This is a genomic window from Pseudomonas sp. MDV22-iso1 (assembly GCF_058145095.1).
Genome location: NZ_JBYVMF010000001.1, coordinates 174,808 through 289,004, shown reverse-complemented (window position 1 = coordinate 289,004; position 114,197 = coordinate 174,808). Strand labels below are relative to the sequence as shown.

Genomic DNA, 114,197 nt, shown 5'->3' with positions numbered 1-114,197 from the left:
CCACAAAGCTCACCGACTCAGGGTCGGGAGCAAGACAATAAGAGGAATTTCTCATGGCTAAAATCGGATTTATCGGCACTGGCATCATGGGCCACCCAATGGCGTTGAACCTGCAGAAAGCCGGTCACAGCCTGTTCCTGTCGCAACACCACGACGCTGCGCCCGCCGACCTGATCGCCGCTGGCGCCGTCGCCCTGGCGAACCCGAAAGAAGTCGCTCAGGAAGCTGAATTCATCATCGTCATGGTGCCGGACACCCCGCAGGTCGACGACGTGCTGTTCCGCGCTGACGGCATCGCCGCCGGTGTTGGCAAAGGCAAAGTCGTGATCGACATGAGCTCGATCTCCCCAACCGCCACCAAAGCCTTCGCTGCAAAAATCAACGAAAAAGGCGCCCAGTACCTCGACGCGCCAGTGTCAGGCGGTGAAGTCGGCGCCAAAGCCGCGACCCTGAGCATCATGGTCGGTGGCGATGCCGATGCCTTTGAACGCGTACTGCCGCTGTTCCAGGCCATGGGCAAGAACATCACACTGGTGGGCGGCAATGGCGACGGTCAGACCGCGAAAGTGGCTAACCAGATCATCGTTGCGCTGAACATCCAGGCTGTCGCCGAAGCCCTGTTGTTCGCCTCGAAAAACGGTGCCGATCCAGCCAAGGTGCGTGAAGCGCTGATGGGCGGTTTCGCCTCGTCGAAAATCCTTGAAGTGCACGGCGAGCGCATGATCAAAGGCACCTTTGATCCGGGCTTCCGCATCAGCCTGCACCAGAAGGACTTGAACCTGGCCCTGGCCGGTGCTCGCGAGTTGGGCATCAACCTGCCGAACACCGCTAACACCCAGCAAGTGTTCAGCACCTGCGCGGCCATCGGTGGCAGCAACTGGGATCACTCGGCGCTGATCAAAGGTCTGGAACACATGGCGAATTTCTCGATCCGCGATAAATAACAACAATCTGAAGCTGGCTCGGTCCCTGTGGGAGCTGGCTTGCCTGCGATAGTATCGACTCGGTCTGCCCGAAATACCGCGTCGCCTGAATCGCAGGCAAGCCAGCTTCCACAGGACCGCGTCGCAACACCTGATTTCGCTTTGTCCCAATAACAAGAATTCCGGGAGCTCGCCATGTCGATCGATCCGCAACAATTTCTTCGCGACCTGTTCGCCACCGCCATCGACGCGGCCCATCCTCAACAAGTCCTCGAAGCTCACTTGCCCACTGATCGCAGCGGTCGGGTGATCGTCATTGGCGCCGGCAAAGCTGCCGCCGCCATGGCCCAAGTCGTCGAGCGTTGCTGGAAGGGTGAAGTCTCCGGCCTGGTCGTTACCCGCTACGGCCACGGCGCCCCGTGCGAAAAAATCGAAGTGGTCGAAGCTGCCCACCCGGTGCCCGATGCTGCCGGTCTGGCCGTCGCCAAGCGCGTGCTGGAACTGGTCAGCAACCTGACCGAAGACGACCGCGTGATCTTCCTGCTGTCAGGCGGTGGTTCTGCATTGCTGGCACTGCCGGCGGCCGGGATTACCCTTTCCGACAAACAGTCGATCAACAAAGCCCTGCTCAAATCCGGCGCCACCATCGGCGAGATGAACTGCGTACGCAAACACCTCTCGGCGATCAAAGGCGGCCGTCTCGGCAAGGCCTGCTGGCCTGCCACTGTTTATACCTATGCGATTTCCGATGTGCCGGGCGACCTCGCCACGGTCATCGCCTCCGGCCCGACTGTGGCCGACCCAAGCACCTCCGCCGAAGCGCTGGCAATCCTCAAGCGCTATGGCATCGATGTCCCGGCGACCGTACGCGATTGGCTACAGAGCCCGGAATCGGAAACCGTCAAACCGGGCGATCCAAGCCTGGCACGCAGTCATTTCCAGCTGATCGCCCGGCCCCAGCAGTCGCTTGAAGCGGCCGCGGTGAAAGCACGTCAGGCCGGTTTCAGCCCATTGATCCTCGGCGACCTGGAAGGCGAGTCCCGGGAAGTGGCCAAGGTTCACGCCGGCATCGCGCGCCAAGTGGTGCTGCATGGGCAACCACTGCCGGCACCGTGCGTGATCCTTTCCGGTGGCGAAACCACCGTGACCGTGCGCGGCAATGGCCGTGGCGGACGCAACGCCGAGTTCCTGCTGAGCCTGACCGACAGCCTCAAAGGCTTGCCCGGCGTTTACGCCCTGGCCGGTGATACCGACGGCATCGACGGTTCCGAAGACAATGCCGGCGCCATCATGACCCCGGACAGCTATGCCCGCGCCGCCGCGTTGGGTCTGAGCGCCAGCGATGAGCTGGATAACAACAATGGCTACGGCTACTTCGATGCACTCGACGCCCTGATCGTTACCGAGCCGACGCGCACCAACGTCAATGACTTCCGCGCCATCCTGATTCTCGAGAGCCCTAAAAATGACGCCTGACAAAAAGGTCAAAATTCTCGCCACCCTCGGCCCGGCCACCGATGGCATCGACGACATCCGTGAGCTGGTCGAGGCCGGGGTCAACATTTTCCGTTTGAATTTCAGCCACGGCGATCACGCGGATCATGCGCAGCGTTATCAGTGGATTCGTGAAGTCGAACGCCAACTGAACTACCCGCTGGGCATTCTGATGGACCTGCAAGGCCCGAAACTGCGGGTCGGTAAGTTCGCCGAGGGCAAAGTGCAACTGGTGCGTGGCCAGGCATTGCGCCTGGACCTGGACCCGACACCGGGTGATCAGCGCCGCGTTAACCTGCCCCACCCGGAAATCATCGCGGCGCTGGAGCCGGGCATGGACCTGCTGCTCGATGACGGCAAGCTGCGTCTGCGAGTGGTCACCAAATACGCCGACGCCATCGATACCACCGTGCTGAACGGCGGTGAGCTGTCGGACCGCAAAGGCGTGAATGTGCCGCAGGCGGTGCTGGAACTGAGCCCGCTGACCGCCAAGGATCGTCGCGACTTGAGCTTCGGCCTGGAACTGGGCGTGGACTGGGTGGCGCTGTCGTTTGTGCAACGTCCGGAAGACATTCGCGAAGCCCGCACATTGATCGGCGACAAAGCGTTTCTGATGGCCAAGATCGAGAAGCCATCGGCGGTCACTCAATTGCGCGAAATCGCTGAGCTGAGCGACGCGATCATGGTGGCGCGTGGCGATCTGGGCGTTGAAGTACCCGCCGAAAGCGTGCCGCAGATTCAAAAGAACATCATCACCATCTGCCGCCAGCTCGGCAAACCGGTGGTGGTGGCGACACAGATGCTCGAATCCATGCGCTTCTCCCCTGCCCCGACCCGCGCCGAGGTGACCGATGTTGCCAACGCCGTGGCCGAAGGGGCCGACGCGGTGATGCTGTCGGCGGAAACCGCGTCCGGCGAGTACCCGCTGGAAGCCGTGCAGATGATGAGCAAGATCATCCGCCAGGTGGAAAACGGCCCGGACTACCAGGCTCAATTGGACGTGAGTCGGCCAAAAGCCGAGGCCACTGTTTCCGATGCGATCAGCTGTGCGATTCGTCGTATCAGCAACGTGTTGCCGGTGGCGGTGCTGGTGAATTACAGCGAGTCGGGGACGTCCAGTCTGCGTGCGGCGCGCGAGCGTCCGACGGTGCCGATTCTCAACCTCACACCGAACCTGCAGGCCGCGCGCCGCTTGACCGTGGCGTGGGGCGTGCACTCGGTGGTCAATGACCGGCTGCGCCAGGTAGATGAAGTGTGCTCGACGGCACTTGAGATCGCGCAAGCGCAGGGCATGGCTCAGCGTGGCGACACGTTGTTGATCACCGCGGGTGTGCCCTTTGGGCAGCCTGGGTCGACTAACTCGTTGCGTATCGAGACATTGATCTAGCGATTACCCCTGTGGCGAGGGAGCTTGCTCCCGCTCGGCTGCGAAGCAGTCGTCGTTTTGGCATGACGATTTCAACAGAAAGACCGCGTTGCCAGATTTGGGCTGCTACGCAGCCAGCGGGAGCAAGCTCCCTCGCCACAGAGTTCATGCAAGTCCTTTGATTTTCCTCTGCCCTAGATTCCATCATGCCCGCCAACCACTTCAACACCCACTGCCCCGACTGGGCGACTGCCCTGCTCAACGGATTCAGTCAGATCTTCCTCCAGCGCCATCCGCTGTGCGGTCTGCTGTGCCTGCTCGCCATTCTCTTTACCGCGCCCACCCTGCTCGGCGGCGCGCTGCTGGGTGGCGTCGCCGGATTGCTCACCGCGCAACGTCGCGGTTACGCCAAGGCCGATCGCCAGGCTGGGCTGTTCAGCTACAACGGTGTCCTGCTCGGTTTATTGCTGAGCCTGTATTTCCCCTGGTCAGCGCTGTTACCCCCGCTGATCATCGCCGCAGGCGGGCTGAGTGCGATGGTCACTCAACAGTGGCTCAAACGCGCGCGCTTCAGCCAATACCTGCCGGCCTACACGGCGCCCTTCGTGGGCCTGGGCTGGTTGCTGCTGTGCTTCGCCACGCCATCGACCACCGCGCACCTGATCGAAATCAACACGCAGAACATGCTCGCCGCACCGTTCAAAGGCCTCGGCCAGGTGATGTTCCTCGGTCATCCACTGGCCGGCGCGATGATTGCGACGGGTTTGCTGATCGCTGATCGCCGCGCGTTTTGCTGGGCGTTGCTGGCGTCTGTCGCGGGCATGGGCTGGAGCCTGCTGCACCACGACTTCTATACCGCCTTGATCGGCCTCGGTGGCTACAACGCCGTGCTCGCCGCCCTCGCCTTCAGCTCACAGCGCGAAAAGCCCTGGTTACCGCTGGCCGGTATCGCCACGGCGCTGTTGCTCACGCCGGTGTTTGCCACCCTTGGTCTGCCGACGCTGACCGCGCCCTTCATCCTCGCTTGCTGGCTAATCCGCTCGGTTGTTCAAATGCGCCGCAAAACCTCTGTTGCCCATACGCCTTGCGCTCTGGAGGAGAATCAACCTAGGCTTCGCTGATCATTGGTTCAGGCGGTATCCATGGACAGCAGCAGAAACTGGCGTGAAGAGCTTTACGTCATGGTTTTCCAGAGCGACACCAAGGCAGGACGGCGCTTCGACGGCATTTTGCTGTTGATCATCCTCGCCAGCATTGTGATTGTGATGCTCGACAGCATCGACTCGATCCACCAGAACTACGCCAACGTGCTGGCGTATATCGAGTGGGGCTTCACAATCATTTTCGCCATCGAGTATGGCTTGCGGTTGTATTGCTCCCCCAAGCCGTTGCGCTATGCCTTCAGCTTTTACGGGTTGGTGGATTTGCTGGCAATCGTGCCCGGCATCCTCGCGCTGTACTACGCCGACGCGCAGTACCTGCTGATCATCCGGATCATTCGGATGCTGCGGATTTTCCGCGTGCTCAAGCTCAGCCCCTACCTCAAGCAAGCCAACTACCTGATGTCGGCGCTGCGCGGCAGCAAGCAGAAGATCGTGGTGTTCCTGGTCAGCGTGTGCACGCTGGTGACCGTGTTCGGCACACTGATGTACGTGATCGAAGGCCCGGAGCATGGCTTTACCAGCATTCCAAAAGGCATCTACTGGGCCATCGTGACGCTGACCACCGTGGGCTTTGGCGACATCGTGCCGAAGACGCCCTTGGGCCAGGTGATTTCGTCGCTGGTGATGATCACCGGCTACTCGATCATTGCCGTACCGACAGGGATTTTCACCGCTGAATTGGCCAACGCCATGCGCGGGGAACAGCTGCAACACGACTGCCCGGTGTGCAAGAAAAACAGCCACGAAGCGGGCGCCGCGTTTTGCTCGCGGTGCGGCAATCAACTGTTCAAGAAAATGGAATAAGCAAAGAGCTTTTTAATCTTTAAAGGACTATGCGGCTCCCGTTATAGTCGCTGGCAAATTGCCTCACTTTTAATAAAAAACAACTTTTCGAACAAGGAATGCGCAGTGAAAAAAATCTTTGGCGCCTCGCTTCTGGCTGCTGGCCTGGCTTTGACCAGCATGGCTCAGGCCGCTCCGACCCTGCTTAACGTTTCCTACGACGTGATGCGCGATTTCTACAAGGACTACAACACTGCCTTCCAGAAACACTGGCAGGCCGAGCACAACGAAAACATCACCCTGCAGATGTCCTTCGGCGGCTCCAGCAAACAGGCGCGCTCGGTCATCGACGGCCTGCCGGCTGACGTCATCACCATGAACATGGCCACCGACATCAATGCCCTCGCCGACAACGGCAAACTGGTCCCGGACAACTGGGTTACCCGCCTGCCGAACAACAGCGCACCGTTCACCTCGGCCACCGTGTTCATCGTCCGCAAGGGCAACCCGAAAGCCCTGAAAGACTGGCCGGACCTGCTCAAGGATGGCGTGCAAGTCATCGTGCCAAACCCGAAAACCTCGGGTAACGGGCGCTACACCTACCTTTCGGCCTGGGGCTATGTGCTGAAAAACGGCGGTGACGAGAGCAAAGCCAAAGACTTCGTCGGCAAGCTCTTCAAGCAAGCGCCTGTACTGGACACCGGCGGCCGTGCAGCCACGACCACTTTCATGACCAACCAGATCGGCGACGTGCTGGTGACCTTCGAAAACGAAGCGGAAATGATTGCCCGCGAGTTTGGTCGCGAACAGTTTGAAGTCATCTACCCAAGCGTCTCCGCCGAAGCCGAGCCGCCCGTGTCGGTGGTCGACAAAGTCGTCGACAAGAAAGGCACCCGCGCCGCCGCCGAGGAATACCTGAAATACCTGTGGTCCCCGCAAGGCCAGGAAATTGCCGCAGCCAACTACCTGCGCCCGCGTGACCCGGCCGTGCTGGCCAAGTACACCGATCGTTTCCCGAAAGTGGACTTCCTGTCGGTCGAGAAGACCTTCGGCGACTGGCGCACCGTGCAGAAAACTCACTTCAATGATGGTGGGGTGTTTGATCAGATCTACAGCGGTCAGTGATCGCTGAGCGGTAACGAAAAGGCGACCTGAGAAGGTCGCCTTTTTTTGTGGGCTCTAAAAGTGTACGGCCCCCCTGTGGGAGCAAAGCGAGGTACCTGCGAAGAACGCCGGCTCTATCAAGGAATGACCGCCTCAACCTCAATCTCGATCAGCCACTGCGGCAATGACAGCCCACTGACGATGATCCACGAAGACGCGGGTGGATTGTCCGGGAACCGTTCCAGCAATACGCGGGTGATCTGATCCTGTTCATCTCGCACAGATTCGGCGATGTAGATCCGCATCATGACCACGTGGGACAGGTCTCCACCGGTCCCGGCCAGGATGCTTTGGATATTCTCGAAGGCTTTCACCGTTTGCCCGTAGAGGCCTGCCGCAACGGTACGCTCCTGCTCATCAACGCCCACCTGACCCGACAACAGCACGCGACGCCCACTGCTCACCTCAACCGCCTGACTGAAGCCGTATTGGAGTGAGTTGAAGACGGTTGACGGGTTGATCGTTGTTAGCGGCATGGAAAACTCCCTGTTGGTTGAACGAACCGGGGAAGCTAAACCAGCGTCGTTTCAGGGTCCATGGGAAACACTACGGCTGCAATATCTGGACATGTTACAACCGAAAACAATGGCATTTTGTGGCGAGGGAGCTTGCTCCCTCGCCACAGATTTAGCCGTTACGCTTGAGGGTCGATGTTGTCCAGCGCGCGGTTCACTGCGAGTTCGGCCAGCATGACGATCTGCGCAATGCCCAGTAGTGCGTTGCGGTAGGGCCCGTGTAGAAACCCTGCCAGATCACTGGCCATGACATTCGCCGAGGCCAGGGATTCGCAGGCGTGGGCCAGCAAGGTTTCGGTGTCGATATCGGGCGCGATCGTGAACAGGGGGGTGGGTTTGCGGGGGGTGTCGGTGCTTTTTTGGCCGCCGGATTTCAGGTAATCCTGGAGGGTGTCATGGGGAGAGTCAGTGGGAATGCCGGAGTGGATTGAGGCGTCGGGGGTTGTGCTTTCGCCGTCTGATTCCGGGGGGTTGGGGGTTGGTTTGAACATGGTGATGCTCCTTGATTAGTGGAGCCGCCACGGTTCGCTGCGAAACGAAGGGAGGTGGCAGCTGTACGCAGGTTCGCAGACCGGGAATCAAGGAACCCGGCAGACCCGAAGATCTCCCACGCACAGCCGCCATAACGCAATGCAGTAGGCGAAGAAAAAGCGCCAACTGAACGGAACGGTGGCGCTGAGCGCCTTGATTGACCCGAGCTGCGAAACCCGATCACTGATGAGCAGTGAAGGAAAGCAAGCTACGGAAGGTGTCCAAGGCGCACAAGCCGGCGGATTCTGAAGTAGTTGTAGGCAACGACGCAAGGTGACGTAGCCTCCTGCCTACACGCAAATGATGCGATGTTTTTCAGACCGCCATCGCGAGCAGGCTCGCTCCTACAATAAATAGTCGCCAGACACGCAATTGTGCCTGCACCACAGACCCACTGTAGGAGTGAGCCTGCTCGCGATGTGGCCAGTACAGCCACTATCACTGTTGACTGTTAAAACGCCATCGCGAGCAGGCTCGCTTGTACGCAATTAAATCTTCTTTGCTCCTACAGAGGTTGAGCGCTATGGCCTACATCGGCGGTGTAACACCGTCCTTGCCGGCGGAAATCAATTGAGCCGTTAACGTGCCGTTAGCGCTTTGGGTGACGAAGGTTACGATCTTCCCCTCCACTTTCTGCTGACTCCAATCCCCCGGAAACCCTATTCACGACAAATCGAGAAGCAAGAAGATAAGCACGCTATCGAACAGGATGTAAGTGAATGTATCATCAAGCCTTGAAATCAATCCGCAACTGGGCAGCACTCATTCCGCAAGGGAATGATCACTATTAGTCCAACCACTCTTCCGCCGTTTCAGCCTGCCGCTTAGCCTGCATGCAGTCCCCTATTGTTCAGCGAGACACGTTATGAATCCAGCGACCTCAGTGCCCACCGGCACGGCGACAATGACCCGAGGCATGGTGCTGCTTTTCGCCTTTTGCTGCGGCGCGATTGTGGCCAACATCTACTACGCCCAGCCGATCATCGGCCTGATCGCACCGGACATCGGCCTGACCAGCACCATGGCCAGCCTGATTGTTTCGCTGACCCAGATTGGCTACGCGTTGGGCCTGTTCTTCCTCGTCCCGTTGGGCGATCTGCTGGAAAACCGCCGGCTGATGATCATCACCACGCTGGTGGCGATAGCCAGTTTGCTAGGCGCGGCGTTTACGGATCAGCCGAACGTGTTCCTGTTGATTTCATTGCTGGTGGGGTTCAGTTCGGTGTCGGTGCAGATCCTGATTCCACTGGCGGCGCACCTGGCACCGGAAGAAACCCGCGGACGTGTGGTCGGCGGGATCATGGGCGGTTTGTTGCTGGGGATTCTGCTGGCGCGACCAGTGTCCAGCGTGGTGGCTGACCACTTCGGCTGGCGGGCAATGTTTGTCATTGCGGCGGCGTTGATGGCGGCGATCAGCCTTGTGCTGGCCCTGACCATCCCCAAGCGTGAGCCTGATCACAGCGCCACTTATGGTCAGCTGCTGGGCTCGCTCTGGACACTGCTGCGGACACAACCGGTGCTGCGTCAGCGTGCTTTCTACCAGGGCTGCATGTTCGCGACCTTCAGCCTGTTCTGGACCGCCGTGCCGCTGGAACTGACGCGCAATCACGGCTTGTCGCAAACCCAGATTGCGATTTTTGCTCTGGTCGGGGCGATCGGCGCCATCGCGGCCCCCATAGCTGGACGGCTGGCAGACGCGGGTCATACCCGTATCGCCTCTCTGCTGGCGCTGGTGTTCGCCAGCCTGAGCTTTCTTCCGGCCTTCATCCACCCGGTCTACAGCGTCATCGGTCTGGCGGTGACGGGCGTAGTGCTCGACTTCTGTGTGCAGATGAACATGGTGCTTGGCCAACGTGCGGTCTACGCACTCGACGCCAAGAGCCGCAGTCGCCTGAATGCGCTGTACATGACCAGCATCTTCATCGGCGGCGCGTTCGGCTCTTCGGTAGCCAGTGCGGTGTACGAGCATGGCGGCTGGTTGTGGATCGTGATTGTCGGCAGCGCGTTTGCGCTGCTGGCGCTGGTGCGGTTCTTGAGTGTTTCGCAGAGGGAGTCGCTGGCAGCGGCCTAACCCTTAAAACGCATGGCGGGCGACGCGGAGTTCCAGTCAGAAGCCGCTTCCATTATTTAATGGGGTGCCCGTCAATGCAGTCCAACAAGCGTTCGACCGTGTGCTCCAGCGGCCCGGAATTGTCGATCACACACAACGCCGGATCGTGCTCTGCGAGCAGTTGTTCACTGAAACGCGCATTGCGTGCCAATCGTGCGTCAATCTCGTCGACCGATTCACGTCCCCGCGCCAGCAAGCGCTGGCGCAGCACGGTTTGGTCCACGGTTAGTAACAGCACCAGCAGGTTCGGATAACGCAGGCGCGTCGCCGGCAAATGACCGCGCGAGCCATTGACCAGCACGTCGTGCCCCGCTGCCAGCCAATCGTCGATGTCACGTGGAATGCCATACGCCAGGCCATTGGCGCGCCAGCTAAGGGCAAATCCGCCCTGCGCCTCGATCGCCAGGAATTCCTCCAGGCTGACGCCTAGTGCCGCCTCCCCCACGGCTTCCGCGGAGCGGGTGATGACGCGCCGCACAACGCGACAGCCGCGCTCGGCCAAAGGCGCTCGAGCGGCATCCAGCAGGCTGTCCTTGCCCGAACCTGAAGGTCCGATGAGATAGATCATCCTGCCCGCCATCAAAACACCCTCTTCGTTTATCGCCGCGCATGTTGAACGACGCTGGGGGTGTACCCGATCAATACGTAAACCCGAAACTTTTCCAGCATGAACAAGAAAGGAACCTCAGAGGTACGCATACTTTTGTGGCGAGGGGATTTATCGAAACGTCGCACCGCCCCGTTGGGCTGCGAAGCAGCCCCAAAAGCCGCAACCCAGGTGTATCAGGTACACCGCGCACTCTGATTTCACGACTGCTGCGCAGCCGAACGGGGACAAGTCCCCTCGCCACGAATGTATGCGCTGCGCTTTTATCTATGTATCACTGTCCGAATTGACGCCCCAAACCACCCGGCACGCCATGGATATCGGTATCTTCCCAAGGCCCGTTCGGGCTGATCGAGCGGCTCCAGCCGTTGTTCCACCGATAGTAAGTGCGCTGACGATAGAAGGTGTTGGTCTGATCATCCAGCACATAGACGCCTAGCTTGGCATCCCAGTGACTGTTGCCACCCGGTGGCGGCGCGAAGCTTGCGGACGTGCGCGGCAACGGTTTTGCAGGCTTGGCCGGAATGCTCGGCTTGCTCGGCGTTGGCGACGTCGAGGGCGTCGGGCGGGGCTGCGAGGGTGGGATCGGTGGCAGCGGCGTTTGCGTTGGCTCCGGCCGCTGGACCGCACATGCGCTTAACCCCATGACCATGGTGATGAGGGTGATACGAGCGATGGCGATCATAGGCGCTTCCTTTGTTGTCCCGGACTGTTATTTGTCCGGACTGTCGATGGTCAGTTTTTGCGGCGCAGTGCTGCTGCTGGCCAGAGGCTGGCTACGACCGACCCATTCACCGGCAGTTGGTTGGCCGGCGCGGGAAATGCGCGCAACCAGTTGGACTTCAGGGAAGTTCGACAGTTTCAACTGCGGCATCATTGCGTCGGCATCACCCAACTCGACAGTTACCGGCAAGTCGGCAACGGTCAGACGCTTGGCAGCCAAGGGTGCCGGCGGCCCCGACGTAGCGCGGGCGAAGATGAACACGCTGTCCCCCGGTTGAACCTTCGCCTTGAGCGCTGGCGCGAGGTCAACGGTGACTTTCAGCAGCGCTGGCGCTTTGGCCACAGGTGCCTGGGCGACCTTGCCGCCACTGGCTTCAAGTTTCTCGGTAGCCCGGGCGATCCCGCCTTCCAGTGCGCCGCGAGAATTGTCCTGTGCAGGCAACTGCGCAAGCAGGCGGTTCCAGTAATCGATGGCGTCCTGATATCGCTCGCTTTCGAAGGCAGCGATACCCAGCAGACCGAGGCTGGTGACTTCCTTGGGATCGGCTTTCAACGCTTCGTCAGTCAGGGCCTGAACCTTGTCTGACCACTTTTTACCGTCGGCGAAATACTGGGCCTGAGCCCATTGGCCAAGTAACTCGGGCTGCCGGCCGGCCAGGTTCACGGTGCGCTCGAACATCTTCGCAGCGTCGCCGGGACGGTCCTGGGCCATGTAGGTACGGCCCAGGAAGTACATGCCTTCTGCCGAATCCGGCTGAGCCGCGACGGCACGCTCCAGGCGAAGGGTCATTTCTTCCATCGATTTCGGCGCCTGCGCGAACTCGCGCGTCAGCTCGACTTTGTCGCTGGCACCAAAATGCAGGTACAAGCCAAGGCCCAGCACCGGCACCAGAATCGCCGCCAGCAATGGCAATGGTTTGCCCAGCCGCGATACGCGCGGTGCCGCAACGCCCTCGGTGTCGGCCAGCAATTCACGGGCCGCTTCGGCGCGACCGGTGTCCATCTGCGCGGCGTTGAGCACGCCTTCTTCCTGCTGAGTCTGCAACTCAGCCACGCGCTCTTGATACAACGCGACGTTCAGGGCCGTACGATCCTCTTCAAGCTGGGCACGACGGCCACGCAAAACAGGGATCAACAGAAAACTCAGGGCAACCAGAAGCAGCAGACCTGCAGCAAGCCAGAAATCAATCATTCTTGGTTTTATCCAACAGGTGGTCGAGGCGCTCGCGCTCCTCGGCAGATAGCGAGTCCGGGGCATCAGTGCGCTGGACGCGGCGACGACGGACAATCACGAAGATGATCACGAACCCGCCCAGCAACAAGCCGGCGGGACCGAACCAGAGCAGCGCGGTCTTGGCATTCAAGGCCGGTCTGTAGCGGACGAAATCACCATAGCGATCGACCATGAAGTCGATGATCTGCTGATTGTCCTTGCCCTCGCCGAGCATGCGGAAAATCTCTTTGCGCAGGTCGGCGGCGATCGGTGCGTTGGAATCGGCGATGTCCTGATTCTGGCACTTGGGGCAACGCAGTTCCTTGGTCAGCTCGCGAAAGCGCTCGCGGTCGCCTTCTTTGGCGAACTCGTAGGTGTCGATGGCGGCGTGGGCCACGCCCGCCATGCACAACCCGAGAACGGCAGCGGCAATCCAGCGCTTCATGGCTTGGCCTCATCGACCAGCGCCTGATACTTGGCTGCCAGTTTTTCGCGCCAGACCTGCTCATCGATCACACCGACGAACTTGTCGCGGATGATGCCCTTGGCGTCGATGAAGAAGGTTTCCGGCGCGCCGTACACACCGAGGTTCAGGCCCAACGTGCCTTCATCGTCACGGATGTCCAGCTGATACGGATTGTGGAACTCTGCCAGCCACTTCAAGGCGTCAGCATTGACGTCCTTGTAGTTGATGCCGTAGATCACCACGCCCTGCTGGGCGAGCTTGTTCAGCACCGGATGCTCGACCCGGCAGGAAATGCACCAGGTGCCCCACACGTTGACCAACGCCGGTTTGCCCAGAATATCCGCCTTGGTCAGGGTTTTATCGCCCTGCACTGCGGGCAGGGAAAACTCCGGGAACGGCTTGTTGATCATCGCCGACGGTAACTCGGCCGGGTCCAGGTACAGGCCTCGGTAAAGGAAAACAGCCACCACCAGAAAAATCGCCAGTGGCAACAGCATCAACCAACGTCTCATGCCGTAGCTCCTGTCATGCCCAGTGCTTCACGCACGCGGCTTTTCACCTTGACCCGGTAACGACGATCCATTGCCGCCAGCAATCCGCCGAACCCGGTCAGTAGTCCACCGAACCAGATCCAGCGCACGAACGGTTTGACGTGAACCCGCACAGCCCAGGCACCATCGCCCAACGGTTCGCCGAGTGCGACGTAGAGGTCACGGGTGAACCCGGCGTCGATCCCGGCTTCGGTCATCACCGAGTTCTGCACGGTGTAGAGGCGTTTTTCCGGGTGCAGCACGCTGATTTCCGTGCCGTTGCGGATAACCCGCACCGTGCCTTTGTCGGAGGTGAAATTCGGACCTTCGAAGTGCTTGGCGCCTTCGAACACGAACTGATACCCGGCCAGGTCCATGGACTCGCCCGGTGCCAGGCGCAGGTCGCGCTCGGCGCTGTTCTGGCTCGACAGCACGACACCCAGGGCGCACACGGCGATACCCAGGTGGGCAATCTGCATGCCCCAATAACTGCGGGTCAGTGTCGGCAAACCCTTGATCAGGCCTTTGTGACGTGTTTTGTCGAAGATGTCCCGTACGCCCGCCAGCAGCACCCAGGCAGCGAGCATGAACGTCGCGATCACCGCCCAATTGAAATCGCCATAAGCGATACCGGCGACCACGGCCAACGCGGCGCTACCCAGCAACACCGGGGTCAGCATGCCCACCAGCCATTTGACCGGGGTGTCCTTCCAGCGCACCAGCATGCCGACGGCCATCACGACCATCAGCAACGCCATCAACGGGATAAACAACGCATTGAAGTACGGCGGACCCACCGACAACTTGGCACCGGTCATCGCGTCGAGAATCAACGGGTACAGGGTCCCGAGCAGGATCATCGAAGCCGCGACCACCAGCACCAGGTTGTTGCCCAACAGCAGCGTTTCCCGGGACCACAGGTTGAAGCCGACCTGGCTCTTCACTACCGGCGCGCGCAGGGCGAACAGCGTCAGGGAGCCACCTACCACGAACAGCAGGAAGATCAGAATGAACACGCCACGCTCAGGGTCGGACGCGAAGTCATGCACCGACGTCAACACGCCGGAACGCACGAGGAACGTACCTAGCAGGCTCAGCGAGAAGGCCGCGATGGCCAGCAGCACCGTCCAGCTTTTGAACACGCCACGTTTTTCCGTGACCGCCAACGAGTGAATCAGCGCGGTCCCCACCAGCCAAGGCATGAAGGAGGCGTTTTCCACCGGGTCCCAGAACCACCAGCCGCCCCAGCCGAGTTCGTAGTAGGCCCACCAGGAACCCAGCGTGATACCGATGCCGAGGAAGGCCCAGGCGACAATGGTCCACGGACGGGACCAGCGCGCCCAGGCCGCATCGAGACGGCCGCCCAGCAGCGCGGCGATGGCGAATGCGAATGCCACGGAGAATCCGACGTAGCCCATGTAGAGCATCGGCGGGTGAACGATCAGTCCGATGTCCTGCAGCAAGGGGTTAAGGTCACGACCGTCTGTTGGAATCTGCGGCAGGATACGGGCGAACGGGTTGGAGGTGAGAATCAGGAACAGCAGGAAACCCGTGCTGATCATGCCCATCACGGCCAATACCCGGGCCAGCATCACTTGCGGCAACTGCCGGGAGAACACCGACACCGCGAATGTCCAGGCGCCGAGGATCAACGCCCAGGGCAGCAACGAACCTTCGTGCGCGCCCCAGACAGCGCTGAACTTGTAGTACCACGGCAATGCGCTGTTGGAGTTGCTGGCGACGTAATCCACAGAGAAGTCGTCAGTCATGAACGCGTAGGTCAGGCAACCGAAGGCAAACGCCAGAAAAGTGAACTGGCCCCAGGCAGCCGGCTGGGCCAGGCTCATCCACAGTCGATCACCGCGCCAGGCGCCGAGCAACGGGACGGTGGACTGAACCAGCGCGAAACACAGCGCCAGGATCATCGCCAATTGGCCCAGTTCAGGGATAAAGATCGCAGAAGTCATCTATTAACCCTCTTTCGCAGGAGTAGGTGCCGACATGCCACTGTCTTTCAGGGCTTTGGTGACTTCCGGCGGCATGTACTTCTCGTCGTGCTTGGCCAGTACTTCATCCGCCACCACGACGCCCTCCGCATTGAGCTTGCCCAGGGCCACGATGCCCTGCCCTTCCCGGAACAGATCAGGAAGGATGCCGCGGTAGCTGATGGTCACGGTTTTGTTGAAGTCGGTGACGTTGAATTTAACGTCCAGCGAGTCGCCGGAACGTTGCAGCGAACCTTTCTCGACCATGCCGCCCGCGCGAATACGCGTGTCCAGCGGGGCTTCACCGCTGGCGATCTGGGTGGGGGTGTAAAACAGGTTGATGTTCTGCTGCAGGGCGCTCAGCGCCAGGCCAACGGCAGCGCCGACACCGACCAGAATCGCGAGAATGATGATAAGACGCTTTTTGCGCAGCGGATTCACTTGCCGTTCTCCCGGCGCAGACGACGCGCCTCTTGTTGCAGATACCGCTTGCGGGCCAGGATCGGCGCCGCCACGTTAAGGGCCAGTACCGCCAGGCAGATGCCATAGGCCGACCAGACATACAGGCCATGATGGCCCATGGCGATGAAGTCGCCGAATGAAGCAAAACTCATCGAGCGGCCTCCAGGCTGTTCTGCACTTCGGCCTTTACCCAACTGGCGCGGGATTCGCGCTTGAGCACTTCAAGGCGCATGCGCAGCAACAGCACCGCGCCGAAGAAACAGTAGAAACCCAGCACCGTCAGCAGCAGCGGCAGCCACATTTCAGCGGGCATCGCCGGTTTTTCAGTGAGCGTAAAGGTCGCGCCCTGGTGCAGGGTGTTCCACCACTCCACCGAGTACTTGATGATCGGAATGTTGATCACGCCGACAATCGCCAACACCGCACACGCCTTGGCGGCACTGTCACGATTGCTGATGGCATTGCCCAGCGCAATGAGACCGAAGTACAGAAACAGCAGAATAAGCATCGACGTAAGTCGTGCATCCCAGACCCACCAAGACCCCCAGGTCGGTTTACCCCAGATCGCGCCGGTGACCAGCGCCACGGCGGTCATCCAGGCACCGATGGGCGCGGCGCATTGCAGGGCAACGTCGGCCAGTTTCATCTTCCAGACCAGCCCGACGATACCGCACACAGCCAGCATCACGTAGACGGACTGGGCCAGCATGGCAGCCGGGACGTGGATGTAGATGATGCGAAAGCTGTTGCCTTGCTGATAGTCAGGCGGCGCAAAGGCGAGGCCCCACACGACGCCGACGCCGGTCAGCAGCAACGCCGCGACGCTCAGCCACGGCAGCATTTTGCCGCTGATGCCGTAGAACCATTTGGGTGAGCCGAGCTTATGAAACCAGGTCCAGTTCATTACTGTTTCCATCACGGTTGCTGCTCGCCATCACGAGCAGCCAAGGGTCTTTACTGATCAATTTCTGACCAGACCTCATTATTCGCCGACGCTGATCTTCAGGCCAGCAGCTATTGCAAAGGGTGTCAGTGTTATCGCCAGGGCGGTCAGGCTACCAAGCCACAAGAGATAACCGGTCGCCGGCATGCCCTGCAGTGCCGCCTGCAAAGCGCCACTGCCAAGAATCAATACCGGGATGTACAGCGGAAGAATCAGCAGCGCCAGCAACAGGCCGCCACGCTTGAGTCCCACGGTCAACGCTGCGCCCACCGCACCGAGCAGGCTCAGTACCGGTGTACCCAGCAATAAAGAAAGCAGCAACACGGGCAGACAGGCGGCAGGCAAACCGAGCATCAACGCCAGCAATGGCGCGAGCAATACCAGTGCCAGGCCAGAGAACGCCCAGTGTGCCAGCACCTTGGCCAAAACCAGAAGAGGCAGGGGGTGCGACGAAAGGACCCACTGCTCAAGCGAACCGTCTTCGAAATCACTGCGGAAAAGCCCGTCCAGCGAGAGCAAAACCGATAAAAGGGCCGCTACCCAGACCAGTCCCGGAGACAAGGTTTGCAACAATTGAGACTCGGGTCCGACCGCCAAAGGGAACAGCGCAACGACGATTGCAAAGAAAACCAACGGATTGGCCAACTCCGCAGGGCGGCGAAACAGCAAACGGGCTTCGCGGGCCACCAACAGGCCGAAAACACTCATACGGCCCAGTTCCCCAGATCAATGTCGCGATAACCGGCCGGCATTCGGCTCAGTGTGTGGTGAGTTGTCAGCACCACCATGCCGCCGCGCTCACAGTGGGCAGCCAGGTGTTCTTCGAGTTGGGCCACGCCCTGTTTATCAAGCGCGGTGAAAGGCTCATCCAGAATCCACAGCGGCGGGCTGTCCAGGAACAACCGGGCCAGCGCCACGCGGCGTTGCTGGCCGGCGGACAGCGTATGGCAGGGAACGTCCTCGAAGCCGCGCAGCCCGACCGCGTCCAGTGCTTGCCAGATGGCGTCATGGGTAGCCGGCTGATGCAGCGCGCAAAGCCAGCTCAGGTTCTCTTCCGGCGTCAGCAGGTCCTTGATCCCGGCGGCATGGCCGATCCACAACAGGTTGCGCGCCAGCTCGTTGCGTTGTTCGTTGAGCGGCTGGCCGTTGAGCAGCACTTGACCGGCAGTCGGCTGCATCAAGCCTGAGAGCAGCCGCAGTAGACTGGTCTTGCCACTGCCGTTGGGGCCACTGATCTGCACCATTTCGCCACTGGCCAGTCTCAATTCGAGATTTTCGAAGAGCAGCCGAAGGTCTCGCTCACAGGCAAGGGCAACGGTTTGCAGGACAGGACTGGTCAAGAGATTACGGGCCTTTACGGTTCAAGTCGGCGGTATTGCGGCCGCTAAAGAGAATGCAGGATAGATGCATTGGCGGCCCGTCATAGAGAGCTGGGTCAAACATTTGCAATGTTTTCAGCGCCCCGAAGACGACGGGGCGGCATTATACATGCCATCTCCTACTCTAAAGAGTGCAATTTCCTCAGGTTGTGACCGCGTATGACAGGCGAAATGAACATCCTCCCGCTCCCGCAGAACTCCCCGGCGACTTCGCGTCCCCAGGGGTCCAGCGGCGAACTGCTGAAGCTGTTGACCCCCATGGAGGGTTTGATCTCGGCCGGTCAATCCGCCAATGCCGAGGTGCTGTCGCTCAAGCAGGCGGATCAGGCGTTTCAACTGCTGCTGAAGATCACCCTGGCCAACGGTCGCCAGACCACCCTTCAAGCTACCAGCGCACAGCCGTTGCCCCAGGGCAGCAACCTGGCGATTACCCAACCCTCGGCCGGCAATCTGGCCATCACGCTGCAACAGGCCATTGCCTCAAACGCTGCCAGCCTCACGCGCCTCGATACCGCGCAACTGCCGGCGGGCACCTTGTTGCAAGGTAAAGTCCTGACCTCCCAGGTGATGCCGCAGGTCCCTGGCCAGCCAACAGTGTTCCGTTCGATGGTGAGCCTGCTCAATACCGCGCTCAGCGGCAGCACCCTGAGCATCGATAGCCCGACGCCATTGCGCATCGGGACGCTGTTGAGCGCCTTGGTTCAGGACAGCCAGACCCTGAAATTCGTCCCGCTGAGCAATCGCTCGGAGCAATTGGCGGTCACGCAACAACTGGCCAGCCAAACGAGCCGGCAAGGCTCGCTCGATGGCCTGCTCAAACTGCTGCAGAACCTGCCGGATTCGGGGCAAACCTCCAGTGACCTGCGAGCGGCGGTGGACAAATTGCTGGCCGGTCTCCCGGACATTCATCAATTGAGTAGCGCCAAAGGCCTGGCTTTGGCATTGGCCAACAGCGGCGTGTTCCTCGAGTCGAAACTGCTGACCGGGCAAAATCCGACACTCGCGCCCGACATGAAAGGCGATCTGCTCAGGCTTATCGCCCAACTCACTCCAGGCCTGGCGTCCAACACCAATCTCAACGCGATTATCGCCGCCAATACCCTTGCCCAGGCGATGCCGAGCTTTGTGCGTAACGCCCTCGGCATGCTCGGCCAGGTCAGTGCCAAGCCGTCGCCGACCAGTTTCCCTGTGCCCGAACGCCTCCTGAAAAGCGGCGATGGCGAGGACGACCTCGAACACCTGCTGCGTCTGGCGGCGGCGGCGGTCTCGCGTTTGCAAAGCCATCAATTGTCGAGTCTGGAACAGACCGGTGTTACCGCCGATGGACGGTTGATGAGTACCTGGCAGCTGGAGATTCCGATGCGCAACCTGCAGGACATCGTGCCGCTGCAAGTCAAATTCCAGCGCGAAGACGCTCCGGAAAAAGAGCAACCGAAAGAACGTCCCGAGGAGCGCCAGCCCAAGCAACAACTCTGGCGCGTCGAGCTGGCGTTCGATATGGAGCCACTCGGGCCATTACAGGTCCAGGCACAGCTGATCAGTGGCAGCCTGTCCAGCCAGCTTTGGGCTGAGCGGCCCTACACCGCCAGCCTGATCGAAAACAATCTGGTCGCCCTGCGTAAACGTCTGCTGGATTCGGGGCTTAACGTCGGCGACATCGATTGCCACCTCGGCACACCCCCCCAAGGCCCCCAAACCCGTCTCGAACAACGCTGGGTCGACTAAAACGCATGAAAACCTCCACCGCCCCGCGCCAGGCCATCGCGCTCAAATACGACGGCACCCACGCCCCTACCCTCACGGCCAAAGGTGACGATGCACTGGCCGAGGCCATTTTGAAGCTTGCCCGTGATTATGAGGTACCCATCTACGAGAACGCCGAGCTGGTGAAGCTGCTGGCGCGGATGGAGTTGGGGGAAAGTATTCCGGAGGAGTTGTACCGCACGATCGCCGAGATCATTGCGTTTGCGTGGACGCTGAAGGGGAAGTTTCCGGCGGGCCACGATCCGGATGCGCCTGCGGTAGAGAAAGACATCACCGATCGCGGGGATGATTATTGATGGGGTGTGACACAAAAAAGATCGCAGCCTCGTTTCACTCGACAGCTCCTACAAGGTGTACGCCATCTTCAATGAAGGAGCTGTCGAGTTAAACGAGGCTGCGATCTTTTGATCTTTTGATCTTTCAGTTCTTGTGCAACTTGCTCATCAATTCCGCCTCAGCCTGGGTCAAGCCGCAGGACTGGGTCAGTTCATCGACGCTGGCCCCCATTCCCACCAGGCGAGCTGCCTGGGCAAATGAGAGGCTCGAGGGGTCGCGCTGTTCGAGTGAAGCAAGCTTGTCCGGCAAGGGCCCGACCACCGCACGCAATTCCTGCAGTTCCTGGCCCATGCGCACGTTACCGTCCTGGTAATTCTCAACACGCCGGATCAGGTCCTTGATGCGCTGATCGCGCAGCGCATCGCCCTGGACCTGTTGCGCGGCGAGTTGCTTTTGCGCGCGAATGTAGGCCAGGAACATTGCCAGCGTGCCTGCCCAGAAAAGGAACAGGACAATGACCGCTACCTCAAGAATCAATCAGATGTTCTCCAGGTCCGACCATTCTTCTTCGCTCATCATCTTGTCGAGCTCGACCAGGATCAGCAGTTCGTTGTTCTTGTTGCACACGCCTTGAATGAACTTGGCGGACTCTTCATTACCAACATTCGGCGCGGTTTCGATTTCCGACTGACGCAGGTACACCACTTCGGCCACGCTATCGACCATGATCCCGACGACTTGCTTGTCGGCTTCAATGATAACGATACGGGTGTTGTCGCTGATCTCGGCGTTCATCAGGCCGAAGCGCTGACGGGTGTCGATCACGGTGACCACGTTGCCGCGCAGGTTGATGATGCCGAGCACGTAGCTTGGGGCACCCGGTACCGGGGCGATTTCGGTGTAGCGCAGGACTTCCTGAACGCGCATCACGTTGATGCCGTAGGTTTCATTGTCCAGCTTGAAGGTTACCCATTGCAGGATCGGATCTTCGGAACCCTTTGCAGCTGTTGCCTTGTCATTCATACCCTGACCCTCAAAAAACCGCCCTGGCGGTGTGTGTTCCGTGCAGCGGCCCTTGATGGACCGTCACCTGTTTGTTATGTCGGTTTGTGAGCGGGCTTTTTCCCGCCCATGTGCCTGGCTCCACCGCTGGCGATCAGTTCGGCCAGTTCGGAGACATCGAGCAACGCACACATGTGTTCAATCACTGTTCCGGCCAGCCAGGGGCGCTGGCCCCGGTTGCTGCGCCATTTGATTTCATTCGGGTCCAGGCGCAACGAGCGGCTGACCTGATGCACGGCCAGTCCCCATTCGTACCCCTGAACCGAAATCACGTACTGCAAGCCCTGGCGGAAATCGTCGCGATAGCGGTCGGGCATCACCCAACGCGCGGTATCGAGGACTTTCAGATTGCCGGCCTGGCTCGGCAATATGCCGAGGAACCACTCCGGCTGACCGAACAGCGGTGTCAGTTCGTGACCTTCCAGCGAGTAGATCGAACCCAGGCACACCAGCGGCACGGCCAGTGTCAATCCGGCGACATCGAACAACAGGCATTCGAATGGCTCGGCAGCCCAGGATGGGCGACCGTCGGATGCCACACGTGGTGGCGTAGTGCCGGGCGGCAGGTGGACCTCGACGACCGGTGGCACCAGGGTTTGTAGAAGCGGGGCGATGGTCGATACGGGTGCCAGAACCGGAGCCGGTGCTTCGACGACCATCACCGGCGCTTTTTTTACCTCTGGTTCGGAAACGGCAGTGGATGGCTGCGCATCGCGGGCCTGTTCTTCGAGCACGGCGGCCTGGAACTCATCCAGCGCAGCTTCAACCTCGACAGCTTCGACAACCTCGATGACGTCGGCGAGCGCTTCGACCTGCGGAGGCAACTCTTCGGTCGCATCCTGCAGCAAGCTGTCCAGATAGGACTGCAATGCCATTTGCGGGCGCGACGTGAGCTTGACCGGCCGATTCACTGACACACCCCCACTGCGGCAGCTCCTACAGGGATTGGGTTCATTCAGGCCACCGCCGGTACAAGTTGCTGCGCCAACAGGTGTTTGAGCAACGAGCGGTACGCGAGAACACCGCGGCTCTTGCCGTCGAACTGTGAAGGTGTCAGACCGGCACGGCTGGCGTCGCGCAAACGTGTATCGACCGGGATATAGCCTTGCCAGATTTCTTCCGGGTACATGTCGCGCAGCACTCGCAGTGTGCCAAGGGACGCCTGGGTACGGCGATCGAACAAGGTCGGCACGATACTGAAAGGCAGCGGTTGTTTGCGTGAACGGTTGATCATCGCCAGGGTGTTGACCATTCGCTCAAGGCCTTTGACGGCCAGATGCTCGGTCTGCACAGGAATCACCAATTGCTGGCTGGCAGCAAGGGCATTGACCATCAGCACACCCAGCAGCGGCGGGCTGTCGATCACGGCGTAATCAAAGTCCTGCCACAGCTGCGCCAGACTCTTGGCGATCACCAGGCCCAAACCACTCTGCCCCGGCGACTGACGCTCAAGGGTTGCCAGTGCGGTGCTTGAAGGCAACAGCGAAATGCTCTCATGGCTGGTCGGTAACAGCAGTTGCCCAGGCAACCCCGCCGGAACGCTGCCCTTGTGCAGGAACAGGTCGTAGCAGCTGTGTTCCAGGCTGTCGGGGTCGTAGCCGAAATAGCTGGTCATAGAGCCGTGGGGATCGAGATCGACCACGACCACGCGCTTGCCTGCCTCGGCCAGCAACCCGGCTAAAGCAATGGAGGAAGTGGTTTTACCAACACCACCCTTTTGATTGGCGACTGCCCAGACTCTCATTCAGATTGTTCCTCCCGGCCGAAAATGCCGACCGAGAAATAGCTCAGCGTATTAATGCGGGTGACGGAGAATTGACGGCGCTCTCTCGTCCCGGCGGCTTGACCGGTGCAGGTGCAGTTTGTGTGCCAGCCCGCTTCAATGCGGCATCCGGCTGTGCATTGGCGGTTCCAGTGCTGGTGAGGCTGCGACGTACATCGAGATTTCGTGAAACCACCAAGACCACGCGACGGTTGCGCGCACGCCCCTCTGCCGTAGCGTTGTTGGCCACCGGCTGGAATTCGCCATAACCCACCGAGGCCAGGCGACCCGGGTTCACACCCTGCATCGCCAGCATGCGCACAATGCTCGCCGACCGAGCGGAAGACAGCTCCCAATTGGTCGGGTATTGCGCGGTACGGATCGGTTGATCGTCGGTAAAACCTTCAACATGAATCGGGTTATCGAACGGCTTCAGGATCACCCCGACCTTGTCGATGATGCTGAAGGCCACGTCGCTGGGCATGGCGTCGCCGCTGCCAAACAACAGGCTGGAATTGAGTTCGATCTCTATCCACAACTCGTTGCCACGCACGGTCATTTGATTGGAACTGATCAGATCGCCGAACGCCGCACTGATGTCATCGGCGATGCTTTTCAGCGGATCGTTGGCGGCTTGAGCGATACCGGCGTCGACCTGCTCGCTGTCCTTGACCAGCGGCTTGGCCGGGGTCACTGACCTGGGCCGTTCATCGCCGATAGGGATGGGTTTCAGGGACCGGTCGGCATCGTTGAAGACGCCGATCAACGCCTCGGAAATCACCTTGTACTTGCCTTCGTTAATTGAAGAGATCGAGTACATGACCACGAAGAACGCGAACAGCAACGTAATGAAGTCGGCGTAGGAAACGAGCCAGCGTTCATGGTTTACGTGTTCTTCAGGTTGTCGGCGACGAGCCATCGTCCATGTCTCCCATCAATCCATGAAGCCCTGAAGCTTCAACTCGATAGAGCGAGGGTTTTCACCTTCGGCGATCGACAGAATGCCTTCAAGCAACATTTCGCGATAACGCGACTGTCTTAAGGCGATGGCCTTGAGTTTCGCAGCGATCGGCAGCAACACCAGGTTGGCACTGGCCACGCCGTAAATGGTGGCGACGAAGGCGACGGCAATGCCGCTGCCCAGTTGCGACGGATCGGCCAGGTTGCCCATGACGTGGATCAGGCCCATGACGGCGCCGATAATGCCGATGGTCGGCGCGTAGCCACCCATGCTTTCGAAGACCTTGGCGGCTTCTATATCTCGGCTTTCCTGGGTGTAGAAATCCACTTCCAGGATGCTGCGAATGGCTTCCGGTTCGGCCCCATCCACCAGCAGTTGCAGGCCCTTGCGCGAATAATTGTCCGGCTCGGCATCGGCCACCCCTTCCAGTCCGAGCAAGCCTTCCTTGCGAGCGGTGAGGCTCCAGTTGACGACGCGATCAACGCCGCCGGCCAGGTCCACGCGAGGCGGAAAAAGAATCCAGACCAGAATCTGCATGGCACGCTTGAAGGCACTCATCGGCGACTGCAACAGCGCCGCACCGACGGTGCCGCCGATGACGATCAACGCCGCCGGGCCGTTAGCCAGCGCGCCGAGGTGGCCGCCCTCAAGGTAGTTGCCGCCAATGATGGCAACGAACGCCATGATGATCCCGATGAGGCTTAAAACGTCCATCAGATGCACGCCTCGACCAGGTGCTTGCCAATCTCGTCCAGGCCATACACCGCGTCGGCGAGTTCAGCTTTGACGATGGCCATCGGCATGCCATAGATCACGCAACTGGCTTCATCCTGAGCCCAGATCGAGCTACCGCCCTGTTTAAGCAAGCGCGCCCCTTCACGGCCATCGGCGCCCATGCCGGTCAGTACCACCGCCAGAACTTTGTCACCGTAGGACTTGGCCGCAGAACCGAAGGTGATGTCCACACAGGGCTTGTAGTTCAGACGCTCGTCACCCGGGAGGATTTTCACCGCGCCACGGCCGTCGATCATCATCTGCTTGCCGCCCGGTGCCAACAACGCCAGTCCCGGACGCAGGATGTCGCCATCCTCTGCTTCCTTGACGGTGATGCGGCAAAGCTTGTCCAGACGCTCGGCGAACGCCTTGGTGAACGCGGCGGGCATGTGCTGAATCAACACGATGGGTGCCGGGAAGCTGGCCGGCAATTGGGTCAGGACGCGCTGCAAGGCCACCGGCCCGCCAGTGGACGTGCCGATGGCGACCAGCTTGTAGGCTTTGCGTTTGGGTGCGGGCGACGACGGCGCAGACGGTGCCGGTGCGGGAGTACGAATTGGAATCGGTGCCGGACGTGCAGGCGCACTGCTGCTGTAACTACCCACGCTCGAAGGCGCAGTTGGCGCAACGGGCGCGGAGACGGGGGCTGGCGCGCTGTAGGTGGCGGCACGGCGATTACTGCGCGAGATGGTATGGATCTTCTCGCACAGCAGCTGCTTGACCTTGTCCGGATTACGCGAGATGTCCTCGAAGTTTTTCGGCAGGAAATCCACCGCGCCGGCGTCGAGTGCATCCAGGGTGACACGGGCGCCTTCGTGCGTCAGCGAGGAGAACATCAACACCGGCGTCGGGCAGCGCTGCATGATGTGCCGCACTGCCGTGATGCCGTCCATCATTGGCATCTCGTAGTCCATGGTGATCACGTCTGGCTTGAGGGCCAGCGCCTGGTCGATCGCCTCTTTTCCGTTGGTCGCCGTACCGACGACCTGGATGTTCGGATCCGCTGAAAGAATTTCCGAGACGCGGCGGCGGAAAAAACCCGAATCATCCACCACCAGGACTTTGACTGCCATAAACACTCCGTTAGACGGAGCGAGGCTCAGTCGCCCCGCTCCACCAGAATCAAATACGCCGTGTGGCGTAACGCTTGAGCATGCTCGGGACATCGAGAATCAGCGCAATGCGACCGTCACCAGTGATGGTGGCGCCCGACATGCCCGGGGTTCCCTGGAGCATTTTGCCCAATGGCTTGATGACCACTTCTTCCTGGCCCACCAGCTGATCGACGACAAAGCCGATTCGCTGTGTACCTACCGAGAGGATCACCACGTGGCCCTCGCGCTGCTCTTCATGAGCGGCGGAAGCGACCAGCCAGCGCTTGAGGTAGAACAGTGGCAGTGCCTTGTCGCGCACGATCACCACTTCCTGACCGTCGACCACGTTGGTGCGCGACAGATCGAGGTGGAAGATCTCGTTGACGTTCACCAGCGGGAAGGCGAACGCCTGATTGCCCAACATGACCATCAGCGTCGGCATGATCGCCAGGGTCAATGGGACCTTGATGACAATCTTCGAACCCTGGCCCTTGGCCGAGTAGATGTTGATCGAACCGTTGAGCTGGGAAATCTTGGTTTTCACCACGTCCATGCCCACGCCTCGACCCGACACGTCGGAAATCTCGGTTTTTGTCGAGAATCCCGGCGCAAAAATCAGGTTGTAGCACTCGGTGTCGCTCAGGCGATCGGCCGCATCCTTGTCCATCACACCGCGCTTTACCGCGATGGAACGCAGGACATTAGGGTCCATGCCTTTGCCGTCATCGGAGATCGACAGCAGGATATGGTCGCCTTCCTGCTCCGCCGCCAGGATCACTTTGCCGCCCCGGGACTTGCCCGATGCTTCGCGTTCTTCCGGCGATTCGATACCGTGGTCGACGGCGTTGCGCACCAAGTGGACCAGCGGATCGGCCAGGGCCTCGACGAGGTTCTTGTCGAGGTCGGTTTCTTCGCCAACCAGCTCAAGGTTGATCTCTTTCTTGAGCTGGCGAGCCAGGTCGCGAACCAGGCGCGGGAAACGTCCGAAGACTTTCTTGATCGGTTGCATCCGGGTCTTCATGACCGCGGTTTGCAGGTCAGCGGTGACCACATCGAGGTTCGACACCGCCTTGGACATGGCCTCATCGGCGCTGTTGGCGCCGAGTCGGACCAGGCGGTTACGCACCAGTACCAGTTCGCCAACCATGTTCATGATTTCATCGAGACGCGCGGTATCGACCCGCACGGTGGTCTCGGCTTCGCTGGCGGGCTTATCCGCCGGCGGAGCAGCTTGAGCACGAGCAGGAGCGGCCTTCGCCACTTCGGCTTTTGGCTCGGGAGCTTTGGCAACCGGCTTGGGGGCTGCAGCCTTGGCGACCGGCGTGGCGACCGATGCACTGGCGCCGGTAGCGGTACCGACCTCAGTGAACTTGCCTTTGCCGTGCAATTCGTCGAGCAGCGCTTCGAACTCGTGATCGGAGATCAGATCACTGCCCACTGCGGCGGCAGACGGGGCGGCCGGCACAGGCGCCGAAGCAATCGCCGACTCCAGCGCTTCGACCGCAAAGTTGCCCTTGCCGTGGAGCTGGTCCAGCAGTGCTTCAAATTCTTCGTCGGTAATGTCAGAGCTATCGCCTGCCGCTTTCGGAGCCGCTGGCGCTACGGGAGCCGCTGGCGGGACTACGGCATCAACAGCGAACTGACCTTTACCGTGCAACTGATCGAGCAATGACTCGAACTCGGCATCGGTGATTTCATCGCTGGGCGCGCCAGCGTTGCTGACAGGTGCCGGAGCAACAGGCGCGGCCTCGGCCTGCGCCTTGACGGCATTCAGAGAGTCCAGCAGCTGTTCGAATTCGTTGTCGGTAATGTCACCTGAATCGCTTTCAGTAACCGGTGCCACGTCGACAACCGGCACCGCTTCGTCGGACGACTGCGGTTCAGCCAGACGGGCCAGTGCCGCCAGCAGTTCAGGTGTGGCAGCCGTGATCGGGCTGCGCTCGCGGACTTCGGTGAACATGCCGTTCACCGCGTCCAGTGCTTCGAGAACCACGTCCATCAATTCCGAGTCGACGCGACGCTCACCCTTGCGCAGGATGTCGAAGACGTTCTCGGCGATGTGACAGCACTCCACCAACTCGTTGAGCTGGAGGAAGCCGGCGCCCCCTTTTACAGTGTGAAAACCGCGAAAAATTGCATTGAGCAAGTCCGCATCATCCGGTCGACTTTCAAGCTCGACCAGCTGTTCGGACAGTAGCTCTAGAATCTCGCCGGCCTCAACCAGGAAATCCTGAAGGATCTCTTCATCGGCGCCGAAGCTCATTAATGGGGTGCTCCTACAGGTCTAAAATCCAAGGCTGGATAGCAAATCGTCCACATCGTCCTGACCGGACACAACGTCTTCTCTTTTATCGGCATGAATCTGCGGACCTTCACCCTGAGAGAGATGTTTTTGTGGATCTTTTTCAGCCAGCATCGCTTGACGGTCATGTTCGATGCCCGCAAAGCGGTCCACCTGACTGGCCATCAGCACGAGCTTGAGCAGGTTGCTTTCAACTTCGGTGACCAATTGAGTCACGCGCTTGATGACCTGACCGGTGAGGTCCTGGTAATCCTGAGCGAGCAGAATATCGTTGAGGTTGCTCGTTACGACGCGGTTGTCTTCGCTGCTGCGTGTGAGAAAACCGTCTACGCGCCGGGCGAGTTCGCGGAACTCCTCGGCACCGACTTCACGGCGCATGAACCTTCCCCAATCCGCGCTCAGCGCCTCGGCTTCATTGCCCAGGCTGGTGACCAGCGGCGTGGCGTTTTCAACGAGATCCATGGTGCGGTTGGCCGCCGCTTCGGTCAGCTTGACCACATACCCCAGACGTTCGGTCGCGTCCGTGATCTGCGAGACTTCCTCGGCCTGTGGCATGTTCGGGTCAATCTGGAAATTGACGATCGCGCTATGCAACTCGCGAGTGAGCTTGCCCACTTCCTGGTACAGGCCGCGATCACGGGTCTGGTTGAGCTCATGGATCAGTTGTACTGCGTCGCCGAACTTGCCTTTTTCAAGGCTTTCGACCAATTCGACCGCATGTTTTTTCAGGGTCGATTCGAAATCGCCCTGTGAAATTTCATTTTGCTCCATAGCTCCCCCGTGGCGCAGTTGCTCAACCAATGCGTTCGAAAATCTTTTCGATTTTTTCTTTTAACGCCTGGGCCGTGAAGGGCTTGACCACATAGCCGTTTACACCGGCCTGGGCTGCTTCGATGATCTGCTCGCGCTTGGCTTCAGCGGTAACCATCAGCACCGGAAGATGCTTGAGCCTTTCATCGGCGCGCACGTGGCGCAGCAGATCGATACCGGTCATGCCCGGCATGTTCCAGTCCGTTACCAGAAAGTCGATGCTGCCGCTGTTGAGGACCGGAATGGCAGTGGTGCCATCGTCAGCCTCGACCGTGTTGGTGAACCCAAGGTCACGCAACAGGTTTTTTATGATCCGCCGCATCGTTGAGAAGTCATCAACGATGAGGATTTTCATGTTCTTGTCCAATTCGACCTCCAAGCAGTCTTAAACGCGTCCAGCACCTGGACACGCCATTTCATTCAATCCGGCAAAGCATTCGATGACTGTCTGGAGCACAGCAGATAGAGACCGGTGCGTACAGAACCCACCAGCCTCGTTCGCAGTGTCCCCACACTGCCTTCAGCGCGCTCGCCACTCCCCCAAACGCCCCCGCAAACGGGCCGCGCACTGGCTGTGTAACTGGCTGACCCGCGATTCGCTAACCCCCAGGACCTCACCGATTTCCTTGAGGTTGAGCTCTTCGTCGTAGTACAGCGCCAACACCAGTCGCTCACGCTCCGGCAAATTGGCAATCGCGTCCGCCAGCGCTGCCTGGAAGCGTTCATCTTCCAGATCGCGCGACGGCTCGAGATGAGCACTGGCGCCATCCTCGTGCAGCCCTTCGTGTTCGCCGTCTTGCAACAGATCGTCGAAACTGAATAACCGGCTGCCCAGGGTGTCGTTCAAAATCCCGTAATAATCGTCGAGACTCAATTGGAGTTCGGCCGCAACTTCGTGATCTTTAGCGTCGCGACCGGTTTTAGCTTCAATCGAGCGAATGGCGTCGCTGACCATTCGGGTATTTCGGTGGACCGAACGTGGCGCCCAGTCCCCTTTGCGTACTTCATCGAGCATCGCGCCGCGGATTCGTATGCCCGCGTACGTCTCGAAACTCGCGCCTTTGCTGGCGTCGTATTTGGTCGACACTTCAAGCAGGCCGATCATGCCGGCCTGGATCAGGTCTTCGACCTGGACACTGGCCGGCAGACGCGCCAGCAAGTGGTAGGCAATCCGTTTTACCAGTGGCGCGTAACGCTCGATCAGCTCGTACTGCGCATCACGGGCCGATTTTTTATAGAGGTTATAGCCACTGGCGGTCATAGCACGGGTCCTGCAGTTTGTTGCACGAGGCGCTCCACGAAGAACTCCAGATGCCCACGCGGGTTGGCAGGCAATGGCCAGGTGTCGACCTTTTGCGCGATGGCCTTGAAGGCCAGCGAACACTTGGAGCGCGGGAATGCTTCATACACGGCGCGCTGCTTCTGCACGGCCTTGCGCACGCTTTCGTCGTACGGCACCGCACCGACGTATTGTAAGGCGACGTCGAGGAAGCGATCCGTGACCTTGGTCAACTTGGCGAACAGGTTGCGACCTTCTTGCGGGCTCTGGGCCATGTTGGCCAGGACACGGAAACGGTTCATGCCGTAATCACGGTTGAGCAGTTTGATCAGGGCGTAGGCGTCGGTGATCGAAGTCGGCTCATCGCAGACCACCAGGAGGACTTCCTGAGCGGCGCGGACGAAACTGACAACCGAATCGCCGATGCCCGCCGCCGTGTCGATCACGAGCACGTCGAGGTTGTCTCCGATATCGCTGAAGGCCTGGATCAGGCCGGCGTGTTGCGCCGGGGTCAGATGAACCATGCTCTGTGTGCCGGACGCGGCCGGAACGATACGAATACCGCCCGGGCCTTGCAACAGAACGTCGCGTAGCTCGCAGCGGCCTTCGATCACGTCGGCCAGGGTACGTTTGGGTGTCAGTCCGAGTAGAACGTCGACGTTAGCCAGTCCGAGGTCGGCGTCCAGAAGCATGACGCGCCGGCCGAGCTCTGCTAGAGCCAGGGACAAGTTCACTGACACGTTAGTTTTCCCGACGCCACCTTTGCCGCCGGTCACCGCGATAACCTGTACGGGATGCATGCTGCCCATGTTATTTCTTTACCTTGTCTTGCATAGACGGAGGCCACATTACTGGCTGCGCGTTCACAAACGGAACAATGCATGGCAGACCATCGATGTAGGTACAAAAACTATTCATTAATACCTCAGCTAACCTGCTTGGTCGGGCTGTGGTAAATATCAGCGAACATGTCAGCCATGGCTTCTTCGCTGGGTTCTTCCTGCATTTGCACGCTGACCGCGCGACTGACCAGCTGATGACGACGCGGCAGATGCAAATCATCCGGAATCCGCGGGCCATCGGTCAGATAGGCCACCGGCAATTCATGACTGATGGCCAGGCTCAACACCTCGCCCAGACTTGCCGTTTCATCCAGTTTAGTCAGGATGCAGCCGGCGAGCCCGCAGCGCTTGTAACTGTGATAAGCGGCGGTTAGAACCTGTTTCTGGCTGGTGGTTGCCAGAACCAGATAATTTTTCGATTTGATGCCACGCCCGGCCAGACTTTCCAGCTGCATGCGCAGTGCCGGATCGCTGGCCTGAAGGCCTGCGGTATCGATCAGCACCACGCGTTTGCGCAGCAAAGGATCCAGCGCCTGCACCAGCGACTGACCCGGGTCGACGTGAGTGACCGGGACATTGAGGATGCGGCCAAGGGTCTTGAGCTGTTCCTGGGCACCGATACGGTAGCTGTCCATGCTCACCAGCGCGATGTTTTGCGCGCCGTACTTGAGCACGTAACGCGCGGCGAGCTTGGCCAGGGTCGTGGTTTTACCCATGCCGGCAGGGCCGACCATGGCAATGACACCGCCCTCTTCCAGCGGCTCGATTTCCGGTGTGGCAATCATGCGCGCCAGGTGTGCCAGCAACATGCGCCAGGCCTGACGTGGCTCGTCGATGCCAGTGATCATCGCCAGCAGATCACGGGACAACGGGCCGGAGAGGCCGATGCGCTGCAGACGACGCCACAGGTTGGCCTGCGCCGGGCGGCTGCCCTGCAATTGGTTCCAGGCTAAGGACCCAAGCTGTACTTCCATCAGTTCGCGCAGGCTGTTGAGCTCGAACCGCATCGAGTCGAACGCGCGCGGGTCGACGCCGCCCGTCGCAGCAGGCGCCGGGGCAGGTCGTGGAGGTTCTGTATAAGTCGTTTCGATCAGCGGTTCGGCGGCAGTCAACGGCAGGCCGGCGAACAATTGGCGATTGGTGCTTTTCTCGCTCTCGCCCTCGCTGCGCAGGCTCAGTTCGGCCTGGGCGGTGACGATCCGCGATTGGGTCTTGCGCAACTCGTCTTCAAGTTCCATGTTCGGAACACGTGGCGCCAGCGCCGACAGTTTGTAATCCAGGGCAGCCGTCAGCTCTACGCCACCGGCGATCCGGCGGTTGCCAATGATGGCCGCATCGGCGCCCAGCTCATCGCGAACCAGTTTCATGGCCTGACGCATATCGGCGGCGAAAAAACGCTTAACTTGCATAAACCACTACCTCAGCCGTTGGGCCCTACTGTCGCAACGATGGTCACTTGCTTGTTGTCAGGAATTTCCTGATACGCCAACACATGCAAACCCGGGACTGCCAGTCGGCCAAATCGCGAGAGCATCGCGCGAACCGGACCGGCTACCAGCAGAATCACCGGTTGACCTTGCATTTCCTGACGCTGCGCCGCGTCGATCAACGAGCGTTGCAGTTTCTCAGCCATGCTTGGCTCAAGCAGAACACCCTCTTCCGAGCCTTGCCCTGCCTTCTGAAGACTATTGAGCAATATCTGTTCCAACCTTGGCTCCAGCGTGATAACTGGCAGCTCGGAGTCAGTGCCTACAATGCTTTGGACGATTGCACGGGATACGCCGACGCGTACGGCGGCCACCAGAGCGGCGGTATCTTGACTCTTCGCCGCATTGTTGGCGATGGCCTCGGCAATGCTGCGAATGTCCCGTACCGGCACTTGTTCGGCCAACAGCGCTTGCAAGACTTTGAGCAACTGCGACAGCGACACCACACCCGGCACCAGCTCTTCTGCCAGTTTCGGCGAGCTTTTGGCCAGCAATTGCATGAGTTGCTGCACTTCCTCGTGCCCGATCAGCTCACTGGAGTGCTTGTACAGAATCTGGTTCAAGTGGGTTGCCACCACTGTACTGGCATCGACCACAGTGTAACCAAGAGACTGAGCCTGGGCACGCTGACTGACTTCAATCCAGACGGCCTCAAGTCCAAAAGCCGGATCTTTGGCGGTGATGCCGTTGAGTGTCCCATAGACCTGACCGGGGTTGATGGCGAGCTCCCGATCCGGGTAAATCTCTGCCTCGGCCAGAATGACCCCCATAAGGGTCAGACGATAGGCACTCGGTGCAAGGTCGAGGTTGTCACGTATATGCACAGTCGGCATCAGAAAGCCCAGATCCTGGGACAGCTTCTTACGCACGCCCTTGATCCGCGCCAGCAGCTGACCACCCTGGTTGCGGTCCACCAACGGAATCAGGCGATAGCCGACTTCCAGACCAATCATGTCGATCGGGGTGACGTCATCCCAGCCAAGCTCCTTGGTTTCCTGTGCACGGGCCGGCGATGGCAGCAGCTCCTGCTGACGCGCCACCTCTTGCAGGGCCTGAACCTTGACGGTGTTTTGCTTTTTCCAGAACAGGTAAGCCCCGCCAGCCGCTACTGCGGCCATGCTGAGGAAGGAGAAGTGCGGCATGCCGGGCACCAGGCCCATCACCGCCATCAAACCCGCTGCCACCGCCAACGCCTTGGGCGAGGCAAACATCTGACGATTGATCTGCTTGCCCATGTCTTCCGAACCGGAAGCACGGGTCACCATGATTGCCGCGGCAGTGGACAGCAGCAGTGATGGCAATTGCGCCACCAAACCGTCACCGATGGTCAGCAGCGCATAAACCTTACCGGCATCGCCGAAGGTCATGCCGTGCTGGAAGATACCGACCGCCATGCCGCCGATCAGGTTGATGAACAAAATCAGCAGGCCGGCGATGGCGTCGCCACGAACGAATTTGCTGGCACCGTCCATGGAACCGTAGAACTCAGCCTCCTGGGCCACTTCCGTACGGCGCATTTTCGCCTGGTTCTGATCGATCAGCCCGGCGTTCAAATCGGCGTCGATGGCCATTTGCTTGCCGGGCATTGCGTCGAGGGTGAAGCGCGCGCTCACCTCGGAAATCCGCCCGGCACCTTTGGTCACCACGACGAAGTTGATGATCATCAAGATGGCGAAAACCACGATACCCACCACGTAGTTGCCGCCGATCACCACCTCACCGAACGCCTGGATCACCTTGCCCGCGGAGGCATGACCGTCCTGACCGTGCAGCATCACCACCCGCGTCGAAGCGACGTTCAATGCCAGCCGCAACAACGTTGCCACCAACAGGATGGTGGGGAACACCGCGAAATCCAGTGGCCGCAAGGCGTACACGCACACCAGCAGAACGACGATCGACAGCGCAATGTTGAACGTGAAGAACACGTCCAGCAGGAACGGCGGGATCGGCAACATCATCATCGCCAGCATGACCAGCAGCAACAACGGCACGCCCAGATTGCCCCGACTTAGATCGGCAACGTTTGTGCGAGCAGTGTTGAGTAACTGAGAGCGATCCACCGGTTTTTCCCCGTCCCTTAAAGCAAACTTTTGACGCCAGAAGCAGGCGCAGAGCGGCTACTGCAAGAAGCCTTCCAACTTTTGCGGGGTTTTGAAGTCGGGGTGTTTTAACGGAAGCTTGCAGCCACAGGACCGGCACTTTCGCACCAAGCCGATCTCATTCCCACAGGGGACCGGTGCAGCTCACATATCCTGCGTACAACAGAGATCAAAATGTGCGAGCGAGCCTGCTCGCTCAGAGGCCGCCCCTGCTGCCGCCCATTTCACGACCAACACAAAATCTGTGGGAGCCGGGCTTGCCCGCGATGGGGTCGGCATTTCCGCTGCACTTCCCCAGGAAGCCATCGGCCCCAATAAATCAAATGGGCTAACTCACGCGAAACTAGCAGTTCTGCTAGTACCCAACCCTCGCCAAACCGCCAATACTGAGCTCCAGCACTTCGGACCTTCGGAGTAACCTCCTATGACATCTTCGCGCGAGATCGTACTCTGCCAATACCACTATGACCCCCTTGATCGACTGATCAGTGTTGCACTGCCAGATATCCACGAGCACCAGCGATTTTACTGCGAAAGCCGGCTAGCGACCGAGATACAAGGCGCATTTCGGCAATCAATCGTCCAGCACGGCGACCTGCTGCTCGCGCAACAACAGCGCCAGAGCGATGGGTTCGACACCACGTTACTGGTCACCGATCAACAACGCTCGGTTTTGCACGCCCTCAGGGAAGAGAATCAGCGCCACCCCATCGCCTACTCACCCTACGGCCACCGCCCCGCCGAAAGCGGGTTGACCAGCCTGCTGGGTTTCAACGGCGAACGGCCGGATCCGGTGACCGGGCATTATTTATTGGGGAATGGCTATCGGGCGTTTAATCCGGAGTTGATGCGGTTTAATAGCCCGGACAGTCTCAGCCCGTTTGGGAAGGGAGGGTTGAATTCGTATGAGTATTGTTTGGGAGACCCGATAAACCTATCAGATCCAAATGGTCAAACTCCGACTATTCTGAACATCTTCAACAAGCTGTCAAACCATGCACTAAAATCGGACCATAAAATACCGGACCTAATAATGAAGAGCGGCCCCGAGGCCACTCGAAAAATGGTCACTCGAAAAACAATGAACATTTCAACCATTGAGAACACAGTCCACCTTGATGGCCGCTGGCTTGAGAAAACCACATCAATAAAGCATCTCGGTGCAAAAACACAAACAAGAAACGTGTTTGGCATGGAAGGCGACGTGAGTGTACTTCAAGACCATAGGCCAATGAGACAATACAAATCCAACGCAACACTAAAGGAAACAGCTTATTCAAACATTGCAGGCGCCCAATTAGAAGAGCTTTACAAAAACCGCGCCCTCCAAAAAATGGGCGAAGATATTGACCAGATAAACTTCGTCAATGCAAAATCACAAACTACACACGAACTCATTAACAGCAGCAGGCACCCTCCCACATCAAGCGTTCAGATTGACCAGATAATCAAAAAAGCACACACACTAACACTGAACAAGGCAATAAGAGGAAACCTTAACGGAGTCCATCCAGATGTAGCTATTAGAAACTTTAAGCAGTAGCACCTTATAATAACAATATATCAACCCTACCAGAAGAAAGGTATACCAGATACTCAAGGGGGGGCGGGCAGATTTATTTTCTCAGTTACGATATCGAAAAATTTATTAACAGGGAAATTATGTCGGACGCCAATTTTCGATCAGCCTTCATCAACGTGGGAGCCGGGATTGCCCGAGATGAGACCAGCGCTGCCAGTGGATATCTCAGAAAGTGAGTCACTGAGTAGCAAATTCTACGTACAAACCCAGCGCACCTATCAGATCTGCTAGTACCCAACCTTTGGCAAACGGCCAATACTGAGCTCCAACGCTTCAAATCTTCGGAGCCCTCCTCCATGACATCGACACGCGAAACCGTACTCTGCCGATACCACTACGACCCCCTTGATCGACTGATCAGTCATGCACTGCCAGATATCCACGAGCGCCAGCGGTTTTACTGCAAAAGCAGGTTGGCGACCGAAATACAGGGGGCGATGTGTTACTCGATCGTTCAGCAGGGCGATCAGTTGTTGGCGCAACAGCGAAGTGAGGGTGATGCGCCTGATACCACGCTTTTAGCCACCGACCAGCAGCGTTCTGTGTTGCAGGTGGTCAAAGCTGATCATGCCCGGCGACCCATTACCTATTCGTCCTATGGCCACCGCGCTGTTGAAAGCGGGTTACTCAGCCTGCTTGGCTTTAATGGTGAACGACCAGATCCAGTGACTGGATGTTATTTACTGGGCAATGGTTACCGCGCGTTCAATCCGGTGTTGATGCGGTTCAACAGTCCGGACAGTTTGAGTCCATTTGATAGGGGAGGCATGAATTCATATGCGTATTGCATGGGAGATCCAGTCAATATCGATGATCCGGATGGGCATGGATGGTTTAGAAGATTTTTTAGTCGGACTCCATCTAGAAGAGCTTCATCTAGAGGAGCCTCGACCGCCGACAAAGGAGTCAGCGAAGCTTTAAGTTGGAACAAATATAATGCCGTTAACTATAACAAAGACAAAGGCAATAAAATAAGCGGTATAGCCCCCCTCAAACAATCATCAATGGATCAAGTAGAGAAGCAGTTGGGCGCAGTTTCAGGACGCCAATTAGAAGCAATGATTGAAGGACCTCATGCTAACGCAATTAAAGCGTGGGATAACAAAACGGGCGTGAACAATATGCATTTCCATTGGGCAAGAGATCTTTCCCCTGAGGCGCGTTACGCCGTGATGAGTGAAGGTATTGCCGGAAACTTAAACGGCGTACTACCTTATCGGGCGAAAGAATTTTCAATGGCAATTATGCGTGGCGACTACCCACAGACCAATTACCTTCCAAACTTGACTAAAGTAAGATTCGAAAGCGTCGCTTTTAAAACGTTTAATCTTGATAGGTATAGGCAAATCGAAATTTATAGAGATGCAGGAGTAAAACTCCCGAACTTCCTGATGGAAGACTTCGTAAAAATTCCCGCTAAGATGCAAAAAATCAGAACCAAACGATAATCAAAGAACCAAGAAAACTCTGAAAAAGCCCACTTTTTGGAAAATCATCGACCTGGAGGCCGCATATTCCCTGGGGTTGATTTTTTAAGATAGGGCTTTTTCAGACCATCCTTAGGGCCCCTGTGCGAGGCTCGCAACACAATCATTGCGTGTTGACTGGCTGGTTGGGATTTATTAAGAATCCCGACGGAGATCTGGCGGAATCGGCAAATCATCCTTCAGCGGATCCGGGCGTTTACCCTTGCCCGCGCGGTACTGGCGGATCTGGTAGACGTACGCCAGCACTTGCGCAACGGCCAGATAGAGGCCGCCGGGGATTTCCTGCTCCAGCTCCGTGGAGTAATAAATCGACCGTGCCAACGCTGGGGATTCTAGTAGCAGCACCTCGTTGGCCACAGCAATCTCGCGCATCTTCAACGCCAGGAAATCACTGCCCTTGGCCACCAGCATCGGCGCCCCGCCCTTGTCCGGGTCGTACTTGAGCGCGACGGCGTAGTGGGTCGGGTTGGTGATGACTACGTCAGCATCGGGGATCGCCGCCATCATCCGGCGCTGGGACATGTCCCGCTGCAGTTGGCGAATCCGTTGTTTAACCTCCGGTCGCCCCTCTTGATCCTTGTGTTCGTCGCGGATTTCCTGCTTGGTCATCTTCAGTTTCTTGGCGCTTTCCCAGAGCTGAAACGGCACGTCCACCGCGGCGATGATGATCAGGCCGCAGGCCATCCACAATGAGCTCCAGCCGACGACTTGCAGGCTGTGAATGATGGCCATGTCCAGCGGCTCATGGGCGATGCGCAGCAGGTCGTCGATGTCCGCTGACAGCACGGCCAGCGCCACAAACAGGATGATGAAAAACTTCGCCAAAGCCTTTAGCAGCTCTATCACGGCCTTGGATGAGAACATCCGTTTGAGCCCTGCGCCGGGGTTCATGCGGCTGAATTTGGGGGCCATGGTGCCGGCGGAAAATAGCCAGCCACCCAGGGAAATAGGACCGATCAATGCCGCCAGCAGCAAGGTAATCATCACCGGTTGAATCGCCAGCAGGGCAATCAGTCCTGAATGCATCAGGTAGGCGCCCATCGCGCCCTGGTCGAGCACGACTTCCCGCGACAACGAGAAGTTCATCCGCATCAGCTCCATCAGGTCCTGGGCCAGCGCGCCACCGAAGATCAGTAGCGCACCGGAACCGGCGAGCATGATCGCCAAAGTGTTGAGCTCTTTGGAGCGGGCGATCTCGCCCTTCTCACGGGCGTCCTTTTTCTTTTTCTCCGTGGGGTCTTCTGTTTTGTCCTGACCGCTTTCGCTCTCTGACATGTCTTAGCGCGCCCGTGCCAGTTCGCGTAACCACTGCAAGGCCTCGGAGGCCAGCGGCTGGTACTGATTGATAATGTCCGCCAGACCGACCCAGACGATGAACAAGCCGAGTACCAGCGTCAGAGGAAAACCAATGGAGAAGATGTTGAGCTGCGGCGCCGCCCGGGTCATGACGCCAAACGCGATGTTGACCACCAGCAGCGCCGTGATCGCCGGCAACACCAGTAACAGCGCGGCCCCCAGCACCCAACCGAGCTTGCCGGCCAGCTCCCAGAAATGATTGACCATCAACCCGCTGCCAACCGGCAACGTAGTGAAGCTTTCAGTGAGGATTTCGAAGACCACCAAATGGCCGTTCATGGACAGGAACAGCAACGTGACCAGCATGGTGAAAAACTGTCCGATCACCGCGACCGAGACGCCGTTGGTGGGGTCGACCATGGACGCGAAGCCCATGCCCATCTGAATGGAAACGATCTGCCCGGCTACAACGAACGCCTGAAAAAAAAGCTGCAACGCAAACCCGAATATCGCGCCGATGATGATCTGCTCAGCGATCAACAGCCACCCGCTCAGGTCCAGCGCGTTGACCGGCGGCATGGGCGGCAGGCCAGGGGCAATCACCACGGTAATGGCCAGCGCGAAATACAGGCGCACACGCTTTGGCACAAGCGTCGTGCCAACGATCGGCATGACCATCAGCAGCGCGCCGACGCGGAACAGCGGCAACATGAAGGTGGCTACCCACGTGCTGATCTGGGTATCGGTCAGCTGCAGCAGCGATTGCATGGCTTAGCCGATAACCTGGGGAATACTGCCGTACAACTGCAGGATGTATTCCATGAAGGTCTGCACCAGCCACGGACCCGCCACGATCAGGGTCACCAGCATCACCAGCAGGCGCGGCAGAAAGCTCAGGGTCTGTTCGTTGATCTGGGTCGCGGCCTGGAACATCGCCACCAGCAAACCCACCAGCAGACTCGGGATCACCAGTACAGCCACCATCATGGTGGTCAGCCAGAGCGCTTCCCTGAAGATGTCTACCGCGACTTCCGGCGTCATGGCGAAACACCACCGAAGCTGCTGGCCAGCGTGCCGATGATCAGCGCCCAGCCATCTACCAGCACGAACAACATGATCTTGAATGGCAGGGAAATGATCAGCGGCGACAACATCATCATCCCCATGGCCATCAGCACACTGGCGACGACAAGGTCGATGATCAGGAACGGAATAAAGATCATGAAGCCGATCTGGAACGCGGTCTTCAGCTCAGAGGTCACGAAGGCCGGCACCAGAATGGTCAGCGGCGCCTGATCCGGCGAGGCGATGTCCGTACGTTTGGACAAGCGCATGAACAGCTCCAGATCGCTGCTGCGTGTCTGGGCCAGCATGAAATCCTTGATCGGCACCTGAGCCTTGGCCACGGCATCCTGGGCGGTCAGTTTTTCCGCCAGATAGGGTTGCAGCGCATCCTGGTTAACCCGGTCGAACACTGGTGCCATGATGAACATCGTCAGGAACAACGCCATGCCCGTCAGGATCTGGTTCGAAGGCGTCTGTTGCAAGCCAAGGGCCTGGCGCAGGATCGAGAAGACAATGATGATCCGGGTGAAACTGGTCATCAACATGACGAACGCTGGGATAAAACTCAGCGCGGTCATGATCAGCAGGATCTGCAGGCTGACCGAATACTCCTGAGCGCCATCGGCGTTGGTGCCCAGGGTGATCGCCGGGATCGACAATGGATCCGCGGCAAACGCCAGCGGCGCAGCCAGCATCAAGGCCAGCGTCAAGACGATGCGTAACGCACCCATTACTTCTTATCCTTCTGATCCTTGCCCATCAGCTCCATCAGACGCTGGGCAAATTCCGGGGTCGCTTTTTCAGTAGCGCTGGGCACCTGCACCGGCTCCTTGAGGACGTGCAACGCGGTGATAGTGCCCGGGCTGAGGCCGAGCAAAATCTGCTCGTTGCCGACCTGTACCAGCATCAGACGGTCGCGAGGCCCCAGCGCGCGGGAGCCAATCAGCTCGATGACCTGCCCTTTGCCGGCCGGTCCTGCCTGCTGCACGCGGCGCAACAGCCAGGCGAGGAAGAAAATCAACCCCAGCACCAGCAGCAAGCCGAACACCAATTGCGTCAGTTGCCCTGCCACACCGCTGCTGACCGCAGGCGCCGCAGCAGCAACCGTGGCCACCGGCTCGGCGGCCAGCGCGCCAAATGGCAAGGCCAGCAGAACACTCAGAACCTTGTTCACTTAGCGCAGCTTCTTGATACGTTCGCTTGGGCTGATCACGTCAGTCAGGCGGATGCCGAACTTCTCGTTGACCACCACCACCTCACCATGAGCGATGAGCGTGCCGTTCACCAGCACGTCCAGCGGCTCGCCGGCCAGGCGATCCAGTTCGATCACCGAACCCTGGTTGAGCTGCAGCAAGTTACGAATGTTGATGTCGGTACTGCCCACTTCCATGGAAATCGATACCGGGATGTCGAGGATCACGTCCAGGTTTGGACCATCCAGCGTCACCGGCCCGTTGTTTTTTGGCACGCTGCCGAACTCTTCCATTGGCAAACGGCTGGACGGCGAAGTGGCAGCGTCGGCGGCCAGCAAGGCGTCAATGTCGTCCTGCCCGTCACCCGCTTCTTCAAGGGCCGCAGCCCATTCATCAGCCAGCGCCTGGTCGTCCTGGGTGTTCATATCGTTAGCCATCATGTGTCCTCGGCGGGCACCCATTTCAAATGGAAGCCGTCAGTTAAAAGCGAATGTGCAACGCGCCGGTCAGCGGCGCTCGATCGGCTCGATCACCTGCAAGGCGAGATTGCCTTTGTGCGAGCCCATCTTGACCTTGAACGCAGGCACGCCATTGGCGCGCATGATCATTTCTTCCGGCATCTCGACCGGGATGATGTCCCCCGGCTGCATGTGCAGGATGTCCCGCAGGCGCAGCTGGCGGCGGGCAACGGTGGCACCGATCGGCACGTCGACGTCCAGCACGTCCTGGCGCAGGGCGTTGACCCAGCGCTCATCCTGATCGTCGAGGTCCGACTGGAAGCCGGCATCAAGCATTTCGCGCACCGGCTCGATCATCGAATACGGCATGGTGATGTGCAGGTCGCCGCCACCGCCATCGAGTTCGATGTGGAAGGTCGACACGACGATGGCCTCACTCGGTCCGACGATGTTGGCCATGGCCGGGTTTACTTCCGAGTTGATGTACTCGAAGTTCACTTCCATGATGGCCTGCCAGGCTTCCTTCAAATCGATGAAGGCCTGCTCCAGCACCATGCGCACAACGCGCAATTCGGTCGGGGTGAATTCACGCCCTTCAATCTTCGCGTGACGGCCATCGCCGCCGAAGAAGTTGTCCACCAGCTTGAACACCAGCTTGGCGTCGAGGATGAACAGCGCTGTGCCGCGCAACGGTTTGATCTTGACCAGATTGAGACTGGTCGGGACGTACAGCGAGTGCACGTATTCGCCGAACTTCATGACCTGCACACCGCCGACGGCAACGTCAGCTGAACGGCGCAGCAGGTTGAACATGCTGATGCGGGTGTAACGGGCAAAACGCTCGTTGATCATCTCCAGGGTCGGCATGCGTCCGCGGACGATGCGATCCTGACTGGTCAGGTCATAGCTTTTGACGGCGCCGGGTTCGGCAGCGTTATCGGTCTCTACCAGACCATCGTCGACGCCATGCAACAGCGCATCGATCTCATCCTGGGACAGCAGGTCCTGCACGGCCATGTCGTGTTCCTACTGCAGTACGAAATTAGTGAAAAGCAACTGTTCGATGGCGACCTTGCCGAGTTCTTTCTGCGCCACTTCCTGGACGCTGGCGGTGGCCTTCTGGCGCAGCATTTCCTGACCGACCGGCGACGCCAGCGTGGCGAAGTCCTGCCCGGAGAACAGCATGACCAGGTTATTGCGGATGACTGGCATGTGTACTTTAAGTGCGTCGATATCCGCTTGATTGCGGCCCATCATGGTGATGCTCACCTGCATGTAGCGTTGGCGGCCGTTCTGGTTGTAATTGGCCACGAACGCGGGAAGCAGCGGCTCGAAGATGGCGGCCTGCTTTCCGACAACGGCTGTTTCAGCCGCGGCAGCAGGCTTGCTCTCGGCGCTGTGCATGAAGAACCAGGTCGCGCCCACGGACAAACCGATCGCCAGCAGCAGCGCCACCACGATCAAGATGATCATCTTGAGTTTGCCTTTGGTTGCAGGGTCTTTTACTGCTGCGTCGCTCTTCGCCATGCCAATAATCCGTCACTATTCGGGGTTTCACAGTTGCACGGCAAGGCAAGAGCAAGTGTTATGCCAGAAGTGCGGAGAGAAAAAGCGGGTTGTCGGTATTCATAAGAACACCGCAATAGCATTGTGGGAGTGAGCCTGCTCGCAATAGCGGTCAGACAGTCGATAAAAAGTTGACTGTAAGTACGCTATCGCGAGCAGGCTCACTCCCACACGGATCGGGGCGAGGAGTGTGCTCAGGCGTAATAGTCGACGGCGCTGGAGCCAATGACGCTGGTGGTGGCTGCGGCGACTTGCGCTACTGCCGGCGAGTGTTCGTCGTCCATTGAATCGAGGCGGCCACCGCTGGCGGTTGTGCGGCCACTTTGACTCTGTTGCGGCTGATCTTGCCCCTGCCCGCGAGACTGGTCGGAAACGTTGACATCAACCTGACCCATCCCCTGCTGCACAAACATCTCTCGCAAGCGGTGCATCTGGCCGTCCAGCGCTTCACGAACACCGGGATGCGCGCTCATGAACGTCACCTGGGTCTGCTGATCCGGCACCATGTTCACCCGAATGTCGAGACGCCCCAGTTCGGCGGGTTGCAATTGAATATCAGCCGCCTTGAGGTTGGCGCTGGACAGGTACATGACCCGGTTGACCACTTCTTCGGTCCAGCCGCTCTGATGCATGGCGATCGGTTGATTCACCGGCAGTGCATTGGCGGTTTTCGGTGTAGCGGCCTGCGTCAACGCTGCCAGGCGACTGGCAAAATCGTCCACACGGGTGTCGCTGGTCGCGGACTTGAGGTCTTTAAGACCGTCATCGATCAGGCCGCTGAATGACTTTTCACCTTCCCGGCTGGTGCTGTCCTTGTCGCCTTGCACGTCCAGCATATTGGCCAGGCCCGCCGCGAAGTTTTGCGCCGAGGTTTGCTCACCGTCAGACAATGCCTGTGCTGAAGACGCCTTGGGTTGAGCCTGACTGGCGGCGGAAACGTGACCGCTCTGCTCCATGGCCATGCGTACGGCGGGCAGCGCATCCAGGGGATCGGCTTCAGGATCGAAATCTGACTCTTCTGGAACCAGAGTCGCAACCAATGCAGCGGCGGCAGCTGCGTCCTGCGCTGGCTCAGGGCTTGGCGCGGTTTCCGCTGCCGGAGTCTGAGCGGCTTGCGCCGAGGCCGGATCGACGACCGGATCGACTGCAGTAGTACCGGAGACGTCTGTCGTGTCGCCGCTGGCGACCTTGTCATCGGCCTGCTTGGGTTTGTCGGCGGGCAAAGATTTGCCGCTATCGGCAACCGCAGGCTTCCCGGCGGCAGGCTTGTCATTGCCGAGGTCTTTTTTTACGGGACCGTCAGGGGCTTTATCGCGCATCTGCCGGTTCAGTCCGTCGACGACTGCAGAGGACTTGTTGCGGCCCTGTGTTGCATAGACCTGAGAGAAGCTGGACGCCTTGTCAGCGGACTCGGCAGGCGACGTCAGAGGATTGGCGGTGACCGGCTGGGTCTTGGCCTTTGCGGCGGCCTGAAGTAGCAAATTTTGACTAACGGGCATAACGCTGTCTCCGCCGCACTGGGAAGGTAGGTGTAAGTAGTGGCAGATACTGCAAGGGTCGCGCCAGTTTCTAGCGCAAGCCGTTAGAAGCGCCGAACGGTGGCTTTTTCGTAGTGGGAACGTTGACGTTCTGCTTCATACAGAGGACGAACAACAGCAAACTCGCGATCGATTTCACCGATGAGTTTTTCGAGTTCGGGAAGGGGGTGTTGTTCCTTGGCGCAATGTTCCAGCTCATGGCACAAATCAGCCAGCCGGACGGCGCCCATGTTGCTGCTGCTGCCTTTGAAACTATGGGCAGTTTCCATCAGTTGCCCGGCATCTTTCTGCTGACGCAAAAGACTCAACCGCTCTTCGGAATCGGCGAGAAACGTATCCAGCAACATTGGATACTCGTCCTCCATGACTTCCTGCAAGGCGACCAATACGTCTCGATTCAGATGTGGGTCATCCACTTGTTCACTCCTTGATCAAGAATGGGCGGGATTATGCCAGAGCCTCCCAGAAAAACTCTACGCGAGCACTTCGACCATTGTCTGACCAACTGGCGTTACGCCCCAATTGCTGGACCAGATTGACGCCACGTCCCGACAAACGGACATTTTCGGCGGGTCGTTCCATCACCCGCGCAATATCGAAACCCTTTCCGCTGTCCTCGACGCGAATCGACAGACAACCGCCCTCACCCGTCGGCACGACCTCCAGATGGACCCGCACGTAACCACTGCGCAACGCATCAAGACGCGCATTGCGCTCCTGATAATAACGGGCAAAACCTGACGCATCGCGCTTGAGACTCGAATCCAGTCCCAGTACGCCATGCTCCAGGGCATTGGAATACAGTTCGGCCAATACACTGTAGAGCGCACCGCTTTGCGCACGCAGGCCGTGGACTTCAAGCAACAACTGCAACAGATAAGGCAACGGATTGAAGCGCTTAAGCGAGGCCGCGCGAAACTCGAAACTGACCGACCAATCCAGAGGACAGGATTGCCCGCTGTCGGAATAGACCAGGGTCGGCGGACGCATTTGTGTAGCGTCCAGCAGACTCACCTCGACCATGCTGACATCGTCCCGGGCTTCGCCGCGAAAGTCCCGCAGTGCTTGCTCGATCTCTTCGAACAGCTCCTCCGGCTGCCGATTGGCAGCGAACACTTGATGCAACCGCTCCACACCAAACAACTGTTCGTCGGCATCGCAGGTATCAATAACGCCGTCGGACAACAGGAAAACCCGATCCCCGAGCGCCATGGGGAACACTTCGGTTCGATCATCAAAGGTTTCCGGGCTCAAGACACCCAGCGGCAGATGCCGGGCAGTCAGCGGCGTGCGCTCATCGCTGGCGATGTTGTGCAAATACCCATCGGGCATACCGCCATTCCAGACTTCCACCGAGCGCCGCTGAAAACTCAGGCACAACAGCGTCGCGCAGCAGAACATATCGACGGGCAGGATGCGCTTGAGCTTGGCGTTCATCTCGCGCAGGGTTTCTGACAGGCCATACCCCTTGGCGGTCATGCCGTAAAAAACTTCGGCCAGCGGCATGGCGCCTACTGCGGCCGGCAAGCCATGGCCGGTGAAATCCCCCAATAGCACATGCATGTCGCCAGCCGGCGTAAACGCGGCCAACAGTAAATCGCCGTTGAACAATGCATAGGGCGATTGCAGGTAGCGGATATTGGGGGCATTCAGGCAGCCGGAATGGGCCACTTTATCGAACACGGCCTTGGCGACGCGCTGTTCGTTGAGCAAATAGTTATGGTGCCTGGCGATCTGGTCACGCTGCTGGAGTACGGTGGCCTGCAACCGACGCAAACGGTCCATTGCCTTGATTTTGGCGGCCAGAATCACCTGGTTGTAAGGCTTGGCCAGGAAATCATCGCCTCCCGCCTCAAGGCATCGGGCCAGCCCTTCGCTTTCGGTCAATGACGTGAGAAAGATGATGGGCACCAGAGTTTCGCCCGCCAGCGCCTTGATCTGCTGCGCTGCTTCGAAGCCGTCCATCACGGGCATCATCGCGTCCATCAACACCAATTGCGGCCGTTGCTGGCGAAACAGTTCCACCGCCTCGGCACCGTTGGCGGCAGTCAGCACTTCATGGCCCTGACGACGGACAATCGTCGACAGCAACAGGCGATCGGCCGCGCTGTCTTCAGCGATCAATACCGTAAGTGACTCGAACGGCGATTGCACGGCGATCACGCCACGTCGAAGATTTGTTCGAAGTTGGAGATGGCGAGAATTTTTCGCACATCGGCATTGGCGTTAGACAGGGTGATTTCGGCATTCTCGCCGCCTGCGTGATCCCGCAGTAGCAGCAACATGCCGAGGGCAGAACTGTCGAGGTAGGTAGCGTCCTTCAAATTGACTTCGAAGGATTCGGGTTTCGGAGTGAGGTTTTCGTAGGATTCACGAAATTCCTGATGTTTGGCGAAATCGAATCGTCCCTTGATCGATATCGTCAGCTTCTGTCCATCCTGGGAGACTTCGGTTACGACTGACATTGAACGGCTTCCTTGTCATGGCGATTGTTTAAGAGGTGTAGCACCTGGTGGGGAGCAGGGCAAGATCCGATTAATACGGACTCTCGCGCGGCAATCGCTGGGACAGTTCATCCAGCAACTTTTGCTCGCGCTTGTCTTCCAGACGCCGCGCCTCATCCATGTAGCGCAGCACTAGCTTGCGCAACCCTTCAACCCGGGCGTAAGCCTGCTGCCAGGTATCCCGTGCCTTGTTCAGATTGTTCTGGTGCCAGGCCAGACTCTGGCGCTGCTGGTCAATGGCGGTGCCCAGTTGCGCCAGGAAGCCTTGGTAGCCCAGCAGCCACTGGCCCGAAACGCCACTGCTGCCGCGCACGATCCATTGTTCCTGGTAGTCGAGGCGAAAAGCTTCGAGGTCGGCGAGTTTGCTTTCTGCCAGACGGACCTGTCCTTGAAAGTGCCCCAAACGCTGCACCGCGGCTTTCTCGACCTTTTCGGCCATCTCAACCACGGGTGCCAGGCGTGACGCTCGGCTCTGGGCCATGGCCGGTTAGCCGCCAGCCGCGGGGGCGAAGATCGAGCCGAGGTAGGCTTCGCTTTCGCCGAGGCTGATGTTGTCGTTCAGGCCTTGGCGCAGGTATTTGACCAGTTGCGGCTGCAAGGCAATCGCAAGGTCAGTCTCCCGGTCGCCGCCGGCCACGTAGGCGCCGACACTGATCAAATCGCGGCTCTGTTGATAGCGCGACCACAGCTGCTTGAAGTACTGGGCGCGCGTCATGTGCTCCGGCGAGACTACCGAGGGCATGACCCGGCTGATGGACGCTTCGATATCGATGGCCGGGTAATGGCCTTCTTCCGCCAGTCGCCTGGACAAGACGATGTGGCCGTCGAGCACGCCCCGCGCGGAGTCGGCAATCGGGTCCTGTTGGTCATCGCCTTCGGACAGCACGGTGTAGAACGCCGTAATCGAACCACCGCCCTTCTCGGCATTACCCGCCCGCTCCACCAGTTTCGGCAGTTTGGCGAATACCGAGGGCGGATAACCCTTGGTCGCGGGTGGCTCGCCGATGGCCAGTGCGATTTCGCGCTGGGCCTGGGCGAAACGGGTCAGGGAGTCCATCAGCAACAGGACGTTCTTGCCCTTGTCACGAAAATATTCGGCGATACGCGTGCAGTACATGGCAGCCCGCAAGCGCATCAGCGGCGCGTCGTCCGCCGGGGAGGCAACCACGACGGAGCGCTTGAGGCCTTCTTCACCGAGGATGTGCTCGATGAACTCTTTAACTTCACGTCCCCGCTCACCGATCAGCCCTACCACGACAATGTCGGCCTCGGTGAAGCGCGTCATCATGCCCAACAGCACACTCTTGCCCACGCCTGTACCGGCAAAAAGACCGAGTCGCTGGCCGCGACCGACCGTCAACAAACCGTTGATGGAACGAATGCCCACGTCCAGCGGTTCGCTGATGGGTTCGCGTTTGAGCGGGTTGATCGTCGGGCCGTCCATCGGCACCCAGTCTTCAGCCTTCATCCCGCCTTTGCCGTCCAGCGCACGACCGGCGCCGTCGAGCACCCGACCAAGCATGCTCATGCCCATCGGCAAACGCCCGGCATCCGCCAACGGCACCACTCGGGCACCCGGGGCAATGCCGGCAACGCTGCCCACCGGCATTAGAAAGACCTTGTTGCCGGAAAAGCCCATGACTTCGGCTTCGACCTGCACCGGCTGATAACTGTCGTCGTTGATGACCATGCAGCGGCTGCCCATGGCGGCGCGCAAGCCTTCGGCTTCAAGGGTCAGGCCGACCATGCGCAGCAAGCGCCCCTCAAGGATCGGTCCGCCAGACAGTTCGGTGACCTCGGCATAACTGCCCAGGCGCTTGGCGAAACTGGTGCGATCAAGGCGCATCAGGTTCGTCCGCTGCGGGGGCAGCCGCTGGCTTGCTGGCAGCCGACAGTTCCACTTTCAGGTCCGGCGCCGCGGGGTGCAAGGCCTGCTCGTGCAACTGATCGAACAGCTTGTCCATGACCCGCGCGAGACGGGTTTCGACGGTGGCATCAATGCGACTGTGCTCAGTCTCGACCCGGCAACCGCCAGGCATCAACGCCTCATCCTCGACGATGCGCCAGGTCTCTTCATGGCGCTCGCGCAGGGCTTTGACCTGTTCGAAATCCTGGGGATTGATGTACAGCCGCACATTGCCCACGCCCAGCGGCAACAGCTTGAGGGCCTCACGCATGACGTGTTCCAGCTGCGTCGAGTCGATGGCCAGCTCGCGCTGAATCACCTGCCTGGTGATGTGTTTAACGAGATCGACCAGGGACTTCTCGATCTCAGTGTCCTGTTCGGCAATGGGTTCGAACAGATTGCCCATGAGCTTTTCCAGCGCACCGATTTTCGCCGTCAGGGCTGCATCGGCTTCCTGACGGACCTTGAGCGTCGTGCTGTGAAAACCTTCGCGCTCACCGGTGGCGAAGCCTTCGTTGTAAGCCTCCTGGCGAATGCTCTCGAGCTCTTCGAGGGTCAGCGGCTGGACTTCATCCAGCGGCACTTCCTCCATTGCCGGCGGCTCGGGTTCAGGCTCCGGCTCGGGCTCAGGGACGTACGGGTCGAAACTGGGTAACGACCAGATATCAACACCGCTGACGTCCTTGGCACGGATCAGGTCGGTCTGGGACTCATCATGTTTGGTCGACATAGTGACCTTAGATCATCTCTTCGCCGCCCTTCCCGCCGAGAACGATTTCTCCGGCTTCGGCCATACGGCGGGCAATGGTGAGGATTTCTTTTTGTGCAGTTTCCACGTCGCTGACGCGCACCGGGCCTTTGGCCTCGAGGTCGTCGCGCAACAGTTCGGCCGCTCGTTTGGACATGTTCTTGAAGATCTTTTCCTTGACGTTTTCGTCCGACCCTTTGAGGGCCAGCACAAGCACGTCGGAGGACACTTCGCGCAGCAAAGCCTGGATCCCGCGGTCGTCGACATCGGCCAGGTTGTTGAACACGAACATGAGGTCTTCGATCTGGCCGGACAGGTCTTCGTCGACTTCGCGGATCGAATCCATCAACTGACCTTCGATCGAGCTGTCGAGGAAGTTCATGATGTCGGCCGCGCGCTTGATGCCACCCAGGTTGGTGCGCGAAGCATTCGAGTTGCCGGAGAACTGCTTCTCGAGAATCTGGTTGAGTTCTTTCAGGGCCGCCGGCTGAACGGTGTTAAGCGAGGATACCCGCAAGATGATGTCGAGGCGCACCTTGTGGTCGAAGTTGCCCAGCACTTCACCGGCCTGATCCGGGTCGAGATACGCCACCACGATCGCCTGGATTTGCGGGTGCTCGTAACGGATAACGTCGGCGACGGCGCGTGGTTCCATCCACTTCAGGCTGTCGAGGCCGCTGGTGTTGCCGCCCAGAAGAATCCGGTCGATCAAGCCGTTGGCCTTGTCTTCGCCCAGGGCCTGGGTGAGCATTTTGCGAACATAGTCGTCAGAACCGACGCCCAGGCTGGTCTGATCGCCGACGATGTCGACAAACTCGCTCATCACCTGCTCGACCTGCTCGCGGTGCACGTTGCCCATCTGCGCCATCGCCACGCCCACGCGCTGAACCTCTTTCGGGCCCATGTGGCGCAACACCTGCGCAGCATCGGTTGAGCCCAGGGACAGCAGCAGGATCGCAGCTTTGTCGACCTTGGACAGTTTGGCGGCAACGGCTCGGTTATCACTCATCTGCGTTAATCCACTCTTTCACGACCTGGGCCACACGACCCGGATCTTCTGCCACCAGACTCTTGATTGCATTCAGCTGTGCGTCATAGCCTTCGCTCGGACTTGGCAGCAGGATGCTTTGCGGGCCGCCAAGGCTGACGCGGTCGTTAGCCAGGTCGCCATCGAGGCCGCCCATGCCACCCAATTCCACGTCGCTGCCGATGCCGGCCAATTGCTTGCCTTTGCCACCATTGGTGATGTTGTTGAGCACCGGACGCAGCACGCCGAACACCAGCACCAGAATGAACAGTACACCCAGCACTTGCTTGATCACATCCCAGAACCAAGGCTGGGAATAGAACGGCACATCGGCGATCACTTCGCCGCGCTCGGCGGAGAACGGCATGTTGATCACGCTGACACTGTCGCCCCGGCTGGCATCGAACCCGACCGCGTCCTGCACCAGGCGTGTGAAGCGCGCCAATTCATCCGCTGTCCACGGCGCGCGAGAAGTTTCACCATTGGCCGGGTTGATCTTGACCTGATCGTCCACCACGACCGACACCGACAGGCGATTCAAACGGCCCTGTTGCTGCTTGGTGTGGCTTATGGAACGGTCAAGTTCGAAATTCTTGGTGGATTGTTGACGCTTGTCCGCTGGATACGGCGCGAGCATCGGCTGGCCAGTGGCCGGGTCCATGATTTGCTGACCGTTGGCATCCAGCAAAGGCTGACCTGGCTGAACCATGCCGGCCGACGCGGTAGCACCACCGGTGGTGGCCGGCGCAGACGCTGGCGAAGGCGGCTGGTTGCTCAGGGCGCCCGGTACACCTTGTGGCCCGTTGCTGGCGGTACGCTGTTCGTTCACCGACTGTTCGCTGCGCAACGCCGGTTGGTCCGGATTGAACTGCTCGGAGGTTGACTCGACGGCGCTGAAATCCACGTCGGCCGAGACTTCGGCCTTGTAGCGGTCGTTGCCCAGTACCGGTTGCAGGATGTTATGCACACGCTGAGTGAGCATGCTTTCCATGCGACGGCTGTAATCGAACTGTTTGCCCGCCATGGTCAGCTCGGAGTTTTCCGCCTGATCCGACAGCAGGTTGCCCTTTTGATCGACCACGGTGACCTGGGATTTGCTGAGCTCGGGGACGCTGGTTGCCACCAGATTGATGATCGCCAGTACCTGGCCAGGCTCCAGGGAGCGGCCGGAATACAGTTCGATCAACACCGAAGCACTGGGCTTGCGCTCATCGCGCACGAACACCGAGCTTTTCGGGATCGCCAGGTGCACGCGGGCACCCTTGACGTTGTTCAGACTGGAGATGGTCCGGGCCAGTTCGCCTTCAAGGCCGCGACGATAACGGGTCGCTTCCATGAACTGGCTGGTACCCAGGCCCTGGTCCTTGTCGAGGATTTCAAAACCGATGTTGCCGTCGCTGGGAGTGACACCAGCGCCCGCGAGTTTGAGCCGCGCACGGGACAAGTCTTCGGCCTTGACCAGCAAGGCACCGGAATTAGGTTCAACGGTGTAGGGAATATCAGAGGCGGCCAGGGTATCCATGACCTGCTTGGCGTCCATACCGGCAAGGCTGCCGTACAAAGGCCGGTAGTCCGGCTGCTGGGACCACAACACCACGGCGAAGCCAATCGCCACGCTCGCTGCCAGACCGACCAAAAGGCCCACCTGACGCAACATGGTCATCTCGGAGAGGTTTTCCAGGAAGGACAACCCGAACAGCGGCGGTTTACCGTCTATTGGAGTGGCCTTGGCCGGAATGTTATCGGCTGCTTCTGCCATGACTCAATATCGTCCTTAAACCGGCATCTGCATGATGTCTTGGTACGCCTGAACCAGCTTGTTACGGACTTGGGTAATGGCCTGGAAAGACACACCGGCTTTTTCTTTGGCGATCATCACGTCGGTCAAATCGACGCCGCTCTTGCCGATCTCGAATGCGGTGGACAGCTGGCTGGAGGCCTGCTGGGTTTCGTTCACTTTATTGACGGCCTGACCGAGCATGTCGGAGAAACTGTTGCCCGGCAGCTGAGGGACGGCGGCAGTCGATTTCGGCGCAGACATTGCGTCCATTTGCATGGCCCGCATATCCAGCATCAACCGATTAAATTCAATACCTTGGCTCATGGTTTCTCTCTTTTGACGTCGCTGGCGACCCGCAATTTTTTGACGCTCACTCGGCGGGTAGTCAGGTATTAGCAACAAGGGTGCCAGCTCCATGGCTGTGTCATACAAAAGCCCTTCCAGCGCCTTTCAAAATTGAAGTAACAACTCAACCTGTAGCAGCTGGCGAAGCCTGCGTCCGACTGCGCAGCAGTCGTTTGTCCTCGTGCATGCGGTTTTTTATATACTGCGCGTTAAATGAATAAACGACTGCTACGCAGTCGGACGCAGGCTTCGCCAGCTGCTACAAAAAGCAGTTTCAAGTGGCGAACAGGTAGGCTTCCACATCCATTCCGGCGTCACGCATTTGCGCCAGCTTGTAGCGCAACGTGCGCGGGCTGATGCCCAGGCGTTCGGCGGCTTCCTTGCGGCGACCACGCTCGGCGCGCAAGGTGTCGATGATCATCTGGAACTCGCGGCGCCGCAGGTCGTCGCCCAGCGCCCCGGCAGGTTCGACCTCGACTTCAATCACTCGCGCAACCGGTGAAATTACCGACAACGGCGCACAGGCCACAGGACCGGACAGGCAGAAATCCTGAGGCTGGATCAACCCGCCCTGCTGCAAAATCAACGCCCGCTGAATCGCGTTATCCAATTCGCGCACGTTGCCAGGCCACGGATAACCGATCAGACACGCTTGAGCGTCGGGCGATAGCTTCGCCGCGGCATGCTTCATTTTATTGACGTGTTTGGCCAACAGACGCTCGGCCAGCGGCAGTATGTCGGCGGTGCGCTCGCGCAGCGGACGCCATGCCAGCGGAAACACCGACAGACGATAGTAAAGGTCTTCACGGAAACGGCCTGCTGCCACTTCAGCCGCAAGGTCGCGGTTAGTGGTCGCTACCACCCGAATGTCCAGAGTGATCGGCTTGCGCGCGCCGACCCGCTCGACTTCGCGCTCCTGCAACACACGCAACAGCTTGGCCTGAAGCCCCATAGGCATTTCGGAAATTTCGTCGAGCAGAATCGTGCCGCCATCCGCCTGCTCGAACTTGCCTGCCTGCGCAGCAATGGCACCGGTGAACGAGCCTTTTTCATGCCCGAACAGCGTGGCCTCCAGCATGTTGTCCGGGATCGCGGCGCAGTTGATCGCGATGAACGGCTGGCTGGCACGATGGGAATGCTGATGGATGTATCGCGCGAGCACTTCCTTGCCGGTCCCGGACTCGCCGGAGATGAGCACGGTCGAATCACTGCGCGCCACCCGGGCTGCCAGCTCAAGCAACTGTGCGCTGGCTGGCTCGAACGCGATCGGCCCCTCGCTCTCGGCCGCGCCGAGACTGCCCAGGGCATGTCTGGCCACCAGATCGAGCAGCGCCTTGGGTTCGAACGGCTTCACCAGATAATCCGCCGCGCCCTGCCGCATCGCATCAACCGCACGCTCGACAGCGCCATGGGCGGTCATCAGCAGCACCGGCAATTGTGGCTGGCGGGCTCGCAGCAGACTGAGCAACTGATGGCCATCCATGCCCGGCATGTTGACGTCACTGAGCACCAGATTGAACGCGTCCTTGCCCACGGCCTCGAGCGCCTCCTCCGCTGAACCGACGGCGGTGTAATCGTGCCCCGCGAGCAGCAATGTATCGGCCAGTGCTTCGCGTAACGCGCGGTCGTCCTCAACCAGTAAAACCTTGATCCCCATGTTCTTCACTCCGCTCCCTGATCAATGCTCTTTTCACCCGAAAAAAGCGGCAGGATGACCTGCGCACATGTTCCACGACCCGGTCGCGAGCGCAGCAGCAATTCTCCCTGATGAGCGCGGGCCACCGCCTTGACCACGGTCAGGCCCAGGCCGGTTCCGGTGTTTTTAGTGGTGAAAAAAGGCTCGCCCAGACGCGCCAGCACGTTCGGTTCTATGCCGCTGCCGCTGTCACTGACCGACACGCGCAGGTTGTTATCCCGGGTATAGAGATGGACCTTCAAGCGCACATCACCGGAGCTCGCCTGAATGGCGTTCTCGATCAGGTTGAGGATCGCGCCGACCAGGGTGTCGCGATTGCACAGCAACTCCCCGACATGACTGTCGCACTGCCAGCGAATTGGCAAATCCTGCACATGAGCAAGGGCTGCCGCTTGCAGCGATTGCATGAGCATTTTGGGTGTAACGCGATCCGTCAGCGGCAGCTCGCCACGGGCGAAGATCAGCATGTCGCGCACTTGGTGCTCCAGCTCGTGCAGACGCTCTTTCAGGCGTCCGGCAAAGCGTTGCTGTGTGGCGACGGGCAGTTCCTGCTCGGTCAAATGACTGGCGTAAAGCAACGCAGCGGACAAGGGGGTACGAATCTGATGGGCCAGCGATGCGACCATCCGCCCGAGCGACGACAGGCGTTCATGACGGGCGAGTTGATCTTGTAGGTGGCGGGTTTCAGTCAGGTCGTTGAGCAACACCAACTGCCCCGGCTCGGCGTCGAGCGAGCGAGTGGAGATCGACAGACGCCGACCATCCTTTAGCGAGATTTCGTGCCCGTCGTCTTCACGGGGCGCGAAGCAGCGGGCAATGACATGGCGCCACAGCTCGCCTTCGAGGGGCAGGCCGAGCAGCTCACACGCGGCAGGATTGGCTTCGCGCACGATGCCCTGAGCATCGATGACGATGACGCCGCCGGGCAACAGATCAAGGAGGTTTTGCAGGCGATTGGCGAGGCGTTCTTTTTCCGCCAGTTCCTGCATGCGCTGGGCGCTGACCACTTCCAGCTCGCCCTTGAGTTCGGTCACCCGGGCTTCGAGCATGCTGTAAGAGTCGGTCAGCTGATTCGACATTTGACTGAACAGGGCAAACGACTGCTCAAGGCCAAGCCGGTTTGCCTGCTCTACGGACGACGGTAGCCCCGAAGCGTCAGGGACAGGAGACATCTGGGCGGCTTGGGGCATCGTGCACTCTCGCTTGGCTGACCGTCAGTTAAACGGAACGTTGCGAGGGATGTAGCAATACCCGTGCCTAAAAAAAACCGCCTATAAATGAAGGGGTTGAAAAACAGGCGTCAATCATCTGCCTGTTCATCACCGTCACGACGGCTCATACCGTATTTGCGCATCTTCTCCACCAAGGTGGTGCGACGAATACGCAAGCGCTCGGCAGCACGCGCCACAATGCCATTGGCATCATCCAGCGCCTGCTGAATCAGCCCCTGCTCGAGACCACCGAGGTAGTCTTTCAAGTCCAGGCCTTCCGGCGGCAGCAAGGCATTCACCGAGAAGTCCGGGGTATGACCGTTGATGGCCACCCGCTCTTCCAGGTCGCTGCGCAGGCTGTCGACCAATTGCTCGTCTTCGTCGTCGACGTAGCGGAATTTCTTCGGCAACTCGACCACGCCGATCACCCCGTACGGATGCATGATCGCCATGCGCTCCACCAGGTTGGCGAGCTCGCGGACGTTGCCGGGCCAGCCGTGACGGCACAGGGACATGATGGCTGCGGAATTGAAACGGATCGAACCCCGCTTCTCGTGCTCCATGCGCGAGATCAACTCGTTCATCAGCAACGGGATGTCTTCGACACGCTCGCGCAACGGAGCCATTTCGATCGGGAACACATTCAGGCGGTAGTACAAATCTTCGCGGAAGGTGCCGATCTCGATCATGCTTTCGAGATTCTTGTGGGTCGCGGCAATGATGCGCACATCCACGCTCTGGGTCTTGTTGCTGCCCACGCGCTCGAAGGTACGTTCCTGCAGCACGCGCAGCAGCTTGACCTGCATCGGCAGTGGCATGTCGCCGATTTCGTCGAGGAACAGCGTGCCACCGTTGGCCAGCTCAAAGCGCCCGGCACGACTGGTGATCGCTCCGGTGAACGCACCCTTCTCGTGGCCGAACAGTTCGCTTTCCAGCAACTCGGCCGGGATCGCCCCGCAGTTGACCGGAACGAACGGCGCGTCACGGCGCTTGGAATGATAGTGCAGGTTGCGCGCAACCACTTCCTTGCCGGTGCCGGACTCGCCCAGGATCAACACACTGGCGTCGGTGTCGGCGACTTGCTGCATCATCTGACGGACGTGTTGAATCGCCCGGCTGGTGCCGACAAGACTGCGGAAAAGATTGGGTTCGCGATGACGACCGCGCTCGCGGGCCTGGTCATACATCTCGCGATAGACCTGGGCACGGTGCAGCGAATCGAGCAATTTGCTGTAGCTGGGCGGCATTTCGAGGGTCGAAAGCACTCGGCGACGCTGGTCTTCAGGCAAGTCGAGGGAAGAATTATCGCCCATCAACAAAACCGGAAGGAACTCATCCCAGGTTGAGAGTGTCTTTAACAAGCCCAAAAGTGCGCCAGGAGCATTGACCGTCCCGATGAGGACGCAGATTACTTCACGACTAGACGACAAAGAGCCGACAGCCTGCTGCCAGTCATGGCTTCCGCAGGGTAAATTTTCTTCACCTAGAAAATTTAAAATCACCGCCAGGTCGCGGCGGCGGACGCTATCGTCATCAATTAGCAGAATTTTGGTTTCACGCCACATGCAATAGCAACTTCCCTAGTCAACTCGGTGCCCGAAATGAGTGGGCAAGCTAGACGCTTGCAGACCGTTAAGCCTGTAGACGCTGGATATCGGTGAACAGCCACTAGTTAAGTCAAAAAACCGTGCACAGTCAAATTTATGGCGCACATTGTCTGGATTAACCGGGAATTAACTAACCAAACAGATGGTAAACCTTTGCAGCGCTCTTCGCTTGAGTGATCTGCGACATCTCGTCGACTATCGCCTGACGCTCGCCCATCGTCGCCGTCAATAAATCTTTATAGACCGCCAGCAGACTCTCCAGATTGGTCCGCAGCGCTTCCTCGTCGATCGGCGCTTCACTCAGCACCTCATCGACGCATTCACGACACGCCACATCCAGTTCGCCGATCGCATCCCAGTTACGCTCGGCCAGCGCATCGATGAGTGCTTCGCGGGTTTCTTCAATCCGTTGCAGTGCTTGACTCATGGCGTCGTTCCTCAGGCGTGTGGGCCTATTGGGTTGCGATTGCATCCCAGCCGCTTTTTACCGTAACCAACAGCTGCATGACTTCATCGATGATCTGCGTGTCGTTGCTGACATTCGCCTGCACCAGCCGCGCATTCATGTATTCGTAAAGGCTGTCGAGCTGCTCGATCATGGCCGGGTCTTCCGCCTTCTCCGCGTCGAGGCCCTGACGCAGACCGGTGATGATGTCGATCGCCTTGGTGATCAGCAGGCATTTCTGCGCGATATCACCGCGGGCCAATGCGCCCTTGGCCTGAGCCAGTCGATCCAGGCCGCCTTCAAGCAGCAGTTGAATCAACCGATGCGGGCTGGCCTCGGAGATCTGGGCGTGGGAATTGACCTTCTGATACTGGCGAAGGGCTCTCATAGGGTTCATGTTGCTACCTCGTTACAGGCCACAGGCAAAAAAGTTTCTCTAACCATTTTGTCGACTGTGTCGCATAAAACTTTAATCCAAAGCCAAAAAACCCGGACCACTCACACGCTGTTTTGCAGGGCGGTTTAACGCCCCCGTCATCAATCCGACTTCGGATTATTCAGCGAGTTAAGCGTGGTCATGATGCTTGAGCTGCTGGCGTTGATCTTGGCGATCAGGCTGTCCATTGCGGTGTACTTCGCCGTCAGGGACGTCTGCAAGCTATCCATACGACGATCAAGGTCCGACTGCTGAGTCGTCAGGTCAGTCAACTTGGTATTCAGATCCGTTACACGCGAAGCGAGCAGACCGGTCGCACCGACATAGGTGTCTGTGGCCTTATTCATGCGGGTGATCAAACCTTTATCACCGGTGAATAGCTTCGCGATGTCCGCAGAGCCCTTGACCACAGCCTTGTCCCACGCCTTGTCATCCAGGGACAGCAAGCCGGTTTTCTGATCAGTGGTAATACCCATCTGCGACAGTCCGCTCATGGCATTCGAACCCGAGCTGTTGACCAGTTCGCTTCGCAGGCTGGCAACCAGCTGGCGCATGGACGCATCACCGGTCAGCGCCCCGGCCGTGGTGGTCGCGGAGTCACCGGTAGCGGTGACCTTGGTCTGGGTGTTGATGCTCGTCATCAGCGCGTTGTAGGCAGAGACGAATGACTGCACCGAGGTCTTCAGGGTAGAGGCATTGCTGTCTACACTGATCGTGATCGGCTTGTCCTTGTCACTGGCGACCAGTTCCAGGCTTACGCCACTGATAGCTGAAGTCACCTTGTTGGAGGTGGACTCCATGGCGACGCCATCGATGGTGTACTTGGCGTTCTTGGCTGCCGCACCGGCGTCATAGCCCTTGGCCAGATCCGAACTACCACTCAACGTGATGTCGGTACCCGCGCCACTGTTGGTGGAGCCGATCACCAGGCGAGCACCATTGGCATCGCTCAAGATGTTCGCACTGATGCCCTGCGCCGAAAGCTGAGTGTTGATCGACTCACGCACTTGACTGAGGCTGGCACCACCAGGAATCGACACATCATAGCTTTTGCCGGACTGGGTAATGGTCAGCGTCTGAGCTTCCGAACCCGGATTGGCTGCACCCGTCGCGCCCCCGGCAAATACTTTGCTGGTGATTTTCGACGAGGTCGCCAGGTCCTGCACCACCACCACATACTTGCCGCTGGACGCGCCGTCGCCAAGGGTAACCTTGACGTTTTTTTCTTCGGACGTGGAAGCAGCGAGCCCATTGAAGGCGGACAGATTGTTCAGTTTGGCGAGTGCAGCGCGGTAGGTGTCCAGCGCGCCTTTCACCGTGCCGACAGCAGACAATTGAATGGTCGTGTCTTTCTGCTGGTTGGTGATCTGCGTCTGCTTGGGTGCTTTTTCAGCACCGACCAAGGCTTTCACAATACCCTGAGTGTCGTAGCCCGACCCCACGCCGGTAATCGTTGAACTCGCCATCTGTAATCTCCTTGCCCTGTGGCTGCCGCTTTATTGGCGTACATCGCCTTCGCAGCAGTCAGAAACACATTTCATGCCAGCTCAGGCCTTCGTATCAAACAGCAGGCTGCTGGCATCACTTAAATTCTGTGCAAGCTTCAGAGCAGTTTCCGATGGAATCTGCCGAATGACTTCGCCACTTTCCGTAGCGACCACCTTGACCACAACCCTGCCGGTGGAGTCATCGATGGAAAAATCCAGGTTTCGCTGAGTCGATTGCACGAACTCGCGAATATCGGTCACGGCCTTTTCCAGCGCCACTCGCTTGGTGTCTTCAGTGGCGGCGGGCTCTTGCTCGACCACTGGTGGCGCCAGAGTGACAGAGGCGCTAGCCGTTTGTGTCGCGGCAGCCGGGTAATGCGCGTTCAGCTTAATGCTCATATCCATGTCATCACCTCAAAACCGAAAAAACGGAAGGGCACATACGCGCCCTCCCGTTAGTTAACCGCTACCGATATTACTGAAGCAGCTTCAGTACAGCGGATGGCAGCTGGTTAGCCTGGGACAGGATCGCAGTGGAAGCCTGTTGCAGGGTTTGTTGCTTGGTCAGCTCGGCGGCTTCAGATGCGAAGTCGGCGTCCTGTACGCGGCTACGGGCTGCGGTGGAGTTTTCCGAGATGCTTTGCAGGTTGGCTACGGTGCTGGTGAAACGGTTTTGAACAGCACCCAGTTGCGAACGTTGGGTGTCGATCTGCTGGATCGCGCCTTCCAAAGCCTGGATGGTTTGCTGAGAGCTTGCTGCAGTCAGAACACTCAGGTTGGCAACGGTGGTGTCCATTTTCACAGCGGTAGTTGTTGCGGCCGCAGCGGTGGACAGGCCCAGTGTAGCCAAGCCAGTACCGATGCTGCCTTCAGCAACGGTGATGTCCTTGGTGGAGAACAGGCTCAGGGAGTTGTCAGTCTTGTTGATGCTGGCAGTTACACCGGTGCTGGCGCTGTTGATGGACGACACGATGTCGGCCATGGTCGAGCCTGCGGTGAACTTAACTTCGGTACCGTTCAGGCTTACGGAAGTTGCAGCGGTCAGCTTGGCTTCAGTGCTGCCAGCGGTCAGGCCGAGTTTGGTCAGTGCACCAGCACCACCGTTGGCGGCTGCGCCAGTACCGTTGCCCAGCTTGATTGCTTTGCCGTCAGCGGAAGTCAGCTCGAGGCGGCCTTCGGCGGAAACGGTGGCAGCAACGCCAGTTGCAGTTGCACCGGTGTTGGCAGTGTTGATTTTGCCAGCGATATCCGTCATGTCATCGCCGATAGCGAAGGCGACGTTTGTACCGTTGATGTTGATTTCAGCGGCGGCAGTCAATGCGCCTGCTACTGCAGGAACGGCAGGAACAACTGCACCACCACCAGCACCTGCGGCCAGCGCTGTACCCAGAGTACCAGCACCGGTAACAGTGTTGGCTGGGCCGCCTGCTGCGCCAGTCAGAACCAGGTCAGTACCGCTTGCGCTCGCAATGGTCGAACCGGTTGCGGTGTTAATTTTCGAAACCACGGCGGCAAGGTTGTCACCGCTCAGCAGGTTGACCGCAGTGCCGTTAATGGTAACGGTTTCGTTGGCGCCCAAAGCGGCAGTCATGTCGCCAGTGTTGGTGTACGCAGTAGTAGTTGCAGGTGTACCTGCAGTACCACCTGGCAGAGTAACCGGATTACCAGTCACCGAAGCCGACAGCGAAGTCAACGAACCAGCAACAGTTGCTTCGCTATAAGTACCTTTCAAACCAGTAGCGCTGATGTCGCTCATGCCGAACGAGATAGTCTGGTTGGCGTCGGAACCGATCTGGAAGCCAACGTTCTGGAAGGTACCGTCGAGCAGGTTACGACCACCGAAAGTAGTGGTAGCAGCGATACGAGTCAGCTCGCCCACTTTAGCGGTGAATTCCTGTTGCAGGGAATCACGGTCAGCCTGGGATTTGTCACCGTTCGCGGAGTTCAGAGCCAACTCACGCAGACGTTGCAGAATGTTGGTCGATTCTTGCATCGCGCCTTCAGCGGTCTGGGCGATGGAAGTACCGTTGTTGGCGTTGTTGATCGCAACGGTCATGCCTTTGACTTGGGAGGTCAGACGGTTGGCGATCTGCATGCCGGCAGCATCGTCTTTAGCACTGTTGATTTTCAGGCCGGAAGACAAACGAGTCATCGAGGTGCCCAGGGCATCGCCGGCTTTGTTCAGGTTCCGCTGAACGGTCAACGATGTAATGTTGGTGTTTACTGATAAAGCCATGACGAATTCCTCGTTGGTTGGATACTGCGGCTTCCGGCCCTGGCAACCGCCGGGTGTGGCCTAGAGAACCTTCGTAATAGTTATCGTCGTGAAAGCAGGTTGCTTGAGCGTTTTTTTGATTTTTTTTACTAGCACCGTGCCACTCCTTGAATTTCAAGACCTTAGATCAGAGCCCCATAATGCAAAAACGCCCATGACCTCGCGGTCATGGGCGTTTTTTTGGCGTTAATTAACTGGCGCGTCAGGGGCGGTGAATAATCGCCGACCCCCAGGACAGGCCTACGCCGAAACCACTGATTGCCACGCGCTTCCAGCTGGAGTCGAACATGTGCTTTTCCAGCAGCAGGGGAATGCTCGACGACACGGTGTTACCGGTCTCGACCATGTCCTTGATGAACTTCTCCGGCTCGCCTTCGAAACGTCGCGCCACGGCGTCAACGATGGCCGCGCTGCCCTGGTGAATGCAAAACGCGTCGACATCCTGAGACGTCAGGCCCGACTCGTTCAGCAACTCGTGCAAGTGCGCTGGCACTTTGAGCAAGGCAAAGTTGAAGACCTGACGGCCGTTCATATAGAACACACCGTCCGTGACCTTCAAGTGAGGTGCGCCGGAACCGTCGGTACCGAACTTGGCTTTGCCGAGCTGCCAGGTCGCGTCTTCGCCCATCCAGGTAGCTGTGGCCGCATCGCCGAACAACATGGTGGTGTTGCGATCTTCCGGATCGACGATCTTCGAATACGGGTCGGCGGTGATCAGCAGGCCGTTCTTCAAGCCTGCGGCTTCCATGAAGCCTTTGATGGCATAGATGCCGTAGACATAGCCCGAGCAGCCCAGGGAGATGTCGAACGCCGCGACATTGGTCGACAGGCCCAGCTTGTCCTGAACGATGGCCGAGGTGTGCGGCAAGCCTTCTTCGTCACCGTTTTGCGTAACGACAATCAGCACGTCGATGGATTGACGATCCAGCTGAGGATTGTTCGCAAACAAGGCATTGGCCGCTTCGACACAGAGGTCGGATGTTTCCTGAGCCGGATCCTTGCGCGGCAGGAACGCCGAACCGATTTTCCCGAGGATGAACTCTTCATCCTTCTCGAACTTCGCGCCCTGAGCGTAATTATCCAGCCCACTCGCTGGCACGTAGCTAGCAATGCTTTTTATGCCAATCATTGTGGCTTCCCAATACTAAATAGCTGGAGATCACCGCTCGCAAGACCGAGAGGTACTGACAATACTGGATTTCACCGAGCGAAAAAATACGGCGCAGGCGCTTCAGAAATCCTGAAAACACGCCCGACAGGGGTCATTCCCCCGCCCATCCTTTTTTACACAATACAGTGAAGATGCGCTTTATGACTCGCAGGTCACGCATTATGCGTGCCTTGTGCCAAACATCCAGCCACAAACAAGCGATCAGTCGCCTGCTGAATGACAAAAAACACCGATTCAAGGGTCAAGAAGGGATAAAGAAGACATAGCCGACACCTGGGTGCCGGCTATCAAGAGAGGATCACAATTTGTTGAACAGGCTCAATTGAGAGATTTTCACGAATGCCAATTGCGATGCCTGCAGCAGCGATTGCTGAAAGGCCAGGTCGATCGAAGCGGTTGCAATATCGGTACTACCAATCGCTACCTGGGTACTGGCATTGGATAGACTGAGGCTGATGTTCTCGGTATTGGCAATATCCACCGAGTTCAAGCGCGCACCGATTGCTCCCTGCACACTCAGGATTTGCTCACTGGAGTTGTTCAGGTTGCCAATGGCCGAATTCAACGCGTCCTTAAGCTTGATCTGCGCCATGACATCACCGTCGGATGGCGTTTCCAGCGCTTGGCGCAACTGGCTCAACGTGTCGAGCGCACTCTGGGTTTTATGGCCGCTGGCACCCACGACGAACTGGTCGTCAGCGCCTGGAGTACCTGTGAAATCGAGTTTGACGCCCGCCACCGTGATCGAACCCGCCGTCAGCACACCATCGCCAATCGACTTGCTGTCTGCACTCATCGGCTGGGCGTACACCTTATAGTTGGTGGCATCGGTGAACTTGACGACCACACCGCTGCTGGGGAACCCGTTGACGTAGGCCGCTTGATCAGCAACACCGGAACCCGTGACTTGCGCAGTCGATGCGTTGCTAGGTGTACGGGATGCGTTGAAGCTGTCGGGCTTGCTGCCCAACGTGAAAATATGATCCTTGACCTCAGCGTCAGGCGTCATCGGCAGCGTAGTCGCGGGATCAACCGGAGCCTTGAGCCGTAGCGTGATATCGAATTGCACGCCGCGCAAATTGATGCTGGCGCTGCCTTCTTTCTTCGAATCGAAGGTGCCATTCCCGGACACCTCGGAAGTCACGTCATTGCCGTCTTTATCGGCGATGCTGAAGTGTGTGCTGTCAATAAACTTCAGCTCGTATGGCTCGCCGGCAGAGAAGTTCTTGGTGTAGGCCGCATTGGAAGTCAACAGGCCGGCAGATACTGAAACCGTGCCGTCATTGGGCTTGGACGGATCAAGGATTGCCTGGGTGCGTCCCGAATTGATCGCCGATTCGAGGATGCTCTTTCCGGTGTCACTGGTGGCAATAGACAGGGTGTCCGAGATCTGCAGACTGAGTTGGGTATCGTCCCCCTGGTAGGTGTAAGTGCCGTCGTTGTTGCGCACATAAGGTTGCGTTGTAGTCTTCGAACCCGCGAACAAGTAGTTACCGGACGGGTCCTTGCTATTGAGCAAACTCAGGACGTTAGCTTCGATCTCGCCCAGTTCTGCCGCGATCGATTTGCGATCCGCATCGCTCTTGCCACCATCACCCGCACTCAGCGTCAACTCACGAGCACGCTGCAGCGCTGTGTTGATGCTATCCAGCACGCTTTCTTCGTTCGCCAGCGTGTTTTTGATACTGCCGATGTTGGTGCTGTATTGGCCCAGCATGTCTTTCTGCTGTTGCAGCATCAGCAGCTTCGCAGCGCCCACAGGATCGTCACCAGCCGTCTGAATGCGATCTCCAGAACTGATCTGTTCCTGAGTCTTGACCACCGAAGAAAAATTATTCTGATACTTGGCCGCACTCGTCTCAAAGTACTGGGCAGTAGAAATACGCATCGTCGAAAACTCCCTTAAAGACTATTGATCAGCGTGCTGAAGGTTTCTTGCGCGGCCTTGATAATCTGCGACGACGCGGTGTAGTACTGCTGGAACTTGACCAGGTCGGCGGCCTCGTCATCCAGGTTGACCTGGGACACGGAACCGACTTCGGACTTGGCCCGGGCCAGGATTGCGCCACTGGCGGTGCTGTCACCCAGGGCCTGACTGGCCTTGGCGCCGACCTGTTCCACCAGTCGGCTGTAGGCGGTGGTCATGCTCATGCCGGCGTTGCCGCCAGTGACGCCGACCGTTGCCTTGGTCTGCAAACCCAACAGTTCGTTGGCGTTGCGGTTGTCTTTCTTGCCGTCGACGTTGAACGCGACTTCGTACTTGTCGTTCTTCGAAGGCGAGCCACTGACCGTGGTGTTGAAGGAGAACGACTTGCCCGCGATCGGGGCGCCCGACGCATCGAGTATCGGTACGTTGATCGTCAGGTCATTGCCCTGGCCCGGCACGATGGTGCCGGTGCCGATGCTCTGCCCTTTCGAGTTGAACACTTCGTAGCCCTGGCTTCCGCCTGCAGCCTCTTTGAAGGTCAGCGTCACCGGCATGGAATTCTTGATGCCGTCTTGCAGCGCAGCAAGGTCCGCGCCGCCATAGATGTCCATTGGAATGGTCAACGCCGGCGGAGTCAGCGCACCGGTACCGCCGTTGCCCGTGTTACTGGTCGCAACCAGCGCACCGGCGAAGGCGAGCTTGTTCGAGTCGGTCATCTGGGTGGTGATCGCGCTTGCGCCGGTGCGGGTCGGGATCACCTTGAACGAATCACCCGCGCTCAGACCGCCACCGTTCAGATCAAGTTTGAAACCGTCGATTTCTGCCGCCGGGGACAGGTCGAAAGACCCCATGTCCTTGCCGTCGGAGCGCTTGACCGTGTACTTGTCCGCCGCAGTAAACGTTACCTGATAATCAAAGGTCGTCAGCGCACTGGAGTTGGTGATCGTGACATCAAGGTTGCCTGAACCGGTGCTGTTGTTCGACGACGCGAGGCTGCGCTGACTGATAGCGGTCAAGCTGTTGATGCTGGAGAACAGCGATGAACCAAACTCGCCATTGGCATCGAGCCCCTGCCCCAACTGGCGGTTGATCTTGTCGGCAACCACAATCGCCGTACGGCCCAGGTCATTCATTGCCGGGACCAGCACGTCATCGCGATAGCGCAGCAAACCACCGATCTTGCCGCCGCTGACAACGGAGGTCACATCAGTGACTGACGACGGGGAGTTGACCTGAATGGTCAACTGACTCTTGTCGATCCCGGTTCGGGCCGTCGTGAGGGTGTTGGAGGTATTGCCCAACACCAGCGATTGCCCCGTCCCCAAGGAGATGTTGTAACTGCCGTTCTGTTCCTGAACCGTCACGCCGACCAGCTCGTTGAGCGTACGAACCGCTTCGTTACGCGCATCGAGCAAGTTGCTCGGGCCGCTGCCGGTCGAGCTGCTGGCCTGGGAAATCTGCTTGTTCAGCGAGGCAATGGAGGACGTCAACTGGTTGACCTTCTCGGTCATCGTCGTCAGCTGGCTGTTGATGCCCTCGTTCTGCTGTTGCATCTGCGAGGCTAAGGCGTTGAAGCGGTTGCTCAACGTTTGCGCATTGGTCAGCAGCAGTTGCCGGGCGGCCGTGTCGCTTGGCGTAGCGGCAGACGTTTGTACTGACGAAAAAAAGCTGCTCAAGACCGCGCTGATCCCCGTGGTCTTGTCGGAGAAGAGCTTGTCGAGCGGGTTCACTTGCTCGAGGTAGGCGTTGGCGTCATTACTCAGCGAGGTACTGGTCTGCAACTGCTGATCGAGATAAGCGTTGTAGACCCGACGCACGTCCGCCAGGGTCGTACCGCTGCCGATGAACACGCCGCCACTCAGATTGGATGTATTACTGCTCTGGATGGTCTGCTGGCGTGAATAGCCGGCGGTGTTGGCGTTGGCAATGTTGTTGCCGACGGTCGCCAACGACACCTGACTGGCGTTGAGCCCCGACATCCCGATATTGAGCAAACTCATGGTTCAGACCTTATACCTTGTGCCTATATAGGCGTGGTGGAAACGCCCGCCGCAGCGTAGTTCTGATAACTCGTCATCTGCTTGGCTATCTGCGAAATCTTGCTTGCGTAGTTCGGGTCGGTTGCATAACCGGCCTTCTGCAACTCGCGTACAAATTGTTCCGGGTTATCGGCCGACTTCACGACATCTTGATAACGATTGTTGCTTTGCAACAACGTCACCAGGTCGTGGAAGCTGTCCTTGTACGAGTCGTAGGAACGGAACTGCGCCGTCTCCTTGACCATCTCGCCATTCCTGAATTCACTGGTGATGGCCCGCGCCGAATCGCCCTTCCAGCTACTGCTGGCCTTGATGCCGAACAGGTTGTGACTGCTGCTGCCATCCTGGGCGCGCATGACCGATTTGCCCCAACCGGTTTCGAGCGCGGCCTGGGCCACCAGGTAGCGTGGATCGACACCAATGCGATCGGCCGCTTCCTTGGCCATGGGCAGCATGGCATTGACGAATTCGTCGGCGGAGCTGAAGGCTTTCTTCGCCGGCGCCAGCGGAATCTGCGCCATGGCACGGCCGTAAATCTGCAGACGGCCGGTCGATGGCGCCTCGGTCTGCGCCGTCAGCCAATCGCCGTTATAGAGCGAGCCGGAACCAGTGGTGCTGGTTGGCGGCACTTCGATTTTGTTGATCGCCGAGGTGGCTGTCGCCGCCGGAGCCGATGCCGGAGTCGATGCCGACGGCACCAGTCCCGCGAGCAAGCGATCCGCCAGTTTCGGTGGCAACGCCAATCGACGCTGATTGATCAACGCCATGTCGTTGCGGTGTGCGCCCTCGCCTGCAGCCTGCGGCGCATGTATCGAGCGCGAAGCCCACAGCGGGCGCTGGCCATTGAGGCGTGACAACGGCCCATTGGTGGCAACCGTGCCGGCAGCAATCGGCGTTTCCACGGCAGCTTTCGCTTCGGCCTGCTTGGCGGCGGACGCAGCCGCCGCCTCACCCGGCGCCATCGGTTTGTTCTTCGACATCTGGCGCATCAACACGTCGGCCAGACCGATACCACCACCCTCGCGGGACATGGAAACAGCCAGCTGCTGGTCGTACATTTCCTGGTACTGCTTGGCTTCAGGCGTGTTGAGCGGGTTGTCCTGCCCCAGCGTGTTGGTGGCGGAGCGCATGGACTTGAGCATTTCTCCGAGGAACAGCGACTCGAACTCCTGCGCAACCTTGCGCATGTTGCCATCGCTGTTCTTGTCGCCGACCTTGAGCTGATTCAGTCGATTCAGGTCCGAATAGGAACCCGAGTCGCTGCTGCTGACCAGACCGCTCTTGAACATATCCATGGTCGCCGTTCTCAGATCACGATCAGATCGGCTTGCAACGCGCCGGCCTGTTTCAATGCTTCGAGGATCGCCATCAAGTCACCCGGTGCCGCGCCGACCTGGTTAACCGCGCGAACGATTTCATCGAGGGTGGTGCCCGGGCCGAATTTGAACATCGGCTTGGCTTCCTGCTGGGCGTTGACTCGCGAGCGCGGCACGACCGCCGTCTGACCATTGGACAGAGGGCCGGGTTGGCTGACGATCGGGTCTTCGGTAATGGTCACGGTCAGGCTGCCGTGCGTCACGGCCGCCGGGGAAACCTTGACGTTCTGGCCGATCACGATAGTGCCCGTGCGGGAATTGATGATGACTTTCGCCACTGCCTGACCAGGATCGACTTCGAGGTTTTCGATGATCGACAGGTAGTCGACACGCTGGCTCGGGTCCAGTGGCGCACTGACGCGAATCGAACCGCCGTCGATGGCCTGGGCGACGCCAGGGCCGAGCATGTTGTTGATCTTGTCGACGATGCGCTTCGCCGTGGTGAAGTCCGAACGATTAAGGTTCAGGGTCAGGCTGTTGCCCTGATTGAAGCCGCTCGGCACCGAGCGCTCAACCGACGCACCGCCAGGGATGCGACCGGCCGACGGGACGTTGACGGTGATCTTCGAACCATCGCGACCTTCCGCATCGAAACCACCCACCACCAGGTTGCCCTGGGCGATGGCGTAGACATTACCGTCGATCCCTTTAAGCGGTGTCAGCAGCAAGGTGCCGCCACGCAGGCTCTTGGAGTTACCGATGGACGATACGGTGATATCAACCTGCTGACCGGGCTTGGCGAAGGCAGGCAAATCGGCGCTGATCGACACCGCGGCGACGTTCTTCAACTGCACGTTGCCCGAACCCGGCGGCACCTTGATGCCGAACTGCGAGAGCATGTTGTTGAAGGTCTGCAGGGTGAACGGGGTCTGTGTCGTCTGGTCACCGGTACCGTTGAGCCCGACCACCAGGCCGTAACCGATCAATTGGTTGGAACGCACGCCGGAAATACTGGCGATGTCCTTCAGCCGCTCGGCTTGAGCGCTGAAGGCTGCGGACAACAAAAGGGCGGCCACCGTCAGGTGTTTAAGATTCAAGATGGCCACCTAGAAAGGGAACAGCGGGCTGAGGAAGAAACGGTCGAACCAGCCTGGCTGACTCGCATCGGCAAAGGCACCGGTGCCCGAGTAGGTGATGCGTGCATCGGCGACACGGGTCGAGGAAACGGTGTTGTCGGTGGCGATGTCATCGGCCCGAACCATGCCGGCGATCCGCACCAGCTCATCGCCGGTGTTGAGGGTCAGCCACTTCTCGCCGCGCACGGCGATGATGCCGTTTGGCAGCACGTCGGCAACGGTCACGGTGATCGAACCGGTCAGGCTGTTGCTCTGCCCCGACTTGCTATCGCCCTTGGTGGCGCGGTCGCCGGCATAACCGACGTCCAGGCTCAGGTCACCCCCCCCCACCGGGTCATTGGTGCTCAGGCCACCACCGAAAAACGAGCTCAGCCCGATGTCGGTCTTGCTGGTCTTGCCCACCTGCGAGTTGGCGTTTTTGCTCGCCTGTGTCCGCTCGTTCAAGGTGATGGTAATGATGTCACCGACCCGGAAAGCCTTGCGGTCGCTGTACAGGTTCTGTTCGAAACCGGCCTGGTAGATCGAGCCGTTATTGGCGGCAGCCGGCAGCGGCGTGCGCGGCAACACCGGAGCGTAATAAGGGTCATTGGGCTTGGGCGTCGGGGCGACGCAGCCCGCGAGCGCGGTGATCCCACTCAGTGCCAGAACAGATACAAAGCGATTCATGACCCTACCTCACGGTGTTGCAGGCGACCTCATGGTCGCCACATAGACTTGATTACAGATTCTGCGTTACGAACGAGAGCATCTGGTCGGCGGTGGAGATCACCTTGGAGTTCATCTCGTAGGCGCGCTGGGTGGTGATCATGTTGACCATCTCCTCAACGGTGCTGACGTTGGACGTTTCCAGGGTGTTCTGCAGCGTGGTGCCGAAACCGGCGAGGCCCGGCGTACCGACTTGCGGCGCGCCACTGGCAGCTGTTTCCAGGAACAGGTTGTTACCCACGGCTTGCAGGCCGGCCGGGTTGATGAAGTCGGCGGTTTGCAGGTTGCCGATCACCTGGGACGCGGCGTTGCCGGGAACGGTGACGGACACGGTACCGTCGCGACCGACCGTGAAGGTCTGGGCGTCGTTCGGGATGACAATGGCCGGCTCCAGGGCGAAACCGCTGGCGTTGACGATCTGGCCGTTGGAGTCCAGATGGAATGTACCGTCACGGGTATAGGACGTGGTGCCGTCCGGCTGCAGAATCTGGAAGAAACCGCGACCGTCGATGGCCATGTCCAGTGGTTGCTCGGTGGTTTGCAGGCTGCCGGCGGTAAAGTTTTTCTGGGTGCCGACGATGCGCACACCGGTACCCACTTGCAGACCTGACGGCAGTTCGCTGTCCTGGGTCGACTGGGCGCCTGGCTGGCGTTTGATCTGATAGAGCAGGTCCTGGAATTCGGCGCGGTCACGTTTGAAACCCGTGGTCGACACGTTGGCCAGGTTGTTGGAAATGGTGGTCAGGTTGGTGTCCTGGGCGGACAGACCTGTTTTGGCAACCCATAGAGCCGGAAGCATTCGATTCTCCTCGTGCGCCTGTTTTACGGCGCGACGTTCTGGTAATTAGCTGATCTGCAAGACCCGAGCCATGGCCTGGTCGTCTTCTTTGGCGGTGTTCATCATCTTGATGTGCAATTCGAATTGCTTGGCCAGCGCCAGCACCGAGGTCATTTCCTCGACGGCATTGACGTTGCTCGACTCGAGGAAACCGGACACCAGTTTCACGCCGGCATCGGCCTGAGCCGGCTTGCCGTCCTTGGTATGGATCGAACCATCCAGGCCTTTGGTCATGTTCTTGAAATCAGGGTTGACCAGCTTGATGCGGTCGACTTCGGCCATCACTCGCGGGCCTTCGCCCATCGCGCGGATGCTGATGGTGCCATCTTCGCCGACTTCGATCTGTTGCTCGGGCGGCACGGCAATCGGTCCACCGTTGCCCATCACCGGCATACCGTTACCGGCCCGCAGCACGCCAAGGGCGTCAACGTTCAGGCTGCCGGTGCGCACATAGCTTTCACCACCATCCGGGTTCTGCACGGCGATCCAGCCATTGCCCTGAACCGCCACATCGAGATCACGACCGGTTTCCACCAGGGAGCCGGCGGAGAAATCGGTGGCCGGACGCTCGGACATGGCAAACGCACGCGCCGGAAAGCTGTCGCCGAACACCGGCATCGAGCGCGCTTGCTCCAGGTCTTTCTGAAAACCGTTGGTGGAGATGTTCGCCAGGTTGTTCGCATGAGCCTTTTGCGCCAATGCATTCTGGCTGGCGCCGGTCATCGCTACATAAAGGTACTTGTCCACACTCTTTCCTCTGCATGCCGGACGTTTGCCGCCCACTGCTGTACTGCTGAGCCATAAGCAATTTGCAGACCAACTTTTTTCTGGCGGCACCGGACCCGGCAAACAAAGGACTTGAGGGGTTTTACGAGGAAAGGAGGAATGTAGAGAAGACGAAAAACCGGCGGTGTTATGCCGCTACGCGGCAACGGGCCCTGTGAAAACAGCGTGGTACCTGTAGCAGCTGTCGAGATCTATGCAGGGCCCGAATCCTTACCCACCTCATACTCACGCAACTTGTTGGCAATCGTGGTGTGCGAAACCCCCAACCGCTTGCCCAGCTGCCGGCTGCTTGGATGCTCGGAATACAGGCGCTCCAGCACTGCCTTTTCAAACCGGCCGACAATTTCGTCCAACCCGCCTTCCAGCGAAAAATCGCCCAGGGGCTGACGCACGCCATAGTCCGGCAGACGAATATGTTCCGCCTTTACGGTGCCGCCTTCGCACAGGGAAACCGCCTGGAACAAGACGTTCTCCAGCTGCCGCACATTACCGGGCCAATGGTAATGACTGAGACGCTCCATGGCCGCTGGCGCCAACTTCGGCAACGGGCAGCCGATCTGCCGACTGGCCTGATCAAGAAAGTGCTCAACCAGCGGCGTCAGACCATCCAGACACTCGCGCAGCGGCGGGATGTGCAGAGACAGTACATTCAAGCGGTGGTACAGGTCCTGGCGAAACTCACCGCGCGCGCACAGTTCGGACAAATCCACCTGGGTCGCGCAAATCACTCGCACATCGAGGTAAACCTCTTCATCGCTGCCGACACGACGGAAGCATCCGTCCTGCAAGAAGCGCAGCAATTTCACCTGCAAGCGCGGGCTCATTTCGCCGACGCCATCGAGAAACAACGTACCGCCCGCCGTCAATTCCAGCAGCCCGAGCTTGCCTTCAGCCCGCGCGCCCTCGAAGGCGCCGGGACCGTAGCCGAACAGTTCGGTCTCGGCCATGGACTCTGGCAGGCCGGCACAGTTGAGCGCCATCAGCGGCGATTGACCCCGTGGACTGGCCAGGTGGCAGGCCCGCGCCAGCAGCTCCTTGCCGGTGCCGGTTTCGCCTTCTATTAAGAGTGGCGCATCCAGCGGCGCCATGCGTCGGGCTTCGCGGACCACGGCGGCCATCACTTTCGAACTTTGGAAAATGCTGTCGAACCCACGCAATTCCTGCTTGCGCACGTTGTAGATGCGCTCGCCCACCCGATCCGCACGGTGCAGCGTGAGTACTGCACCGGCCATGGCCTCGCTGTCATCGTGTTCCGATTGCAGCGGTGCGATGTCCGCAAGGAACACATCGCCTTTTACCTTCACTCGCAACCCGTTGATCCGCGACTTGTTGGCGCGGACCAGTTCTGGCAGGTCGAAATCCTCAGCGTAACGGGACAAGGGAATGCCCGGCACTTCGTCCACCCGCACGCCGAGCAACTGCGCCGCCGCACGATTGGCCGCGACAATCGAGCCGCCCATGTCGATCGACAACACCGGAAATTCCAGCGCACCAAGCAAGGCATTGAGCTCCATGTGCCGACGCTCACTGGGCATCAGCCCGACACGCTTGACGCCAAATACACCGGCGATGGATTCAAATTTCGCACGCAACGCCTGGAACTGGAGGTTGATCAGGTTTGGGCAGTGCAGGTAGATCGCATTCCCATGCTCACCCCCCACTTCGCCGCGAGCGACGTTGATCCCGTACTCCACCAGCAGGTTGAGAATGTCGCGCAGAATGCCGATGCGGTTCTGGCAGTGGACTTTGATACGCATATGAAAGACCTGATAAACGATGATTGACCTGTGGGAGCCAGCCTGCTGGCGATGACGTCGCATCAGTCGATGTTGATGTCGAATGACACACCGCTATCGCCAGCAGGCTGGCTCCCACAGGGTTAGCGCCCGACCTTTCTGACTAAGCGCTCAGATAGTCGTCAAGATTATGTGACACCTAAAGCGCTTTTCAAACTCGAAAAACTCAATAACTGCGCCACAGCAGGTTATCCGTAACGAAAACTTTACGTTTTGATAAGAATTTTCCTACTTTCTACTACTACCTGCTGCTGCATCGCCACGCACCATGGGGTATTTCTAACGCCATAGCTGGACATAACAAGAACGAAATTCCCTAGCAGGAGAGCAGCATGAAGCAGACGCAATACGTGGCTCGCGAGCCCGATGCGCAAGGTTTTATCGACTACCCCGCCGAAGAACACGCGGTGTGGAACACGCTGATCACTCGCCAACTGAAAGTGATCGAGGGTCGTGCGTGCCAGGAGTATCTGGACGGTATCGAAAAACTCGGTCTGCCCCACGACCGCATTCCTCAACTCGGCGAAATCAACAAGGTCCTCGGTGAAACCACCGGCTGGCAAGTCGCCCGCGTTCCGGCACTGATTCCCTTCCAGACGTTTTTCGAATTGCTGGCCAACAAGCAATTCCCCGTCGCGACCTTCATTCGTACCCGTGAAGAACTGGATTACCTCCAGGAGCCGGACATTTTCCATGAGATCTTTGGCCACTGTCCGCTGCTGACCAATCCCTGGTTCGCCGAATTTACCCACACTTACGGCAAACTCGGCCTGCAGGCGAGCAAGGAAGAACGCGTGTACCTGGCGCGTCTTTACTGGATGACCATCGAGTTCGGCCTGGTCGACACGCCTCAAGGCCAGCGAATCTATGGCGGCGGCATCCTCTCTTCGCCGAAAGAAACGGTTTACTGCCTGTCGGACGAGCCTGAGCATCAAGCCTTCGACCCTCTGGAATGCATGCGCACGCCTTACCGCATCGACATTCTGCAGCCGCTGTATTTTGTCCTGCCGAATCTCAAGCGCCTGTTCGACCTCGCCCACGAAGACATCATGGGCATGGTCCAGCAGGGCATGCAGCTTGGTTTGCACGCACCGAAATTTCCGCCCAAGCCCAAAGCGGCCTGAGTAGATCCCGCTCGCGACTTGCGCGCAAAGATAGTAATTTCCAACAAGAATCGAATTCAGGAACACACCATGAACGCTCTGAACCAAGCCCATTGCGAAGCCTGCCAAGCCGGCGCCCCTCAAGTCAGCGATGAAGAACTGCCGGTACTGATCAAGCAGATTCCAGACTGGAACATCGAAGTTCGCGACAGCATCATGCAGCTGGAAAAAGTCTTCCTGTTCAAGAATTTCAAGCACGCACTGGCGTTTACCAATGCGGTCGGCGAGATCTCTGAGGCGGAAGGTCACCACCCGGGCCTGCTGACCGAATGGGGCAAAGTCACCGTGACCTGGTGGAGCCACTCCATCAAAGGCCTGCACCGCAATGACTTCATCATGGCCGCGCGCACTGACGAAGTGGCCAAGGACGCCGAGGGCCGCAAGTAATGCATTTCGACGCCATCGGCCGGGTGCCCGGCGATCCGATTCTCGGTTTGATGGAGGCCTATGCGCAGGACCCGAATCCGCGCAAATTCGACCTCGGCGTGGGTGTCTACAAAGACGCCCAAGGCCTGACGCCCATTCCGCAAGCGGTGAAACTGGCCGAGGCGCGACTGGTGGACCGTCAGTCCACCAAAACCTATATCGGTGGTCATGGCGAGCCGGCGTTTGGCAAAGCGATCAACGAGTTGGTGCTGGGCGCGGATTCCGCGCTGATCTCGGAACAACGAGCCGGCGCGACCCAGACACCGGGTGGCACTGGCGCACTGCGCCTGAGCGCGGACTTCATCGCCCAATGCCTTCCGGGGCGCGGCGTGTGGCTGAGCAATCCGACCTGGCCGATTCACGAAACCATCTTCGCGACAGCCGGGGTCAAGGTCAGCCACTACCCTTACGTCGGCAAGGATAACCGTCTCGACGTCGAGGCGATGCTGGCGGTCCTTAACGAAGTGCCCATGGGCGACGTGGTGTTGCTGCATGCTTGCTGCCACAACCCGACCGGCTTCGATCTGTCCCATGACGACTGGCGTCGCGTGCTGGACATCGTGCGCAGTCGCGATTTGTTGCCGCTGATCGACTTCGCCTACCAGGGTTTTGGCGATGGCCTGGAGCAGGATGCCTGGTCGACCCGGCTGTTCGCTGCCGAGTTGCCAGAGGTGCTGATTACCAGTTCGTGCTCAAAGAACTTCGGCCTGTATCGGGATCGCACTGGCGCGCTGATTGTCTGTGCGAAAACCGCTGACAAATTGGTGGACGTTCGCAGCCAGCTGGCCAACATTGCCCGCAACCTGTGGTCGACGCCGCCAGATCATGGCGCTGCAGTGGTAGCGACCATTCTTGGTGATCCTGAACTGAAAAGCCTGTGGGCCGACGAAGTGGAGGCCATGCGCCTGCGCATCGCCCAACTGCGCAGCGGCCTGGTCGAAGCGCTTGAGCCTCACGGACTGCGTGAACGTTTCGCGCACATTGGGGTGCAACGCGGGATGTTCTCCTACACCGGCTTGACGCCTGAGCAGGTGAAGAACCTGCGTGATCACCACAGCGTCTACATGGTCGGTACTGGCCGGGCGAACGTGGCAGGTATAGACGCTACGCGCCTGGACCTGTTAGCCGAGGCGATTGCCGAGGTCTGCAAGTAGCTTGAGTAACAGCAAGCTCCCTTGTGAGGGAGCTTGCTACCGCTCGGCTGCGCAGCAGTCGTAAATGCACCTTCGATGAATCTGTTGCACCGCGTTGCCTGGCAATGGGGCCGCTTCGCAGCCCAGCGGCAGCAAGCTCTCCCTCGCGACATCCGGTCTCAATTAAGTTCCCGGCTGCGGCCATCTGTCGCAGAAATCCCATATAAAAGTCTATTTGTCATTTCTCCTGCTGTATCCTGCGCAAGCTTTGTAAAAGCGCGGATCTACCAGATCTATCAACAGACTTTGCGAGGAGCGCGAACCATGCACGAGATCCCTAATCTCCCCTTCCCAAGCCTGCACGAAACTGAGCAGACAACCACGCAACAAGCCGGCGCCCAACAGCCCGAGCCGAAAGAAGCCACTGACAGTCGCAAGGCTGACAGCGAAGACTGATACACCGCACTACCAGACCGTGTGGAAAGCGCTAACATGCGCTTTCCACACTGCCTGAAACCCGAGCCCCCCATGTCTGACGAATTCAGCGAAGAGCAAGCCAGCGCATTGATCGGCACCGCCGAGAAAATGATCGAGATCTGGAATCGCCTCTCCCCCGAAAAACAAGCCGCCCTGCTAGCCCGTTTCGGCAGCGAAGAAAATGCCTTGGCCGCCCTGGTCACGACGCAACTGGTTGCACCTGCCAAACCCTGATCAGCCCATCCGGCAAATAGTTTTACTTTTTCACGACCTGCGGCCGCTCGCGCCGCTATCATAAGCTGCCTATCTATCCTGCTTTCCCGTGGACCTTTACCCATGTCTGAAAACCAGCGCCCCCTGGCGGTCACGCTGCAAGTTGTCTCCATCGTTCTGTTCACCTTTATTGGCTACCTGAATATCGGCATTCCCTTGGCGGTGTTGCCTGGCTACGTCCACAGCGACCTGGGTTTCGGCGCCGTGATCGCCGGCCTGGTGATCAGCGTGCAATACCTCGCCACCCTGCTCAGCCGGCCGTATGCCGGGAAGATCATCGATAACAAAGGCAGCAAACTGGCGGTGATGTATGGCCTCGCCGGTTGTGGTTTGAGTGGGGTGTTCATGCTGATCTCGGCGTGGACTCAAAGTCTGCCGGCGCTTAGCCTCGTCAGTTTGCTGATCGGTCGCCTGGTCCTCGGCAGCGCAGAAAGCCTGGTGGGCTCGGGATCGATTGGCTGGGGCATTGGTCGCGTCGGCGCAGCGAACACCGCGAAAGTGATTTCCTGGAACGGCATCGCCAGCTACGGCGCACTGGCCGTCGGCGCGCCGCTGGGCGTGTTGCTGGTGAGGGAGTGGGGCCTGTGGAGCATGGGCGTGAGCATCGTGCTGCTGGCCATCCTCGGCCTGGCGCTGGCCTGGCCAAAAACCGCCGCGCCGATTGTCGTCGGCGAGCGCTTGCCGTTCATGCACGTACTGGGTCGGGTGTTGCCCCATGGCTGCGGTCTGGCGCTGGGCTCGATCGGGTTCGGCACCATCGCCACGTTCATTACCCTGTATTACGCCACGCAACACTGGGACAACGCGGTGCTTTGCCTGAGCCTGTTCGGCGCCAGTTTCATTGGTGCACGATTGCTGTTCGGCAATCTGATCAATCGCCTCGGTGGCTTTCGCGTGGCGATTGCCTGTCTCTCGGTGGAAACCCTGGGCTTGCTGCTGCTGTGGTTGGCGCCGGACGCCCACTGGGCATTGGCCGGCGCAGCACTGAGTGGGTTCGGCTTTTCGCTGGTATTCCCGGCGCTTGGCGTAGAAGCGGTGAACCTGGTTCCGGCCTCAAGCCGTGGGGCAGCGGTCGGTGCTTACTCGCTGTTCATCGACTTGTCGTTAGGGATTACCGGACCGTTGGCGGGTGCGATTGCAGCAGGTTTCGGTTTTGCCTCGATCTTCCTGTTCGCTGCCATTGCCGCGTTAAGTGGTTTGGGCTTGAGTGTTTACCTGTACCGCCAGGCGCCCAGGCACCTGAATGAAAAGTACCGTGAAGAGCGTGGCACTCCCTAGAAATCGACCTTCCCTCGCCCGGCCTTGATGCTGCCGCGCTTGGTTTTGGATTCCAGTCGACGCTTCTTCGAGCCCAGCGTCGGCTTGGTCGGCCGGCGTTTCTTTTCGACCTTGGTGGCGCTGAGTATCAACTCGATCAACCGCTCCAGCGCGTCGGCGCGATTGGCCTCCTGTGTCCGGTATTGCTGGGCCTTGATGATCAACACGCCTTCGCTGGTGATGCGACTGTCACGCAGCGCCAGCAGGCGTTCTTTGTAGAACTCGGGCAAAGACGAGGCCGGGATGTCGAAGCGCAGGTGCATGGCGCTGGAAACCTTGTTGACGTTCTGTCCACCGGCGCCCTGGGCGCGGATGGCTGTCAACTCGATCTCGGCATCCGGCAGATGCACGTTGTTGGAAATCACCAGCATGGAAAAGCGTCCGTATTCAGAACATGCAGGATACCGCGAATGAAGGAGTGCCCTTGCAGGAGCTGCCGCAGGCTGCGATTTTTGATCCTGATTTTCTCCCGATATCGCTGAAATGCGGGATCAAAAGATAACAGCCTTGCTTCGCTCGAGCTCCTGCGAGTAATAATTGCTACGCAACAGATAAACCCAGCTCCGACAGCAGCATCGAGGCTTGTGCGCGAGAAATCACGGCGCCCTTGAACAGTTTCGCATCATTGAGTCGAAAGCCGCTCAAATCGGCACCGCGCAAATCCGCACCGGCGAATGTCGCGCCATCGATACGGGCATGGGCGAGGCTGCAATCAACAAACTCTGCTTTGCGAAAGTCCGCATCACTCAGGTCCGCTTCAGAAAAATCCAGGTTGTTCAGCGTGCTTCTGGCAAAGGACATCCCCGGCAAAAAAGCACTGTTGAGTCGCGTCTCGTTGAACGAAAGCCCCAGACCCGAACAGTGACTGAAGTTGGCGCCGGTCAGCTTGCAGCCGTTGAACTCGACTTGCGCCAACTTAGCTCGCTGCCAGCTCGTATTGTTCAGATCACAATTGCCGAACGATGCCTCAAGCAAGTGCGCGGCTTCGAAAACCCCGTGTGCCCCCCGGCACCCTTTCCACGTTGTGCCCTCCAGACGAGCCCCTAGAAACTGACTGCGGAGCAAGGTACAGCGATGGAACTCGCAGTGATCCAGTACCAACCGCGACAAATCGGCATCGGTGAAGTCCACACCGATGAAGCGCAGCGGCAAGCCGTGATGATCAATCGCCGCCTGAACGTCCTCACGACCCAACAGGCCGCCTTCTATTTCGTAGTGCGTTTGTTCTTCGCTCATGCTTGCCTCCTGTCCTGTATTTCTGGCTTGAGCAGTCTATCGTCACCTCTTGTAGGACCGCAGACAAAAAAGCCGGCAGACGCCGGCTCTTTTGTTGTCATCCGTCTCCTACTTGATCACGGAGCCGGTCATCGCAGCGCCGTGGTTACGACGCTTGTTTTTGATGCCGTAGCAGATCCACATGAACGCAACCCACACCGGTATCGCGTAGACCGAGATCTGGATACCCGGAATCAGCAGCATCACACCCAGGATGAACACCACGAACGCCAGGCAGATGTAGTTACCGTAGGGGTACCACAGCGCCTTGAACAGCGGCGTTTGTTGGGTCTTGTTCATGTGCTGGCGGAACTTGAAGTGCGAGAAGCTGATCATCGCCCAGTTGATGACCAGGGTGGCCACTACCAGCGACATCAACAGCTCAAGCGCGCTGTGCGGGATCAGGTAGTTCAGCAGTACGGCGATCAATGTCACCGCTGCCGAAGCCAGGATCGAGCGTACAGGCACGCCTCGCTTGTCGATCTTCGCCAGGGCCTTGGGCGCATCACCCTGCTCGGCCATGCCCAGCAACATACGGCTGTTGCAGTAGGTACCGCTGTTGTAGACCGACAATGCAGCGGTCAGCACGACAAAGTTCAGGATGTGCGCGGCAGTGCTGCTGCCAAGCATCGAGAACACCTGAACGAACGGGCTGCCGCTGTAGGAATCGCCGGAAGCATTCAGGGTGGCCAGCAGGCTGTCCCATGGTGTCAGCGACAAAAGAATGACCAGTGCGCCGATGTAGAAAATCAGGATCCTGTAGATCACTTGGTTGATGGCTTTCGGGATCACGGTTTTCGGCTTGTCGGCTTCTGCTGCGGTGAAACCGAGCATTTCCAGACCGCCGAATGAGAACATGATGATCGCCATGGCCATGACCAGACCGCTAATCCCGTTCGGGAAAAAGCCGCCATGGGCCCACAGGTTGGTCACCGATGCCTGGGGACCGCCGTTGCCGCTGACCAGCAGGTAGCTGCCCAGCGCAATCATGCCGACGATGGCCACGACTTTGATGATCGCGAACCAGAACTCGGCCTCGCCAAAGACTTTGACGTTCGCCAGGTTGATCAGGTTGATCAGTACGAAGAATCCGGCAGCAGAGACCCAGGTCGGGATGTCCGGCGCCCAATAGTGAATGTACTTGCCGACCGCAGTCAGCTCCGACATGCCCACCAGGATGTACAGAATCCAGCAGTTCCAGCCCGACAGGAAGCCGGCGAAACCACCCCAATACTTGTGAGCAAAGTGGCTGAAAGAACCGGCCACCGGCTCTTCGACGATCATTTCGCCCAGTTGGCGCATGATCATGAAAGCGATGAAGCCGCAGATGGCATAGCCGAGGATCATCGACGGGCCAGCAGATTTCAGCACGCCGGCCGAGCCCAGAAACAAACCGGTACCGATGGCGCCACCGAGGGCGATCAATTGAATGTGGCGATTTTTCAGGCCGCGCTTCAGCTCGCCTGAATGCGAGTTTTGTCCACTCATGAAAAGGGTCTCACGCAAGGTTTGATGATGTTCAGTAGACGATGCTGCTCAGTTGCGATTTCAAGCAGCACCGATCAAACCCCAGCGCAGGCACCAGGAGTTCAGCGTATTTACAACGTTCATGCGTCACCTGTTTGTTTTTATCTGTGACGAAATCGAACCCGACACGCTTGTGGCGCAGCGGAGTGAACAAGGCGGATAGCCCTGAGGTTTGCGCAGATGCGCAGGAGGTCACAGTTAAAACGCGGCGCATTGTACACCTGTAACCCCCTGCTGCCAGACATCACAGGATCAGCGTGTCGGTTGCCGGGATTGCGTGTGTCCGCCTCGGAGCTGCCGGGCGGATGCAAAAATTGAGTCAGACCTTTGCGGGTCATCGACGGGAACGGTAAGAAAACGTCCCTTGGGGAGATGAAGATGGATCGCGGCGTTCATTGCGCCTCCTTGTTTTTATGCACCTGCACGGCAGGCATGGGGCGCATCTGATCCTTCTATGGAGGCTGAAACAAGCGGGCCAGAGCGCTGGCGAGGGGGCATGGAAGCGCCCGACGGAAGGAATTCCTTACAGAATCGAGGACGTGTCGATTGCGCTGGACGAATCGGGGAATTTCGTAAGTTTTTCGTTACAGGCCGTAACGCAGGATTTCCATTCTGGAACTGGGTGGAATGGCCGCAGGCGCCATCGCGAGCAAGCTTGGCTCCCATAGGGTGAATGGGCGCAAGCACTCTCTGGGACATCTTGAATGAACGTGGGAGTGGGCTTGCTCGCGTAGAGGCCCTTGAATTCACCACATCATTAAAGGCGGCAAAAAAAAACGCCAACCCGAAGGTTGGCGTTTTTCATGTACCGCTCACCGATTACTCAGGCTTGCGACGACCGAAGCCCGGACGCTGGCCCGAACCGGCCGGTGCACCACGACGCTTGCCCGATGGCGCGTCCTTGTCGACCAGAACGATGCCTGGGCGTTTTTTCGGCGCTGGCTTGGCCGGACGCTTGGTATCGGTCGGACGATCCGCCACTGGCGTACCGCGACCTGATTCACCACGACCAGCAGGTGCCCCACGATCGCTGCGACCGCCCGTTGGCGCGCCGCGACCTTCGCCGCGCTCAGTGCGACCGTTGGCCGGACGCGGAGTACGTGGACCGCGCTCGCCATCGGCACGCGGTGCTGCCGGCTTGCGGGCAGGACGTTCGCCTTCGATATGCGGCTCACGGGCTGGACGCGGACCGGCAGCCGGTGCGCCTGCCGCAGGACGCAGAGTGCGTACGCGCTCGGTAGTGCCCATCGGACGGGACGATTTACGCTGCATGCGCTCGAGCTTGTCTTTGCTCTTGGCGTTCATCTGCGGCATGGCCACCGGGGTCAAGCCCACTTCAGCACTCAAAATGTCGACTTCGTACTGGCTCATTTCGCGCCAGCGGCCCATCGGCAGATCGGAGTTGAGGAACACCGGACCGAAACGCACGCGCTTCAGGCGGCTGACCACCAGGCCCTGGGATTCCCACAGACGACGAACTTCGCGGTTACGACCTTCCATCACCACGCAGTGGTACCAGTGGTTGAAGCCTTCGCCTCCTGGTGCCTGCTTGATGTCGGTGAACTTGGCCGGACCGTCTTCGAGGACGACGCCCGCTTTCAAACGTTCGATCATCTCGTCATCGACTTCACCACGAACACGCACCGCGTATTCACGGTCCATTTCGTAGGACGGGTGCATCAGGCGGTTGGCGAGTTCACCGTCGGTGGTAAACATCAGCAGACCGGTGGTGTTGATGTCCAGGCGACCGATGTTGATCCAGCGGCCTTCTTTCGGGCGCGGCATCTTGTCGAATACGGTTGGACGGCCTTCCGGGTCGTTACGGGTGCAGATCTCACCGTCGGGCTTGTTGTACATGATCACGCGGCGTACCGACTCGGCGGCTTCTTCGCGCTTGATCACCTTGCCATCGATGGTGATGGCGTCATGCAGGTCGACGCGCTGACCGAGGGTGGCGTCTTTGCCATTGACCTTGATGCGGCCGTGGCTGATCCAGGCTTCTACGTCACGGCGCGAGCCGACGCCGATACGGGCGAGGACTTTCTGCAGTTTTTCGCCTGCTGGGCCGATTTCCTGGTCGTCTTTCTGGTCGTTGATACTCATCTGGGCACCTCCCGGTGTGGTCTGTTCAGGAAGCCCTGAATTGAGCGTCCTGAAGCGATGTAAATCTGGGTACTTTGGCGAAGCAGTCGCCGAAGGGTCGCGAATCATACGCTCATGACAGCGTTCGCGCATCAGAGACTAGCTGATTGATGCAAGGTTATTTGCTTTTCCGCCGACCGGTGACGCCAAGTTTGATCAAGCGCAGTGCCGCTTCGGCGAGCACCGAGCGTTTGTCGACCTTGTCGAGTTTCTTCCAGGCTTTGATCTCGCGCTTGCTGCGACCGCAGCCGACGCAGATATCGTCGGTGAATTTGCAGATGCTGATGCACGGGTCTTTGGTTGAGCTCATTACACTCTCCAGACAACACAATTCCCTGTGGGAGCCGAGCTTGCTCGCGATCGCGGTGGGTCAGGCAGCAAGAATGTCGACTGGCACGCCCTCATCGCGGGCAAGCCCGCTCCCACAGGGATCTTCATTGCCCATAGGGTTTGGGTCAATCGTCGAACTCGCGGCGTTCGGCTTCAATTGCTTCGGCCAGGGCGCGGGCTTCGGCTTCTTCGTCGCTCAACTCGGGCTCGGGCTCGGGCTCAGGCTCAGGCTTGTGCGGGTCAAGGGCAGCGACCGCGGCCAATAGCTTTTCGCGAGCTTCGGCAACGCCGAGCACATCGTCGTCCTGTTCCTCTTCAAGTGTGGCGTCAGGCTCGGTCTGAAGTTCAACATCAATCCCAGGTTCAGCCTCAACCTCAAGTTCAACCTCAACTTCAACTTCAACTTCAACCCCAGGTTCAGGTTGATCCTGAAACTCTTCGCCCTGATTTACCGCCCCATCGCGCAGGAGGTCATCGAAGTCGGTCTTGATCCCGTCTTCCATGGTGTCCAGCTCCAGCAATAGCGTATGGAAGCTGGTTTCTTCCTTCGGCTCTTCCTGTTCGGCACTGGCATCCGCCAACGCCTGCAGACTCGCGGGCACCGGAGCATCGTCGAAATCAAGCACCGGGTCCGGTTCCAGCTCGCGCAGTTCCGCCAGCGGCGGCAGATCGTCGAGGTTCTTCAGGTTGAAGTGATCGAGAAACACCTTGGTGGTCGCGAACATCGCCGGTTTTCCGGGCACGTCACGGTAGCCGACGATGCGGATCCACTCGCGCTCAAGCAGCGTCTTGACGATGTGACTGTTGACCGCCACGCCCCGCACGTCCTCGATTTCACCCCGGGTAATGGGTTGGCGATAGGCGATGAGCGCCATGGTTTCGAGCATGGCGCGGGAGTAACGCTGGGGGCGCTCTTCCCACAAGCGGCCGACCCATGGCGAAAATTTTTCGCGAATCTGCAAGCGATAGCCCGAGGCAACCTCTTTCAGCTCGAAGGCGCGGCCGTCACAGGACTTGGCCAGGATCGTCAGCGCTTTCTTGAAGACGGGCGGTTCTGGTCGTTCACCCTCTTCAAAGAGTTCGAACAGGCGTTCAAGCGATTGCGGCTTTCCCGAGGCCAACAGAAAGGCTTCAAGCAATGGCGCCAGCTCGCGGGGTTCAGTCAGGTTCATGATTCAACTCGTTATTCGGCTCGGGCCCGCACGTGGATCGCTGCGAACGGCTCATTCTGCACCAGCTCGACCAGGGATTCCTTGACCAATTCGAGGATCGCCATAAAGGTCACCACTACCCCCAGGCGCCCTTCTTCGGCAGTGAACAGCTCGACGAAGGGCACGAAACCGCCGCCCTTGAGCCGCTCCAGTACATCACTCATGCGTTCCCGCGTGGACAACGCCTCACGACTGACCTGGTGACTTTCGAACATATCGCCACGGCGCAGCACCTCGGCCATGGACATCAGCAATTCTTCCAGGCTCACGTCCGGCACCAGCTTGCGCGCACGTGCCTCGGGGGCATCGAGCTTGGGCACCACAACGTCACGACCTACCCGACTGAGACCATCAATGCCTTCAGCCGCCGCCTTGAAACGCTCGTACTCCTGCAAGCGGCGGATCAGCTCGGCGCGCGGGTCGTCTTCTTCGGCTTCAATCGATTCTGCACGGGGCAACAGCATCCGCGATTTGATTTCGGCCAGCATCGCGGCCATCACCAGATACTCGGCGGCCAGCTCCAGTCGCACCGTCTGCATCAATTCGACATAGCCCATGTACTGACGGGTAATTTCCGCCACCGGGATGTCGAGGATGTTGATGTTCTGTTTGCGGATCAGGTACAGCAACAGGTCGAGCGGACCTTCGAACGCTTCGAGGAAGACTTCCAGGGCATCAGGCGGAATGTACAGGTCCAGCGGCATTTCCATGACCGCCTGGCCATAGACCATGGCGAAAGGCAGCTCTTGCTGGGCACCGGCCTGACTGTCGACGGGTTCTACTGCAGACATCTAGGCCTCGGCCATGAACGGCGCAGGGTCGCCGCAACCGACACGAATGACTTCCGGTTCGCCATCGGCGAGGTTGATTACCGTGGACGCCTTTATCCCGCCAAAACCGCCGTCGATGATCAGGTCGACCTGATGTTCGAGCAACTGCCGCATTTCGTAAGGATCCGTCAGCGGATCGGTGTCCCCCGGCATAATCAGCGTCACGCTCATCAGGGGCTCACCCAGCTCTTCCAGCAACGCCAGGGCAATCGGATGGCTTGGTACGCGCAGACCGATGGTGCGTTTTTTCGGGTGCAGCAACAGCCGCGGGACTTCGCGGGTGGCATTGAGAATGAAGGTGTAGGGCCCCGGCAAATGGGCCTTGAGCAACCGGAAAGTGCCGGTATCGATCTTGGCGAACAGGCCCAGCTGCGACAGGTCACTGCAAATCAGCGCAAAGTTGTGCTTTTCATCCAGCTGTCTCAACCGGCGCACGCGCTCCACGGCATTCTTGTCGCCGATCTGGCAACCAATGGCGTAGGACGAGTCTGTGGGATAAATCACCACCCCGCCTTTGCGGATGATCTCGACAGCCTGTTTGATCAGGCGCGCTTGCGGGTTTTCCGGATGAATCTGGAAAAATTGACTCACATTCTCTACCTGTTCAGACGGCGGCAATAATTGGGTCATGTTTGAATCGACACCAAAGTGGTGGCAGATCCTCCGGGAGCGGGCGATATTCACCGATCTCGGACCAGCCTCCAGGGCCATGAAAATCACTGCCGGCACTGACCAGCAGACCGAACTCGCGGGCAAGAATCGCCAGACTGCCCACTTGCTCCGCAGGCTGATGGCCATTGACGACCTCGATTGCGTGGCCCCCTGATTGAATATAGTCAGAAATCAGCCGACGACGTTTGCTGCGAGTGAAATCGTAGTGCCAGGGATGCGCCAGGCTCACCCAGGCCTTCGCGGCCCGCAGGGTTTCGACGGTCTCTTCCAGGGTCGGCCAGTGTTGCTTGACGTCCCCCAGCTTGCCGGCACCCAGCCATTTGCGGAACGCTTCAGCGCGGTCCTTGACGAAACCTTCGCGCACCATCCAGTCCGCGAAATGTGGACGGGCCGGCGCATTGCCGCTGTCACCCAGTTCCTGCTGAATGGCCCGAGCGCCTTCCAGCGCTCCGGGCATGCCCTTGAGCGCAAGCTTGCGGCTTATCTCTTCGGACCGTAGCCAGCGACCATCGTGCAGTTTGGCGATGGCCTCGACCAACGACGGCGCGTTGACATCGAAACCGTAGCCCAGCACATGAATGGTGGCACCGCCCCAGGTGCAGGGCAATTCGACGCCGTTGACCAGCTGCATCCCCAGCGCCGTTGCCGTCGTACGAGCCTCGTCGAGCCCTTCGAGGGTGTCGTGATCGGTCAAGGCCAGGACTCGCACGCCTTTCTCGAACGCACGCTCGACCAGGACCCTGGGCGCCAGTGCGCCGTCGGAGGCCGTGCTATGGCAGTGCAAATCAACATTCACGGGGATGTATTACCTCAAATCAGCTGGCGCTATCGCGCGCCCATATGTTTGTTATTATGCCGCCACATCCTGCTTCTGGCTGCCACTGTGAAACAATTCATCGATTTCATCCCGCTTCTCCTGTTTTTCATCGTCTACAAACTCGATCCACGGGTCGTCGACATTGCCGGCCATGAGTTGACTGTAGGCGGTATCTACAGCGCCACTGCGATGCTGATCATCAGCTCCCTGGTGGTGTACGGCGCGCTGTTCATCACTCAGCGCAAGCTGGAGAAGAGCCAGTGGCTGACCCTCATCGCCTGCCTGGTCTTCGGTAGCCTGACCCTGGCCTTCCACAGCGAGACTTTCCTTAAATGGAAAGCACCCGTGGTCAACTGGCTGTTCGCCCTGGCATTCATCGGCAGCCACTTCATCGGTGACCGCCTGTTGATCAAGCGCATCATGGGCCACGCCCTGACGCTGCCGGATCCGGTCTGGACCCGTCTGAACATTGCCTGGATCGCGTTTTTCCTGTTCTGCGGTGCGGCCAACCTGTTCGTCGCCTTCACATTCCAGAGCTACTGGGTCGACTTCAAGGTCTTCGGTAGCCTGGGCATGACCTTGCTGTTCCTGGTCGGCCAGGGCATTTACCTGTCCCGCCACCTGCACGACGCCGATACCACAACGCCAAAAACCGAGGACTGACATGCTTTACGCAATCATTGCCACAGACGTCGCCAACTCCCTGGAAGCCCGCCTGGCCGCGCGGCCTGCGCACCTCGAGCGCCTGCAACAGCTCAAGGGCGAAGGCCGTATCGTATTGGCCGGCCCACACCCGGCGGTCGACAGCAATGATCCGGGCGCAGCGGGCTTCACCGGCAGCCTGATCGTTGCCGAGTTCGATTCCCTGAGCGCCGCCCAGGCCTGGGCCGACGCCGATCCGTACATCGCCGCCGGCGTGTACGCCAACGTTTCGGTCAAGCCATTCAAGCAAGTCCTGCCCTGATACGCTCCTGCACGATGAACCTTTGTGGGTTCATCGTGCTCTCAATCGCTCATTATTCCCGTTTGCCTGCCGACAACTTGCCCAATAACCCGATTGGAATCAGGAGTCGCGATGCGCAAGGGTCCGTTGTGTCTGATATTGGTAACGTTGTCATTGGTGGGCACCGCCCAAGGTGAAGAGAGCGCCGGTTCGACGCCCGTTTCCCCGAGTGTCGGCAGCCAGATCAGCGAACTGCAGCAACGTTTGCAGGCAAGCGAGCAGCAACGAGAAGTACTGAGCAAACAATTGCAAAGTAACGATGGCGAACGCGAAAGCGCCCAACTGAGCCGATTGCGCCAAGAGAACCAGCGCCTCAAGCTGCAACTCAAGGAAGCACAGGCCAGCCCCCAGCAGCCGCGTCTGTTGACCGATCAACAACAGTGGTTCGTCACGGGAGCGGGAGTTGCACTGTTGGCACTGCTCTGCGGTATCTTCGCCAGTGGTGCAAGTCGAAAACGTCGGCAATGGTTAAATTGAGTGATTCATGAGCGAGTTGTTACTAATTGATGATGACCAGGAACTGTGTGAGCTCCTGGGCAGTTGGCTGAGCCAGGAAGGCTTTCAGGTCCGTGCGTGCCACGACGGCCAGAGCGCCCGCCGTGCATTGGCTGAAACTTCGCCGGCAGCCGTGGTGCTGGACGTGATGCTCCCGGACGGCAGCGGCCTGGAATTGCTCAAGCAACTGCGCAGCGATCACCCGGACCTGCCAGTGCTGATGCTGTCAGCCCGCGGGGAACCGCTGGACCGCATCCTGGGCCTGGAACTTGGCGCCGACGATTACCTGGCCAAGCCCTGCGATCCAAGGGAGCTGACCGCCCGCCTGCGCGCGGTGTTGCGCCGCAGCCATCCGGTGGCTGTGACCAGCCAAGTGGAGTTGGGCGACCTGTGCTTCAGCCCGGTGCGTGGCGTGGTCAGCATCGATGAACAGGAATTCACCCTCACCGTCTCCGAAAGCCGCCTGCTCGAAGCCCTGCTCAAGCAGCCCGGCGAACCGCTGGACAAACAGGAGCTGGCGCAAATCGCCCTCGGCCGCAAGCTGACCCTGTACGACCGCAGCCTGGACATGCACGTCAGCAACCTGCGCAAAAAGATCGGCCCGCACCCCGACGGCCGCCCTCGCATCGTTGCCCTGCGCAGCCGCGGTTACTACTACAGCCTCTAAACCACACGCCCCTGCAGGTGCTGTGTTTGTTTCCTGTAGCAGCTGTCGAGCCTGCGAGGCTGCGTTCGGATGCGCAGCATTCGTCGAACTGGCGAGCGCTGCGCACTCGAACGCAGCCTCGCAGGCTCGGCAGCTGCTACAGGTTATGCGTCGAAAAAAAGCAATCGGAGACTCGGGGTTTGTCAGGATAGTCCGAAACCGTCTTTACCCAAGCTTTACGCTCCGCTGACCGCCGCTTACCTTGATCTCCGTAATCTGTACTCATCCGGAACGTACCGGGAACGAGACAAGGAGATTCACCATGCGCAAGACTCTTATCGCTCTGATGTTCGCTACCGCCCTGCCAACCGTTGCCATGGCGATGCCTGAAGGCACAGGCCCGATGGGTGGGCCGATGGACGGTCCGCGCCACGGCGGTCAGATGCATGACAGACACGGCAAAGGCCCGTACAGCCAGCTGGACCTGACCCGCGAACAGCGCGAGCAGATCCGCAAGATCATGGGCGAGCAGATGCACGAGCGTAAGCAAGTGGTCGACAAGTACCTGGAGAAACTCTCGCCAGCCGACCAAAAAGCCATGAAAGACGAAATGGCGGCCAACCACAAAAAAGCCGAGGCTGACGTACGCGCCTTGTTGAAACCGGATCAACAGAAGCAATTCGACGAGATCCAGAAGAAACAGGCAGAGCGTCGCGCCGAATGGGCCGAGTTCAAGGCCTGGAAAGCGCAACAACCGCAAAAAGCGCAATAATGAGCTGACCCATGGACCCAACGGCCTCAGCCGTTGGGTCTGACTCTATTCAAAACCCTTGTAGGAGTGAGCCTGTGTGGCGAGGGGATTTATCCCCGCTCGGCTGCGAAGCAGTCGTAGATTCTGACGGCTCGACGTGGCTGAAAGAATGACAGGGCCTCTTCGCGGCCCAACGGGGATAAATCCCCTCGCCACACAGGCTCGCTCCTACAGGGGATCTGCGTTTGTTCGAGGATTTTCTGTGCGCTCATTGTTCTGGCGTATTCTGGCCAGCTTCTGGCTGGCCATCGCTCTGGTTGCAGGTCTCTCCATTCTGCTGGGGCACATGCTGAATCAGGACGCCTGGATACTCAGCCGCCACCCGGGGCTCAACACCCTGGCAGAACAGTGGACGCAAACCTACGAAGCTCAGGGTGAGGAAGCGGCCCAGGACATTCTCGAGCAGCGCAAACGCCAGTATCACATCGACGTTCAAGTGCTCAACGAAAGCGGTGATCCGGTGGTGCGCGGCACGTTTCCACGCCGGGCGGCCGCCTTCGAAGCGCGCCAGAACGACGGTGATCGCCGTCTGCCGTGGCGTCGCCTGACCGATGAATACACCAGCGAAAAAACCGGCAATACCTACCTGTTGATCTACCGCATCCCGCACCCGGAACTCGATTCATGGCATCGCGAAAGCCTGCTCTGGCCATTGAGTGCGCTGGGCATTGCGCTGGTGGTGCTGACCTTGTTCAGCCTGATCGTGACATTGTCCATCACGCGTCCGCTCAGCCGTCTGCGCGGCGCGGTGCATGATCTCGGGCAAACCACGTACCAGCAAAACAGCCTGGTCAAACTGGCCAATCGTCGCGACGAGTTCGGCGTGCTGGCCAACGACTTCAACCGCATGGGCGCACGCCTGCAAAGCCTGATCGGCAGTCAGCGGCAATTGTTGCGTGACGTTTCCCACGAACTGCGCTCGCCGCTCGCTCGACTGCGCATTGCCCTGGCACTGGCCGAGCGGGCGAACCCTGAAGAACGTGAAAAACTCTGGCCGCGCCTGACGCGCGAATGCGACCGACTCGAAGCCCTGATCAGCGAGATCCTGGTATTGGCGCGAGTTGACGCCGACAACGCCAGCGCTGAAGACATTGATCTCGATGCGCTGCTGCACACCCTGCAAAAAGACGCCCAGCTCGGTTCCCCGGAGCAGACCGTGCGTCTGGAAGCCGAATCGCCGCTGAACCTCAAAGGCTGGCCGACGATGATCGAACGCGCCGTGGACAATCTGCTGCGCAACGCCCAGCGCTTCAACCCGGCAGGTCAGCCGATTGAAATGCACGCAGCGCGTCAGGGGGAGCGGATTGTGATCAGCGTTCGCGACCATGGGCCGGGTGTCGAGGTCGAACACCTGGGCCAATTGGGTGAGCCGTTTTATCGGGCGCCGGGACAGACAACGGCAGGCCACGGTTTGGGCCTGGCGATTGCGCGGCGTGCAGCGGAGCGACATGGCGGGAGTCTGGTGCTGGCCAATCACCCGCAAGGCGGGTTCATCGCCAGCCTGGAATTACCGTTAGTGCCAGGAGCGGTGGTACAACCCTGACCTCTTGTGACCTGCGGCCCGCTCGTTTGATCGTTCCCACGCTCCGCGTGGGATTGCCTCAAGGAACGCTCCGCGTTCCAATGGGACGCAGAGTGTCCAGGGCTGCATTCCCATGCAGAGCGTGGGAACGATCCTTAATGACGTGGCCAGGCGCTGACAAATTCCGCGAGGTCGACTTTCTCCGCAGTCCGCGGTTCTTTCTGCGGTGTCCCCAGATAAAGAAACGCGATCACTTCCTCCCCTTCCGCCAGCCCCAACCCTTTGGCCACATGGGCCGAATACGCCAGCTCACCGGTGCGCCACACCGCGCCGATTCCTTGGGCATAAGCCGCCAGCAGAATCCCGTGGGCTGCACAGCCCGCGGCCAGCAATTGCTCCGACTTGGGGTATTTGACGTGATCCTGCAAACGCGCGATCACCACGACCACCAACGGCGCACGCAGTGGACCGTTGCGCGCCTTGTCCAACGCAGCATCGGACACTTCACTGTCCTGCAGCTTCGCGGCCTCGGCCAGCAGCTCGCCCATTTGCTCGCGCGCTGCGCCTTCGACGGTCAGGAAGCGCCACGGCTGCAAATGACCATGGTCCGGCGCACGCATGGCGGCGGCAAACAGCACTTCACGCTGCTCTGCGGTCGGTGCCGGCTCGAGCAATCGGGGAACGGAAACACGGTTGAGCAACGCGTCGAGAGCCTGCATCGGCCACCTCCTTTAAAAAATGATTGGCTATTCTAGCGGTAAGTGCCGCGGGGATGCCGGTTTACATGCCCTGCCCCGCGGGTAGAATGGCGCCCTTCCCTATTTCAGCCCGAGCGGACTTCATGGCGTTGCCGACCTTACGGACAATTGGTTTCATCATCGGCATCTTCCTGATCACGCTGGCCATCGCCATGGTCGTGCCCATGGCCACGCTGCTTATCTTTGACCGCACCAGCGACCTGCCATCGTTCCTCTGGGCCAGCATGATCACGTTTGTCGCCGGCCTGGCCCTGGTCATCCCCGGTCGTCCCGAACACGTGCACCTGCGGCCCCGGGACATGTACCTGCTGACGGTCAGCAGCTGGCTGGTGGTGTGCATCTTCGCCGCGCTGCCGTTCCTGCTGACCCAACACATCAGTTACACCGACTCGTTCTTCGAGAGCATGTCCGGGATCACCGCCACCGGTGCGACGGTACTCAACGGCCTGGACACCATGTCACCCGGCATCCTGATGTGGCGCTCATTGCTGCACTGGATCGGCGGTATCGGCTTTATCGGCATGGCGGTTGCGATTCTTCCGCTACTGCGTATCGGTGGCATGCGCCTGTTTCAGACGGAGTCTTCGGACCGTTCTGAAAAGGTCATGCCCCGCTCGCATATGGTGGCGCGCCTGATCGTGGCGGCCTACGTCGGCATCACCATTCTCGGCAGCCTGGCGTTCTGGTGGGCCGGAATGAGCCCGTTCGACGCGATCAACCACGCGATGTCGGCGATCTCCACCGGCGGCTTCTCGACCTCCGACAAATCACTGGCCAACTGGACGCAACCTGCGGTGCACTGGGTAGCGATCGTCATCATGATCCTTGGCAGCCTGCCGTTCACCCTGTACGTGGCCACGTTACGCGGCAACCGTCGAGCCTTGATCAAAGATCAACAGGTCCAAGGCTTGCTCGGCATGTTGCTGGTGACCTGGCTGGTACTCGGCACCTGGTACTGGTGGACGACTCAGTTGCACTGGCTGGAGGCCTTGCGGCACGTGGCGCTGAACGTGACGTCGGTGGTGACCACCACGGGTTTCGCGCTGGGGGATTACAGCCTCTGGGGTAATTTCTCGTTGATGTTGTTCTTCTATTTGGGCTTTGTCGGTGGCTGCTCGGGATCGACCGCCGGCGGGATCAAGATTTTCCGTTTCCAGGTGGCCTACATCCTGCTCAAGGCCAACCTTAACCAGTTGATTCATCCACGTGCGGTGATCAAGCAAAAGTACAACGGCCACCGTCTCGACGAAGAGATCGTGCGTTCGATTCTGACCTTTTCGTTCTTCTTCGCCATCACCATCTGCGTGATCGCCCTGCTGCTGTCGCTGCTCGGCGTGGACTGGATGACGGCGTTGACCGGCGCGGCCAGTACCGTGTCGGGCGTCGGCCCGGGGCTCGGCGAGACCATTGGCCCTGCGGGCAATTTCGCGACGCTGCCGGACGCTGCCAAGTGGATTCTGTCGTTCGGCATGCTGCTGGGCCGACTCGAGATCATTACGGTGTTCGTTCTGTGTATACCGGCGTTTTGGCGTCACTGACCGGCACAGGCATGCCCGACAGCCGCGCCCGGTATTCGCCTGGAGTGGCGTCGAACCAGCGTCGAAAAGCGCGGAAAAAATTACTCGGATCAGCGAATCCCAACAGGTAGGCAATTTCCAGAAGGGTCATGGTCGGTTGTGCCAGGTACTGCTCGGCCAGCTCGCGCCGGGTGTCGTCCAGCAGCGTCTGAAAACTGGTGCCCTCTTCCTGCAGCCGTCGCTGCAGGGTTCGCTGCGACAGGTGCAGCGTCTGCGCCACGGCATCGCGCTTGGGTTCGCCTTGCGGCAGCAAGCGGCACAATACCTGCCGCGCCTTGTGGGTCACGCGGCTCTCCGAAAAGCGCGCCAGATACTCGCCGGCAAACCGGTCATGCAACAGCGCCATGGCCTCGTTGGCGGTCGGCAGTGGCGCCTCCATGTCCGCACGCTCGAAGATCAGCGCGTCATACGGCGCGTCGAACACCAGCGGCGCGTGGAAAGCTTGTTTATAGGGTTCAAGGTTGGCGGGGTGAGTCCCCTGAAACATCACTTTGCGCGGTTGCAAGGTGCGCCCGGTAAGCCAGCTGCACAGCCCCAGGGCGCAGGCCAGTGACGCTTCGGCACTTTGCCGGGTCGGCGGCAGGTGGTCGCCATGCACCGTCAGAATCAGCGCATACCCCTCATCCAGCAGACGAAAACTCAGGTCGGCACTTTCCGCGATGATCCGCTGATAGCGCACCAGCCGCTGAAAGCCCTCGACAAGGGTCTGGCTGGACATCAAGGCGTAGCCCGCGACATGAAAGGAGGCCGGTCGCACCACCTTGCCCATGTTCAGGCCGATCGCCGGGTTGCCGGACAGCTCGACCGCACGCTGCCACAGTCGTGTCATGGAATCTTGAGGGAAGCGCGCATCCGGATCATTCAGTGATGCGTAGTCTAGCCCTAGCTGCTTGAACAGAACCCGGCAATCCAGGCCGTCCATCTCCAGCGCTTTGACAATCCCCATCGCCCAGCTTGCAGAAGTCGTTCGTTCGCTCATGGCGTTTACTGTCTTGGTGAGCCGTCTACCGCGGCAAATTTCCCGAAGGATACTAAAGTGGCGCCCAATGTCACTGGCTGATGCCAATGATCACTCTAGACTCAAATAAGCTACCCGCAGAACAACTTGCCGTCAGAACAATAACCACAGAGATCGCAGTCGTGGAAAACACCAAGCGTTTCAACAGCTTCGCTGAGTTCTACCCGTATTACCTCAGCGAACACAGCGACAGTACTTGCCGACGATTGCACTTCATCGGTACGTCGCTGGTTATTTTAATCCTGGCACTGACCATTGCTAAAGGCGCGTGGTGGCTCTTGTGGGCGCTTCCGCTGGCCGGTTACAGCTTCGCCTGGGCCGGGCATTTCTTTTTCGAGAAGAATCGTCCCGCCACCTTTCAACACCCGCTTTACAGCCTGTTCGGCGATTTCGTCATGTACCGCGACATGATCCTGGGTCGCGTGCCGTTCTAGGTGCACAACCGTCACACGAGGAAAACCGATGAATGCCAACGCCCGCTTCACCCACATGAAAGACGGCACTCAGGAAGACTGGGCCATTATCGCCGCCGATTTCAGTGCTTACGCGCGGCAGTTGCCGAAGCGGATCGTGGCGCACCTGAAGTTGCTGGAAGGTGATTTCGGTGGCTTCCCCGTGGATCGCCTGACCCATTCCCTGCAAACCGCCAGCCGCGCCTGGCGCGATGGCCGCGATGAGGAATATGTGGTCTGCGCGTTGCTGCATGACATTGGCGATACGTTGGGCTCCTACAATCATCCGGACATCGCGGCGGCGATCCTCAAGCCATTTGTCAGCCCGGAAAACTTGTGGATGGTCGAGAAGCACGGGATTTTCCAGGGCTATTACTTCTTTCACTACCTGGGGATGGACAGGCATTTACGCGAGCAATTCAGCCAGCATCCGCAGTATCAGGCGACGATCGAGTTTTGTGCCAAATACGATGCCGCAGCGTTCGATCCGGCTTATGACACGCTGCCATTGAGCTTCTTCGAACCGATGTTGGAGCGGCTGTTTGCGCAGCCCAAGAACTCGATCTACAAGGCGGCCATGGAAGAGCACGCGCCAGCCTGAGATCAACAGATCGTCCGAACTCGGCCCGAGCCTGCGGCAGCTCCTGCATAAGGACGCGATCTCCTGTAGGAGCTGGCGCAGCCTGCGATCTTTTGATTTTTTGTTTTATGCAGGCTCCGCTAGTTTCACCGTTTTCAACTCCGCCTCCCGTGCCTGCGCGTCCGCCAACCGGTACAACTCGATCGACCCGTCCCAATGCTCGATCAACGCCGTGCATGACTCCACCCAATCCCCGCAATTGAGGTAATCCACCCCGCCGACCTTGCGGATCTCGGCATGGTGGATGTGCCCGCACACCACACCGTGCAACTCGCGCTTCACACACTCATGGGCGATGGCTTCCTCGAAGTCGCTGATGAAGCTGACCGCTGTTTTTACCTTGTGTTTGAGGTACGCCGACAACGACCAATAACCGTAGCCATACCGTGCACGCCAATGGTTGAGCCAGCGGTTGAGGGTCAGGGTGAATTCGTAAGCCGAGTCGCCGAGAAAGGCCAGCCAACGGTGATAGCGGGTGATCACATCGAACTGATCACCGTGGATCACCAACAGATGTCGACCGTCGGCCGTGACGTGCACCGCCTCGTCCACCAGATGGATGTTGCCCAGAATCAACTTGGAATAACGGCGCAGGAATTCGTCGTGATTTCCGGTGACGTAGATCACTTCAGTGCCGCGCTTGCTCATCGTCAGCAATCGTCGAATCACATTGGTGTGCGCCTGAGGCCAATACATGCCGCCGCGCAGTTTCCAGCCATCGATGATGTCACCGACCAGGTAGATTTTGTCCGTGTGGTAGCGCTTGAGAAACTGCGACAAGTGCTCGGCCTGGCAATCCCGGGTACCCAGGTGCACGTCGGAAATCCACAAGGTACGCACACGCTGCTTGCCATTGGGTTTGACGAACTCGGCGCTGGTCATGGGCAACCCTCTGCGATTGTTTTTGCAACTGTGCGCCGGCCGGGTGAACCGTCCATGACAGGTGCGCGTCAGTCCTGTGACAGCGCGCTGCAGTGACCTCGGTGTAGACTGACGACCTTGCCCGGGAGACCTGCGATGAGACCGATCCTCACGCTACGCCACTACACAGAAGACCTGATTGTCCACAGCCACGACCACGCGCAACTGGTGTTCGGCCTGTCGGGCGCGCTGGATTTCGAAGTTGGCGGGCATGGCAGTCAGGTGGTCCAGCAGAGTTTTGTGGTGGTGCCGTCGGGCTTTCACCATGCCTGCGGCAGCGCCAATGGCAGTCGGTGCCTGGTGCTCGATGTGCCGAGCGATCAATGGGTTTCACAGTCCCTGGGTGAACACGCCGAAGCCAGCCGGCGGCTACTCGACAACGCCGGACGCCTGCCACTCGATGCGGGACAGAGTCAGTTGGTGAGCTGGCTGGCGGGAAGCCAGGTCAACGATCCGGTGATCGCGCAACAAGGCGCGGTGCTGTTGCTAGCCAGCCTCAATAACGCCAGGCCCGAGACCGTAGGTGGCCGGCGTCTGCCCTACGCTGCGCTGAACGCACACATTGATCAGCACGCGGCTTACCCATTGCAAGTGGCCGACCTCGCCCGCGTTGCCGGATTGTCCAGCGCCCGGATGCATGCACGGTTTGTTGCCGAGTGCGGACAGACGCCGATGGATTACATACGCAGCCGCCGCCTGCATCGGGCCGTCGACTTGTTACGCGGGTCGGCGTTGCCCATTGGCGAGATCGCCAGTCAGGTTGGCTACAGCTCTCAAAGTGCCTTCGCGGCAGCGGTGCTGAGGGAATTTGGCGCCTCGCCCGGGACATTGCGACGCGAGGCTGGCGACAAATGACGCGAGTCTGGCGACAGACATCGCTGACACCATGCGATTCAATGTAGGAGCTGCCGCAGGCTGCGATCTTTTGATCTTTCTTTCAACAATTGCGAAAAGATCAAAAGATCAAAAGATCGCAGCCTGCGGCAGCTCCTACAGGGGACCGCGTTTATCTTTGATGAATGCGTCGACCCGGTTCAACAGGTTTCTCAAGGATCGTAATGACTCCCCGTACTGCTTTAGGCGCCCTGCATATCGGCGCATTGATGTTCGGCCTGACCGGTGTGTTCGGCAAACTCGCCGCGGCCTCTCCCGCCGTCATCGTTTTCGGTCGCGCGGCTTTCGCGGTACTGGCACTGGCGGTGTTTGCTCGATTCGCCAGTGATACACCGTGGCGCAAACTCCAAGCGGTGGACTGGCGTCGACTGCTGCTCAGCGGCTTGTTGCTGGCCGGACACTGGGTGAGTTTTTTCATCGCCGTGAAAGTCGCCGGGGTGGCGATTGCCACCTTGGGTTTCGCCAGCTTCCCGGCATTCACGGTGATCCTCGAAGGACTGATTTTCCGCGAACGCATTCGCGCCAACGAAATCCTGCTGGTGGTGCTGGTGAGTGTCGGACTGGTGTTGGTCACACCGGACTTCGATCTGGCCAGCGGAGCCACCACGGGCCTGTTGTGGGCTATCGCGTCCGGCTTGCTGTTCGCCCTGCTTTCATTGACCAACCGCGCCAGCTCGGGGCGCATCCCGCCGGTCCAGGCCGCCCTGTGTCAGAACGTGGTGGTCGCGCTGTGCCTGCTGCCGGTTGCGGCACCGCAATTGAGCGAAGTCCGCGCTCTGGACTGGCTGTGGATCGGGCTGCTCGGGGTGTTCTGCACAGGCGTCGCTCACAGCCTGTTCGTTGCCAGCCTCGCGGTGATCAAGGCACGCACCGCTGCGGTGGTGTTTGCCCTGGAGCCGGTCTATGGCATCACCGTGGCATGGCTGCTGTTCGATGAAAATCCGACGCTGCGCATGCTGTTCGGCGGTGCGCTGATCATTTTGGCGATCGTGGTATCGAGCCGGCTTTCAGGCGGATCAAACAAGAAGGTCGTCGCAGCAGAGGCCGCGTCTCACTGAGTCCGATCGTTGTGGCCCAGATCGCGGTCCGGATCAATCCGGTCACGGACGCGCTGCTTCAATACTTTGGCCTCGGGAAAACCGCCGTCGGCCTTGCGCTCCCAGAGCTGTACATCGTCACAGAAGATGTGAAAGACCCCACCGGTACCGGGCACCAGCGACACTTTTCCCAGGTCATCGCCAAAGGTACTGAGCAGTTCCTGCGCCAGCCAGGCGGCGCGCAGGAGCCACTGACACTGCGTGCAATAAGTGATGATGATTTCCGGTTTACTTGCGGTCATGATCGAGAAAACTCCTGAGCCAGAGGGCGCCGCTATAATAGCGGCCTTTTTTCGCTCGTCCCGAGATTCATGATGCGCCATCTGTTGTCCTGCCTGCTGCTCTGCCTCCTGCCCTTGATCGTTCAGTCCGCTGAAACGCCTCGACCGAAAGTCGGGCTGGTGTTGTCCGGCGGTGCCGCCCGTGGCCTGGCGCATATCGGCGTGCTCAAGGCGCTTGAGGAGCAAGGGATCCAGATCGATGCAATCGCCGGGACCAGCATGGGGGCGGTGGTCGGCGGGCTTTATGCGTCGGGATACAAGATCGATGAGCTGGAGAAGCTCGCCCTGAACATCGATTGGCAGCAAGCCCTGTCCGATGCACCACCTCGGGAAGATGTGCCGTTCCGGCGCAAACAGGATGATCGCGACTTCCTCGTCAAACAGAAACTGAGCTTTCGCGACGACGGCAGTCTCGGTCTGCCCCTGGGCGTCATTCAGGGTCAGAACCTCGCCCTGCTCCTGGAAAGTCTGCTGGCCCACACCAGTGATACCCGGGATTTCGACAAGCTGCCGATTCCGTTCCGGGCGGTCGCGACCGACATCGCCAGCGGTGAAAAAGTGGTATTCCGCAAGGGTCACCTGCCCCAGGTAATTCGCGCCAGCATGTCGATTCCGGCCGTGTTTGCACCGGTCGAAATGGACGGCCGCTTGTTGGTGGATGGCGGCATGACCGACAACATCCCCTTGGATGTCGCCCGGGAAATGGGCGTGGACATTGCCATCGTGGTCGACATCGGCACGCCCCTGCGTAATCGCAAACAACTGGTCACGGTGGTCGATGTCTTGAACCAGTCCATCACCCTGATGACCCGCCGCAACTCCGAAGAACAACTCGCCGCCCTGCATCAAGACGACATATTGATCCAGCCGTCACTGGCAAGCTTCGGCGTCACCGACTTTGGCCGGGCTCAGGAAATGATCGACGCTGGCTATCGCGCCACGCGGATCCTCGATGCCCGCCTGACAAAACTCAAACCGGCGCAGCCACTGGATGAAGAACTGAACGCTGCGCGCGCGCCAAGTCAGCGCACACCGATCATCACCGCGATCAAGGTCGAAAACGATTCGAAAGTCGGCGACGACGTCATTCGTTACTACATCCGCCAGCACATCGGGGAACCCTTGGACCTGGGCCGCCTGCAAACCGACATGGGCACGCTGTACGGGCTGGATTACTTCGAGCAGGTACAGTATCGCGTCGCTCACAAGGGCAAGGACCATACGCTGATCATCAGCGCCCGGGGCAAGCGCAGTGGTACGGATTATTTACGCGTCGGCCTGAATCTTTCGGACGACATGCGGGGCGACAGTGCGTTTAACCTGGGTGCCAGCTATCGGGTCAACGGTATCAACCGCCTGGGTGCCGAATGGCTGACCCGCGTGCAGATCGGTGACCGGCAGGAACTCTACAGCGAGTTCTATCAGCCGCTGGATGTCGGTTCGCGGTACTTCATCGCGCCCTATGCCGCCTTCGATGCGCAGAACGTCGAGGCTATCCTCGAAAACGACCCTATCGCGCAATATCGCGTTGAGCGCTACGGCTTCGGCCTGAACGTCGGTCGCCAAATCGGCAACAGCGGCGAGGTGCGTTTCGGTGTCGGCGAAGCCTGGGGCGAGGCGGACGTGCGCATTGGCGATCAGAACTTGCCGAGCGAAAGTTTCAATGAGGGGTTCTATGAGCTCAAGTACTCGTTCGATTCACTGGACAACGTCTACTTCCCTCACGAAGGCGAAGACATCGGCCTGGCGTTCCGTCAATACGAGCCTGGGCTGGGCTCGGACAAGCGATATCGGCAATGGGAATTCAAACTGGACAAAGCCCTGAGCAGCGGCCCGGACACCTTCATTGTCGGTGGTCGTTATGGGCGCACGCTGAACGACGCCAACGTGGTTACCTCAAGCTTCCTGCTGGGCGGCGCGCGGCAACTGTCGGGCTTTAGAGAAGACGCCATTTCGGGACAGAACATCAGCCTGATGCGCGGGGTTTATTACCGACGTCTGACCCCACGTTCCTACCTGCCGCTGGACTTCCCGCTGTACGTCGGTGGTTCGCTTGAGCGTGGTCGGGCGTGGAACAATGACAATGAATTCGACAGCGGCTACATCAATGCGGCCAGCGTGTTCATCGGATTCGACACGCCCTTGGGGCCGCTGAATTTCAGTTATGGTTTCAACGATGCGGATGAACAGGCGGTTTATCTGAATCTGGGGCAGACGTTTTAGTCTTTTGAAAACCCTTTAGCGGATACCCGCCAACAAGCTCCGGGCAGTCTGCTTGAGCGGTTCGTCGCCCTCTTTGAGCAGCTCGTTCAACAGCTCGATTGCACTGTCCAGGTCGCCGTCATCGATGCAGGTCTGCGCCTGTTCGAGCTTACCGGCGTTGTCTGGTTGCAGACTAAGCGGCTCCAGCTCCAAAGACTGGTCGGGATCGCTGAACGCGGCAAGAAAGTCGTCATCCAGCGATTGCGCATCCGGTTCGGCGCTCCATTCAATCTCCGTGTCGTCCGGCGCCGGCTCATCAGGCATTTCGAACACATCGGGCAAGACGTGCAGGTTGGAGGTGAACGCTGGCTCATGCGCATGCGGCGTTTCAGCGAGCTTTGCCGGGGATGGAGCGTTGTCGAAGGGACTGATCAGATCCCAGTTGGCGTCCATCGACAGGTCGTCGAGATTCAACTGGAAGTCATCGTTGGGCGCTACGAACGGCGCCGCGGGTGTGGGTGTAGCAATCGCGATGACCGGTGCAGTCGCCATGGTTACGGCAGCCATCGGCGCCACAGTGTTCAGCTTGGGATGACGACCACGAATTTCCTGAAGGGTTTGTTCGTCGACACCGGTGTCACGCAGGTTGTTTTCTTGAGCTTCATAGGCGGCGACGTCGCCTTGTTTCCCCAGAACCTCCAACAATTGCAAGGCCAGGTCCTTTCGCTGTGGATCCTTGGCCAACGCCTCGCGCAACAAACCCGCGGCCTCGGAAAATCGTCCATAGGCCAGATAGATACCCACACCTTCAAGCACATCGCCCGCCGGGGTTTCATCCTGCTGATCGCTGGCAGGTTTCAGCATGGTAGCCATGACAACTGGTGCCGCAGCCTGATCCAGTACCGGTTCATGTCCAGACGGCGTAACCGGCGAGGCCTCTGAAGAGACCTCGGCCTGCTGACGTTGACGCCGAACAAAGAGCCACAGGACCACCAATCCCGCCAACACCAGCAACCCTAAAACAAGTGGCCAACGACTGGCCTCGGGCTCTTCCACGACGACGGGAGCGGGTGCAACAGCGACTGGCACCACTGGCGGTGCCTGCTTGATTTCTGCCAATCGGGTTTGCAGCTCGGTGACCTGCTTTTTCTGGCCGGCGATCTGCTCCTCCTGGGCCTGAAGTTTGGTATTGAGCTCGCTGATGGTCGCCTGGAGTTGCTGATTCTGCAGCACGCTGGCGGCTAACTGCTCGGCGGCGAGATCAATTGCCGGGGTTACCGCAACGGGTTCGACTTTGGGTGCTGGCGCCGTTTTTTTCGCCGCAGCAGGCGCTGCAGTTGCAGGTTTGACACTGGGAAACGGGGAATTTGCCGTGCTGGCCACCGGCTCATCCATGACCGGGACAATTCCCGGAGCGCCCGGCGGATCGATCAACACCGTGTACTCGCGCAGCACGCGTCCGTTGGGTTGGTTGAGCTGCACCAGAAAATTCAGGAAAGGTTCGTTGACTACCTTGTTGGAGCTGACCCGGATCACGCTGCGATTACCACGAAGGATCGGCGTGAATTTCAGGTCATTGAGAAAGAACACGCGCTCGATACCGGCACGACTGAATTCATCCGCCGTCGCCAGGCTGACCGGCAAGTCGCCTTCTTCCAGTCCTGCGGCATCCACCAGGGCGATGTCTGCGCGCAACGGCTGATTCAGTGCCGAATGCAGGGTGATGTCACCCAACCCCAGCGCGGGGGCCAATGCCGAGTAACTGACAGCAACACCGACCAAAACCAGTCTGGCGCAATACCGTACTACAACGTGCCAACTCTCGAGCATGAGCATCCCTTAGATAACCAGAACCAACCTGTACGCGTTCGCACATCCGGTACGAACGCGATATTGCCTAGTAGTTCTTTATAGTCTGCCGAACGGGGTATCTCAAAAATCCTGCGGGAGGCAATGCCTCAAGATTTTTCCAGGTTGGCCAGTATGTGTCCGTGAACGCGCATGCAAATCTTCAAATCCGCCTCGTCGACGCCATCGAACAGTTCCTGGCGCAGCTGGTTGGCGATGGTCTCAATTTGTTCAATCAGCGGACGGGCCGGGGCACAAAGCACGATTTTTTTTGCTCGACGGTCTTCCAGAACCGATTGGCGCTGGACCAGGCCCTGGCCTTCCAGACTGTCGAGGAGCCGAGCCAGGGTTGGCCCTTCAACGCCAACGCTTTGCGCCAATTCACGCTGAGTAGGCGCGTCCTCGAAACGAGCCAGGTGCAATAGCACCAGCCAGCGTGCCTGGGACAACCCCAGGCCGGCAAGGCGACGGTCTAGTTCGGCGCGCCAGCCTCGGGACATTTGGGCTAATTGCATGCCAAAGCGGTGTTGGTCGGTTAACGGCATAAAAAACTCATGGTTAGACTGAAATAGAGAAAACCTAATTATTAGTCAGCTAAGCATGGCCGTTGGCGCTAAGCAAGGGGCGCTATGTACTGAATCGTTACATCAATGTAACGGGTCATTTAAATTTCAAATTCTGACTGAAGTGCCGCCCGAACACAGTACAAAACGCCCTCAGGTACCCGCCCGGTAAACAGAGGGATAATTTCCGCAACGGGCGGCAACTCCCCTTCGCCGTCCAGGAACGCATCCTGGATTTCGCCCATCAAATCCTCGGGCAGGTCCAGGGCTTGCTCCAGCGACAACTGCTGCTTGCCAATCGCCTCGGCGAGCATGGTGTAGACGTTCTTCTCCGAACATTGCAGCTGGCCCGCGATCTGCATCGGAGTCATGCCGGCACGGGCCAGCGTGATCAGCTCGTGGCGCACGTCGGCCACCACTTTCGGCGCTTCGACCTCGCCGCCGAGCACTTCGAGGAAGGCCTCGCCGTAACGCTCCAGCTTGCGTGCACCCACACCACTGACCCTGGCCATTTCCGCCAGAGAGGTCGGCTGGCTGCGCAGCATTTCGAGCAGGGTCGAATCCGGGAAGATGACGTACGGCGGCACCCCATGTTCTTCGGCGAGCTTGCGACGCAGGGCGCGCAACGCTTCCCACTGCTCGCGCTCTTCGCCCCGAACCAGTTGGCTCGCCGGGCTCTTGCTGCTCTTCGCGGTGGTTTGCGGCTTGAGGTCGCGGCGCAGCTCCAGGGTGACTTCGCCCTTGAGCAACGGCCGGCACGTGTCACTCAAACGCAGGCCACCGTACCCTTCGAGGTCGATGTCAGCCAGACCTCGGGCCACCAACTGACGGAACAGGGAGCGCCATTCGCTCTCCCCCATCGCCTTGCCGACCCCATAGACCGACAGATGCTGATGGCCAAAGCTGCGGACCTTTTCGTTGTCCTTGCCCAGCAATACATCCACCAGATGCCCTACGCCATAGCGTTGGCCGGTACGGTAGATGGCCGAGAGCGCCTGCCGGGCGGGCTCGGTGGCGTCCCAGGTCTGCACGCCATCGACGCAGTTGTCGCAATGGCCGCAAGGCTCCGGCATGTCTTCGTCGAAGTAGGCCAGCAAGGTTTGACGACGGCAGCGGGTTTCTTCGCAAAGCGAGAGCATGGCGTCGAGCTTGTGATGTTCAAGGCGTTTGTGGCGCTCATCGCCTTCGGAGTTCTGCAGCATCTGCTTGAGCATCACCACATCTTGCAGGCCGTACGCCATCCAGGCGTCCGCCGGCAGGCCATCACGGCCACCCCGCCCGGTTTCCTGATAATAGGCTTCCAGGGATTTCGGCAGGTCCAGGTGCGCGACAAAGCGCACGTTAGGCTTGTCGATGCCCATGCCGAACGCCACGGTAGCCACCATGATCAGGCCTTCTTCATTGAGGAAGCGCTTCTGGTGATGGGACCGGGTTTCGTTGGGTAATCCAGCGTGATACGGCAGTGCCGGGAAGCCCTGTTCACTGAGGAACACCGCGACTTCGTCAACTTTCTTGCGCGACAGGCAATAGACGATTCCGGCATCGCTGCGTCGCTCGGCAAGGAACGCCAGCAACTGCTTGCGCGGCTGCTCCTTGGGAACGATGCGGTAGAAAATATTGGGCCGGTCGAAACTCGACAGGAAACGCTCGGCATCCTGCAGGTGCAGGCGATCGACGATTTCTTCGCGGGTGCGCTTGTCGGCCGTGGCGGTCAGTGCAATGCGCGGGACATTGGGGAACAGCTCCGCCAACTGGCCCAGTTGCAGGTATTCGCGGCGGAAGTCGTGGCCCCACTGGGAGACGCAATGCGCTTCGTCGATAGCGAAGAGGGAGATTTCGAGGCTTTGCAGAAACGCCAGCATGCGCGGCTGAACCAGGCGCTCGGGGGCGAGGTACAGCATCTTCACTTCGCCACGCTTGATACGCGCGGCCAGGTCTCGTTGCTGCTCGGCGCTCAAGGTCGAGTTCAATGCAGCGGCAGCGACGCCCAGCTCTTCGAGGGTGGCCACCTGATCGTCCATCAGCGCGATCAGGGGCGACACCACCACCGCCAGGCCTTCACGCAACAGCGCGGGCACCTGAAAGCACAACGATTTGCCACCACCGGTAGGCATCAGCACCAGGGCGTCACCGCCGTTGGCCACGCGCTCAATGATTGCACCCTGGCGGCCACGGAAACTGTCGTAGCCGAAGATGTCCTTGAGGACGCGTTGAGCCTGTTCGAGCATAAAAACTCCAAAAATCACCGAAACATCCCCGCAAGGCTGGTTCAGAACCACGCAGGCTGCACCAACGAATAGTAAGTGCGCATTGCATGACGCTTCACATCTCAGCCGCAACGCCAGCAGGGCATCACAAAACGCGGGAGTATACCCGACGCCTCCTCTTCAAAGGGTGCCGCTGAGAAGACACATAAGGACAAACACTGATCCCCCGCAGGCTACAAACTTTCGATCTTGTCTCTAAAAAACAAAATCAAAAGATCGCAGCCGGCGGCAGCTCCTGCAGGAATAGGCAGTGCGTATCGGGTTCAAATATGCCGCGCGGCTGGCCTGACTGCTCAAGAAGGCCTAGAATTCCCGCATCTGTTTAATTCCCAAGGTAGCCCTTTAATGTCCTTCGCTGAGCAACTTACCCGCCTGCAAGTCTTCCTCGACGCCGATGAACTGCATGACGAGGCGCTGGACTACGTGGCCGCCCACGGTTATCTCACCGCCCTGTCGATCTGTTCCGAAACCGTGCCCGACCGTGAATGGATCGACGCGCTGTTCGCCGAAGAGCCGCATTACGCCGACGACACCGAGCGTGAAGCCATCGAATCCACCCTGATCGCACTCAAGGCTCACATCGCTCGCCAGTTGGCGTCGGATGAAGAGTTTGAACTGCCTTGCGAGCTCGACCTCGGCGAAGACCCGGATGATTCCGACCTGCGCGGCTGGTGCATCGGTTTCATGGAAGGCGTGTTCCTGCGCGAAGCGGCCTGGTTCGAAACCGCCGAAGACGAAGTCAGCGAGATGCTGCTGCCGATCATGGTGGGTTCGGGCCTGTTCGACGAACAACCCGAGTTCGAAGACATCGCCAAAGACGCCAACCTGATGGACGACATGATCGTGCAGATCCCGGAAGCGCTGACCGCGCTGTACCTGCTGTGCCAGGCGCCAGACGAAAAACCGGCGATCCTCAAGCCACGTCACCACTAAGGTTCTGCCTATGGACAACCCCATAGGCAACCGTTCCCTGATGTTGCGCTACGTGCTGCTGGCCATCGGCTGGCTCAGCGTAGCGTTGGGGGTGATCGGGATTTTCCTGCCGGTGTTGCCCACCACGCCTTTCCTGCTGCTGGCAGCCGCCTGTTTCGCCCGCAGTTCGCCGCGCTTTTACCATTGGCTGGTGGAGCACCCACGGCTTGGGCCATGGATTCGCGACTACCTCGACGGCAACGGCATCCCGCTCAAAGGCAAGGTCTACGCCATCGGGCTGATGTGGGTGAGCATCCTGCTCTCCTGCTATCTGGTGCCCCTGCCCTGGGCCCGCGGCTTCATGCTGACCAGCGCAGTGCTGGTGACGATCTATATTCTTCGGCAGAAAACGCTGCACAAGTCCTGAGATCTTTTGCTTTACAGGCCGACGATCAACCCTCCCCCGCTAAAAACACCGCCTAGACTTCACGCATCTGCACCCGAGCCGCCTAATATGCCTCGTCGCCGGCGTAGTCCAGGATGGTCAACGCTCCGACTTCGGTTCGGCGGATGGCTGCTGCTGACAGGTTTGCTTTTCGCAGGCCTTGGCAATGTCTTTGCCGACTGGAGTTTCACGCGGATTCTGCAAACCGCCGATACACGCTACGGCCCACTCGGTCCGGCGCAAAAACGAATCGAGGCCTGGGGCCAGTTGCTGCAGAGCGAACGCAAGCAATCCGAGCGCGAGCAGCTCACCGCGGTCAATCGCTTCTTCAATCAGCAGCTGACCTTTCAGGACGACTCTCGCATCTGGGGTCAGACCGATTACTGGGCCACCCCCGTCGAGTCCCTGGTCAAGGGCAAAGCCGATTGCGAGGACTACGCCCTGGCGAAATACTTCAGCCTGCGTGAACTCGGCATACCCAGCGAAAAACTGCGCATCACCTACGTCAAGGCCCTGACTCAGAATCAGGCGCACATGGTGCTGACGTACTACAGCACGCCCACAGCCGCCCCGTTGGTGCTGGACAACCTGATCGGCGAAATCCGCCCCGCCTCTCAACGCAAAGATCTGTTGCCGGTCTACGCCTTCAACGCTGAAGGCCTGTACCTGCCCGGAGCAAACGGCGGCAAACGCTCCAGCGACTCGAAGAAGTTGTCGCGTTGGCAGGACGTCTTGAAAAAAATGCAAACCGAAGGGTTCGCCGTGGGCGACGGCTAGTCATCACCGCAAGGAGCGTGTCATGTCACTGCGCAAACAATTGTTTCTCGCCATCTGCCTGTTCCTGCTGGTGGCGTTCAGCGGCAGTTTTTTTGTCAGCCTGGAAAGCTCCCGCGACCAGATGCTCGGGCAGTTGCGCTCCCACGCCCAGGACGCGGCCACTGCGTTGGGACTGTCGTTGACGGCGCAAATCGATGACCCGGCCATGGTCGAACTGATGGTCAGCTCGATTTTCGACAGCGGCTACTTCAACAGCATTCGGGTCATCAGCATTGCCGATGAGCAGGTACTGGTGGAACGCAACGTACGTGCCTATGCCGAAGACGTTCCCGGCTGGTTCATCAGCCTGGTCGACTTGCGCCCCCAGGCGGGCGAAGCGCTGATCATGCGCGGCTGGGAACAGGCGGCGCGGGTTGAAGTGTTGAGCAACCCGCAGTTCGCCCTGGCCAAACTCTGGGACAGCACCCTTGGCAGCCTGATCTGGTTATTGATTTGCGGGCTGCTCAGCGCGGTGTTCGGCGGCTGGTTACTGCGTCGACAGCTGCGACCGCTGGACAAGATGGTTAAACAGGCAGAAGCCATCAGCAAACGCGAGTTTCTGAGCTTGCCTAAATTGCCGCGCACGCCAGAGTTGAAGCGCGTGGTACTGGCCATGAATCAAATGGTCGAAAAGCTCAAGGCACTGTTTGCCGAAGAGGCGGCGCGCAGCGAAAAACTGCGGGCCGAGTCCTATCAGGACAGCCTGACGGGCCTCGCCAATCGACGCTTGCTGGATGAACACCTGGCGAACCATCTGCTGATCTCCGAACAAAGCAGCGACGGCCATTTACTGATGCTGCAGATCAACGACCTGGCGGGGCTGAATCAACGCCTGGGCGGTCAGCGCACCGATGAGTTGATCAGCAGTGTGGCCGAACTGCTCAAGCGATTGACGCAACAACCGGAACGCAGCACGTGGCTGGCAGCACGCAATCGCGGGGGGGAGTTCAGCCTGCTGATACCCGGCATGGACAACGCAGACGCTGCACGCGTGGCGAGTGAAATCAGCGCCACCCTCGAAAACCTGCGCCTGACCGGTGCCAGCGACTGCATGCCCGTGGCGCACCTGGGCATCGTCGCTTACCACCCGGGAGAATCGCCCGGCGATGTCTTGCTGCGCCTCGATCAAGCCCTGACCGAGGCCCGGCAGCGCCCCGAGCGGCCGTGGACACATCTGACCGATGACACGACCGCACCCAACCAGTCCCAACACGACTGGCGAACGTGGATCGATGACGCATTGACCCACGGCCACATGCAGCTGTATTTCCAGCCTGTCGTGCAGTGCGCCGACACCAGTCAGGTGTTGCACCACAAGGTGCTGGCCCGTCTGCTCGATCCGCAGGGCGTGGCCATCGCCGCGGGGCATTTCCTGCCGTGGATCGAGCGTCTCGGCTGGTCGGCGCGGATGGACCTTGCGATGCTTGAGGCGACCCTGGACTACCTCATCGTCAACCGCTGGCCATTGGCATTGAGCCTGTCCGGCAGCACCCTGCGCGACCCTGTGCAACTGCAAAAAATCCTCGACATGCTCGAATCGCTGCCTGAGCTGGCACCGTTGCTGACCCTGGAAATCGACGAACGCCAACTGCCGCCTCCCCTTGAACTGCAAGGCTTGAGTCACAGCCTGCTGAACACCGGCTATCGAATCGGCCTGCAGCATTTCGGTGGCAGCTTCAGCCAGATCGGCAACCTCACTCAATTGGGCCTGGCGTACCTCAAAATTGATGGAGCCTACATTCGCGGGATCGATGAGCAGAGTGACAAGCGACTGTTCATCGATGCCATTTTTCGCGCGACAAACAGCATCGATCTGCCGTTGATTGCGGAGCGAGTGGAGACGCACGGCGAGTTTGAAACGATCAAGGAGCTGGGGGTGTTCGGGGTGATGGGGCGGTTGATCGGGCCGCCAGAGCCGATGTGAGTGTTCGTATGGAAACGGCGTCATCGTTCATCGCGAGCAGGCTCACTCCTACAAAGGGTACTGGTTCACGAACCCTTGTAGGGAGCCTGCTCGCGACAAAGGCTGAAGCGCAATACTGAAACCCCAGACAAACAAAAAACCGCCATTCCCTGTTTACAGGAATGGCGGGTTTTGTCCTTTCAGGCCATGGATCAGACGGTATCCACCTTCAGCGAATGGTCATTCAACATGCCGTTGATGATCGTCGCCGTGTCATGCCCCCCGGCCACCACACCACCGGCCCCCGGCGTGACGCCGTAATGGCTTGCCAGGTTGACGCCCGCCAGATCGATCGTCTGGTTCGGCGTGGCGCCGGCCATGGCGCTGACGTCGATGCTGGTCAGCACCGAAGCGCCGCTGCCAACAACTTTGAAGTGCAGGTAATCATCCAGCGAAGCGGTGGTGCCGTTTTCACCCTGCAGCAATTGCGACAGGTCGAGCTTGTCAGTGCCGGGGGTGAAATCGGTGACCAGGTCGTGCCCGGAATTGCCTTTGAGCCACTGGAAGGTGTCCGCACCGGCACCGCCCGTCAGGGTGTTGTTGCCCAGGCCACCGATCAGGAAGTCATCGCCGCCACCGCCGTTGAGGATGTCATCGCCCAAACCGCCGTTGATGACGTTGCTGTTGTTGTCCCCGGTCAGGTTGTCATTGAAGTTCGAGCCGGTCAGGTTCTCGAGCCCGGTCAAGGTGTCGGTGCCGGCGCCGCCGGTGTTTTGCGCTGTCAGCAAGCTCAGGTCCACCGTAACGCCGCTGGTGGCGTGGGCGTAGCTCACGGTGTCGATGCCGGCGCCGCCGTCCAGCAGGTCATTGCCGGTTCCGCTGAACAACAAGTCATTGCCGGCGCCACCGTGCAGTTCATTATTGCCACTGCCCGCAGTCAGCACGTCGTTGCCGTCGCCGGCATTGAGGATGTTGTTGCCTGTGCCGGCCACCAACACGTCATCGCCCGCCGTACCGGTGAGGGTGTGGCCGTCCTGATAGCTGATGGTCACGTTCGCCCCGTCGCTGCCGCCATGGCTGTCGTTGGCGGTGTAACTGCCGTGTGCATCCGGAGTGATGTCGTGAGCCCCGGCGTAGTTGACGGTCATTTTCAGCTGGTAATTTTCCGCCCCCGTGGGGTTGCTGCCACTGCCGTTATTGATGTTGGTGACATGGATCTGATAGGTGCCGTCAGCCGCTGCGGTAATGGTCCCGCCATCGGCGATGGACACGAACGGGCCGCCATTGAGCGAGTACTCCAGGGTGATGCGACCGGCCGCCAGGTTGTGGTCCAGATTAAGGGTTTCGCCCTCTTTCAGTTTGACGGTGATGAGGTCTTCATCATTCGCGTTGGCCGTGGTGACACCGCCCAGGTATCCGCTGACGACCAGTACCGCCGTCATCGCTGCCGTGTTGGCTGCGAATAGAGCGCGCACGTCCGCCAGGTTCTGGTTTGCCGCGGTGTTGCCGGTTCCGGAGAAGCCTTTCGCGCCTGTCCCGACAAAATCCGCGCCCTTCGCCGCCCAACCTGTGTTGAACGTGGTCGGCGTGGCAGTCAGCGGATCGCCCTCAGGATCAGTGTCGTTGGCCAGCAGCAATTCGCCCGGTACCACAACGCTGCTGGACAGAACGTTGGTGATGATGTGGTCATCCACCGCCACTGGCGCCGCGTTCGGAACGACTTTGACCACCAGGGTCGAACTGGCCAGATCGCCATCGTTGTCACTGACGGTGAAGCCGATGTTTTCGGTGATCACCACCGAAGTGGCTTTTTGCGAGGTGTAGCTGTATTCGCCCGTGTCGAGTTTGATAACCAGCGTGCCGCCGTTGTTGGTGGCAATGCTCAGCGAATTGTCCACGGTGTTGAACGTACCGTGGTTGGCCCCGCCGGTGAATTTCAGCGACCCCTGGTTCCCCAGGTCCTTCGGGTCATAGGTGTAGGTGGTGCCATCGACCACGATGGTCTTGATGAAACCGCCATCGGCACCGAAAGTCCCGCCCTCCAGCAACGTGCCAGTGACCGGCGCGCCCTGCACGGTACCCGAGAGTACCGAGTTGAGTTGGTTGAGGTCGGTCACCACCACCGCGTTGGTGTTGGTGTGGGTGCTGCCGTCATAGGCCACCGGGTCCAGGTAGGCGTTGCTGACGCCGCTGCCCAGGCCAATGGCATAGTTTTTGATGCCGTTGGCGTCGAGGAAGGCTTTCAGCGAGGCTTCGTCGGAGGCGCTGATGTCGCCTTCGTTGGGTTTACCATCCGAGAAGAAGTAACCGATGTTTTGCGCACCGGTCAGTTTGCCGGCGGTGTCGAACGCCTGCTTCATGGTGGCCACAGCGGCATCGTAGTTAGTGCCACCGCCCGCCGTCAGGCCGGAAATTATCGATTTGGCGGTGGCCACGTCGACCCAGATCGAGGTCTTGTCGGTGGCATTGCTGCTGAAGGTCACGATCTGCACCTTCACATCGCCCAGGTCATCGTACTTGTCGAGCAAGGCACTGATTGCCTGCTTGGCCAGGGCCAGACGTGACAGGCCCGGTACACCCGAGGCGTCGGCCATACTGCCGGACACGTCGATCACCAACAGCAGGTTGGAATCGATTTCCACGGCAGCCACCGCGCGTTCCGAGGCGGCCGCCTTGGGCACGTCATCGACGATGTTCACCACAATCGTGCTGGTGGTGCTGTTGCCCAGGGCATCGGTGGCTTTGTAGGTGAAGCTTTCGCTCAGGGTGTTCGCCCCGTCGTTAGCGTTCGGCGACGTTTTCGGTGCCGAGGTCAGGGTGTAGGTGTAAGTGCCGTCAGCGTTGAGGAGCATCTGCCCATAGGTGCCGGTGGCATTGCTGACCAAGGTGTAGGTGACTGCGCCGGACGCACCGGTGACCGAGCCAACCAGCGTTCCTATCGAGGTTTCGCCGGTATTGCCCGGCTCGCTACCGGTCACGGTACCCGCCGCCAGGTCATTGCCATCCTTGGTCAGGTCCAGGGCTTTTTCGTAGACCGTCACATCGGTGTCCGACGCCGCGAGGATTTTGCTGTTGCAGACATCGATGGTGATGGTGGTGGTGCTTTCATCGCCGTCAGCGTCGCGCACGGTGTAGGTGAACACGTCGGTGGCCCCCGGCGTGCCGACCGAGTTTGGGTTGCTGTGATAGGTCGCGTTGCCATTGGCGTCGAGGGTCAGGTAACCGTAGGCGCCGTTAATGTTGGTGTTGAGCCCGCCACTGGCCGAAGTCGACGTATCGCTACCGGCGCGCACGC

Annotated in this window: 112 protein-coding genes; 33 read left to right on the top strand and 79 right to left on the bottom strand. The window is 59.2% G+C overall.

Going from position 1 to position 114,197, the window contains the following annotated elements:
• Positions 1-53: 53 nt before the first annotated feature.
• The 6 genes from AC3ZVB_RS01330 to AC3ZVB_RS01305 all read left to right on the top strand — a co-directional run bounded on the left by AC3ZVB_RS01330 (position 54) and on the right by AC3ZVB_RS01305 (position 6,854).
• Positions 54-944, top strand: a complete 891-nt coding sequence (locus tag AC3ZVB_RS01330) for a 2-hydroxy-3-oxopropionate reductase (RefSeq protein ID WP_162435957.1) — start codon at positions 54-56, stop codon at positions 942-944.
• A 174-nt stretch (positions 945-1,118) separates the two neighbouring features.
• Positions 1,119-2,399 carry a glycerate kinase type-2 family protein gene (locus tag AC3ZVB_RS01325; protein WP_490145571.1) on the top strand — a complete coding sequence of 427 codons (1,281 nt, stop codon included), beginning with the start codon at positions 1,119-1,121 and terminating at the stop codon, positions 2,397-2,399.
• A complete protein-coding gene (gene pyk, locus AC3ZVB_RS01320) occupies positions 2,389-3,804 on the top strand; it encodes a pyruvate kinase (protein WP_162435955.1) in 1,416 nt (471 codons plus the stop codon). The genes AC3ZVB_RS01325 and pyk overlap by 11 nt, the downstream gene beginning before the upstream one ends.
• Positions 3,805-3,989: 185 nt before the next feature.
• The gene (locus AC3ZVB_RS01315) at positions 3,990-4,904 is read left to right on the top strand and encodes an urea transporter (protein WP_162435954.1); all 915 of its coding nucleotides are present in this window, start codon (positions 3,990-3,992) and stop codon (positions 4,902-4,904) included.
• Between the two features lie 21 nt (positions 4,905-4,925).
• Positions 4,926-5,750, top strand: a complete 825-nt coding sequence (locus AC3ZVB_RS01310; protein WP_162435953.1) for an ion transporter — start codon at positions 4,926-4,928, stop codon at positions 5,748-5,750.
• A gap of 105 nt (positions 5,751-5,855) precedes the next feature.
• Positions 5,856-6,854, top strand: a complete 999-nt coding sequence (locus AC3ZVB_RS01305; RefSeq protein WP_194690639.1) for a sulfate ABC transporter substrate-binding protein — start codon at positions 5,856-5,858, stop codon at positions 6,852-6,854.
• Between the two features lie 116 nt (positions 6,855-6,970).
• Here the strand turns inward: AC3ZVB_RS01305 and AC3ZVB_RS01300 are convergent, their stop codons facing one another.
• Positions 6,971-7,369: a RidA family protein gene (locus AC3ZVB_RS01300; RefSeq protein ID WP_490145570.1), complete on the bottom strand. Its 399-nt coding sequence runs from the start codon at positions 7,367-7,369 to the stop codon at positions 6,971-6,973.
• 158 nt (positions 7,370-7,527) lie between these two features.
• On the bottom strand, positions 7,528-7,899 hold the full coding sequence (locus tag AC3ZVB_RS01295) for a DUF6124 family protein (RefSeq protein WP_162435950.1): 372 nt from the start codon (positions 7,897-7,899) through the stop codon (positions 7,528-7,530).
• Positions 7,900-8,804: 905 nt separating this feature from the next.
• Between AC3ZVB_RS01295 and AC3ZVB_RS01290 the strand changes: the two genes are divergently transcribed.
• Positions 8,805-10,010 (top strand): MFS transporter, encoded by a 1,206-nt coding sequence (locus AC3ZVB_RS01290; protein ID WP_490145569.1) that lies wholly within the window; start codon positions 8,805-8,807, stop codon positions 10,008-10,010.
• A gap of 52 nt (positions 10,011-10,062) precedes the next feature.
• Here AC3ZVB_RS01290 and phnN read toward each other — a convergent pair whose 3' ends face one another.
• The 11 genes from phnN to ccmA all read right to left on the bottom strand — a co-directional run bounded on the left by phnN (position 10,063) and on the right by ccmA (position 18,318).
• Positions 10,063-10,629, bottom strand: a complete 567-nt coding sequence (gene phnN / locus AC3ZVB_RS01285; protein WP_490145568.1) for a phosphonate metabolism protein/1,5-bisphosphokinase (PRPP-forming) PhnN — start codon at positions 10,627-10,629, stop codon at positions 10,063-10,065.
• Between the two features lie 301 nt (positions 10,630-10,930).
• Positions 10,931-11,341, bottom strand: coding sequence for a hypothetical protein (locus AC3ZVB_RS01280; protein WP_162435947.1), 411 nt, complete (start codon positions 11,339-11,341; stop codon positions 10,931-10,933).
• A gap of 27 nt (positions 11,342-11,368) precedes the next feature.
• Complete coding sequence (ccmI, locus tag AC3ZVB_RS01275; RefSeq protein WP_162435946.1) at positions 11,369-12,571, bottom strand: c-type cytochrome biogenesis protein CcmI; 1,203 nt, start codon at positions 12,569-12,571, stop codon at positions 11,369-11,371.
• Positions 12,564-13,037 (bottom strand): cytochrome c-type biogenesis protein, encoded by a 474-nt coding sequence (locus AC3ZVB_RS01270; RefSeq protein ID WP_490145567.1) that lies wholly within the window; start codon positions 13,035-13,037, stop codon positions 12,564-12,566. Before AC3ZVB_RS01270 ends, ccmI begins: the two co-directional genes overlap by 8 nt.
• A complete protein-coding gene (locus tag AC3ZVB_RS01265; protein WP_490145566.1) occupies positions 13,034-13,570 on the bottom strand; it encodes a DsbE family thiol:disulfide interchange protein in 537 nt (178 codons plus the stop codon). Before AC3ZVB_RS01265 ends, AC3ZVB_RS01270 begins: the two co-directional genes overlap by 4 nt.
• On the bottom strand, positions 13,567-15,555 hold the full coding sequence (locus tag AC3ZVB_RS01260) for a heme lyase CcmF/NrfE family subunit (protein ID WP_490145565.1): 1,989 nt from the start codon (positions 15,553-15,555) through the stop codon (positions 13,567-13,569). Before AC3ZVB_RS01260 ends, AC3ZVB_RS01265 begins: the two co-directional genes overlap by 4 nt.
• Positions 15,556-15,558: 3 nt before the next feature.
• Positions 15,559-16,014, bottom strand: coding sequence for a cytochrome c maturation protein CcmE (ccmE, locus tag AC3ZVB_RS01255; RefSeq protein WP_194690645.1), 456 nt, complete (start codon positions 16,012-16,014; stop codon positions 15,559-15,561).
• A complete protein-coding gene (gene ccmD / locus AC3ZVB_RS01250) occupies positions 16,011-16,187 on the bottom strand; it encodes a heme exporter protein CcmD (RefSeq protein ID WP_007980758.1) in 177 nt (58 codons plus the stop codon). Before ccmD ends, ccmE begins: the two co-directional genes overlap by 4 nt.
• The gene (locus tag AC3ZVB_RS01245; RefSeq protein ID WP_162435941.1) at positions 16,184-16,939 is read right to left on the bottom strand and encodes a heme ABC transporter permease; all 756 of its coding nucleotides are present in this window, start codon (positions 16,937-16,939) and stop codon (positions 16,184-16,186) included. The genes ccmD and AC3ZVB_RS01245 overlap by 4 nt, the downstream gene beginning before the upstream one ends.
• A 78-nt stretch (positions 16,940-17,017) precedes the next feature.
• On the bottom strand, positions 17,018-17,686 hold the full coding sequence (gene ccmB, locus AC3ZVB_RS01240) for a heme exporter protein CcmB (RefSeq protein WP_150582590.1): 669 nt from the start codon (positions 17,684-17,686) through the stop codon (positions 17,018-17,020).
• On the bottom strand, positions 17,683-18,318 hold the full coding sequence (gene ccmA / locus AC3ZVB_RS01235; RefSeq protein WP_162435940.1) for a cytochrome c biogenesis heme-transporting ATPase CcmA: 636 nt from the start codon (positions 18,316-18,318) through the stop codon (positions 17,683-17,685). Before ccmA ends, ccmB begins: the two co-directional genes overlap by 4 nt.
• A 198-nt stretch (positions 18,319-18,516) precedes the next feature.
• On the opposite strand from ccmA, the gene fliK reads away from it, so the two are divergent.
• Together fliK and AC3ZVB_RS01225 are read left to right on the top strand one after the other, a co-directional pair.
• Entirely contained in the window at positions 18,517-20,082 is a 1,566-nt protein-coding gene (gene fliK, locus AC3ZVB_RS01230; RefSeq protein WP_490145564.1) for a flagellar hook-length control protein FliK, read from the top strand.
• A 5-nt stretch (positions 20,083-20,087) separates the two neighbouring features.
• Entirely contained in the window at positions 20,088-20,417 is a 330-nt protein-coding gene (locus AC3ZVB_RS01225; protein ID WP_162435938.1) for an EscU/YscU/HrcU family type III secretion system export apparatus switch protein, read from the top strand.
• A gap of 124 nt (positions 20,418-20,541) precedes the next feature.
• Here AC3ZVB_RS01225 and AC3ZVB_RS01220 read toward each other — a convergent pair whose 3' ends face one another.
• The 14 genes from AC3ZVB_RS01220 to flhA all read right to left on the bottom strand — a co-directional run bounded on the left by AC3ZVB_RS01220 (position 20,542) and on the right by flhA (position 34,833).
• Positions 20,542-20,934 carry a DUF2802 domain-containing protein gene (locus AC3ZVB_RS01220; RefSeq protein WP_162435937.1) on the bottom strand — a complete coding sequence of 131 codons (393 nt, stop codon included), beginning with the start codon at positions 20,932-20,934 and terminating at the stop codon, positions 20,542-20,544.
• Positions 20,935-21,420, bottom strand: coding sequence for a chemotaxis protein CheW (locus AC3ZVB_RS01215; RefSeq protein ID WP_007946765.1), 486 nt, complete (start codon positions 21,418-21,420; stop codon positions 20,935-20,937). It lies immediately after the preceding gene.
• A gap of 74 nt (positions 21,421-21,494) precedes the next feature.
• Positions 21,495-22,370: a CheW domain-containing protein gene (locus tag AC3ZVB_RS01210; protein ID WP_490145680.1), complete on the bottom strand. Its 876-nt coding sequence runs from the start codon at positions 22,368-22,370 to the stop codon at positions 21,495-21,497.
• Positions 22,371-22,414: 44 nt separating this feature from the next.
• A complete protein-coding gene (locus tag AC3ZVB_RS01205; RefSeq protein ID WP_162435935.1) occupies positions 22,415-23,203 on the bottom strand; it encodes a ParA family protein in 789 nt (262 codons plus the stop codon).
• A gap of 43 nt (positions 23,204-23,246) precedes the next feature.
• Positions 23,247-24,140: a flagellar motor protein MotD gene (motD, locus tag AC3ZVB_RS01200; protein WP_162435934.1), complete on the bottom strand. Its 894-nt coding sequence runs from the start codon at positions 24,138-24,140 to the stop codon at positions 23,247-23,249.
• Positions 24,141-24,155: 15 nt separating this feature from the next.
• Positions 24,156-24,896 (bottom strand): flagellar motor protein, encoded by a 741-nt coding sequence (locus tag AC3ZVB_RS01195; protein ID WP_045061205.1) that lies wholly within the window; start codon positions 24,894-24,896, stop codon positions 24,156-24,158.
• Positions 24,896-26,029, bottom strand: coding sequence for a protein-glutamate methylesterase/protein-glutamine glutaminase (locus AC3ZVB_RS01190; protein ID WP_490145563.1), 1,134 nt, complete (start codon positions 26,027-26,029; stop codon positions 24,896-24,898). Before AC3ZVB_RS01190 ends, AC3ZVB_RS01195 begins: the two co-directional genes overlap by 1 nt.
• 49 nt (positions 26,030-26,078) lie before the next feature.
• Positions 26,079-28,313, bottom strand: a complete 2,235-nt coding sequence (locus tag AC3ZVB_RS01185; protein WP_162435932.1) for a chemotaxis protein CheA — start codon at positions 28,311-28,313, stop codon at positions 26,079-26,081.
• Between the two features lie 21 nt (positions 28,314-28,334).
• On the bottom strand, positions 28,335-29,123 hold the full coding sequence (locus AC3ZVB_RS01180) for a protein phosphatase CheZ (RefSeq protein WP_162435931.1): 789 nt from the start codon (positions 29,121-29,123) through the stop codon (positions 28,335-28,337).
• Between the two features lie 22 nt (positions 29,124-29,145).
• Positions 29,146-29,517 (bottom strand): chemotaxis response regulator CheY, encoded by a 372-nt coding sequence (locus tag AC3ZVB_RS01175; RefSeq protein ID WP_007975363.1) that lies wholly within the window; start codon positions 29,515-29,517, stop codon positions 29,146-29,148.
• Positions 29,518-29,682: 165 nt separating this feature from the next.
• A complete protein-coding gene (gene fliA, locus AC3ZVB_RS01170) occupies positions 29,683-30,423 on the bottom strand; it encodes an RNA polymerase sigma factor FliA (RefSeq protein ID WP_007894214.1) in 741 nt (246 codons plus the stop codon).
• Positions 30,420-31,250, bottom strand: a complete 831-nt coding sequence (gene fleN / locus AC3ZVB_RS01165; protein ID WP_045058906.1) for a flagellar synthesis regulator FleN — start codon at positions 31,248-31,250, stop codon at positions 30,420-30,422. Before fleN ends, fliA begins: the two co-directional genes overlap by 4 nt.
• Positions 31,251-31,366: 116 nt before the next feature.
• Positions 31,367-32,692: a flagellar biosynthesis GTPase FlhF gene (gene flhF, locus AC3ZVB_RS01160; RefSeq protein WP_490145562.1), complete on the bottom strand. Its 1,326-nt coding sequence runs from the start codon at positions 32,690-32,692 to the stop codon at positions 31,367-31,369.
• Between the two features lie 11 nt (positions 32,693-32,703).
• Positions 32,704-34,833 (bottom strand): flagellar biosynthesis protein FlhA, encoded by a 2,130-nt coding sequence (gene flhA / locus AC3ZVB_RS01155; protein WP_162435929.1) that lies wholly within the window; start codon positions 34,831-34,833, stop codon positions 32,704-32,706.
• Positions 34,834-35,296: 463 nt separating this feature from the next.
• Between flhA and AC3ZVB_RS01150 the strand changes: the two genes are divergently transcribed.
• Together AC3ZVB_RS01150 and AC3ZVB_RS01145 are read left to right on the top strand one after the other, a co-directional pair.
• Positions 35,297-36,415 (top strand): RHS repeat-associated core domain-containing protein, encoded by a 1,119-nt coding sequence (locus AC3ZVB_RS01150; protein ID WP_490145561.1) that lies wholly within the window; start codon positions 35,297-35,299, stop codon positions 36,413-36,415.
• A 335-nt stretch (positions 36,416-36,750) separates the two neighbouring features.
• On the top strand, positions 36,751-37,902 hold the full coding sequence (locus tag AC3ZVB_RS01145) for an RHS repeat-associated core domain-containing protein (RefSeq protein ID WP_490145560.1): 1,152 nt from the start codon (positions 36,751-36,753) through the stop codon (positions 37,900-37,902).
• A gap of 174 nt (positions 37,903-38,076) precedes the next feature.
• On the opposite strand, the gene flhB is transcribed toward AC3ZVB_RS01145, so the two are convergent.
• From flhB to AC3ZVB_RS00970, 35 genes are all read right to left on the bottom strand, one after another.
• Positions 38,077-39,216 carry a flagellar biosynthesis protein FlhB gene (gene flhB, locus AC3ZVB_RS01140; RefSeq protein ID WP_490145559.1) on the bottom strand — a complete coding sequence of 380 codons (1,140 nt, stop codon included), beginning with the start codon at positions 39,214-39,216 and terminating at the stop codon, positions 38,077-38,079.
• A gap of 3 nt (positions 39,217-39,219) precedes the next feature.
• Positions 39,220-40,005: a flagellar biosynthetic protein FliR gene (gene fliR / locus AC3ZVB_RS01135; protein WP_490145558.1), complete on the bottom strand. Its 786-nt coding sequence runs from the start codon at positions 40,003-40,005 to the stop codon at positions 39,220-39,222.
• A gap of 3 nt (positions 40,006-40,008) precedes the next feature.
• Positions 40,009-40,278, bottom strand: coding sequence for a flagellar biosynthesis protein FliQ (gene fliQ, locus AC3ZVB_RS01130; protein ID WP_007948918.1), 270 nt, complete (start codon positions 40,276-40,278; stop codon positions 40,009-40,011).
• Positions 40,275-41,033 carry a flagellar type III secretion system pore protein FliP gene (gene fliP, locus AC3ZVB_RS01125; RefSeq protein WP_162435926.1) on the bottom strand — a complete coding sequence of 253 codons (759 nt, stop codon included), beginning with the start codon at positions 41,031-41,033 and terminating at the stop codon, positions 40,275-40,277. Before fliP ends, fliQ begins: the two co-directional genes overlap by 4 nt.
• Positions 41,033-41,476 (bottom strand): flagellar biosynthetic protein FliO, encoded by a 444-nt coding sequence (gene fliO / locus AC3ZVB_RS01120; protein ID WP_162435925.1) that lies wholly within the window; start codon positions 41,474-41,476, stop codon positions 41,033-41,035. Before fliO ends, fliP begins: the two co-directional genes overlap by 1 nt.
• Positions 41,477-41,932 (bottom strand): flagellar motor switch protein FliN, encoded by a 456-nt coding sequence (gene fliN / locus AC3ZVB_RS01115; RefSeq protein ID WP_162435924.1) that lies wholly within the window; start codon positions 41,930-41,932, stop codon positions 41,477-41,479.
• 69 nt (positions 41,933-42,001) lie between these two features.
• Positions 42,002-42,970, bottom strand: coding sequence for a flagellar motor switch protein FliM (gene fliM / locus AC3ZVB_RS01110; RefSeq protein ID WP_162435923.1), 969 nt, complete (start codon positions 42,968-42,970; stop codon positions 42,002-42,004).
• 9 nt (positions 42,971-42,979) lie between these two features.
• Entirely contained in the window at positions 42,980-43,480 is a 501-nt protein-coding gene (gene fliL, locus AC3ZVB_RS01105) for a flagellar basal body-associated protein FliL (RefSeq protein ID WP_162435922.1), read from the bottom strand.
• A 233-nt stretch (positions 43,481-43,713) separates the two neighbouring features.
• Positions 43,714-45,018, bottom strand: coding sequence for a flagellar hook-length control protein FliK (locus AC3ZVB_RS01100; RefSeq protein WP_490145557.1), 1,305 nt, complete (start codon positions 45,016-45,018; stop codon positions 43,714-43,716).
• Between the two features lie 83 nt (positions 45,019-45,101).
• A complete protein-coding gene (locus tag AC3ZVB_RS01095; protein ID WP_194690653.1) occupies positions 45,102-45,473 on the bottom strand; it encodes an Hpt domain-containing protein in 372 nt (123 codons plus the stop codon).
• A 31-nt stretch (positions 45,474-45,504) separates the two neighbouring features.
• Positions 45,505-47,211, bottom strand: a complete 1,707-nt coding sequence (locus AC3ZVB_RS01090) for an ATP-binding SpoIIE family protein phosphatase (RefSeq protein ID WP_490145556.1) — start codon at positions 47,209-47,211, stop codon at positions 45,505-45,507.
• 5 nt (positions 47,212-47,216) lie between these two features.
• Positions 47,217-47,522: an STAS domain-containing protein gene (locus AC3ZVB_RS01085; protein ID WP_162435918.1), complete on the bottom strand. Its 306-nt coding sequence runs from the start codon at positions 47,520-47,522 to the stop codon at positions 47,217-47,219.
• A gap of 70 nt (positions 47,523-47,592) precedes the next feature.
• On the bottom strand, positions 47,593-48,042 hold the full coding sequence (gene fliJ, locus AC3ZVB_RS01080) for a flagellar export protein FliJ (RefSeq protein WP_162435917.1): 450 nt from the start codon (positions 48,040-48,042) through the stop codon (positions 47,593-47,595).
• 6 nt (positions 48,043-48,048) lie between these two features.
• Positions 48,049-49,407 (bottom strand): flagellar protein export ATPase FliI, encoded by a 1,359-nt coding sequence (fliI, locus tag AC3ZVB_RS01075; RefSeq protein WP_162435916.1) that lies wholly within the window; start codon positions 49,405-49,407, stop codon positions 48,049-48,051.
• Entirely contained in the window at positions 49,397-50,197 is an 801-nt protein-coding gene (gene fliH, locus AC3ZVB_RS01070) for a flagellar assembly protein FliH (RefSeq protein WP_490145555.1), read from the bottom strand. The genes fliI and fliH overlap by 11 nt, the downstream gene beginning before the upstream one ends.
• Before the next feature lie 7 nt (positions 50,198-50,204).
• Positions 50,205-51,224: a flagellar motor switch protein FliG gene (fliG, locus tag AC3ZVB_RS01065; protein WP_008021334.1), complete on the bottom strand. Its 1,020-nt coding sequence runs from the start codon at positions 51,222-51,224 to the stop codon at positions 50,205-50,207.
• Positions 51,217-53,001: a flagellar basal-body MS-ring/collar protein FliF gene (gene fliF, locus AC3ZVB_RS01060; RefSeq protein ID WP_162435914.1), complete on the bottom strand. Its 1,785-nt coding sequence runs from the start codon at positions 52,999-53,001 to the stop codon at positions 51,217-51,219. Before fliF ends, fliG begins: the two co-directional genes overlap by 8 nt.
• A 15-nt stretch (positions 53,002-53,016) precedes the next feature.
• Entirely contained in the window at positions 53,017-53,346 is a 330-nt protein-coding gene (gene fliE / locus AC3ZVB_RS01055; RefSeq protein ID WP_194690657.1) for a flagellar hook-basal body complex protein FliE, read from the bottom strand.
• A 295-nt stretch (positions 53,347-53,641) separates the two neighbouring features.
• Positions 53,642-55,024 (bottom strand): sigma-54-dependent transcriptional regulator, encoded by a 1,383-nt coding sequence (locus AC3ZVB_RS01050; RefSeq protein WP_490145554.1) that lies wholly within the window; start codon positions 55,022-55,024, stop codon positions 53,642-53,644.
• A gap of 5 nt (positions 55,025-55,029) precedes the next feature.
• On the bottom strand, positions 55,030-56,235 hold the full coding sequence (locus AC3ZVB_RS01045; protein WP_490145679.1) for a sensor histidine kinase: 1,206 nt from the start codon (positions 56,233-56,235) through the stop codon (positions 55,030-55,032).
• A gap of 128 nt (positions 56,236-56,363) precedes the next feature.
• Positions 56,364-57,839, bottom strand: coding sequence for a sigma-54 dependent transcriptional regulator (locus tag AC3ZVB_RS01040; protein ID WP_490145553.1), 1,476 nt, complete (start codon positions 57,837-57,839; stop codon positions 56,364-56,366).
• Between the two features lie 172 nt (positions 57,840-58,011).
• A complete protein-coding gene (gene fliT, locus AC3ZVB_RS01035; protein WP_162440416.1) occupies positions 58,012-58,308 on the bottom strand; it encodes a flagellar protein FliT in 297 nt (98 codons plus the stop codon).
• Between the two features lie 25 nt (positions 58,309-58,333).
• The gene (fliS, locus tag AC3ZVB_RS01030; RefSeq protein WP_490145552.1) at positions 58,334-58,723 is read right to left on the bottom strand and encodes a flagellar export chaperone FliS; all 390 of its coding nucleotides are present in this window, start codon (positions 58,721-58,723) and stop codon (positions 58,334-58,336) included.
• A gap of 140 nt (positions 58,724-58,863) precedes the next feature.
• On the bottom strand, positions 58,864-60,228 hold the full coding sequence (fliD, locus tag AC3ZVB_RS01025) for a flagellar filament capping protein FliD (protein WP_490145551.1): 1,365 nt from the start codon (positions 60,226-60,228) through the stop codon (positions 58,864-58,866).
• A gap of 81 nt (positions 60,229-60,309) precedes the next feature.
• On the bottom strand, positions 60,310-60,654 hold the full coding sequence (locus AC3ZVB_RS01020) for a flagellar protein FlaG (RefSeq protein ID WP_490145550.1): 345 nt from the start codon (positions 60,652-60,654) through the stop codon (positions 60,310-60,312).
• A 70-nt stretch (positions 60,655-60,724) separates the two neighbouring features.
• The gene (locus tag AC3ZVB_RS01015; protein WP_490145549.1) at positions 60,725-62,485 is read right to left on the bottom strand and encodes a flagellin N-terminal helical domain-containing protein; all 1,761 of its coding nucleotides are present in this window, start codon (positions 62,483-62,485) and stop codon (positions 60,725-60,727) included.
• Between the two features lie 241 nt (positions 62,486-62,726).
• Positions 62,727-63,653, bottom strand: coding sequence for a ketoacyl-ACP synthase III (locus AC3ZVB_RS01010; RefSeq protein WP_194690664.1), 927 nt, complete (start codon positions 63,651-63,653; stop codon positions 62,727-62,729).
• A 340-nt stretch (positions 63,654-63,993) separates the two neighbouring features.
• The gene (locus tag AC3ZVB_RS01005) at positions 63,994-65,583 is read right to left on the bottom strand and encodes a flagellar hook-associated protein 3 (RefSeq protein ID WP_490145548.1); all 1,590 of its coding nucleotides are present in this window, start codon (positions 65,581-65,583) and stop codon (positions 63,994-63,996) included.
• Positions 65,584-65,597: 14 nt separating this feature from the next.
• Positions 65,598-67,622 carry a flagellar hook-associated protein FlgK gene (gene flgK / locus AC3ZVB_RS01000; RefSeq protein ID WP_490145547.1) on the bottom strand — a complete coding sequence of 675 codons (2,025 nt, stop codon included), beginning with the start codon at positions 67,620-67,622 and terminating at the stop codon, positions 65,598-65,600.
• A gap of 23 nt (positions 67,623-67,645) precedes the next feature.
• The gene (gene flgJ, locus AC3ZVB_RS00995) at positions 67,646-68,956 is read right to left on the bottom strand and encodes a flagellar assembly peptidoglycan hydrolase FlgJ (RefSeq protein WP_490145546.1); all 1,311 of its coding nucleotides are present in this window, start codon (positions 68,954-68,956) and stop codon (positions 67,646-67,648) included.
• Between the two features lie 11 nt (positions 68,957-68,967).
• Positions 68,968-70,077, bottom strand: a complete 1,110-nt coding sequence (locus AC3ZVB_RS00990) for a flagellar basal body P-ring protein FlgI (protein ID WP_162440436.1) — start codon at positions 70,075-70,077, stop codon at positions 68,968-68,970.
• A gap of 6 nt (positions 70,078-70,083) precedes the next feature.
• On the bottom strand, positions 70,084-70,779 hold the full coding sequence (gene flgH, locus AC3ZVB_RS00985; protein WP_162440425.1) for a flagellar basal body L-ring protein FlgH: 696 nt from the start codon (positions 70,777-70,779) through the stop codon (positions 70,084-70,086).
• A gap of 52 nt (positions 70,780-70,831) precedes the next feature.
• A complete protein-coding gene (gene flgG / locus AC3ZVB_RS00980; protein WP_045058874.1) occupies positions 70,832-71,617 on the bottom strand; it encodes a flagellar basal-body rod protein FlgG in 786 nt (261 codons plus the stop codon).
• 45 nt (positions 71,618-71,662) lie between these two features.
• Positions 71,663-72,403, bottom strand: a complete 741-nt coding sequence (locus AC3ZVB_RS00975; RefSeq protein ID WP_162440426.1) for a flagellar basal body rod protein FlgF — start codon at positions 72,401-72,403, stop codon at positions 71,663-71,665.
• Positions 72,404-72,633: 230 nt separating this feature from the next.
• The gene (locus AC3ZVB_RS00970) at positions 72,634-74,199 is read right to left on the bottom strand and encodes a sigma-54-dependent transcriptional regulator (protein ID WP_194690668.1); all 1,566 of its coding nucleotides are present in this window, start codon (positions 74,197-74,199) and stop codon (positions 72,634-72,636) included.
• Positions 74,200-74,570: 371 nt separating this feature from the next.
• On the opposite strand from AC3ZVB_RS00970, the gene phhA reads away from it, so the two are divergent.
• The 6 genes from phhA (at position 74,571) to AC3ZVB_RS00940 (ending at position 78,988) form a co-directional block, all read left to right on the top strand.
• A complete protein-coding gene (gene phhA, locus AC3ZVB_RS00965) occupies positions 74,571-75,362 on the top strand; it encodes a phenylalanine 4-monooxygenase (RefSeq protein ID WP_162440428.1) in 792 nt (263 codons plus the stop codon).
• A 69-nt stretch (positions 75,363-75,431) separates the two neighbouring features.
• Complete coding sequence (locus tag AC3ZVB_RS00960) at positions 75,432-75,788, top strand: 4a-hydroxytetrahydrobiopterin dehydratase (protein WP_162440429.1); 357 nt, start codon at positions 75,432-75,434, stop codon at positions 75,786-75,788.
• The gene (locus tag AC3ZVB_RS00955) at positions 75,788-76,981 is read left to right on the top strand and encodes an amino acid aminotransferase (RefSeq protein ID WP_490145545.1); all 1,194 of its coding nucleotides are present in this window, start codon (positions 75,788-75,790) and stop codon (positions 76,979-76,981) included. The genes AC3ZVB_RS00960 and AC3ZVB_RS00955 overlap by 1 nt, the downstream gene beginning before the upstream one ends.
• 303 nt (positions 76,982-77,284) lie before the next feature.
• On the top strand, positions 77,285-77,416 hold the full coding sequence (locus AC3ZVB_RS00950) for a hypothetical protein (RefSeq protein WP_268932884.1): 132 nt from the start codon (positions 77,285-77,287) through the stop codon (positions 77,414-77,416).
• A gap of 72 nt (positions 77,417-77,488) precedes the next feature.
• The gene (locus tag AC3ZVB_RS00945) at positions 77,489-77,671 is read left to right on the top strand and encodes a hypothetical protein (RefSeq protein ID WP_162440431.1); all 183 of its coding nucleotides are present in this window, start codon (positions 77,489-77,491) and stop codon (positions 77,669-77,671) included.
• A 102-nt stretch (positions 77,672-77,773) separates the two neighbouring features.
• Positions 77,774-78,988 carry an MFS transporter gene (locus AC3ZVB_RS00940; RefSeq protein WP_490145544.1) on the top strand — a complete coding sequence of 405 codons (1,215 nt, stop codon included), beginning with the start codon at positions 77,774-77,776 and terminating at the stop codon, positions 78,986-78,988.
• Here the strand turns inward: AC3ZVB_RS00940 and arfB are convergent.
• From arfB to AC3ZVB_RS00895, 9 genes are all read right to left on the bottom strand, one after another.
• A complete protein-coding gene (gene arfB / locus AC3ZVB_RS00935) occupies positions 78,985-79,398 on the bottom strand; it encodes an alternative ribosome rescue aminoacyl-tRNA hydrolase ArfB (protein ID WP_123434006.1) in 414 nt (137 codons plus the stop codon). The genes AC3ZVB_RS00940 and arfB overlap by 4 nt on opposite strands.
• A 169-nt stretch (positions 79,399-79,567) precedes the next feature.
• Positions 79,568-80,263, bottom strand: a complete 696-nt coding sequence (locus AC3ZVB_RS00930) for a pentapeptide repeat-containing protein (protein ID WP_490145543.1) — start codon at positions 80,261-80,263, stop codon at positions 79,568-79,570.
• A 108-nt stretch (positions 80,264-80,371) separates the two neighbouring features.
• Positions 80,372-81,790 (bottom strand): amino acid permease, encoded by a 1,419-nt coding sequence (locus tag AC3ZVB_RS00925; protein ID WP_162440434.1) that lies wholly within the window; start codon positions 81,788-81,790, stop codon positions 80,372-80,374.
• 858 nt (positions 81,791-82,648) lie between these two features.
• A complete protein-coding gene (gene rluB / locus AC3ZVB_RS00920; protein ID WP_194690673.1) occupies positions 82,649-83,932 on the bottom strand; it encodes a 23S rRNA pseudouridine(2605) synthase RluB in 1,284 nt (427 codons plus the stop codon).
• 157 nt (positions 83,933-84,089) lie between these two features.
• A complete protein-coding gene (locus AC3ZVB_RS00915; RefSeq protein ID WP_162436834.1) occupies positions 84,090-84,281 on the bottom strand; it encodes a DUF1289 domain-containing protein in 192 nt (63 codons plus the stop codon).
• A 145-nt stretch (positions 84,282-84,426) separates the two neighbouring features.
• Positions 84,427-85,473, bottom strand: coding sequence for an SMC-Scp complex subunit ScpB (gene scpB, locus AC3ZVB_RS00910; protein ID WP_490145542.1), 1,047 nt, complete (start codon positions 85,471-85,473; stop codon positions 84,427-84,429).
• A gap of 11 nt (positions 85,474-85,484) precedes the next feature.
• Complete coding sequence (locus AC3ZVB_RS00905) at positions 85,485-86,303, bottom strand: segregation and condensation protein A (RefSeq protein WP_162436836.1); 819 nt, start codon at positions 86,301-86,303, stop codon at positions 85,485-85,487.
• A complete protein-coding gene (locus AC3ZVB_RS00900; RefSeq protein WP_162436952.1) occupies positions 86,304-86,933 on the bottom strand; it encodes an L-threonylcarbamoyladenylate synthase in 630 nt (209 codons plus the stop codon).
• Positions 86,934-86,946: 13 nt separating this feature from the next.
• The gene (locus AC3ZVB_RS00895; protein ID WP_490145541.1) at positions 86,947-87,810 is read right to left on the bottom strand and encodes a PHP domain-containing protein; all 864 of its coding nucleotides are present in this window, start codon (positions 87,808-87,810) and stop codon (positions 86,947-86,949) included.
• 87 nt (positions 87,811-87,897) lie between these two features.
• Between AC3ZVB_RS00895 and AC3ZVB_RS00890 the strand changes: the two genes are divergently transcribed.
• From AC3ZVB_RS00890 to AC3ZVB_RS00865, 6 genes are all read left to right on the top strand, one after another.
• Positions 87,898-88,494, top strand: a complete 597-nt coding sequence (locus AC3ZVB_RS00890; protein ID WP_162436838.1) for a septation protein A — start codon at positions 87,898-87,900, stop codon at positions 88,492-88,494.
• A 1-nt stretch (position 88,495) separates the two neighbouring features.
• Positions 88,496-88,795: a YciI family protein gene (locus AC3ZVB_RS00885; protein WP_162436839.1), complete on the top strand. Its 300-nt coding sequence runs from the start codon at positions 88,496-88,498 to the stop codon at positions 88,793-88,795.
• Positions 88,796-88,906: 111 nt separating this feature from the next.
• Positions 88,907-89,311, top strand: a complete 405-nt coding sequence (locus AC3ZVB_RS00880; RefSeq protein ID WP_162436840.1) for an SH3 domain-containing protein — start codon at positions 88,907-88,909, stop codon at positions 89,309-89,311.
• A gap of 7 nt (positions 89,312-89,318) precedes the next feature.
• Positions 89,319-89,996 carry a response regulator transcription factor gene (locus AC3ZVB_RS00875; protein WP_162436841.1) on the top strand — a complete coding sequence of 226 codons (678 nt, stop codon included), beginning with the start codon at positions 89,319-89,321 and terminating at the stop codon, positions 89,994-89,996.
• 301 nt (positions 89,997-90,297) lie between these two features.
• The gene (locus AC3ZVB_RS00870) at positions 90,298-90,747 is read left to right on the top strand and encodes a Spy/CpxP family protein refolding chaperone (RefSeq protein WP_194690675.1); all 450 of its coding nucleotides are present in this window, start codon (positions 90,298-90,300) and stop codon (positions 90,745-90,747) included.
• A 241-nt stretch (positions 90,748-90,988) separates the two neighbouring features.
• Positions 90,989-92,329, top strand: coding sequence for a sensor histidine kinase (locus tag AC3ZVB_RS00865; protein ID WP_490145540.1), 1,341 nt, complete (start codon positions 90,989-90,991; stop codon positions 92,327-92,329).
• A 134-nt stretch (positions 92,330-92,463) separates the two neighbouring features.
• Here the strand turns inward: AC3ZVB_RS00865 and AC3ZVB_RS00860 are convergent, their stop codons facing one another.
• The gene (locus tag AC3ZVB_RS00860; RefSeq protein WP_162436844.1) at positions 92,464-93,027 is read right to left on the bottom strand and encodes an NAD(P)H nitroreductase; all 564 of its coding nucleotides are present in this window, start codon (positions 93,025-93,027) and stop codon (positions 92,464-92,466) included.
• Between the two features lie 122 nt (positions 93,028-93,149).
• Here AC3ZVB_RS00860 and AC3ZVB_RS00855 point away from each other — a divergent pair, with 122 nt between their 5' ends.
• Positions 93,150-94,604, top strand: coding sequence for a TrkH family potassium uptake protein (locus AC3ZVB_RS00855; protein WP_162436845.1), 1,455 nt, complete (start codon positions 93,150-93,152; stop codon positions 94,602-94,604).
• On the opposite strand, the gene AC3ZVB_RS00850 is transcribed toward AC3ZVB_RS00855, so the two are convergent.
• Positions 94,561-95,622, bottom strand: coding sequence for an AraC family transcriptional regulator (locus AC3ZVB_RS00850; protein WP_208525571.1), 1,062 nt, complete (start codon positions 95,620-95,622; stop codon positions 94,561-94,563). The two genes, AC3ZVB_RS00855 and AC3ZVB_RS00850, sit on opposite strands and share 44 nt — an antisense overlap.
• A 161-nt stretch (positions 95,623-95,783) precedes the next feature.
• Here AC3ZVB_RS00850 and AC3ZVB_RS00845 point away from each other — a divergent pair, with 161 nt between their 5' ends.
• Entirely contained in the window at positions 95,784-96,095 is a 312-nt protein-coding gene (locus AC3ZVB_RS00845) for an Mpo1-like protein (RefSeq protein ID WP_490145539.1), read from the top strand.
• Positions 96,096-96,123: 28 nt separating this feature from the next.
• Positions 96,124-96,714, top strand: a complete 591-nt coding sequence (locus AC3ZVB_RS00840; RefSeq protein ID WP_490145538.1) for an HD domain-containing protein — start codon at positions 96,124-96,126, stop codon at positions 96,712-96,714.
• Between the two features lie 105 nt (positions 96,715-96,819).
• Here AC3ZVB_RS00840 and AC3ZVB_RS00835 read toward each other — a convergent pair whose 3' ends face one another.
• Positions 96,820-97,635: a UDP-2,3-diacylglucosamine diphosphatase gene (locus tag AC3ZVB_RS00835; protein ID WP_490145537.1), complete on the bottom strand. Its 816-nt coding sequence runs from the start codon at positions 97,633-97,635 to the stop codon at positions 96,820-96,822.
• A gap of 135 nt (positions 97,636-97,770) precedes the next feature.
• On the opposite strand from AC3ZVB_RS00835, the gene AC3ZVB_RS00830 reads away from it, so the two are divergent.
• Positions 97,771-98,529 (top strand): helix-turn-helix transcriptional regulator, encoded by a 759-nt coding sequence (locus tag AC3ZVB_RS00830; protein ID WP_490145536.1) that lies wholly within the window; start codon positions 97,771-97,773, stop codon positions 98,527-98,529.
• A 203-nt stretch (positions 98,530-98,732) separates the two neighbouring features.
• Positions 98,733-99,626, top strand: a complete 894-nt coding sequence (locus AC3ZVB_RS00825; protein ID WP_194690681.1) for a DMT family transporter — start codon at positions 98,733-98,735, stop codon at positions 99,624-99,626.
• Here the strand turns inward: AC3ZVB_RS00825 and AC3ZVB_RS00820 are convergent.
• Positions 99,620-99,907 (bottom strand): Rdx family protein, encoded by a 288-nt coding sequence (locus tag AC3ZVB_RS00820; RefSeq protein WP_162436852.1) that lies wholly within the window; start codon positions 99,905-99,907, stop codon positions 99,620-99,622. The two genes, AC3ZVB_RS00825 and AC3ZVB_RS00820, sit on opposite strands and share 7 nt — an antisense overlap.
• A gap of 72 nt (positions 99,908-99,979) precedes the next feature.
• Here AC3ZVB_RS00820 and AC3ZVB_RS00815 point away from each other — a divergent pair, with 72 nt between their 5' ends.
• Positions 99,980-102,169, top strand: coding sequence for a patatin-like phospholipase family protein (locus AC3ZVB_RS00815; protein WP_162436853.1), 2,190 nt, complete (start codon positions 99,980-99,982; stop codon positions 102,167-102,169).
• A 15-nt stretch (positions 102,170-102,184) separates the two neighbouring features.
• Here the strand turns inward: AC3ZVB_RS00815 and AC3ZVB_RS00810 are convergent, their stop codons facing one another.
• From AC3ZVB_RS00810 to recQ, 3 genes are all read right to left on the bottom strand, one after another.
• On the bottom strand, positions 102,185-103,978 hold the full coding sequence (locus AC3ZVB_RS00810; protein WP_490145535.1) for a motility hub landmark protein FimV: 1,794 nt from the start codon (positions 103,976-103,978) through the stop codon (positions 102,185-102,187).
• A gap of 128 nt (positions 103,979-104,106) precedes the next feature.
• On the bottom strand, positions 104,107-104,541 hold the full coding sequence (locus AC3ZVB_RS00805; protein WP_194690684.1) for a MarR family transcriptional regulator: 435 nt from the start codon (positions 104,539-104,541) through the stop codon (positions 104,107-104,109).
• Positions 104,542-104,660: 119 nt separating this feature from the next.
• Complete coding sequence (gene recQ, locus AC3ZVB_RS00800; RefSeq protein ID WP_490145534.1) at positions 104,661-106,787, bottom strand: DNA helicase RecQ; 2,127 nt, start codon at positions 106,785-106,787, stop codon at positions 104,661-104,663.
• Positions 106,788-107,171: 384 nt separating this feature from the next.
• Here recQ and AC3ZVB_RS00795 point away from each other — a divergent pair, with 384 nt between their 5' ends.
• The 4 genes from AC3ZVB_RS00795 (at position 107,172) to lapD (ending at position 110,923) form a co-directional block, all read left to right on the top strand.
• Positions 107,172-107,759: a UPF0149 family protein gene (locus AC3ZVB_RS00795; RefSeq protein WP_162436857.1), complete on the top strand. Its 588-nt coding sequence runs from the start codon at positions 107,172-107,174 to the stop codon at positions 107,757-107,759.
• A gap of 10 nt (positions 107,760-107,769) precedes the next feature.
• Positions 107,770-108,165, top strand: coding sequence for a YbaN family protein (locus AC3ZVB_RS00790; protein ID WP_162436858.1), 396 nt, complete (start codon positions 107,770-107,772; stop codon positions 108,163-108,165).
• Positions 108,166-108,252: 87 nt separating this feature from the next.
• Positions 108,253-108,960, top strand: coding sequence for a cysteine protease LapG (gene lapG / locus AC3ZVB_RS00785; protein ID WP_490145533.1), 708 nt, complete (start codon positions 108,253-108,255; stop codon positions 108,958-108,960).
• Positions 108,961-108,982: 22 nt separating this feature from the next.
• Complete coding sequence (gene lapD, locus AC3ZVB_RS00780; protein WP_490145532.1) at positions 108,983-110,923, top strand: cyclic di-GMP receptor LapD; 1,941 nt, start codon at positions 108,983-108,985, stop codon at positions 110,921-110,923.
• 191 nt (positions 110,924-111,114) lie between these two features.
• On the opposite strand, the gene AC3ZVB_RS00775 is transcribed toward lapD, so the two are convergent.
• The coding region (locus tag AC3ZVB_RS00775; RefSeq protein WP_490145531.1) for a type I secretion C-terminal target domain-containing protein at positions 111,115-114,197 on the bottom strand (3,083 nt) is incomplete at its 5' end.

What these genes read in the sequence shown, in the direction of transcription:
- AC3ZVB_RS01020 (WP_490145550.1), bottom strand. Translation starts at nt 60,654, where the DNA reads ATGGATATGAGCATTAAGCTGAACGCGCATTACCCGGCTGCCGCGACA.
- AC3ZVB_RS01325 (WP_490145571.1), top strand. Translation starts at nt 1,119, where the DNA reads ATGTCGATCGATCCGCAACAATTTCTTCGCGACCTGTTCGCCACCGCC.
- AC3ZVB_RS01315 (WP_162435954.1), top strand. Translation starts at nt 3,990, where the DNA reads ATGCCCGCCAACCACTTCAACACCCACTGCCCCGACTGGGCGACTGCC.
- fliM (WP_162435923.1), bottom strand. Translation starts at nt 42,970, where the DNA reads ATGGCCGTGCAGGACCTGCTGTCCCAGGATGAGATCGATGCGCTGTTG.
- AC3ZVB_RS01290 (WP_490145569.1), top strand. Translation starts at nt 8,805, where the DNA reads ATGAATCCAGCGACCTCAGTGCCCACCGGCACGGCGACAATGACCCGA.
- AC3ZVB_RS00810 (WP_490145535.1), bottom strand. Translation starts at nt 103,978, where the DNA reads ATGCTCGAGAGTTGGCACGTTGTAGTACGGTATTGCGCCAGACTGGTT.
- scpB (WP_490145542.1), bottom strand. Translation starts at nt 85,473, where the DNA reads ATGAACCTGACTGAACCCCGCGAGCTGGCGCCATTGCTTGAAGCCTTT.
- fliP (WP_162435926.1), bottom strand. Translation starts at nt 41,033, where the DNA reads ATGGGTGCGTTACGCATCGTCTTGACGCTGGCCTTGATGCTGGCTGCG.
- AC3ZVB_RS01085 (WP_162435918.1), bottom strand. Translation starts at nt 47,522, where the DNA reads ATGTCAGTCGTAACCGAAGTCTCCCAGGATGGACAGAAGCTGACGATA.
- AC3ZVB_RS00950 (WP_268932884.1), top strand. Translation starts at nt 77,285, where the DNA reads ATGCACGAGATCCCTAATCTCCCCTTCCCAAGCCTGCACGAAACTGAG.
- motD (WP_162435934.1), bottom strand. Translation starts at nt 24,140, where the DNA reads ATGGCTCGTCGCCGACAACCTGAAGAACACGTAAACCATGAACGCTGG.
- AC3ZVB_RS00925 (WP_162440434.1), bottom strand. Translation starts at nt 81,790, where the DNA reads ATGAGTGGACAAAACTCGCATTCAGGCGAGCTGAAGCGCGGCCTGAAA.
- fliG (WP_008021334.1), bottom strand. Translation starts at nt 51,224, where the DNA reads ATGAGTGATAACCGAGCCGTTGCCGCCAAACTGTCCAAGGTCGACAAA.
- flhB (WP_490145559.1), bottom strand. Translation starts at nt 39,216, where the DNA reads ATGTCAGAGAGCGAAAGCGGTCAGGACAAAACAGAAGACCCCACGGAG.
- AC3ZVB_RS01310 (WP_162435953.1), top strand. Translation starts at nt 4,926, where the DNA reads ATGGACAGCAGCAGAAACTGGCGTGAAGAGCTTTACGTCATGGTTTTC.
- AC3ZVB_RS00805 (WP_194690684.1), bottom strand. Translation starts at nt 104,541, where the DNA reads ATGCCGTTAACCGACCAACACCGCTTTGGCATGCAATTAGCCCAAATG.
- flhF (WP_490145562.1), bottom strand. Translation starts at nt 32,692, where the DNA reads ATGCAAGTTAAGCGTTTTTTCGCCGCCGATATGCGTCAGGCCATGAAA.
- AC3ZVB_RS00835 (WP_490145537.1), bottom strand. Translation starts at nt 97,635, where the DNA reads ATGACCAGCGCCGAGTTCGTCAAACCCAATGGCAAGCAGCGTGTGCGT.
- AC3ZVB_RS01265 (WP_490145566.1), bottom strand. Translation starts at nt 13,570, where the DNA reads ATGAGACGTTGGTTGATGCTGTTGCCACTGGCGATTTTTCTGGTGGTG.
- AC3ZVB_RS01245 (WP_162435941.1), bottom strand. Translation starts at nt 16,939, where the DNA reads ATGAACTGGACCTGGTTTCATAAGCTCGGCTCACCCAAATGGTTCTAC.
- AC3ZVB_RS00905 (WP_162436836.1), bottom strand. Translation starts at nt 86,303, where the DNA reads ATGTCTGCAGTAGAACCCGTCGACAGTCAGGCCGGTGCCCAGCAAGAG.
- rluB (WP_194690673.1), bottom strand. Translation starts at nt 83,932, where the DNA reads ATGAGTATCAACGACCAGAAAGACGACCAGGAAATCGGCCCAGCAGGC.
- AC3ZVB_RS01185 (WP_162435932.1), bottom strand. Translation starts at nt 28,313, where the DNA reads ATGAGCTTCGGCGCCGATGAAGAGATCCTTCAGGATTTCCTGGTTGAG.
- AC3ZVB_RS01180 (WP_162435931.1), bottom strand. Translation starts at nt 29,123, where the DNA reads ATGGAGCAAAATGAAATTTCACAGGGCGATTTCGAATCGACCCTGAAA.
- AC3ZVB_RS00930 (WP_490145543.1), bottom strand. Translation starts at nt 80,263, where the DNA reads ATGAGCGAAGAACAAACGCACTACGAAATAGAAGGCGGCCTGTTGGGT.
- AC3ZVB_RS00860 (WP_162436844.1), bottom strand. Translation starts at nt 93,027, where the DNA reads ATGCAGGCTCTCGACGCGTTGCTCAACCGTGTTTCCGTTCCCCGATTG.
- fliD (WP_490145551.1), bottom strand. Translation starts at nt 60,228, where the DNA reads ATGGCGAGTTCAACGATTACCGGCGTGGGGTCGGGCTACGACACTCAG.
- fliA (WP_007894214.1), bottom strand. Translation starts at nt 30,423, where the DNA reads ATGACCGCCAGTGGCTATAACCTCTATAAAAAATCGGCCCGTGATGCG.
- lapD (WP_490145532.1), top strand. Translation starts at nt 108,983, where the DNA reads ATGTCACTGCGCAAACAATTGTTTCTCGCCATCTGCCTGTTCCTGCTG.
- fliK (WP_490145564.1), top strand. Translation starts at nt 18,517, where the DNA reads ATGACAGGCGAAATGAACATCCTCCCGCTCCCGCAGAACTCCCCGGCG.
- ccmD (WP_007980758.1), bottom strand. Translation starts at nt 16,187, where the DNA reads ATGAGTTTTGCTTCATTCGGCGACTTCATCGCCATGGGCCATCATGGC.
- AC3ZVB_RS01330 (WP_162435957.1), top strand. Translation starts at nt 54, where the DNA reads ATGGCTAAAATCGGATTTATCGGCACTGGCATCATGGGCCACCCAATG.
- fliR (WP_490145558.1), bottom strand. Translation starts at nt 40,005, where the DNA reads ATGCAATCGCTGCTGCAGCTGACCGATACCCAGATCAGCACGTGGGTA.
- AC3ZVB_RS01045 (WP_490145679.1), bottom strand. Translation starts at nt 56,235, where the DNA reads ATGTCTCCTGTCCCTGACGCTTCGGGGCTACCGTCGTCCGTAGAGCAG.
- fliI (WP_162435916.1), bottom strand. Translation starts at nt 49,407, where the DNA reads ATGCGCCTTGATCGCACCAGTTTCGCCAAGCGCCTGGGCAGTTATGCC.
- fliN (WP_162435924.1), bottom strand. Translation starts at nt 41,932, where the DNA reads ATGGCTAACGATATGAACACCCAGGACGACCAGGCGCTGGCTGATGAA.
- AC3ZVB_RS01195 (WP_045061205.1), bottom strand. Translation starts at nt 24,896, where the DNA reads ATGGACGTTTTAAGCCTCATCGGGATCATCATGGCGTTCGTTGCCATC.
- AC3ZVB_RS00795 (WP_162436857.1), top strand. Translation starts at nt 107,172, where the DNA reads ATGTCCTTCGCTGAGCAACTTACCCGCCTGCAAGTCTTCCTCGACGCC.
- ccmI (WP_162435946.1), bottom strand. Translation starts at nt 12,571, where the DNA reads ATGATTGATTTCTGGCTTGCTGCAGGTCTGCTGCTTCTGGTTGCCCTG.
- fliS (WP_490145552.1), bottom strand. Translation starts at nt 58,723, where the DNA reads ATGAACCCTATGAGAGCCCTTCGCCAGTATCAGAAGGTCAATTCCCAC.
- fliF (WP_162435914.1), bottom strand. Translation starts at nt 53,001, where the DNA reads ATGGCAGAAGCAGCCGATAACATTCCGGCCAAGGCCACTCCAATAGAC.
- AC3ZVB_RS00855 (WP_162436845.1), top strand. Translation starts at nt 93,150, where the DNA reads ATGGCGTTGCCGACCTTACGGACAATTGGTTTCATCATCGGCATCTTC.
- AC3ZVB_RS00870 (WP_194690675.1), top strand. Translation starts at nt 90,298, where the DNA reads ATGCGCAAGACTCTTATCGCTCTGATGTTCGCTACCGCCCTGCCAACC.
- flgG (WP_045058874.1), bottom strand. Translation starts at nt 71,617, where the DNA reads ATGCTTCCGGCTCTATGGGTTGCCAAAACAGGTCTGTCCGCCCAGGAC.
- AC3ZVB_RS01175 (WP_007975363.1), bottom strand. Translation starts at nt 29,517, where the DNA reads ATGAAAATCCTCATCGTTGATGACTTCTCAACGATGCGGCGGATCATA.
- lapG (WP_490145533.1), top strand. Translation starts at nt 108,253, where the DNA reads ATGCCTCGTCGCCGGCGTAGTCCAGGATGGTCAACGCTCCGACTTCGG.
- AC3ZVB_RS01150 (WP_490145561.1), top strand. Translation starts at nt 35,297, where the DNA reads ATGACATCTTCGCGCGAGATCGTACTCTGCCAATACCACTATGACCCC.
- AC3ZVB_RS00815 (WP_162436853.1), top strand. Translation starts at nt 99,980, where the DNA reads ATGCGCCATCTGTTGTCCTGCCTGCTGCTCTGCCTCCTGCCCTTGATC.
- AC3ZVB_RS01260 (WP_490145565.1), bottom strand. Translation starts at nt 15,555, where the DNA reads ATGACTTCTGCGATCTTTATCCCTGAACTGGGCCAATTGGCGATGATC.
- AC3ZVB_RS00875 (WP_162436841.1), top strand. Translation starts at nt 89,319, where the DNA reads ATGAGCGAGTTGTTACTAATTGATGATGACCAGGAACTGTGTGAGCTC.
- AC3ZVB_RS01005 (WP_490145548.1), bottom strand. Translation starts at nt 65,583, where the DNA reads ATGCGTATTTCTACTGCCCAGTACTTTGAGACGAGTGCGGCCAAGTAT.
- AC3ZVB_RS01280 (WP_162435947.1), bottom strand. Translation starts at nt 11,341, where the DNA reads ATGATCGCCATCGCTCGTATCACCCTCATCACCATGGTCATGGGGTTA.
- AC3ZVB_RS00830 (WP_490145536.1), top strand. Translation starts at nt 97,771, where the DNA reads ATGAGACCGATCCTCACGCTACGCCACTACACAGAAGACCTGATTGTC.
- AC3ZVB_RS00955 (WP_490145545.1), top strand. Translation starts at nt 75,788, where the DNA reads ATGCATTTCGACGCCATCGGCCGGGTGCCCGGCGATCCGATTCTCGGT.
- AC3ZVB_RS01205 (WP_162435935.1), bottom strand. Translation starts at nt 23,203, where the DNA reads ATGAGAGTCTGGGCAGTCGCCAATCAAAAGGGTGGTGTTGGTAAAACC.
- phhA (WP_162440428.1), top strand. Translation starts at nt 74,571, where the DNA reads ATGAAGCAGACGCAATACGTGGCTCGCGAGCCCGATGCGCAAGGTTTT.
- AC3ZVB_RS01190 (WP_490145563.1), bottom strand. Translation starts at nt 26,029, where the DNA reads ATGGCAGTCAAAGTCCTGGTGGTGGATGATTCGGGTTTTTTCCGCCGC.
- AC3ZVB_RS01215 (WP_007946765.1), bottom strand. Translation starts at nt 21,420, where the DNA reads ATGAATGACAAGGCAACAGCTGCAAAGGGTTCCGAAGATCCGATCCTG.
- AC3ZVB_RS01050 (WP_490145554.1), bottom strand. Translation starts at nt 55,024, where the DNA reads ATGGGGATCAAGGTTTTACTGGTTGAGGACGACCGCGCGTTACGCGAA.
- AC3ZVB_RS00970 (WP_194690668.1), bottom strand. Translation starts at nt 74,199, where the DNA reads ATGCGTATCAAAGTCCACTGCCAGAACCGCATCGGCATTCTGCGCGAC.
- AC3ZVB_RS01225 (WP_162435938.1), top strand. Translation starts at nt 20,088, where the DNA reads ATGAAAACCTCCACCGCCCCGCGCCAGGCCATCGCGCTCAAATACGAC.
- AC3ZVB_RS01295 (WP_162435950.1), bottom strand. Translation starts at nt 7,899, where the DNA reads ATGTTCAAACCAACCCCCAACCCCCCGGAATCAGACGGCGAAAGCACA.
- flgJ (WP_490145546.1), bottom strand. Translation starts at nt 68,956, where the DNA reads ATGGATATGTTCAAGAGCGGTCTGGTCAGCAGCAGCGACTCGGGTTCC.
- flgH (WP_162440425.1), bottom strand. Translation starts at nt 70,779, where the DNA reads ATGAATCGCTTTGTATCTGTTCTGGCACTGAGTGGGATCACCGCGCTC.
- fleN (WP_045058906.1), bottom strand. Translation starts at nt 31,250, where the DNA reads ATGGGCAGCATGCATCCCGTACAGGTTATCGCGGTGACCGGCGGCAAA.
- AC3ZVB_RS01145 (WP_490145560.1), top strand. Translation starts at nt 36,751, where the DNA reads ATGACATCGACACGCGAAACCGTACTCTGCCGATACCACTACGACCCC.
- flgK (WP_490145547.1), bottom strand. Translation starts at nt 67,622, where the DNA reads ATGAGTTTGCTCAATATCGGGATGTCGGGGCTCAACGCCAGTCAGGTG.
- AC3ZVB_RS00840 (WP_490145538.1), top strand. Translation starts at nt 96,124, where the DNA reads ATGAATGCCAACGCCCGCTTCACCCACATGAAAGACGGCACTCAGGAA.
- AC3ZVB_RS01100 (WP_490145557.1), bottom strand. Translation starts at nt 45,018, where the DNA reads ATGCCCGTTAGTCAAAATTTGCTACTTCAGGCCGCCGCAAAGGCCAAG.
- pyk (WP_162435955.1), top strand. Translation starts at nt 2,389, where the DNA reads ATGACGCCTGACAAAAAGGTCAAAATTCTCGCCACCCTCGGCCCGGCC.
- AC3ZVB_RS00820 (WP_162436852.1), bottom strand. Translation starts at nt 99,907, where the DNA reads ATGACCGCAAGTAAACCGGAAATCATCATCACTTATTGCACGCAGTGT.
- AC3ZVB_RS01270 (WP_490145567.1), bottom strand. Translation starts at nt 13,037, where the DNA reads ATGAAGCGCTGGATTGCCGCTGCCGTTCTCGGGTTGTGCATGGCGGGC.
- AC3ZVB_RS00880 (WP_162436840.1), top strand. Translation starts at nt 88,907, where the DNA reads ATGCGCAAGGGTCCGTTGTGTCTGATATTGGTAACGTTGTCATTGGTG.
- AC3ZVB_RS00790 (WP_162436858.1), top strand. Translation starts at nt 107,770, where the DNA reads ATGGACAACCCCATAGGCAACCGTTCCCTGATGTTGCGCTACGTGCTG.
- fliJ (WP_162435917.1), bottom strand. Translation starts at nt 48,042, where the DNA reads ATGGCCCAGAGCCGAGCGTCACGCCTGGCACCCGTGGTTGAGATGGCC.
- arfB (WP_123434006.1), bottom strand. Translation starts at nt 79,398, where the DNA reads ATGCTGGTGATTTCCAACAACGTGCATCTGCCGGATGCCGAGATCGAG.
- fliQ (WP_007948918.1), bottom strand. Translation starts at nt 40,278, where the DNA reads ATGACGCCGGAAGTCGCGGTAGACATCTTCAGGGAAGCGCTCTGGCTG.
- AC3ZVB_RS00850 (WP_208525571.1), bottom strand. Translation starts at nt 95,622, where the DNA reads ATGAGCGAACGAACGACTTCTGCAAGCTGGGCGATGGGGATTGTCAAA.
- AC3ZVB_RS00915 (WP_162436834.1), bottom strand. Translation starts at nt 84,281, where the DNA reads ATGAGCTCAACCAAAGACCCGTGCATCAGCATCTGCAAATTCACCGAC.
- AC3ZVB_RS01010 (WP_194690664.1), bottom strand. Translation starts at nt 63,653, where the DNA reads ATGATTGGCATAAAAAGCATTGCTAGCTACGTGCCAGCGAGTGGGCTG.
- AC3ZVB_RS01300 (WP_490145570.1), bottom strand. Translation starts at nt 7,369, where the DNA reads ATGCCGCTAACAACGATCAACCCGTCAACCGTCTTCAACTCACTCCAA.
- recQ (WP_490145534.1), bottom strand. Translation starts at nt 106,787, where the DNA reads ATGCTCGAACAGGCTCAACGCGTCCTCAAGGACATCTTCGGCTACGAC.
- AC3ZVB_RS00825 (WP_194690681.1), top strand. Translation starts at nt 98,733, where the DNA reads ATGACTCCCCGTACTGCTTTAGGCGCCCTGCATATCGGCGCATTGATG.
- ccmB (WP_150582590.1), bottom strand. Translation starts at nt 17,686, where the DNA reads ATGAGTGTTTTCGGCCTGTTGGTGGCCCGCGAAGCCCGTTTGCTGTTT.
- AC3ZVB_RS00885 (WP_162436839.1), top strand. Translation starts at nt 88,496, where the DNA reads ATGCTTTACGCAATCATTGCCACAGACGTCGCCAACTCCCTGGAAGCC.
- AC3ZVB_RS01040 (WP_490145553.1), bottom strand. Translation starts at nt 57,839, where the DNA reads ATGTGGCGTGAAACCAAAATTCTGCTAATTGATGACGATAGCGTCCGC.
- AC3ZVB_RS00940 (WP_490145544.1), top strand. Translation starts at nt 77,774, where the DNA reads ATGTCTGAAAACCAGCGCCCCCTGGCGGTCACGCTGCAAGTTGTCTCC.
- AC3ZVB_RS00945 (WP_162440431.1), top strand. Translation starts at nt 77,489, where the DNA reads ATGTCTGACGAATTCAGCGAAGAGCAAGCCAGCGCATTGATCGGCACC.
- fliL (WP_162435922.1), bottom strand. Translation starts at nt 43,480, where the DNA reads ATGGCGAAGAGCGACGCAGCAGTAAAAGACCCTGCAACCAAAGGCAAA.
- fliE (WP_194690657.1), bottom strand. Translation starts at nt 53,346, where the DNA reads ATGAGCCAAGGTATTGAATTTAATCGGTTGATGCTGGATATGCGGGCC.
- phnN (WP_490145568.1), bottom strand. Translation starts at nt 10,629, where the DNA reads ATGGCGGGCAGGATGATCTATCTCATCGGACCTTCAGGTTCGGGCAAG.
- fliT (WP_162440416.1), bottom strand. Translation starts at nt 58,308, where the DNA reads ATGAGTCAAGCACTGCAACGGATTGAAGAAACCCGCGAAGCACTCATC.
- AC3ZVB_RS01015 (WP_490145549.1), bottom strand. Translation starts at nt 62,485, where the DNA reads ATGGCTTTATCAGTAAACACCAACATTACATCGTTGACCGTTCAGCGG.
- AC3ZVB_RS00960 (WP_162440429.1), top strand. Translation starts at nt 75,432, where the DNA reads ATGAACGCTCTGAACCAAGCCCATTGCGAAGCCTGCCAAGCCGGCGCC.
- fliH (WP_490145555.1), bottom strand. Translation starts at nt 50,197, where the DNA reads ATGTCGACCAAACATGATGAGTCCCAGACCGACCTGATCCGTGCCAAG.